The 115343-nt window shown below is 52.2% G+C and carries 103 protein-coding genes, 3 tRNA genes and 4 pseudogenes (1 of these 110 running past the window's edge); 40 read left to right on the top strand and 70 right to left on the bottom strand.

Features of this window, described 5'->3' with window-relative positions; genetic code table 11:
• The 3 genes and pseudogenes from VRZ32_RS07735 to VRZ32_RS07725 form a co-directional block, all read left to right on the top strand.
• A pseudogene (locus tag VRZ32_RS07735) lies at positions 1 to 154 on the top strand (IS5 family transposase) (its annotated part extends 574 nt beyond the left edge of the window); the annotation flags it as partial.
• Between the two features lie 733 nt (positions 155 to 887).
• Complete coding sequence (locus VRZ32_RS07730) at positions 888 to 1448, top strand: hypothetical protein (protein WP_414525173.1); 561 nt, start codon at positions 888 to 890, stop codon at positions 1446 to 1448.
• A gap of 471 nt (positions 1449 to 1919) precedes the next feature.
• A complete protein-coding gene (locus VRZ32_RS07725) occupies positions 1920 to 2168 on the top strand; it encodes a hypothetical protein (RefSeq protein ID WP_414525172.1) in 249 nt (82 codons plus the stop codon).
• Between the two features lie 1156 nt (positions 2169 to 3324).
• Here the strand turns inward: VRZ32_RS07725 and VRZ32_RS07720 are convergent.
• Positions 3325 to 3813, bottom strand: a complete 489-nt coding sequence (locus tag VRZ32_RS07720; RefSeq protein ID WP_414525171.1) for a helix-turn-helix domain-containing protein — start codon at positions 3811 to 3813, stop codon at positions 3325 to 3327.
• Positions 3814 to 4354: 541 nt separating this feature from the next.
• Here VRZ32_RS07720 and VRZ32_RS07715 point away from each other — a divergent pair.
• The 8 genes from VRZ32_RS07715 to VRZ32_RS07680 all read left to right on the top strand — a co-directional run bounded on the left by VRZ32_RS07715 (position 4355) and on the right by VRZ32_RS07680 (position 12987).
• Positions 4355 to 5497: a DegT/DnrJ/EryC1/StrS family aminotransferase gene (locus VRZ32_RS07715; protein WP_414525170.1), complete on the top strand. Its 1143-nt coding sequence runs from the start codon at positions 4355 to 4357 to the stop codon at positions 5495 to 5497.
• A 157-nt stretch (positions 5498 to 5654) separates the two neighbouring features.
• The gene (locus tag VRZ32_RS07710; RefSeq protein ID WP_414525169.1) at positions 5655 to 6335 is read left to right on the top strand and encodes an acetyltransferase; all 681 of its coding nucleotides are present in this window, start codon (positions 5655 to 5657) and stop codon (positions 6333 to 6335) included.
• Complete coding sequence (locus VRZ32_RS07705; protein ID WP_414525168.1) at positions 6332 to 7171, top strand: glycosyltransferase family 2 protein; 840 nt, start codon at positions 6332 to 6334, stop codon at positions 7169 to 7171. The genes VRZ32_RS07710 and VRZ32_RS07705 overlap by 4 nt, the downstream gene beginning before the upstream one ends.
• Positions 7171 to 8271, top strand: a complete 1101-nt coding sequence (locus VRZ32_RS07700) for a glycosyltransferase (RefSeq protein WP_414525167.1) — start codon at positions 7171 to 7173, stop codon at positions 8269 to 8271. Before VRZ32_RS07705 ends, VRZ32_RS07700 begins: the two co-directional genes overlap by 1 nt.
• A 123-nt stretch (positions 8272 to 8394) precedes the next feature.
• Positions 8395 to 9783, top strand: a complete 1389-nt coding sequence (locus tag VRZ32_RS07695; protein WP_414525166.1) for a hypothetical protein — start codon at positions 8395 to 8397, stop codon at positions 9781 to 9783.
• A 101-nt stretch (positions 9784 to 9884) separates the two neighbouring features.
• Positions 9885 to 10937 carry a glycosyltransferase gene (locus VRZ32_RS07690; RefSeq protein WP_414525165.1) on the top strand — a complete coding sequence of 351 codons (1053 nt, stop codon included), beginning with the start codon at positions 9885 to 9887 and terminating at the stop codon, positions 10935 to 10937.
• Between the two features lie 67 nt (positions 10938 to 11004).
• Positions 11005 to 11943 (top strand): FkbM family methyltransferase, encoded by a 939-nt coding sequence (locus VRZ32_RS07685; protein WP_414525164.1) that lies wholly within the window; start codon positions 11005 to 11007, stop codon positions 11941 to 11943.
• Positions 11944 to 12033: 90 nt separating this feature from the next.
• Complete coding sequence (locus VRZ32_RS07680) at positions 12034 to 12987, top strand: COG2958 family protein (RefSeq protein ID WP_414525163.1); 954 nt, start codon at positions 12034 to 12036, stop codon at positions 12985 to 12987.
• Here the strand turns inward: VRZ32_RS07680 and VRZ32_RS07675 are convergent.
• On the bottom strand, positions 12984 to 13280 hold the full coding sequence (locus VRZ32_RS07675) for a hypothetical protein (protein ID WP_414525162.1): 297 nt from the start codon (positions 13278 to 13280) through the stop codon (positions 12984 to 12986). The two genes, VRZ32_RS07680 and VRZ32_RS07675, sit on opposite strands and share 4 nt — an antisense overlap.
• 173 nt (positions 13281 to 13453) lie before the next feature.
• Between VRZ32_RS07675 and VRZ32_RS07670 the strand changes: the two genes are divergently transcribed.
• Complete coding sequence (locus tag VRZ32_RS07670; RefSeq protein WP_414525161.1) at positions 13454 to 15367, top strand: P-loop NTPase fold protein; 1914 nt, start codon at positions 13454 to 13456, stop codon at positions 15365 to 15367.
• 14 nt (positions 15368 to 15381) lie between these two features.
• Here VRZ32_RS07670 and VRZ32_RS07665 read toward each other — a convergent pair whose 3' ends face one another.
• The 6 genes and pseudogenes from VRZ32_RS07665 to VRZ32_RS07640 form a co-directional block, all read right to left on the bottom strand.
• Positions 15382 to 15720, bottom strand: coding sequence for a hypothetical protein (locus VRZ32_RS07665; protein WP_414525160.1), 339 nt, complete (start codon positions 15718 to 15720; stop codon positions 15382 to 15384).
• Positions 15721 to 15752: 32 nt separating this feature from the next.
• Positions 15753 to 16193 (bottom strand): annotated as a pseudogene (locus VRZ32_RS07660) (lysozyme); the annotation flags it as partial.
• A gap of 70 nt (positions 16194 to 16263) precedes the next feature.
• Complete coding sequence (locus VRZ32_RS07655; RefSeq protein WP_414525159.1) at positions 16264 to 17121, bottom strand: DNA adenine methylase; 858 nt, start codon at positions 17119 to 17121, stop codon at positions 16264 to 16266.
• Positions 17122 to 17185: 64 nt separating this feature from the next.
• Entirely contained in the window at positions 17186 to 18259 is a 1074-nt protein-coding gene (locus tag VRZ32_RS07650; RefSeq protein ID WP_414525158.1) for a phage late control D family protein, read from the bottom strand.
• A 4-nt stretch (positions 18260 to 18263) separates the two neighbouring features.
• A complete protein-coding gene (locus VRZ32_RS07645) occupies positions 18264 to 18476 on the bottom strand; it encodes a tail protein X (RefSeq protein WP_414525157.1) in 213 nt (70 codons plus the stop codon).
• Positions 18476 to 18913 carry a phage tail protein gene (locus VRZ32_RS07640; RefSeq protein WP_414525156.1) on the bottom strand — a complete coding sequence of 146 codons (438 nt, stop codon included), beginning with the start codon at positions 18911 to 18913 and terminating at the stop codon, positions 18476 to 18478. The genes VRZ32_RS07645 and VRZ32_RS07640 overlap by 1 nt, the downstream gene beginning before the upstream one ends.
• 54 nt (positions 18914 to 18967) lie before the next feature.
• Here VRZ32_RS07640 and VRZ32_RS07635 point away from each other — a divergent pair, with 54 nt between their 5' ends.
• Entirely contained in the window at positions 18968 to 19252 is a 285-nt protein-coding gene (locus VRZ32_RS07635) for a hypothetical protein (RefSeq protein WP_414525155.1), read from the top strand.
• Here the strand turns inward: VRZ32_RS07635 and VRZ32_RS07630 are convergent.
• The 26 genes from VRZ32_RS07630 to VRZ32_RS07505 all read right to left on the bottom strand — a co-directional run bounded on the left by VRZ32_RS07630 (position 19243) and on the right by VRZ32_RS07505 (position 44158).
• Positions 19243 to 21639, bottom strand: coding sequence for a phage tail tape measure protein (locus tag VRZ32_RS07630; RefSeq protein ID WP_414525154.1), 2397 nt, complete (start codon positions 21637 to 21639; stop codon positions 19243 to 19245). The two genes, VRZ32_RS07635 and VRZ32_RS07630, sit on opposite strands and share 10 nt — an antisense overlap.
• A gap of 132 nt (positions 21640 to 21771) precedes the next feature.
• Complete coding sequence (locus VRZ32_RS07625) at positions 21772 to 22083, bottom strand: phage tail assembly protein (RefSeq protein ID WP_414525153.1); 312 nt, start codon at positions 22081 to 22083, stop codon at positions 21772 to 21774.
• Between the two features lie 63 nt (positions 22084 to 22146).
• The gene (locus VRZ32_RS07620; protein WP_414525152.1) at positions 22147 to 22656 is read right to left on the bottom strand and encodes a phage major tail tube protein; all 510 of its coding nucleotides are present in this window, start codon (positions 22654 to 22656) and stop codon (positions 22147 to 22149) included.
• Positions 22657 to 22675: 19 nt separating this feature from the next.
• Positions 22676 to 24340 carry a phage tail sheath subtilisin-like domain-containing protein gene (locus VRZ32_RS07615; protein ID WP_414525151.1) on the bottom strand — a complete coding sequence of 555 codons (1665 nt, stop codon included), beginning with the start codon at positions 24338 to 24340 and terminating at the stop codon, positions 22676 to 22678.
• Positions 24341 to 24406: 66 nt separating this feature from the next.
• Positions 24407 to 24928 carry a hypothetical protein gene (locus tag VRZ32_RS07610; protein ID WP_414525150.1) on the bottom strand — a complete coding sequence of 174 codons (522 nt, stop codon included), beginning with the start codon at positions 24926 to 24928 and terminating at the stop codon, positions 24407 to 24409.
• A 9-nt stretch (positions 24929 to 24937) separates the two neighbouring features.
• A complete protein-coding gene (locus tag VRZ32_RS07605) occupies positions 24938 to 26293 on the bottom strand; it encodes a glycine-rich domain-containing protein (protein ID WP_414525149.1) in 1356 nt (451 codons plus the stop codon).
• 5 nt (positions 26294 to 26298) lie between these two features.
• On the bottom strand, positions 26299 to 27795 hold the full coding sequence (locus tag VRZ32_RS07600; RefSeq protein WP_414525148.1) for a phage tail protein: 1497 nt from the start codon (positions 27793 to 27795) through the stop codon (positions 26299 to 26301).
• A 17-nt stretch (positions 27796 to 27812) separates the two neighbouring features.
• A complete protein-coding gene (locus VRZ32_RS07595; RefSeq protein WP_414525147.1) occupies positions 27813 to 28556 on the bottom strand; it encodes a phage tail protein I in 744 nt (247 codons plus the stop codon).
• Positions 28540 to 29514 carry a baseplate J/gp47 family protein gene (locus VRZ32_RS07590; protein WP_414525146.1) on the bottom strand — a complete coding sequence of 325 codons (975 nt, stop codon included), beginning with the start codon at positions 29512 to 29514 and terminating at the stop codon, positions 28540 to 28542. Before VRZ32_RS07590 ends, VRZ32_RS07595 begins: the two co-directional genes overlap by 17 nt.
• The gene (locus VRZ32_RS07585) at positions 29511 to 29903 is read right to left on the bottom strand and encodes a GPW/gp25 family protein (RefSeq protein ID WP_414525145.1); all 393 of its coding nucleotides are present in this window, start codon (positions 29901 to 29903) and stop codon (positions 29511 to 29513) included. The genes VRZ32_RS07590 and VRZ32_RS07585 overlap by 4 nt, the downstream gene beginning before the upstream one ends.
• 2 nt (positions 29904 to 29905) lie before the next feature.
• Entirely contained in the window at positions 29906 to 30097 is a 192-nt protein-coding gene (locus VRZ32_RS07580) for a hypothetical protein (RefSeq protein ID WP_414525144.1), read from the bottom strand.
• A 22-nt stretch (positions 30098 to 30119) separates the two neighbouring features.
• Positions 30120 to 30698 (bottom strand): phage baseplate assembly protein V, encoded by a 579-nt coding sequence (locus VRZ32_RS07575; RefSeq protein WP_414525143.1) that lies wholly within the window; start codon positions 30696 to 30698, stop codon positions 30120 to 30122.
• The gene (locus VRZ32_RS07570) at positions 30695 to 31564 is read right to left on the bottom strand and encodes a hypothetical protein (protein ID WP_414525142.1); all 870 of its coding nucleotides are present in this window, start codon (positions 31562 to 31564) and stop codon (positions 30695 to 30697) included. Before VRZ32_RS07570 ends, VRZ32_RS07575 begins: the two co-directional genes overlap by 4 nt.
• Positions 31561 to 31941 carry a hypothetical protein gene (locus tag VRZ32_RS07565; RefSeq protein ID WP_414525141.1) on the bottom strand — a complete coding sequence of 127 codons (381 nt, stop codon included), beginning with the start codon at positions 31939 to 31941 and terminating at the stop codon, positions 31561 to 31563. The genes VRZ32_RS07570 and VRZ32_RS07565 overlap by 4 nt, the downstream gene beginning before the upstream one ends.
• An 11-nt stretch (positions 31942 to 31952) precedes the next feature.
• Positions 31953 to 32996, bottom strand: a complete 1044-nt coding sequence (locus tag VRZ32_RS07560; RefSeq protein WP_414525140.1) for a major capsid protein — start codon at positions 32994 to 32996, stop codon at positions 31953 to 31955.
• A 63-nt stretch (positions 32997 to 33059) separates the two neighbouring features.
• Positions 33060 to 33710: a head decoration protein gene (locus VRZ32_RS07555; protein ID WP_414525139.1), complete on the bottom strand. Its 651-nt coding sequence runs from the start codon at positions 33708 to 33710 to the stop codon at positions 33060 to 33062.
• 37 nt (positions 33711 to 33747) lie between these two features.
• On the bottom strand, positions 33748 to 34770 hold the full coding sequence (locus VRZ32_RS07550) for a head maturation protease, ClpP-related (RefSeq protein WP_414525138.1): 1023 nt from the start codon (positions 34768 to 34770) through the stop codon (positions 33748 to 33750).
• Positions 34771 to 34780: 10 nt separating this feature from the next.
• Positions 34781 to 35017 (bottom strand): hypothetical protein, encoded by a 237-nt coding sequence (locus VRZ32_RS07545; RefSeq protein ID WP_414525137.1) that lies wholly within the window; start codon positions 35015 to 35017, stop codon positions 34781 to 34783.
• The gene (locus VRZ32_RS07540; RefSeq protein ID WP_414525136.1) at positions 35014 to 36609 is read right to left on the bottom strand and encodes a phage portal protein; all 1596 of its coding nucleotides are present in this window, start codon (positions 36607 to 36609) and stop codon (positions 35014 to 35016) included. Before VRZ32_RS07540 ends, VRZ32_RS07545 begins: the two co-directional genes overlap by 4 nt.
• Positions 36606 to 38603: a phage terminase large subunit family protein gene (locus VRZ32_RS07535; protein ID WP_414525135.1), complete on the bottom strand. Its 1998-nt coding sequence runs from the start codon at positions 38601 to 38603 to the stop codon at positions 36606 to 36608. The genes VRZ32_RS07540 and VRZ32_RS07535 overlap by 4 nt, the downstream gene beginning before the upstream one ends.
• 5 nt (positions 38604 to 38608) lie before the next feature.
• Positions 38609 to 39211 carry a hypothetical protein gene (locus tag VRZ32_RS07530; protein ID WP_414525134.1) on the bottom strand — a complete coding sequence of 201 codons (603 nt, stop codon included), beginning with the start codon at positions 39209 to 39211 and terminating at the stop codon, positions 38609 to 38611.
• Positions 39212 to 39340: 129 nt separating this feature from the next.
• Positions 39341 to 39904, bottom strand: a complete 564-nt coding sequence (locus VRZ32_RS07525) for a hypothetical protein (protein WP_414525133.1) — start codon at positions 39902 to 39904, stop codon at positions 39341 to 39343.
• Positions 39905 to 40028: 124 nt separating this feature from the next.
• On the bottom strand, positions 40029 to 40862 hold the full coding sequence (locus VRZ32_RS07520; RefSeq protein WP_414525132.1) for a hypothetical protein: 834 nt from the start codon (positions 40860 to 40862) through the stop codon (positions 40029 to 40031).
• Between the two features lie 334 nt (positions 40863 to 41196).
• Positions 41197 to 42681, bottom strand: coding sequence for a primase-helicase family protein (locus tag VRZ32_RS07515; protein ID WP_414525131.1), 1485 nt, complete (start codon positions 42679 to 42681; stop codon positions 41197 to 41199).
• Positions 42678 to 43835: a CHC2 zinc finger domain-containing protein gene (locus VRZ32_RS07510; protein WP_414525130.1), complete on the bottom strand. Its 1158-nt coding sequence runs from the start codon at positions 43833 to 43835 to the stop codon at positions 42678 to 42680. The genes VRZ32_RS07515 and VRZ32_RS07510 overlap by 4 nt, the downstream gene beginning before the upstream one ends.
• Before the next feature lie 2 nt (positions 43836 to 43837).
• Complete coding sequence (locus tag VRZ32_RS07505) at positions 43838 to 44158, bottom strand: hypothetical protein (RefSeq protein WP_414525129.1); 321 nt, start codon at positions 44156 to 44158, stop codon at positions 43838 to 43840.
• Positions 44159 to 44422: 264 nt separating this feature from the next.
• On the opposite strand from VRZ32_RS07505, the gene VRZ32_RS07500 reads away from it, so the two are divergent.
• Positions 44423 to 45142, top strand: coding sequence for an XRE family transcriptional regulator (locus VRZ32_RS07500; protein WP_414525128.1), 720 nt, complete (start codon positions 44423 to 44425; stop codon positions 45140 to 45142).
• 84 nt (positions 45143 to 45226) lie between these two features.
• On the opposite strand, the gene VRZ32_RS07495 is transcribed toward VRZ32_RS07500, so the two are convergent.
• The 4 genes from VRZ32_RS07495 to dcm all read right to left on the bottom strand — a co-directional run bounded on the left by VRZ32_RS07495 (position 45227) and on the right by dcm (position 49606).
• On the bottom strand, positions 45227 to 46573 hold the full coding sequence (locus VRZ32_RS07495) for a DUF6602 domain-containing protein (protein ID WP_414525127.1): 1347 nt from the start codon (positions 46571 to 46573) through the stop codon (positions 45227 to 45229).
• 99 nt (positions 46574 to 46672) lie between these two features.
• Positions 46673 to 47914: a type II restriction endonuclease gene (locus tag VRZ32_RS07490; RefSeq protein WP_414525126.1), complete on the bottom strand. Its 1242-nt coding sequence runs from the start codon at positions 47912 to 47914 to the stop codon at positions 46673 to 46675.
• Positions 47901 to 48368 carry a very short patch repair endonuclease gene (locus VRZ32_RS07485; protein ID WP_414525125.1) on the bottom strand — a complete coding sequence of 156 codons (468 nt, stop codon included), beginning with the start codon at positions 48366 to 48368 and terminating at the stop codon, positions 47901 to 47903. Before VRZ32_RS07485 ends, VRZ32_RS07490 begins: the two co-directional genes overlap by 14 nt.
• Entirely contained in the window at positions 48365 to 49606 is a 1242-nt protein-coding gene (gene dcm, locus VRZ32_RS07480; protein WP_414525124.1) for a DNA (cytosine-5-)-methyltransferase, read from the bottom strand. Before dcm ends, VRZ32_RS07485 begins: the two co-directional genes overlap by 4 nt.
• 221 nt (positions 49607 to 49827) lie before the next feature.
• Between dcm and VRZ32_RS07475 the strand changes: the two genes are divergently transcribed.
• The 3 genes from VRZ32_RS07475 (at position 49828) to VRZ32_RS07465 (ending at position 52554) form a co-directional block, all read left to right on the top strand.
• Complete coding sequence (locus VRZ32_RS07475; RefSeq protein ID WP_414525123.1) at positions 49828 to 50067, top strand: hypothetical protein; 240 nt, start codon at positions 49828 to 49830, stop codon at positions 50065 to 50067.
• Positions 50068 to 50264: 197 nt separating this feature from the next.
• Positions 50265 to 50765, top strand: a complete 501-nt coding sequence (locus VRZ32_RS07470) for a hypothetical protein (RefSeq protein WP_414525122.1) — start codon at positions 50265 to 50267, stop codon at positions 50763 to 50765.
• 538 nt (positions 50766 to 51303) lie between these two features.
• Positions 51304 to 52554 carry a hypothetical protein gene (locus VRZ32_RS07465; RefSeq protein WP_414525121.1) on the top strand — a complete coding sequence of 417 codons (1251 nt, stop codon included), beginning with the start codon at positions 51304 to 51306 and terminating at the stop codon, positions 52552 to 52554.
• A gap of 80 nt (positions 52555 to 52634) precedes the next feature.
• Here the strand turns inward: VRZ32_RS07465 and VRZ32_RS07460 are convergent.
• The 11 genes from VRZ32_RS07460 to VRZ32_RS07410 all read right to left on the bottom strand — a co-directional run bounded on the left by VRZ32_RS07460 (position 52635) and on the right by VRZ32_RS07410 (position 63443).
• A tRNA-Lys gene (locus tag VRZ32_RS07460) sits at positions 52635 to 52710 on the bottom strand.
• 225 nt (positions 52711 to 52935) lie between these two features.
• Complete coding sequence (locus VRZ32_RS07455) at positions 52936 to 55059, bottom strand: sodium-translocating pyrophosphatase (protein ID WP_414525120.1); 2124 nt, start codon at positions 55057 to 55059, stop codon at positions 52936 to 52938.
• Positions 55060 to 55537: 478 nt separating this feature from the next.
• Positions 55538 to 56572 carry a thiamine-phosphate kinase gene (gene thiL, locus VRZ32_RS07450; protein ID WP_414525119.1) on the bottom strand — a complete coding sequence of 345 codons (1035 nt, stop codon included), beginning with the start codon at positions 56570 to 56572 and terminating at the stop codon, positions 55538 to 55540.
• Between the two features lie 9 nt (positions 56573 to 56581).
• The gene (nusB, locus tag VRZ32_RS07445; protein ID WP_414525118.1) at positions 56582 to 57046 is read right to left on the bottom strand and encodes a transcription antitermination factor NusB; all 465 of its coding nucleotides are present in this window, start codon (positions 57044 to 57046) and stop codon (positions 56582 to 56584) included.
• Complete coding sequence (gene ribH / locus VRZ32_RS07440; protein WP_414525117.1) at positions 57046 to 57534, bottom strand: 6,7-dimethyl-8-ribityllumazine synthase; 489 nt, start codon at positions 57532 to 57534, stop codon at positions 57046 to 57048. Before ribH ends, nusB begins: the two co-directional genes overlap by 1 nt.
• A 45-nt stretch (positions 57535 to 57579) precedes the next feature.
• The gene (locus VRZ32_RS07435) at positions 57580 to 58221 is read right to left on the bottom strand and encodes a riboflavin synthase (protein WP_414525116.1); all 642 of its coding nucleotides are present in this window, start codon (positions 58219 to 58221) and stop codon (positions 57580 to 57582) included.
• Entirely contained in the window at positions 58221 to 59375 is a 1155-nt protein-coding gene (gene ribD / locus VRZ32_RS07430; RefSeq protein WP_414525115.1) for a bifunctional diaminohydroxyphosphoribosylaminopyrimidine deaminase/5-amino-6-(5-phosphoribosylamino)uracil reductase RibD, read from the bottom strand. Before ribD ends, VRZ32_RS07435 begins: the two co-directional genes overlap by 1 nt.
• Entirely contained in the window at positions 59359 to 59898 is a 540-nt protein-coding gene (nrdR, locus tag VRZ32_RS07425; protein ID WP_414525114.1) for a transcriptional regulator NrdR, read from the bottom strand. The genes ribD and nrdR overlap by 17 nt, the downstream gene beginning before the upstream one ends.
• A gap of 12 nt (positions 59899 to 59910) precedes the next feature.
• Positions 59911 to 61218 carry a serine hydroxymethyltransferase gene (gene glyA, locus VRZ32_RS07420; protein WP_414525113.1) on the bottom strand — a complete coding sequence of 436 codons (1308 nt, stop codon included), beginning with the start codon at positions 61216 to 61218 and terminating at the stop codon, positions 59911 to 59913.
• Positions 61219 to 61507: 289 nt separating this feature from the next.
• Positions 61508 to 62776 carry a L,D-transpeptidase family protein gene (locus VRZ32_RS07415; protein ID WP_414525112.1) on the bottom strand — a complete coding sequence of 423 codons (1269 nt, stop codon included), beginning with the start codon at positions 62774 to 62776 and terminating at the stop codon, positions 61508 to 61510.
• A 184-nt stretch (positions 62777 to 62960) separates the two neighbouring features.
• The gene (locus VRZ32_RS07410; RefSeq protein WP_414525111.1) at positions 62961 to 63443 is read right to left on the bottom strand and encodes a DUF6163 family protein; all 483 of its coding nucleotides are present in this window, start codon (positions 63441 to 63443) and stop codon (positions 62961 to 62963) included.
• A gap of 238 nt (positions 63444 to 63681) precedes the next feature.
• On the opposite strand from VRZ32_RS07410, the gene hemB reads away from it, so the two are divergent.
• The 6 genes from hemB (at position 63682) to VRZ32_RS07380 (ending at position 69401) form a co-directional block, all read left to right on the top strand.
• The gene (gene hemB / locus VRZ32_RS07405; protein ID WP_414525110.1) at positions 63682 to 64740 is read left to right on the top strand and encodes a porphobilinogen synthase; all 1059 of its coding nucleotides are present in this window, start codon (positions 63682 to 63684) and stop codon (positions 64738 to 64740) included.
• Positions 64741 to 64948: 208 nt separating this feature from the next.
• Positions 64949 to 65608, top strand: coding sequence for a cell division ATP-binding protein FtsE (gene ftsE / locus VRZ32_RS07400; RefSeq protein ID WP_414525109.1), 660 nt, complete (start codon positions 64949 to 64951; stop codon positions 65606 to 65608).
• Positions 65609 to 65620: 12 nt separating this feature from the next.
• Positions 65621 to 66604, top strand: a complete 984-nt coding sequence (locus VRZ32_RS07395) for a cell division protein FtsX (RefSeq protein WP_414525108.1) — start codon at positions 65621 to 65623, stop codon at positions 66602 to 66604.
• 79 nt (positions 66605 to 66683) lie between these two features.
• The gene (locus VRZ32_RS07390; protein ID WP_414525107.1) at positions 66684 to 67289 is read left to right on the top strand and encodes a YdcF family protein; all 606 of its coding nucleotides are present in this window, start codon (positions 66684 to 66686) and stop codon (positions 67287 to 67289) included.
• Positions 67290 to 67436: 147 nt separating this feature from the next.
• Entirely contained in the window at positions 67437 to 68180 is a 744-nt protein-coding gene (locus VRZ32_RS07385; protein WP_414525106.1) for a lysophospholipid acyltransferase family protein, read from the top strand.
• A 123-nt stretch (positions 68181 to 68303) separates the two neighbouring features.
• Entirely contained in the window at positions 68304 to 69401 is a 1098-nt protein-coding gene (locus tag VRZ32_RS07380) for a DUF2125 domain-containing protein (RefSeq protein WP_414525105.1), read from the top strand.
• A gap of 403 nt (positions 69402 to 69804) precedes the next feature.
• Here VRZ32_RS07380 and VRZ32_RS07375 read toward each other — a convergent pair whose 3' ends face one another.
• The 3 genes from VRZ32_RS07375 to VRZ32_RS07365 form a co-directional block, all read right to left on the bottom strand.
• Positions 69805 to 70743, bottom strand: coding sequence for a prephenate/arogenate dehydrogenase family protein (locus VRZ32_RS07375; RefSeq protein WP_414525104.1), 939 nt, complete (start codon positions 70741 to 70743; stop codon positions 69805 to 69807).
• Positions 70736 to 71854 (bottom strand): histidinol-phosphate transaminase, encoded by a 1119-nt coding sequence (gene hisC / locus VRZ32_RS07370; protein WP_414525103.1) that lies wholly within the window; start codon positions 71852 to 71854, stop codon positions 70736 to 70738. The genes VRZ32_RS07375 and hisC overlap by 8 nt, the downstream gene beginning before the upstream one ends.
• A 115-nt stretch (positions 71855 to 71969) precedes the next feature.
• A complete protein-coding gene (locus tag VRZ32_RS07365) occupies positions 71970 to 72818 on the bottom strand; it encodes a chorismate mutase (protein ID WP_414525102.1) in 849 nt (282 codons plus the stop codon).
• Between the two features lie 280 nt (positions 72819 to 73098).
• On the opposite strand from VRZ32_RS07365, the gene metX reads away from it, so the two are divergent.
• From metX to VRZ32_RS07350, 3 genes are all read left to right on the top strand, one after another.
• Positions 73099 to 74277, top strand: a complete 1179-nt coding sequence (gene metX / locus VRZ32_RS07360) for a homoserine O-acetyltransferase MetX (protein WP_414525101.1) — start codon at positions 73099 to 73101, stop codon at positions 74275 to 74277.
• Positions 74278 to 74280: 3 nt separating this feature from the next.
• Positions 74281 to 74979 (top strand): methionine biosynthesis protein MetW, encoded by a 699-nt coding sequence (gene metW, locus VRZ32_RS07355; RefSeq protein WP_414525100.1) that lies wholly within the window; start codon positions 74281 to 74283, stop codon positions 74977 to 74979.
• Positions 74980 to 75107: 128 nt separating this feature from the next.
• Positions 75108 to 75184 (top strand) — tRNA-Arg (locus VRZ32_RS07350).
• A gap of 386 nt (positions 75185 to 75570) precedes the next feature.
• Here VRZ32_RS07350 and VRZ32_RS07345 read toward each other — a convergent pair.
• The gene (locus tag VRZ32_RS07345; RefSeq protein WP_414525099.1) at positions 75571 to 75951 is read right to left on the bottom strand and encodes a PLDc N-terminal domain-containing protein; all 381 of its coding nucleotides are present in this window, start codon (positions 75949 to 75951) and stop codon (positions 75571 to 75573) included.
• A gap of 207 nt (positions 75952 to 76158) precedes the next feature.
• Here VRZ32_RS07345 and VRZ32_RS07340 point away from each other — a divergent pair.
• Together VRZ32_RS07340 and VRZ32_RS07335 are read left to right on the top strand one after the other, a co-directional pair.
• Positions 76159 to 76886: pseudogene (locus VRZ32_RS07340) on the top strand (IS5 family transposase); the annotation flags it as partial.
• A gap of 784 nt (positions 76887 to 77670) precedes the next feature.
• Positions 77671 to 77889 (top strand): hypothetical protein, encoded by a 219-nt coding sequence (locus tag VRZ32_RS07335; protein ID WP_414525098.1) that lies wholly within the window; start codon positions 77671 to 77673, stop codon positions 77887 to 77889.
• A gap of 66 nt (positions 77890 to 77955) precedes the next feature.
• Here VRZ32_RS07335 and VRZ32_RS07330 read toward each other — a convergent pair whose 3' ends face one another.
• From VRZ32_RS07330 to VRZ32_RS07315, 4 genes are all read right to left on the bottom strand, one after another.
• Positions 77956 to 78480, bottom strand: coding sequence for a class I SAM-dependent methyltransferase (locus VRZ32_RS07330; RefSeq protein ID WP_414525097.1), 525 nt, complete (start codon positions 78478 to 78480; stop codon positions 77956 to 77958).
• A 279-nt stretch (positions 78481 to 78759) separates the two neighbouring features.
• Positions 78760 to 78836 (bottom strand) — tRNA-Arg (locus VRZ32_RS07325).
• A gap of 159 nt (positions 78837 to 78995) precedes the next feature.
• The gene (locus VRZ32_RS07320; RefSeq protein WP_414525096.1) at positions 78996 to 80417 is read right to left on the bottom strand and encodes an ATP-binding protein; all 1422 of its coding nucleotides are present in this window, start codon (positions 80415 to 80417) and stop codon (positions 78996 to 78998) included.
• Between the two features lie 271 nt (positions 80418 to 80688).
• The gene (locus VRZ32_RS07315; RefSeq protein WP_414525095.1) at positions 80689 to 82155 is read right to left on the bottom strand and encodes an FAD-dependent oxidoreductase; all 1467 of its coding nucleotides are present in this window, start codon (positions 82153 to 82155) and stop codon (positions 80689 to 80691) included.
• A 412-nt stretch (positions 82156 to 82567) separates the two neighbouring features.
• Here VRZ32_RS07315 and rpmH point away from each other — a divergent pair, with 412 nt between their 5' ends.
• From rpmH to yihA, 4 genes are all read left to right on the top strand, one after another.
• Positions 82568 to 82702: a 50S ribosomal protein L34 gene (rpmH, locus tag VRZ32_RS07310; RefSeq protein ID WP_166949980.1), complete on the top strand. Its 135-nt coding sequence runs from the start codon at positions 82568 to 82570 to the stop codon at positions 82700 to 82702.
• 160 nt (positions 82703 to 82862) lie between these two features.
• Positions 82863 to 83396 (top strand): ribonuclease P protein component, encoded by a 534-nt coding sequence (rnpA, locus tag VRZ32_RS07305; protein WP_414525094.1) that lies wholly within the window; start codon positions 82863 to 82865, stop codon positions 83394 to 83396.
• On the top strand, positions 83393 to 85219 hold the full coding sequence (gene yidC, locus VRZ32_RS07300; protein WP_414525093.1) for a membrane protein insertase YidC: 1827 nt from the start codon (positions 83393 to 83395) through the stop codon (positions 85217 to 85219). The genes rnpA and yidC overlap by 4 nt, the downstream gene beginning before the upstream one ends.
• Positions 85220 to 85256: 37 nt before the next feature.
• Complete coding sequence (yihA, locus tag VRZ32_RS07295) at positions 85257 to 85907, top strand: ribosome biogenesis GTP-binding protein YihA/YsxC (protein ID WP_414525092.1); 651 nt, start codon at positions 85257 to 85259, stop codon at positions 85905 to 85907.
• A gap of 19 nt (positions 85908 to 85926) precedes the next feature.
• Here yihA and VRZ32_RS07290 read toward each other — a convergent pair whose 3' ends face one another.
• Both VRZ32_RS07290 and ilvC read right to left on the bottom strand, forming a co-directional pair.
• Positions 85927 to 87498, bottom strand: a complete 1572-nt coding sequence (locus tag VRZ32_RS07290) for a hypothetical protein (RefSeq protein ID WP_414525091.1) — start codon at positions 87496 to 87498, stop codon at positions 85927 to 85929.
• Positions 87499 to 87901: 403 nt separating this feature from the next.
• Positions 87902 to 88921 carry a ketol-acid reductoisomerase gene (gene ilvC, locus VRZ32_RS07285; protein WP_414525090.1) on the bottom strand — a complete coding sequence of 340 codons (1020 nt, stop codon included), beginning with the start codon at positions 88919 to 88921 and terminating at the stop codon, positions 87902 to 87904.
• Positions 88922 to 89110: 189 nt separating this feature from the next.
• Between ilvC and VRZ32_RS07280 the strand changes: the two genes are divergently transcribed.
• Complete coding sequence (locus VRZ32_RS07280) at positions 89111 to 89668, top strand: DUF924 family protein (protein ID WP_414525089.1); 558 nt, start codon at positions 89111 to 89113, stop codon at positions 89666 to 89668.
• A gap of 66 nt (positions 89669 to 89734) precedes the next feature.
• On the opposite strand, the gene ilvN is transcribed toward VRZ32_RS07280, so the two are convergent.
• Complete coding sequence (gene ilvN, locus VRZ32_RS07275) at positions 89735 to 90268, bottom strand: acetolactate synthase small subunit (RefSeq protein ID WP_414526166.1); 534 nt, start codon at positions 90266 to 90268, stop codon at positions 89735 to 89737.
• A gap of 236 nt (positions 90269 to 90504) precedes the next feature.
• Entirely contained in the window at positions 90505 to 92265 is a 1761-nt protein-coding gene (locus tag VRZ32_RS07270) for an acetolactate synthase 3 large subunit (RefSeq protein ID WP_414525088.1), read from the bottom strand.
• A gap of 516 nt (positions 92266 to 92781) precedes the next feature.
• Here VRZ32_RS07270 and VRZ32_RS07265 point away from each other — a divergent pair.
• Positions 92782 to 93540, top strand: coding sequence for an FkbM family methyltransferase (locus VRZ32_RS07265; protein ID WP_414525087.1), 759 nt, complete (start codon positions 92782 to 92784; stop codon positions 93538 to 93540).
• 4 nt (positions 93541 to 93544) lie between these two features.
• Here the strand turns inward: VRZ32_RS07265 and VRZ32_RS07260 are convergent, their stop codons facing one another.
• Complete coding sequence (locus tag VRZ32_RS07260) at positions 93545 to 94318, bottom strand: RlmE family RNA methyltransferase (RefSeq protein WP_414525086.1); 774 nt, start codon at positions 94316 to 94318, stop codon at positions 93545 to 93547.
• Entirely contained in the window at positions 94315 to 95526 is a 1212-nt protein-coding gene (locus VRZ32_RS07255) for a Ppx/GppA phosphatase family protein (protein WP_414526165.1), read from the bottom strand. The genes VRZ32_RS07260 and VRZ32_RS07255 overlap by 4 nt, the downstream gene beginning before the upstream one ends.
• Before the next feature lie 452 nt (positions 95527 to 95978).
• Between VRZ32_RS07255 and VRZ32_RS07250 the strand changes: the two genes are divergently transcribed.
• The 3 genes from VRZ32_RS07250 to VRZ32_RS07240 are packed head-to-tail and all read left to right on the top strand — an operon-like array spanning position 95979 to position 103673.
• On the top strand, positions 95979 to 97325 hold the full coding sequence (locus tag VRZ32_RS07250) for an MdtA/MuxA family multidrug efflux RND transporter periplasmic adaptor subunit (protein ID WP_414525085.1): 1347 nt from the start codon (positions 95979 to 95981) through the stop codon (positions 97323 to 97325).
• 19 nt (positions 97326 to 97344) lie between these two features.
• Positions 97345 to 100434, top strand: coding sequence for an MdtB/MuxB family multidrug efflux RND transporter permease subunit (locus tag VRZ32_RS07245; RefSeq protein ID WP_414526164.1), 3090 nt, complete (start codon positions 97345 to 97347; stop codon positions 100432 to 100434).
• On the top strand, positions 100431 to 103673 hold the full coding sequence (locus VRZ32_RS07240; protein ID WP_414525084.1) for an efflux RND transporter permease subunit: 3243 nt from the start codon (positions 100431 to 100433) through the stop codon (positions 103671 to 103673). The genes VRZ32_RS07245 and VRZ32_RS07240 overlap by 4 nt, the downstream gene beginning before the upstream one ends.
• Here the strand turns inward: VRZ32_RS07240 and VRZ32_RS07235 are convergent.
• Positions 103655 to 104434, bottom strand: coding sequence for a gamma-glutamyl-gamma-aminobutyrate hydrolase family protein (locus tag VRZ32_RS07235; RefSeq protein ID WP_414525083.1), 780 nt, complete (start codon positions 104432 to 104434; stop codon positions 103655 to 103657). The genes VRZ32_RS07240 and VRZ32_RS07235 overlap by 19 nt on opposite strands.
• Before the next feature lie 9 nt (positions 104435 to 104443).
• Positions 104444 to 105124, bottom strand: a complete 681-nt coding sequence (locus VRZ32_RS07230) for an exopolysaccharide biosynthesis protein (RefSeq protein WP_414525082.1) — start codon at positions 105122 to 105124, stop codon at positions 104444 to 104446.
• Positions 105125 to 105251: 127 nt separating this feature from the next.
• Between VRZ32_RS07230 and VRZ32_RS07225 the strand changes: the two genes are divergently transcribed.
• A complete protein-coding gene (locus VRZ32_RS07225; protein WP_414525081.1) occupies positions 105252 to 106451 on the top strand; it encodes an O-antigen ligase family protein in 1200 nt (399 codons plus the stop codon).
• A 185-nt stretch (positions 106452 to 106636) separates the two neighbouring features.
• Here VRZ32_RS07225 and rpsD read toward each other — a convergent pair whose 3' ends face one another.
• The 5 genes from rpsD to glmU all read right to left on the bottom strand — a co-directional run bounded on the left by rpsD (position 106637) and on the right by glmU (position 112543).
• Entirely contained in the window at positions 106637 to 107254 is a 618-nt protein-coding gene (gene rpsD, locus VRZ32_RS07220) for a 30S ribosomal protein S4 (RefSeq protein WP_414525080.1), read from the bottom strand.
• A 206-nt stretch (positions 107255 to 107460) separates the two neighbouring features.
• Entirely contained in the window at positions 107461 to 108294 is an 834-nt protein-coding gene (gene murI, locus VRZ32_RS07215) for a glutamate racemase (protein ID WP_414525079.1), read from the bottom strand.
• 33 nt (positions 108295 to 108327) lie between these two features.
• Positions 108328 to 109128, bottom strand: coding sequence for an RNA methyltransferase (locus tag VRZ32_RS07210; RefSeq protein WP_414525078.1), 801 nt, complete (start codon positions 109126 to 109128; stop codon positions 108328 to 108330).
• Between the two features lie 86 nt (positions 109129 to 109214).
• Positions 109215 to 111041, bottom strand: coding sequence for a glutamine--fructose-6-phosphate transaminase (isomerizing) (glmS, locus tag VRZ32_RS07205; protein ID WP_414525077.1), 1827 nt, complete (start codon positions 111039 to 111041; stop codon positions 109215 to 109217).
• Between the two features lie 98 nt (positions 111042 to 111139).
• Positions 111140 to 112543, bottom strand: a complete 1404-nt coding sequence (glmU, locus tag VRZ32_RS07200) for a bifunctional UDP-N-acetylglucosamine diphosphorylase/glucosamine-1-phosphate N-acetyltransferase GlmU (protein WP_414525076.1) — start codon at positions 112541 to 112543, stop codon at positions 111140 to 111142.
• 546 nt (positions 112544 to 113089) lie between these two features.
• Between glmU and VRZ32_RS07195 the strand changes: the two genes are divergently transcribed.
• Entirely contained in the window at positions 113090 to 114892 is a 1803-nt protein-coding gene (locus VRZ32_RS07195; protein ID WP_414525075.1) for a glucan biosynthesis protein, read from the top strand.
• A gap of 6 nt (positions 114893 to 114898) precedes the next feature.
• Positions 114899 to 115343 (top strand): annotated as a pseudogene (locus tag VRZ32_RS07190) (glucan biosynthesis glucosyltransferase H); the annotation flags it as partial.

The raw sequence follows: 115343 nt of genomic DNA, 5'->3' as shown, positions 1-115343 counted from the left end.
TGATACAGAGCTTTATAAAAAAAGATGGAGGGTGGAGGCATGCTTTGCCAAACTCAAAAACTGGCGCCGCATCGCTACACGATATGACAAATCAGCTCAATCGTTCCTCAACGCCGTAACAATCGCTATCTTATTCTCGTATTACTTAATTTGAATCCTCAGCCTAATAAATTCTAGATGACGTTGGGTCGCTAAGAGGGCTTGTTGTTGGGTGCAAGGTCATAGCGCCATCGGTAGTGCCCTTATGATAGCTATCGTTTATAGCTTATCTGGTGATAAATCGCGGCGATTTTGATATCTTTCGGTGCTAGTGAAGAAAATGATACTGGTGGCGCGCCTCAGGTCTGAATTGTTCTTCATCTTATATAGTTGCGGTAGGATAACCGAGGTCAGTATTTCTGATTTAACTGGAGAGAAAACCGGGCGGTTGCGCGTTATAAGACATTTACTTTGCTGCCAGAATACTAGAAATGGGCCATGAAAAGGTTCTGGAGCAGGCTATTTCACGGCATCGGAATGAAGCGCTAATTTGCCTTCCTTCTGCGAGCTAACCATTTGGTTTCAAACGTTTTATCAATGGTTGGTACGCTCGGGCTCGACCTGGGGCCCACTAAGGCCGCTCACAGATAGATCGACAGTCGATTATTTGCTTGCCATATTTGTATTAATGTTTTAACAGAGGAAAAATTAATTTTCATATATGATTCATGGCGGTTAAATTATGAGTATTGGAACACAACCATCCTATTCTTCTAATACAACAAATACTATTCAGGTGCCTCCGGTAAGTTCAGTTTTTTTTTGATAATCGAGTGGTCCGCTGCCTGGAAAGGGCTGGAGAAGCATTCTGCAATCTTATTTCTTCCCTCTGGGACAAAATCACTTCGGTGATATCCTATTTTACCGGCATAAAAACACTTGAGGACCGTGAAATAGAACAGGCTGATAACCAGCTGAAGGAAAAATTTGCTGTTAGTTGTCTAGATTTTGTAACAAAGCTAAATGAGCTTAAGCTTAGTACTGAAACATTAAAGCAGATGCTGACGGCGGTTGGCGATTTCCGTGGCAACACGTTCATGCACCGTGTTGTATGTAATGCTGCGTCTCTGAAGCCTTTGAGGGACGCGCTGGGTGATGATGCCACGTTTATCGAGCTACTACAGGTTAAGAATGATGTTGGCAACACGCCTATGCACTATGCTGCATTGAATGCTGCGTCTCTGCAGGCTTTGAAGGGCATGCTGGATGAGAAACAGTTTATTGAGCTGTTACAGGTTGAAGGCCAGAATGGTCTCACGCCCCTGGGCTGTGCTGTAAGTGCCGCTGAACCTTTGAAGGCTTTGAAGGGCGTGTTGGGTAAGGAAGAGTTTATCAAGCAGCTACAGGTTAAGAACAACGATGGCATAATGCCCATGCGCTCTGCTATATCGAGTACTGCGCCTCTGTAGGCTTTGAAGGACGTTCTGGGTGATGACGCGCTTGTTGAGCTGCTACAGGCTCAGGACAGTCATGGCAACACGCTTATGCAATATATTGAGAAGGATGTGGTGGACGCCCTCGGTCTTTAGAGGCCATCGTAACAAACGGGACGCCGGTCATGAAGCGCTTGCTCCAAAGCATTGAGTAAGAACCCGGCCATGTCACGGAATGGTTTCAGAGTAGAAAGATTAATGCCTCCGAGCTGAAGGGTGAAGGCCGGAGTATCAGCATCCGGATGAATCCTGTAGCCACTGCATTAGACCGCATTGGCTGCGTAAATGGCATTTGAAAATGCGAGCTGAGCGCCCCTGCCCGTGATCCTGGGGAGCATGAGCAGGCCAAGTCAATTCGTTTACAACGGATCAAACCCTATGGCCCGCGGCTGATGTACTGCCTGGACAAGATAAAGGCAGAACGTCTTGCTGGTCTGACGATTGTTCGTGGCTAGCCAGGCCGAAACAAAAAACCAATTACCATGGATTGCAGTGCACGGCGGTTTTGATATCGTTCGGCATTTCAGATCTGAATTGCCCTTCACCTTATTCAGGCATGGCAGCATATCTGAGGTCAGTGCAGTCCTGCCAAGATACTCAAAAAGGACGATGAAAAAGATCGCAGCAGAAGCCATAAAACATCGTGCTGGAAAAAAGAAGCTTGTTGGAACAAGTTATTTTACAGTGTCGGAATGAAGTTCAAGCTTGCCTTCATTCATCAGTCTAACTGATTAATATTACACACGATATCGATGGTGGGCGCACTAGGGCTCGAACCTAGGACCCGCTGATTAAGAGTCCTGTGCACACTCAAAGACTTCAATGAACATTCCGACAAAACACCATGGATAGCATTATTGATTGATTTGAAGAATTTTTCGTAGTCGGAATGACTTTAACCGGGACACTGGCACTTCCTTGAACGCCTGCGCCATAGTCCTGATCATCTGGCTGGTGGCTACAAACGACTCAGATACGTATTTCCAGTTTCAGCACGTGATTGGATTGTGGCTTGACTTAATCGTATTTTGGGCTGCCACACCTGCATTCCACTGTTGTCGCGCTGTCCGCCATCTGATCTGGGGTGGCATGCGGGTCTTCGAGACTTAGGTATATATATGTTTCAGAATTGAGCATCGTTGTAGCCAGCATGGCGCTAACATTGGCCTCCTGGCTCGTCAGCCTCATAATCGTGATGCACGGTTAAAAAACAACATCGCACTCCGATACCACTTAGTCGCGCTGCTTGCCTCAGTCACGCATAATCTGGATTTCAAAACTGGCAGGAAAAGCGGGCAACAGCAGTCACACTATTCCAACTACCATATAGCCAGCAGTCACAATAAGCCTTTTAGACTGCCGGGCTATCATCTCTGTAGCTTTACAAACTATCTCATTGAATACAGCAGAAACATACCTTGGTAAGGGAGAGGTCGCGAGTTCAATCCTCGCCAGCAGCACCAGTTAAAGCAATAAAAACAATCACTTACAAATAAGCATTTCATTTTATAACCGGACCGAACCTGCATGAAAGAGCGGAACACTGCGCGAACATGCACGAGAATCCGTACAAAATCCGTGCAGTCATTTGCCATGCGATTCACAAATAAAGCTCTCAAGGCCATCTGTTCGCATACACAATCGCACCCACATCATATGGATTGATAAGCCATTCTATGAACGCCGGCCTGCATGACAATTACTGCAGTCTAATCAGGCCACGTCTTTACATGGGTCAGCGCTCGATGGCCTCTATCGACCATACAATAAATCATATCCCCCGCATCTTCTGCAGAACGCAGCATTACTAATGCATCACCACGAAAGAAGGATGGAACCGGAGCGCTCAAGCCTAAGCATCATTACCACTTACCTTGAAATCCTGTTTTAATTCTATTTCAAAAAGTTTTGCCATTATCAAACGCTCTGCAGGATCGCTTGAAGCCTGAAGAATGGAGGCATATTTACCAGCAGCAAGCCGCCCCATATCTTCGGGAGAAATATGCGCATCCATGCTTGTGTATACACGGCTTATTATACCGTTTATGCGGGACAAAAGCTCAGGATCGCATGCAATCGAGGAAGATTGAGTACTTTTATTCTCGACAAGTCGACCACTAACATCGGATAATGTCATCAAGCCATGGCCTGTCAGTATCCATGCTGGATTAAAACCATACTCCATTAGTTTCATTAGAGTTTGGCCACCCGGAATACTCAATCCACTCTCAATTTTCTGCCATCCTCTCGAGCTAAGGCCAGCGACAGTCGACATTTGTCGCTGTGAAAGACCAAGTGATTCTCTTAATTCCCGTAATCTTTCAGCAACATTTTTACTCATTTCGTGCTTTATAAGTACGAACCAAAGCACCAAATTGAAAGAAAGAATCAGTTGCCACTTAAAATAATATAACCATAACAATTAGATACAGCCATATCCACCTCCAAGAGAGACGGCAACTTTAAGTGTCATTTTTGTCTTGCAATTGGTATAATAGTTCGTATTATCCTCTCAAGGTCTTAGGGTTGAATCCACGAAGAACCGGCTTGGCGAAGCCGGGAGACAATCAGAAAGAAGCTGAGCCGTTGCCTTTGATGGCACATCGGCAACGGGGAAGTGTGAGCGATGCTATCACTAAATGAAAATCCAGCTAGGCATTCTTGCTATGCAATTCAGCACCTCATGGAGAAACTTGGGCTCACAGGTCGCGCTCATCATTGATGACGTAAGCCACAAACAGCCCATTTTGTTTCAGCAACAATGGCCTGCCTGCAACTATTGTTCTCATCAAAACCTAGTGCAAATCCTGTGAAAAGTCACTGCTAAAAAGACAGGGGGATGGGTATGTATGTCCGCATTATAGGTAGAATTGGCGTATAGAATGTCAATAAATATACTACAACGCACGCCTGTCTTTGTGACAAAGCCTTATCTGCCGCCATTAGATGAAGTTCTTCCTTATCTGGAAGATATCTGGTCTAGTAAAATCATAACAAATAATGGCCCTTTTGTTCTTGAGCTTGAGGCACAGCTAAAGCAGCTTTTCGAAGTTTCAGGCTGCTCGGTAATGAACAATGGTACATCCGCACTTGTGATTCCCCTTCTTACACTTCCAAGGGGTAGCGAAGTAATCACAACTCCGTTTACTTTTGCAGCAACGGTACATTCAATCTCCATGCTCGGACTGAAACCGGTATTTGCCGATATCGATCCGGACTATTTTGGTTTGAACGTGCAAAGCGTTGAGGATGCGATCACTCCTAACACTTCAGCTATTCTTGCGGTCCATACGTATGGCACCCCTTGCGATGTTGAGGGCCTGGCTGATGTCGCCAGACGTCATGGATTAAAATTAATCTATGATGCAGCACATGCATTCGGAGTTCAGTACAAGGGGCGCAGTCTGCTACGTTATGGCGATATCTGCACTCTCAGTTTCCATGCAACAAAATCTTTCAATACATTTGAAGGAGGAGCAGTCATTACGCCCTCCACCGAAGCCGAGAAGCATATCAATTTGCTACGCAATTTTGGCATTCAGGGAGAAAATGACATTCCTGAGGTGGGCTTCAACGGTAAAATGAGTGAATTTAATGCCGCCCTGGGTCTGGTGCAGCTGAAACACTTTGAAACTGCAAGAGCCATGCGCCGTAATGTGCATGACTGGTATGTTGATGCTCTATCTGACACTCCGGAAATAACTCTCATTTCACAGCGTCCGGATACGCAGCCCAATTACTCTTATTTCCCTATACTCATTAACAAGGATTGTCGCCAAAGCCGGGACGAGATTTTTGCTGCAATGGGAGAACAAGGAGTTGTCGCGCGTCGATATTTTGCACCATTGCTATCAGATGCCAAGCCATATCGTGACCTGAAATCTGCCATTAGAGAGCTTCTCCCGGTTGCCAATGATATCGGTGCCCGCGTGTTGTGCTTGCCAATTTATCCTGATCTGACCTGTGAGCTTAGGAAGCGCGTGGTCCACTCCCTCAAGGAAGCTCTGAGAGCTGCTCCTCAATAAACTCCGTATGTTCAGTGACAGGAGAGAAAATGAGATACCTGACCAGTATATTTATCGTGAGTATTGAGCACGCAAATCTTCGCGGGCCAGAGGTTGCGTTGGCATCAGCGGCATCTTTGTCTCTCTACAATCAATAAATCCTTGAAAAGCACCAACCATGGAACAGAGAGAAGAGTTGCGCACTGCGGGTAAATTGCCACCAGCTGAAGGGGCTATCATCTACGGTGCGGGTGGTCATGCACGTGAATTGCGCGATCAGATGCAGTCTGATGGCTGGATTGTTCACGCTTTCATCGACGATTTTGACCATAGCCGCAATATTGGTGATCAGCCTGTCCTGTCATTTGACGAAGCATACTCACGACATCCTGCAGCATTATGGTTCATCGCTATCGGCGACCACAAGGTGCGGCGCATCATGGCGGATCGACTGCTAAAGCAGGGATTGCAGCCAGGAATTTTTATCAGCCGTGATGCTATGGTATCGCCAAGCACTCAGATAGAGCCGGGAGTACAGATTTTCGCACGCACGGTCATCTCCTCGGGTACGCGGCTTGGCAGGTATGCGATCGCAAACTTTTCCTGCGTGTTATCTCACGATGTTGAGGTAGACAGCTTCACTACAATCTCCCCGGGAGTTCATGTGGCAGGCAATGTCCATGTGATGGAAGGAGCGTTTATTGGCGTTGGCGCCTGCATCAAAAATGGCAGCTCAAACAGAAAACTCATCATCGGTCCGGAAAGCGTAATAGGCGCCGGTGCATGTGTGGTAAATGACGTTCACAATGAAACTGTCGTAGTCGGCGTGCCTGCCCGGATAATGGGTAAGTATAGATGACTATAAAAGATAGAAGCATATCTCCCCCTACCCGCACGGGGATATGTATCACAGCGCTAATTGTTACTTATAATCAGGAAGAATTTCTGCGTGATGCTTTCAATTCTGTGCGTGAACAAACGATATTCGACCACATAAAAGTTATCATCTCGGATGATGCCTCAACAGACAGCACATTCCAACTAGCACAGTCCCTTGCGGAAGGGCTACCTAATGTAGCGGTGCGCCGTAATGCGTCGAACCTGGGGGTAATCCCTCACTACCGGCATATAATACCGCAGATAGATACGGAATTGGTGGCAATTCTGGAAGGAGATGACCTCTGGCATAATCCGGAAAAACTGGAAAAACAATCCGCGCTTTTCCACTTTTTGCCAGCATTGAACGGGTCATTTACGGGACATACCGTTATCACCGAGAGCAGCGGCCACCGCAGTCGCCACCCACTTCTACTGGGTGGGGAGCGCAGCGGATTCGCCTATTTCGAAGATATTCTGCAGGACAATCCAGGCGCTTCATTCAGCAACTGCATGTACCGCACCGCCATACTAGCCGAAGCGCTATCTAACGACATTACTCTCGTTGGCTATGACTGGCTGGTTAATCTGCTAATCGCCGACCATGGACCATTCGGCTATCTCGAAGGTGATTACGCCAGCTACAGGGTGCGCACCAAAGGCACCTGGTCACAGATGGAAGAATCGAAAAAGCTGGAGATGAAAATGGCAACAATATCAGCTGTTGCTGATTATGTCGGGCCTCGTCATCGCGCCATCATACAAAGCCTGATCAGTACAATTATGCTGACAGATACTAAAGGCATTCAGGAGTTATAATGGTCTGCGTATCTGTTGTTATGCCGTCCTACAATCACGCACGTTTTATCGCACAGGCAATTAAGTCTGTTCTGCATCAGTCTATGGGCGATATCGAGCTTATTGTCGTTGATGACCAGTCACAGGATAATTCCAACGCCATCATCGCAAGTATTGATGATCCGCGTTTGCGCCATATCCGCTTATCAAAAAATGTCGGCGCATGCGCAGCGATGAACATTGCCATCAGTCATTGCACGGGTGAGTACATAGCTATTTGCAATTCTGACGACATTTGGGAAAGACACAAACTGGAGCGCCAGCTGGCAGTTATTAAAACCATGCCAGAGGTTGGCGCAATATTCTCGGATGTCAGCTGGATAAACGACAACGGCAAAGAACTGAAAGGAGCCGCCCTGCCCCATTTCAGCACCGTTTTCGCGCAGCCGAACCGTTCCCGCTATGGCTGGATACGGCATCTGATTGAAACTGGTAACTGCCTTTGTCACCCGTCAGCCTTAATCCGTCGTACGGTATTTGAAACACTTGGTGCCTACAATAACATGCTGCGGCAACTCCCGGATCTGGATATGTGGCTGCGCGTGGTACAGGCCTATGAAATCCACGTCATGCGCGATCGGCTGGTCAGATTCCGGATACACGCCAACAACACCTCACAGCCAAACGACATCAATACGTTGCGAACCTGGCGGGAGCATACCTTAATTGCGAACAGCTTCTTCGATGAGGTCTCTCAGGACAATTTCTACCATGCGATGGGCATAGCGGATTTTGTTTCATTTCATGATGAACATCCGGCGACATTCACACGGGAAAAGGTCGCATATCTGACCAGATCCAGCTGCACCTTCCGCAAGCTGTTCCTGAAAATTGGCATCGATATGGCTTATCGCTGCTCATTAAAATACAAAGCCCCCATTCTGTCGGCGCTTGAATTTCATGCTCTAACGGCATCGCAGGCCCTGATTGAAGCGCAGCCCTTAATAACAACACGTCCTTTGGGAAGGCGCCTTTTGAGACACATTATTGGCCCCGTCATGTACGAACGGCTTCGCGCTCTCAGGCTTCACGCGAATAAAAATCTGCTTCCCTTGCTTTGACGCCGAATACCTGCGGATTGAAATGCTTTCTCTCTCCTGCTCAGGCAAACAAAGCCTTCCGCTGCATACATTCGACACAATAGTCCAGCGGGCCATTAATCAATCAATAACAAGGCTTCTTTCATGACGGATGATGCATTCTGCGATCTTCTTATTATTGACGACATCTATCCATCGTCATTCTCACCTTTCAGAACCATCGAGTATAACCATTACCTGTCATTTTTTAACAGCGCATTACTGTCTCTGGAAGGGTGGAATCTCTGGATCAACAACACCTCATTTGCCGAAAACAAGCACGAACAGGAAACTGCAGTCGGGACAGATCTGCGTATTTACGACTTCAAGACACAGTACAATATCGGAGCTCGCCTGGTGTATATCACCTTTCTTGGCAATGCCTCCCGATTACTGCCATATCTGGAAGAGCGCAAACTGCCATTTATCCTGCAGCTTTATCCAGGAGGCGGCTTTGCTGTAAATCAGGAAGATGTAGATGAAAAACTTCGCAAGGTGCTGACCAGCGACTTGTGCAGAAAGGTTATTGTTACGCAGACAGTAACGCGCAACTACATTCTTCAGGATAAAATCGGCTGCCCTGAGGACAAGATCGAATTTATTTTCGGCGGTGTCTTTAACAGCAATGTTGATTTTCAGTTCTCAAGAGACAAGAAGCTCTATAAACACGATAAGGATACTATTGATTTATGTTTCGTAGCTCACAAGTATGGCGATGATCTGGTCTCCAAGGGATACGATTATTTTATTGAGCTTGCCCATAAACTTGCCCCTCGAATTGAGAATCTCAGGTTTCATGTAGTAGGCGGCTATGAGCCCTCTGACATTGATGTTTCTGCACTGGGGAACCGCATTACGTTCTACGGTAGCCAACCAAACGGATTTTTTGCAGATTTTTACCCACGTATGGATGCAATTGTATCTGTCAATCGGCCCTTTGTGCTTGCCCCAGGTGCCTTTGACGGATTTCCAACCGGCGCATGTCTCGAGGCAGGTTTTAGAGGCGTTGCCAATCTCATTAATGATCCATTGGCCCTGAATAGCGCATTTGTTGATGGTCAGGATATTCTCATTCTTGACGATGATATCGAAAAAGACGTCGAGAAAATTATTCCTTTATTGATGGATCCAGCAAGACTTGCCGAATTGGGACAGGCAACATGTGAAAAATTTAAACAGGTGATGGATGTCGATCGTCAACTCTGGCAGCGCACCCGGTTGATAGCGGCCGAGATCAGTCGTCTTGAAAGTCTGGTAATCACCCGCACTATCCCCTCAGCAAGCATCGAAAAGGATGCTGAAATAAATAACCTCACTGCTGAAATAAATAGAATTGCCTGTATCGCGCATAATCATGAAGAGACAATCAGGGCAATGGAAACCCAACTGCTAAGCAGGAAATTTATCCTCAAAATTCTAGCCAGGAGAACTTTGGGACACCGCCTGTATAGCGCTGTAAGACATTGCGTTTTCTGGCTGAGGGCACGGAAATGATGTATGGTACAATATTGGTTCGTGGAGACATTGATCGGTTCTCACATAACGCTCTGTTCGCCAGGGAATTGACCGCAGCATTCCTGGAACGCGGATGGCAGATGCTGACTCTTGATTATATACAAGACAGCAAGAAGGTCTTCGATGCCCTGAAGGATCAGCAATGCAAGTTCTTCCTGACCTTCAATGGGTTCGGCGCAGAATTAAAATTTCCAACCATTCATCCCGGCCGACTTGAATCTGCCTTTCAGGTTTTTTCCAAGCCTGTCATTGATCTGATGCATGATTGTCCCGCACATGAATCATTGGCGCATCAGAAAGGTCTGAATTTCCCGCTTCGCCGCCTGTTCTCGACAGATTATCAATATGCCGGCATCGCTACAGATATGGGGATACAGAATGTTACCTTCTGTCCCTCCATCACCTTTCCTGCAGCGTTATCAGCAATAGAGCATCACAGAGAACGTGACATTGATGTATTGCTTGCGATTGGTACGTTATCTCCTGATCATACACGACAGCGAATTGATAGGGGTACGGTCAAAGGGCGTCTCTATGGTGCCGTATTCGATGAAGTGACTGCGTGCGCAGTTGCCGATTGGCAAATCGATCCAATCATTGAATTGAAACGGGTGCTCAGCAGTCTCGACATTACTCTGAATTATAATGTGCCGGACCATCGCTTCCTGCTGACGATAACGCTTGATTATATCAAATTCGCCCGCCGGCGAGATCTGTTGGCCGCATTGTCAGACTTACCCGTTACCCTTGTACCTGACCGGTCTGGCACCTATCCTAATTCATTCAGAATTATGGAGGCTCGCAGCGCTACGGAGCTTCTCGGTATGATGGCACGTAGCCGGATTGTTGTATGCCCGACAACCCACAATACAGGGCATCATGAACGTCCGCTATCAGCATTCACGGCATCAGCCGCTGTCGTATCAGCGCCAAACAGGCTGCTTTCAGCACATTTCTCCAATGGCCATAACATTGTATTTGGTAACAACCCGCAAGCTATGCGGGAGCATATCGAAAAGCTGATATCTGACACCAGTCGCGCAAGTGAAATTGCAGCAAGAGGGCATGACAGAGCTATGATGCTTTATCATCCCGCACACCTCGTCAGCGCTATTCTCAATCAGATTGGATGAACGAAACATATCTTGCGGTGTATGCCTGCTCAGAACCATTCCGCCGGACGTAGAAACTGGACATTCGATGCCAACTGAAGCCCGCATACTCTCTTACACCGATTGCGAAGCAGCTCTTGATGAAGTGCGCTCGCTATCACGTGATTATACGCATCTATGGCGAGAGTTTTCTGCAGGAGAATCCTTAATCGATGCAATGGCCGGGATCCGGCGTCAGGTTGATCCGGATAATCCGTATTTTTTCGGGGAAATGGCAAACGGCATCCGCTTCGCCGGTGACGCCAGAGATTTTCCCTCCGTTCTTCACGCACTATATCCAGAATGCAACGCACATCTTATAGGCGGCCTTATCCATGAACTGGGCGATAGAAAAGGCGATATCCTTGATATTGGAACGAACATTGGAGTGGTAGCAGCAAGTCTTGCACGCCATCTAGGAGAACGGGGGCAGGTCCATGCCTTCGAACCATCTCCCGATACGGCCAGAATGGCTGCAGCTACTATAGCGTTAAACGGGTTGCGTAACGTGACATTAACGGAGGCAGCAATCAGCGAGACCGATGGCGAGATTACTTTTCATGCCACGCCGGGAAACTCTGCCATTGCATCTGCAATACAGCATGATTTTTCACTTTTGAACGAGTGGCGCGAAATCAATGTCGCCTGCTTAAGCATTGATTCAATTATCAAATCCCGAAAAATAAATCACCTTCTATTGATTAAGGTTGACGTCGAAGGCCACGAGATAAGCGTTTTACGCGGCGGCTTAGGCACATTCAGACATCTGAAGCCATCGATTATTTTTGAATATTCGCCAGTTGCTGCTTGCCAACAGGGCCTGACATCACAAGAGCCGTTAAGGCTGATTAATTCAACAGGCCCATTCGCCTACAGAGCGCTGGTTGAGCCTCGAATTGATATCGACCATTTGCCAGGATTATGGCTGAGTTTCCCATTGGCTGAGCATGTGAGAGATCAGGTCAATGTATTCGCCACCCCCATATGAAGCGGCGTTGTAACGCTTCAAGCATACCATCTTGTTATTTCTAAATAATTTGCTAGGATTTTGACCATCGGGAGCAAAAAGAACGGTCATATGAAGCTGGATTTAAGCAAGAAGATCATTAACTTTCTTAGCCAGCACCAGGGGCAAAAATTCACTGCCCGTGAATTGGCCGAATGGATATTGCGCGCTTTTCCAGATGAATGCGAAGCCAAGCGTATACGTAGCAGAGCTACCATCACCACGCTTGATGATGACAATGCCCTCCTACAGCAAATCGTGGCAGAGATAGGATCCCAGCGTCAGCGCCTGCAAAGCCGCAGTCCTCATTTAAAAACAACAGAGGAGCGGCCCAGAAAATATTATTATACCACTCAAACGGATCAGGCTGAAATTGAGGAGGCAGAGTCCGATCGCCCTATTACAGCTTCCGATGAGCATGCTATAGTTCGACATTCTGAACATGACTTATACTCTATGCTCTCCGCCTTTCTCTGGGCAGAATATGGCATATATAGCAAGCGCATAGATGAAAAACGCTCTTCCAATAACCGCGGAACAAACGGCAATAAATGGCTTTATCCTGATGTGGTAGCCATGGAAGATTTAACTACTGACTGGGATCCAAAGATTAAGGCTTGCGTACAACAGCATGCAGACAGAAAGACCAGGCTCTGGTCATTTGAAGCAAAGCTGCTCATTAACCGCTCTAACGTACGCCAGACATTTTTTCAGGCAGTCTCAAATTCTTCTTGGGCGAACTTTGGCTATCTGGTTGCCGCCGAATTGGAGGGCTCTGATACCAAGCGCGAATTGCAGATTCTTTCAGCCTTACATGGCATTGGCTTTATTCTGCTTGATCCCAAGACCCCGGTTGAAAGCCAAGTGTTAATTCCGGCAAAAGAGCGGACTGAAATCGATTGGGATACGGCAAACCGCTTAGTTGAAGAAAATCGCGATTTCAGGGATTTTATTGAAGAGATAACTTGCTTCTATCAGACAGGGAGAACCAAGCCTTCTGATTGGGGGATTATCATCGAGGACTAATTTCGTTCCAGAGTTGCAATAACCTTCAATACCTTCTGATCGCATTCGAAGGAGCCCCACCATTGCTCTTGCTCCCCAATCTGACGGCGCTCCAGCATCAAGGTGAAGTGATTTACTCCCATCACTTTGGAGCAGGCAAAATCTCCCAGCTCGAACCATGCTTTCCGGGCGGATGTGGTGGCCGCGCGCTTTACCGTGCTGGCATAAATATCGAGCAGCGCATCAACTTCTGCATCGCTGCATTTGTCATTCTGGACATCCTCAATGATGGCTTTGTAAAATAATTTGCTCATGCCTATCACCTTGTTTTTGCAGTGTTTGTATAGACATGAACGCTCTCTTCCGAGAACATAGCAACTGAATAAAGAGGACAAGCTATTATATGGATAGATAATACATCAGCCTATTTCAGTTCTCATTAAAATCCCGCATTATATGTCAAATACCTCATAGATTGGATGGTAAGATGAGCACAGCAAGCAGATTACAAATTGAAAATTATTTAAAAAAATGGGTGAATTCGAGCGATAATCCTAAATTTGCTGTTCTTCTGGACGGACCATGGGGGAGCGGCAAAACATTTTTTATTGATAAGATTCTTAAAAAAAGCGACTTCACGGATAAAAAACGTATATATATTTCTCTATTTGGCATAGCTAATATTCAAGATTTTGAACGTCAGTTATTTTATGCGGGATTGTCACGAACTAAGAAGTTATTACATAAAGGAACAAACCTGTGCACGTCAGCAATATCAAGCACGCTTAATATAAGCAGTGGAAATATACTTCAAGGGTCAGTGAATATATCTAAAGCAGTAAATAAAATTATTGATCAAACAATCATATCCAATGATTCTATATCCAATTCTTTTATTGTTATAGATGACTTAGAACGATGTAACTTTAGCATTCCTCATTTGATGGGAGTTATTAATAATTACATTGAGCATGGGAATGCACGAGTTATTATAGTTGCAAACTCTCAGAAAATAAAAAGTAAAAAATTCCTGCAATTCCGCGAGAAGATTATAGGCCAATATTTTGAGCTCCCACCGGATCCGGAAGCTGCCATTGATGTTATTATTCAACAAAATGCAAATCATAAAGTAAGAAAAATAATTGAATTGCACTCCCCCCAAATAAAAGAACTATACAGCCTGTCAAAAATAAACAACTTAAGGGCGCTCTATCAATTCATAGCTCAACTTAATGAGATTCTTTTGTCAACGAATGAAAAATACATAAACAACAATAACTTAATTCGAAGTCTAATTGAGCAATTATTTATATTTTTTATGGAATACAAGTTAAACCTTGATGAATCTATAGAGAGATTGACACCTGATAACCTGCTTCCTGAGTTCGGTGCCGACGATCCAGAGAATAGGTTTTTTTATGTAACACAGACAGATACGAAAGAAACGCCGTCATCGAAAGCGCGGATAATACAAAAATACAAAGTTGGACCGTGGAATATTACAGTAATTACTATAAAGCAATGGATTTCAATTCTATCTACCGGTATCATCGATAAGGAATGGTTTAATAAGGAACTTTCCAGTGCCAGTGAGGTTTCAGGAATGGCAGACTGGCCTTCCTGGAAACGTTTGTGGCATCTATATCAACAGGACTTCTCTGTTGAATCACACAGCCAATTTGAAAATGACATAACTGAAATAATAGCAAATATTAATAATGGTAAATATATCGATCCACGGATATTCTTGCATGTTGCAGGTGTTTTACTAATGCTCTCCAAGGAGGAATTAATTACTGAAGATGCGGTCTATTGGCAGGATCACCTTATAAAATATATTGATGAAAAAATATATCCTAATTTAAGTTTAGAGTTCTACGATGCCATGCATAATCATATCGCTGGCTTTAGCGGATCCGGTTATGAAGAGCTCGGATATGCAGAAAAGAACAGCAAGGAATTTAGAGAAATAATTGATCATCTAAATCGTTGCATAGCTAAATGGTATGCTAATTGGCAAGAAAAAGATGTAGGAACATTTCTTTTAACAAAAATGAAGAATAATTATTATGATTTTCTAGGTGAGTTGATAGTAATTAATGGCTGCGGCACTCAACGTTTTTACAAGACGCCCATTCTAACCGCGATACCCCCCAAAGATTTTGTAGATGCATGGACTACACTACCAAGAATGCAAGAAAATATTTTAATTGAGAATCTTAAGAAACGGTATCAAAATCAACATAACCTTTTAGAGCAAGAGAGCTCCTGGTGGGAGAAAATTCAAGTGGAGCTTCACAATTATCAGAAAAAGATAATATTTCCCCCGCGCGCAGTGCAAATAAAATATCTTATTAATAACGTTGGAGATATTCTACAGATGCGCGATGAGTTGGGATAGCTCTGATGAAGACACTATTCCCCAGAAGACAGCCATTTCTTATACATTCGCATTCGAAGTATTGCGGCCTCAGCAAACGTCATCCCACAAAGCCCCAACATAAATCCAACTGCGCCCTCAAGCCCCGTAGCATGATACCCTATACTAGATAGCCACTTACACAGGATCGAGGTGACTGCAGGCGTGCCGTATCCAGCTGTCAGCCCGCCAACGATGACAGCGCTTGTCGCTGTGATGGCTCCATAACGGCCAACTACAAGCGAGCGGACAACACCTCCTGCAACACCGGCAATCAGATGCACCAGTTTCACGCCAAAGGCTGTAATCTCTTGGCTATTGTGAAATTCACTCATTCGCACTGCCCTTCTGCGTATTGGATGCTTGTTGCCCAAAGGCCCACCTCAGCTGCGCGACGGTTAACCAGTCCAGCTAGTACCTTGCTACCCACCTTGTTCCAGCGCGAAAGCTCGACTGGCACAGCGAGGTAATTGCCTTGGTTGAGCTTTTTCAGCAGTGTGGATTTATTAAATGCAGCCGCACCAACATTGAAAGCGAACGACACCAGCGCACCAAACTGGTTATCCGTGAGCGGCACCTTCACGGCCCGATCAACTGCGCGCTCAAATCGGGCGAGATCGCCCATCAGCAACTTGTCAGCCTGCGCCTGTGTGATTTGCATGCCGGGCTTTACATCTGGCCCTGTATGACCGTAACCGATGGTCAAGATGCCGGCTGGATCGCGATAAGCGATCAAGCGACATCCTTCCCATTGCTTCAGCTTTTCGATAACAAACGGCGTGACTTTACGGGCCATGATAGCCTCCATAGAAAAAGCCCACACAGGGTGGGCGATATGCATTGATCGGGGTTGGATGAGCCAGATAAGATCTGCGGCCTCATTGCACAGGCACATCTTTCACTGGCACATTCGAGATGATCACTTCTGACGCCTCAGTCGGCTGGCCGCTGGCGGTGTATTTCAGCTGCACCGGCTTTATCGCGGCCCAGGCGAACAGCTCCCGGATTTTCGGCACGTCATTCAATGTCAGGATAAAATTGCCCTTGAGGTTCTTCAGCACCGTCGACAACTCCTCAAACTCGGCACGTTCAAACATGTTCTTGCCGTAGTAATCCTCGACACCCCAGTATGGCGGATCGAGGAAAAACAGCGTGTGCGCACGATCCCAACGGTCTATGAATTTCTGCCATGGCAGGCATTCGATATAGACACCGGCCAACCGTTCATGCGTTGCCTCAAGCAGCGGCATGAGACGTGTGACATCAAATTTTGATGGATCGCCCGTGGATATTCCGAATGTCCGCCCTCCGACCTTGCCACCGAAGGACAGCTTTTGCAGGTAGAGGAACCGCGCTGCTCTTTCGAGATCGGTCAGTGTATCCGGATCAGTTCGCAGCAGACGCTCGAACTCTGACCGGCTTGTGAGTTGCCATTTCAGCACATCCAGAAACGCCTGATAGTGGCGCTGCAGCACACGGAAGAAAGTTGCGATGTCCTTTGACAGGTCATTGACAACCTCGACTCTTGGCCGCGCATCCCGACGGAAAAACACTCCGCCCATGCCCATGAACGGCTCGCAATAAAGTGTATGCGGAATGTCGTTGATCATTGGCACAAGCACTTTGGACAGCACTCTTTTGCCGCCGATATATCCTGCAAGCGTACTCATCGGACGCACCGGCTGCGGAGCCACTGGAGCATTGGTATGTAACGTAGCCATATCATTCAGAACCATTGTTGCCTCATAATAAAAATGCCGCCTCGAAGGGCGGCATGGATGGAATTGATAAAGGTTTGGATCAATCCGGAGAGAGGTCCGGATCGTAGGGAAACTGCACTTCAGCCTCACCAGACTTGGCCAACTTCTTCTTGCTCTGGCCGCTTTCAACACCGCGCTTCGCAGACACCCGCGTAGTGTAGCCAGACTTGCTGAATTCATGCGTGGCGGTATCAACCGTCCAGATCAGATCATCGATACCAGGTCGTACATCTGACAGGCGCAGGGGCTGGCCTGCTTTCAGATCCGGATTACCCAGCACCGAGAGTTCAAGCGTATCAGAATCCGCCTGCTGCTCGCGCGATTTGGCTTGTGCAGCTTTCAGCGCTTCATCCTCCGAGGCGTAGGTTTCCGGCAGGCTATAGGAGGCTGATGCTTCAGCATCGGATTCAATCTCGACTTCCTTGCGCTGTTGCTTGCCCTTGTCCTGCCATTTCGCTACGACCCGTTTATGCTTGCCGCGATCCGCAAACCGCACACGGCAGGTGCCGACGATGATATCGGAGCGATGCAGGACAAGCGTTGCCAGCGAACGACCAGAACCGGAAAGCCCGGCAGAGCGCTCTGCAAAGATCAGCTTGCCGTCCTTGAATGTCACCATCGCTCCGTGGCGCTCGGCCATGCGTGTCAGCAGGTGCATGTCGGATTCGTCAAGCTGGCCTAGCCAGTCGTACTTGAGCCCCGCCACCTTGTCCGACACGACAGGCTCAAGCCCATGATCGGCGGCAATTGTCTCGACCACCTCCTTGACGGTCTTGCCATCAAAGTGACGCGTCTTTTGCTCCTTGAGTGTCGCCCGCACATCGGCCGATTTGCCGCTGATGGTCATGCCAAAAGGTAGGCATGAAAGCTCAACTGAATCCACGACAAAGGTGCCCATGTAGCGGGTGCCGGTTTCCTGATATCCAAGCCATGCTCGTATCTTCGCGCCGGTTTTAGGGATCTCCAGAAAAGGGTTTCCGTCTAATAGCTCAATGCTCATTCCATCAGCCTCACTGCCAGCCTTATCCGTGATGGTCAGACGGATGAGTCTTGACCAGAATGCGCCAGCTACCTCGCGGCCATTGACCTCCACACTTGCAATCGGATGATGCATAGCACTATTCCCAAAGGGCGATTGTTTGCTGATTGCGATCTGTCACTGGCCTATCTGGCAAGATGATCTCGATGTCGGCAGCATATGGCTGCGGAATTGCTGCCAATCCTGGATTAGCGGCGAGCACGGCCTCAACAGTGCCTTTGTGCTGGCCGTAGTAGCGGTGGCAGATCAGATCGAGGATATCGCCATCGATGGTGGTGATTGTTGCAGCCATCAGAAGAACCCTATGGATTGAGAGGCCCCGCCAGATTGCCCGCTACCCGCTTGCTCAAAGCGTTTCAGCTCTATGCTCCAGGCGTTCTTGCATGGCGTGCCTCGCGGATCGATAAAGGCGCGCTCTTCGTTCACACTCTCGATCACGAATTCGCCAAATACCCCACCATTGAGTGAGACCAGCATCAACGGCTCGCCCTTTTGTGCAGCTGCGCGGATACCTTCGAGGTTATCCTCCCCGCCGAATTCTGCCGGAAACAGCACGCCCTTGATGGAGACAGTCTCGCTCTTGGGGCCAGTCCATTGCAGCACCTCCATCCGATCCACCACATCGACGGATGACCATGAGGTTGTAAGGCTGCGGGTTACATCGGTATAGCCAAAGCCGTGCGCTTCAAAAGCATATGGCCCAAGCGACATTGTGACAGGCCCGGACATGCGATATAATTCCTAGTTGAAGCTGCATCGTCTTTTTTAAAAAGAGAGGTGGAAATGAATAATATTGGCTCAGATCCTGAGAAGTTCATTGTTGAACACAATCACTCGGAAGTGTTTGTTGGATTCTTAAATGTTCCTATTGTTCCAGAGCCAGCTAAATGGCAGAGGCAAGAAACATACCAATTACTGACCGAAGCTCTTGAAGCAATTGCCAATACACGCGATCAATACAGTTCGTATATTGTAAATATACGATCGTCTAAAGCAGACATAACGCTTGATCGTGAGGATATTACCCGGCTTGTCGAATGGCATATCCTTCATCGACATCAATCATAATCAAACAACGCACCTTCCAGCCTGTGTGAGACCTTGCTGCTAATCTCGCGGGCGATGGCTTCTGGATCGATGCCGTTTGCACCTGAGATCGTGATCTGGATGTGGTTTGTCTGATTGACAGGTGGCCTTGTTGACTGGTGCGATACCGCCCCGGCAGCAGGCGCTTGATAACCTTGTTGCATAATCGCCTGAACGGTAGGTTCAGGCATCGTATAGGCACCAAGGTTGGGTGTTGCAGCAGCAGGCACTGCATAAGCTGCAGCCCCCAATGCTGCAGTGGTTTTGAGCAAGCGGGTGATGTTGGCCGGCAGGATGAACCCATCCCGCTTTGGTGCGAACAGTTCCGGCCCACGTTCACCGACAAGGTAAGTGCCGCCTGATGCAACAGGGCCACCACTTGCACGAGCGCCATTGATAGCCTGCTCGCCCTGTGGTGTGACACCAGGCACAGCAGCTGCCTGCCCAGATCCGCCAAACCATGAACCGACTGCGCTGCCAATACCCTTGGCACCTTCCCACGCCTTGCCGATCCAGCCAACAAGCGCCTGGAATTTCTCGATCACACTCATGATCGCAACACCAACAATGGTGCCAATGGTTTCACCCCAGCTGCGCCATTCATCGCCGTTGGACTGCACTTCACCGGTTAGCGCAGAGATCTTTTCCCATAGCCATGACACACCATCGAGAACCGGCTGGATCGCTGGCATGACGGAAGCAAGGGCTGCCTTCAGTCCAGAGCCAAAACCTTCAAAGAAGGCCACCAGTCCTGACCAGTTATTGTAAATCCATACACCTGCCATAGCGACAGCCACAGCAATTGCACCGATACCGGTTGAGATCAGCGCAACCCGCATTGCGATAAAGGCCCCACGCACCAATGCCATCGGATTCAACAGCGCCAGCAGGCTGCGGCCAAACATCGAAAGTGCCGTACCTGTACCAAGCCCTGATACAATCCAGCTAAATGAAGCGGCTGCCAGAGCAAGTCCCCGGAAACCGGCGATAAACGGGCCAAATGTTATAGCAAGCAGCATGCGTCCAAGTGAGGCAACAGCCCCACCAGCAGCCAGGATACCACGTGCTGACATGAGACCGATCGAAGCAATCTGCAGAAAACCACCCTTGAGGAACAACAACCCCCACTGCGCTGCTATCGCTGCCACACGGAAGGCGACTAGCCCACCAACGGCCAGAACCACATTGCGAACGAGCTTGCCATTGGCTTCTACAAACTCACGCACCTGATGAATGAGGGGCATCAGACCTGCTGCCGTATCATCGATAATCGGCAGCAGCGCATCGCCGATAGCTTTGCTTAAGTTGCCAAAGGTGTTGGTCAGAAGCTGCAGGCCGTTTTCTGTTGTTGCAGAACGCGCCTGATATTCTTTCTCGGCCGATCCCAGATAGTCTATTTCATTCTCAACAAGCCCAAGGTTCTTCTTGAGCAAATCGAGATTAGTGATGATTGGCCCAAGCGCACGCGCCTCATCACCGAAGAGCTGGGAAGTGACTGATGCACGCATATGCGCGGGCAGTTTATTGATGCGCTCAAGCACCGTTATTGTGGATTTGACAGCATCCTTTTGCATGGCCTTCGCCAGCTTGACGCTATCAATTCCCAAAGCACCTAATGCCTGTCGTTGAGCTTTGGTGGCGTTACCGCCTTTAACGAGCGCCCGACCCATGTTGTTGAACGAGGTGGCAGCAACATCCGACTGCGCACCTGCACCAACCATGGCCGCACCGAAGGCTGCAACCTGTGTGGCCGTAAACCCGAACTGCTTGCCCTGCGCACCTACGCGGCGAACAATATCGAGGACATCTTTCGCAGCTGCTGGCCCATTGTTCGACAGATGGTTCATGCTGTCTGAAAGCGCAGACACACCTGCGATCGACAGGTTGAGACCCGTCATCATTTTGGCAAGAGACTCGCCCGCCTCGCTTGCGCTGACATCAAAAGCCACACCAACCTTTGCCGCCATTTCCGTGAACTCGATCAACTGATCTTTCGGAATGCCCGATTGACCCGCAGCTGCAACGATCTGTGTCAGCTCTTTTGACGCCATCGGGATGCGCTCGGACATGTCCGTCACATCCTTGGAGAACTGCTTGAATTCGGCAGGCGTATCGAAGTCCACTACCTTCTTGACATCGGCCATGGCGGATTCAAATTCCATCGCCGCTTTGACCGGTGCCGAGATCGCGCGTGCCAGCGCATAGCCAACCGCAGCTGCTTCCACCATGCGCCCGCGCATGGCATCCATCTGGGCATTGTTCGCTTTGATGCGATCCTGAACACCTTTCAGCGCGGCATTCACGCCGCGCATGGGGCCGGTAACCTGATCAATCAGCGAGACGATCAGCTTGGAAGTAAGAACGGCCATGTTTGATCTCTTATGAAGCGCCGCTTTCGGCTTTCAGGATACGGCTGGCTGATGCGAGGTAGGCGTCAAATCGACCGATCTCCATATCCTCGATCTGATCGATTGAGGTGTGCAGATGGCGCGCCAGAGCGGCTACCGCATCGATGTGGGGATAGCCTCGTTTGCGTCTGCCGTCTGTCCAGCCAGACGGCTCCCCAACTTTCCCATGAGCGGACGGATTTCCTCGCCGATCTTTTCAAAGTCATCAAGATCCAGCTCTTCAATGACACCCATTGGCACACCCGCAACGGAGGCGAAGATGGTTATGCTCTTGCGCATCTCGCCATCCACCAGATCAGATGCAACGAGGTCTTTGGCCTTGAGTTTGCGGAATGTCAGGCTGGTATAGGTCTTGCCCTGATATTCGACAGGCAAACCAAGCTGCATCGTAATTGTATCGGACATCATAAGCTCCAAATGAAAAAGCCCGCACGAGGCGAGCACTGACAGCGGTTGCAGATTTAATGATTAGAGAAGAAGCGCGTTGCGAATGCTCTGATACTGGCTGACGCCATTCACCTTGATATCGAAGTCATCCATCTCGATGATAGAGCGCCCGCCGATCTCCAGCTTGAACTCATGCACCGACAGATTGAACGTGGTTTCAGCCTTTGAGCCTGCTTCCCATGCACCAGGATCAAACTGGCGCAGGAACCCGCGCAGATAAGAGATAGCGCTTGTCGTGGTGCCATCCTCATCAACGAGCGCACCCGTAACGAGAAAGTCCTTCACTACACCTGGTGCCAAGCCAAACAGGCCGATTACAGCCGGATCAAAGGCGGTTTCAACGAATGAGGCTTCAAGCTTGGAATAGCCGAGGTTTACGTCACGAGCCTTGATCATACCCGCGTTGCGGAATTCCTCGACTGTGACCTCGGGTGTCGGCAAGGTCACTTCCCGCGCCTGACCGACACGGGAGATGCGATCCACGAAGATCGTGGCGTTGCGTAGAATAAGGCGTGGCTGTTCAGATGCCATGTTACTTTCTCCTGATCTATCAAGCTGCGCTCAGAACGCCGTCACTGGTTTCAGCCAGCACCCGGTCGCGCAGAACGGCGTAGTAGGTGATGTCGCGATGCGCGATAATGCGGATGTCTTCCATGGGTGCGGGAGGCTCAAAAGCCACGCCCAGCGTTATGCGTCCCTGCGCCATGGTCTCATTGGTGTTACGCTCTGGATCAAGCCAGACACGACCGCCGAGGATCGCGCCTTCAGCCTGAAGCATCTTGAGGAAGGCATTGCCGCTCTCGATCAGGAGCTTGAGGTTTGCCATCGAGAATGGCCGATCCACGAAGTCGAGATAAGCACGCTCAATCGCTTCATTGATGAAGTCCGCTGTGCGGCGCACCGACAGGAACTGCCACAGATCATCGCCCGTTGCGACGCGGTTGCCCCAGGTGCGATAGCCCTCGCCGTTCAGGTTGATGATGGTGGCAACAGCCCTCTCGTTGAGGTAGTTCGCCTGCTCGCCATAGGTGACGGGACGGGTGATGCCAGTGATGCCGTTGATTGGCTTATTGGACAACGACCACCAGAACCCGAATTGCCGATCCACTCGGCACTGCACTCCAGCAAAGCGTGCTGATGCAGGACGCGGCACATTGGCATTGGCGACCGTATCCCAGACCTGCACTTTTGGATCGACGATATAGATGCGCTGGCTGTTGATCAGACTGCGATAGGCCACTGCGGCTTCATCCATTGTATCCGGCCCATCGACAAAGGCAACAGCGCGCAGCTTTTCCGTCACGCCCATCAACTCGGCCACTACCGGATTGATGGTTGTGCCTGCATTCGCTGTTGCAGTAGCACCGCTACCTGCACCGCCTGAAATGGCGACAGTTGGATTGACGTAGCCAAAGCCGGGCTTGCGGATGATGAAGCCGGTGATCTTGCCATCTGCGACAAGAGCCTCGGCAACAGCACCCGTTCCGCCTCCGCCGCTAAAGACAATGGTAGGTGCAGATGTGTAGCCCGACCCACCTTCAGTGATGGTCACGGCCGTGACGACACCGCCGACAACCGTTGCCACAGCCTGCGCGCCTGCGCCATCACCAGTGAACGTCACTGTTGGCGCAGTCTTGTAGCCGGAACCACCTACCGAGACAGCCACAGTTGCCACTGTATCAGAGGCCAATGTCGCGGTAGCGGTTGCACCCGTTCCACCTTGACCCGTGATCGTCACTGTGGGTGCTGAGGTATAACCCACGCCCTGGCTGGTAACATTGATGCTGGCAATGCCATCAACTGGCGTGGAAGCTGTAAAGCCTGGCGCGATCAGAATGCGAGGCTTCAGCCCGAACCTGCTTTCGCAGGCAAGCGCCGCATGAACGCCAGTCATGGCAGTGCTATCACCGACAATACGCGACAGCGTATCAGCCGCATCGACACCTTCGCCAACACGGTGCATAAACACCAATGGCCCATGCTGATCGAAGATGTCATCGACAGCGGCTTTCAGGGTGCCGGTATTGCCAAGCGTGCGGGCTTTCGCCGGACTCCCCTTGAGCAGGACAGTCTCACCTTCCGGCCATTGTGCGGGATCAGCATCGGGTGCAGTGCCGATAAGAAAGATAACCGCTGATTGGTCAGTTCTGATCAGAACCGGGTTTTCTCCGCTCTCGGATACGCGCGTGCCATGGTGAAAGGATATATCTGCCATTGATGGCCTCCAGACATAAAAATACCCGCCGAGGCGGGTGCAAATTGGAACCTGTGATTTTGTTGATCAGGATGGCCAAACGGGCACTACCGCCCGTGCCGTTGCTTCATCTGAGGCCGCATCGATCTGCGCCTTGGCAAACAGGCGCGCCTGTTCGACTTGGCCTCCAATGGCCTGCCATTGGTTATGCATAATCAGGACAACCGCTGCGACATCAGCAAGCGTGGCTCCTGTAATCCCGACTTCCATGGATAGGAATGGATATTCACCTGCACCATCAGTTTCGGCATAGCGCTGCGCTTCCGCAGCTTTGGCCTGATAGGTCATGGCCTGTCCGCTGCCGGAGGTAATGTATCTGTGCCGCTCAACCTCTGCTGCTGCATCAACGGCAGCCTTCAGCGCGACCTTCAGAGCATCAAGATCCACCGGCGGCAATGCCGGAGGTGTGAAAACACCCTCGCTGTAACTCCAGCCAATGGAGACACCTTCATCGCATGGGATTGCGTTAAACAGCGCGGCATCCTCAATGCTCTCAAGCAGGATGATATTGGTTACTTTTCTATGTTCAACAATTGCTGCAATTGACATCGCCTGTCCTCAATAACGAATGATAATCATGCCCTGGGCACCGCTTCCTCCGGCGTTGGTGTTGCCACCTCCTCCGCCTGATCCGCCGCCACCCGGAGACTGGCCGGGGCCGCCCGTGTAAGTGGTGACAGCCGCGCCAGCACCTCCGAATGCAGCGCTTCCACCATTGCCGCCATGGGCACCGCCTGAGATGTTTCCTGATCCCGACCCGCCATAACCGCCACTTATGTTGATACTGCCGCCTGTCGCGGATCCGCCAGCTCCACCGCTGCCGACCGGATTGGATCCGCCTCCACCACCACCGTTGGCAACCAGAGCGCCGAATGTCGTGTTGCCGCCATTTGCCCCTCCGCCACCTGGGTTGCTGTAGCCTCCTGCGCCCACCGTGGCCGCTATTACCTGTCCCGGTGTGACCGCGAGTCTGGCACGACAGTAACCTCCTCCTCCGCCGCCACCCGCAGATTGGCCAACGGTACCAACACCGCCTCCCCCACCTCCAGCGCCCCACAATTGAACATCGATGTAACTGACACCGGATGGCACCGTGAAGTTTCCAGATGCGGTCACGATGTGCAATCCGGCTTGAGGCCGCGCTGCTATCGCTGCATTGGTGAAAGCCGTGGTCGCAATCTGCGTCGTGTTCGTGCCAGTGCTTGCAGTGGGCGCTGTTGGCGAGCCGGTAAAAGCAGGGGATGCGAGCGGTGCCTTGTCATCGATTGCCAGCTCCAGCGATGCAAGATCAACGGCTAAGGCCTTGTCGCCTAATGCAGCGATGAGACCCGCCACATCTTCAAGAGCATGTGTATGCTCGGCAGGCGGAAAGTCTGCTGGCTTATCGGTGATATCAGGCCATGCAATATCATCGGAGGGTATTGCGGCAATTGTGGTTGCAACGAATGCCGTTGTTGCAATTTGCTCTGTGCTGGTTCCTGCTTCAGCGGTGGGCGCTTCCGGAATGCCTGTCAGTACAGGAGATGCAAGCGGTGCCTTATCCGCCACCGCCAGTTCAAGATCTGATACATCTTCGGCCAGCCCAATGACACTCCCCGCCAGATCAGACAGATCCTCGGCGATGGCTGCAACAGTCGATGCAGCAGCCTTCGCATCCAGAGCATCATCCAGTCCGACAACATCCGCAATTGCATGCTGATGCTCAATTGGCAGAAATGCGTCCGGCTTGTCTGCCATATCCTCCCACGTGGGAGGCGGCAATGGTTTTGGCGTAGCGGCTGCGACAAGAGCCGACAGCGGGACAGCAATAAGCTCTGCTCCATCAATCGCGGGCAACAGCTCATCGCCATGCAAACCTTCCCGCAAGGGCACATCACTCCGGGAAGCCAGATCAAGTGCATTATTATTTGTCATCACGCTCACCATCTGATGATGATCAACCCGGAAGCGCCTGCGCCGCCGGATGAGCTGTAGGAACTACCACCACCTGCACCGCCACCGCCGGGTATTGCGCCTCCGGCAGATATGCCATGCCCAGCTCCGCCGCCGGGACCTCCGAAGGGTGAACCGCCTCCGGCACCGCCCGTCACATCAGAACCGGCTGCTCCAGATGAACCATCACCGCCACGGGCATTGATATCGCCACCTGCCGCGCTGCCACCTTGTCCACCATCGCCGGAAGGATTTGGCCTACCACCACTGCCGCCGTAAGCGGTCATGGAACCGAAGGATGTATTTCCGCCGGTTCCGCCGCCACCGCCGAGTGCGCCAGCTGCACCACCTGCTCCGACAACGCCCGTAAACTGCTGGCCCGGCGTAACAGCAATCAGCTTGCGAGCATAGCCACCACCTCCAGCGCCGCCAGACGAACCACCCATGCCGGTGCTACCACCGCCACCACCGCCGCCCCAGATCGCAACATCAATTTTTGTCACGCCTGCGGGCACGGTGAAGACACCATATGATGTCATCACATGGAGGCCTTCGGGAATGGCGAGAAGGGCTGCGGCAAGGCCGGATGGTGTCACGGCGCGTGTTGTATCGCTTCCAGCTATAGCTTCGGATGTGGTTGCAAGCTCAACAAGACCTGTCCGGTCAATGGTTGCTGTTCGGGCGGATAGACTGGCTGGTGTTACAGCCCGTATTGCATCGGTGCCTGCCTGCACCTCGGCATTGGTGGCAAGTTCAACCAGTCCCCTGTCATCTGTTGTGGCATGCCATTCTGCCCAGCCGGATGTGGTCTTGCGCCAGTAGATTCCTGTATCAGAGGCGCAGACAACTGAACCAGTGGACGCAGTTGCCATGCGCCATACGATGCCGTTCCACATCATCAATTTACCGACCGAACCAGACCATGCCCCGGTTGGCGCAGCAGGCACCAGATAAAGATCACCCTGTACCGGTATTGCTGGTGGCGTCCTCACTGTCGCGCTGTTGACCGCTATAAATGGTGGGCGCATGAGGCGGGCAATATCCACGCCAGAATCTGGCAAGAAGTTCACTGTGATCTGCGCCGTGGATGAGACCGGAAACACGATATCCGTGGTCAGCTCCACAGCCGCACCTTGCCCCGGTGCGCGCTTCTCCACCAGCGGATGACGAGCGATGGCAATCAGATCACCATCCGCATCAAACACACCGATCTCACGGATGTTGAACGGCCCCTCTGTCTCAGGAATGACAGCAGTTACCCGCCACATCTGCAGATTGACCGGATCGCGCCCGCTTGACACTACCCCGTAGGTATTGCCGACACGATGCACCAGATCAAGCATAGTCTCATTAGGCGTGATCTCGGCCCCGTTGCCATCGCCCACCCGGATCGTTTGCAAAACCAGCGGCGTTCCGCCAATCGCAGCGGCGAGTTTCTGCTGCCCGGCAAGCGTCAACACGCCCAGGTAATCATTAGCAGCCATGGTTAGTCCTGTGATTTTTATTGAACAGTAATTACAACGCGCATGCGGCTACGAACTGCAACGCCTGCAAAGAGCGAAGCACGCGCACCAAGTTGGGTAACGGGATCGGTGACGGGCGATACGCGGATATGCGAGCGCACAACAGCGCCACAATTGACGGGAACGTTAGCCCCGGAAACATGCATCTCAACCGCCTCAAGCCATGAACGCACGTTCTTGGCCCGAAGCGAGATCCGCTCAATGCTTTTGACTTCGCTGTCCGTCCATGGGCGACCAAATGGCGAGGTCAGTTTGTAACGATAAGTATAGGGCTCACGGGGCGGAACAGTCTGCCACCATTCCGTGACCTCTATTCCATAGCCAAGCGCACCTATGGCGATCTGCATGGCGCCTGCACTGCCCTTGACGGCATGGAAGCCCCACGATGCAGCAATCACCGCACGCTGTGTCTCTTCAGGCCAATCACGCTGCCATTCATCAACTGACCACTCCCAGGCGAGCCATGGAAGCAATACAGCCGGGCAACGCTCCCAACTCAGAACATCAGGAATGCTCCATGCATCAGGTAGCTTTGCAAAGGCTGCAGCAAATGCTTCTGAAAGTGCATGCTCATATTCACTTGGATCAGGCAATAATGAGCGCTGCCGACGACCATCCCATGGCCTGCGACCAAACCCGATTGCGCGACCACCAACCGTGACCGGAATTCCGCCAATGACAAGCTGAACGACCGTGCTACCGTCATCATAGGACAAGGTCATTGAGCACATCCGTGGTGACGGTGATCGATTGCGCGAAGGCAGCCTCCTTGGGGCCGGGCACGATATTGGCAGCAGGTAACAGCACCTCGACCATTTCAATCAGCGCTTTTCCCCGTTCATCGACAATGCTGGCTGCAGCCGCAATGCCCGATACGGTCACAGTTGCACCAGCCTTATGCCGATCCGTGACATGGGCCGTCACCCGTGCCAAAGCCCGTTGACGGACAAGTTCATTATCCGGCCCCGGCAGCACTGTCAGTTTGACCGAGACATCATAAGCGATGACTTCTGCCGCCTCGACATATACGGGCCGATCCGTCAATGGCCGTACGGTCGCAGCGGATAGCTTGCTGCTCACCGCGTCCAGAACCGCTTGTGGCGCAGTCCCATCGCCGCGCTTATCAAGCACGATAACAAGCACCTCGCCCGGATCAACCAGACCGCTCTCAGGCCCATAAACGGCAACTGACTTGATCTGCGGATGCGCCTCAAGTGCCCACCAGATATAGGCTCCATAAGGACCAGCCGTGCTAACCGCCTCAACGGCCATCTGACGACGGCGGCGCAGTTCCTCATCGCTTTCCAGAATAGCCGGAACAGGCGGTATCGCCTGCGGATTACCCGGATCAATTACTCGCCGTGTCAGGCCAAACTCTGATGCACGTTGCTCAAGATAAATGCCCCAGGTGGAGGCAAGCATCACCGCACGCACAGCATCATTGTACTGCTGTTTGGCAAGCGTTACCCGCCATGCGCATTCCTCGATCAATGTGAGCGTAGAGTTGTTTTCGAGGAATAGCGTATCAGCCGCAGGAAGCGCCGAATTGATCGCACGCTTGGCATTCCAGCGGGCAACAAAGCTTGCGCGGATAGCATCCACCTCAGCTTCATAATTTGCCGGAAACAGATCAGGCAAACCGCCAAGGCGAGCCAGATCAATATCCTCAAAACGGCTCATAACCTGACCTCTGCCCCTCGGACACCTGCTGGTGTCGTATCACCCAAATGTCCACGCGGCAGATACTGCCCGCGAACCGTGATCGTCAACCGCGCGGAAGCCTCAGCCGTATTAACCTGCACCTTCTCCAGCCTGAACCGTGGCTCACCATACTGACGCCCCTCGATCAGGCGCGGCTGGAGTGCCTCGGCAACGGCACGGATGACGAGCAGCATATTCTGGCTGTTCATGGGAGCATCGATCATGCCCATTAGATCAGAACCAAACAGGCGGCGCATTACCCGTGTGAACCGAGGCGTAGTCAGGCTCAGACCGATTGACTGACTGACATGATCCCAATCGGTAATGATTGCACCTGTCTCACGGTCAAAGCCGACAGAATTCGGCACGATTAATCTTTCTTGGATATGGGCTTTGAAACGCTTTTAGGCGTTAGCAACACCTCTGGCAGCACGGGTGCGAGGCGATCATCATGAGGCGGCAGAAAGTACCTCGCCTTATCCTCGGTGAGCTCAACCTTGCCACCGGCATAACGATACGTTCCGGCCAGCCAGCCGGTTTTCCTGACTTCGTAAAGCGGCATAATGCCCTCCATATTCAAGGAATTAGTTTGCCGGAACGTCTGTTGTTGCAGGCCCGGACATGACACCGCCGTGGATATGCGTGTCACCAATGTTTGCGTTATTATGCGTGACGGATGCGCCCTCGAGCTTGACTATGCCTTTAAGCGTGATCTCGGCAGCTTCAAGCGTCATGGTGCCGTCTGTTATTGTAAGTTTGCTGTCACCAGCCGTGATGGAAACGGTTGCACCTCCGTCGCTGACAACAATACGGGTATCACCCACATCAATAAGCACATACTCATCGCCCTTCTGTGAAGGACGTGTGATGGTATCTGATGGCAGGGATGCCTCGATCTCTGCATCAGTCAGATCGCCGTTCTGCGAGCGGACACGCACCTGCTGACCCGTTGAAAGCGGAAAGTGCGTCCTGGCAGATCCTGCGGCTTGTTCCTGCCAGGGTATCCAATCAGACACAAAGCCGTTTGCCAGCTCAACACGAGCTTTCCCTTTGACTGCATCAACCTCTTTCACAGTGCCTATGCGCGAACGGTTGCGGTCGCGGCGCTCAAGCTCGGCTATGCGATAATTGAGCCTCGCAAAATGCGCCGCCAGATCGCTCATATCTGAGATCCTTTATCAGAATACGCATCTGGTGCTGTAATATCAGTGATCCTTGCATCACCTGGCACGCCCGTTGGAGAAGTAAGCAGAAGCGCATCTGCTTCCGGGCGCGTGAAACCAAACCGACATTGAGCTGTCTGCCAGTCATAAGGCGTGGCATCAGTTTCGATCTGGACACGCATCAACGCCAAGGTCGAGGCGATAACAGGATCAACAGTGGTTGGCTCATTACTCTCATCTGGATAAGCGGGATTTGGCACCCGCAGATCAGCTTCGCATTTATCGAAAAACGCCTTCATGGGCGATCCGTCTTTTAGCGGCTCGCCCCGCAGCGGATCGACCACCAGATCGGCCGTGATCCTGATTTGCTGCGCAGCCAGTCTTGTGCCGTTCTGATCACCACTGGTGCGCAGGCGCTCTACTGAACGAAACGTCAGGATGAACCTGCGAACGATTTCTGCCCAGCCATTATCCGGATCGGTCAGAACATCCGCAATCTGGCGGGCAACGATATCGGCATGCAGCTCGAAGGCATCGTCCGTATCAGGGATGCCCGTATAGACAGTGCTTTCTTCTGTCTCCGGATCAACCACCACATGAGCAGCAGTCAGTCCTGTTTCAATGAGGATCTGTGTAGCACCATTTGGTGCAAGCGCCCGCAACGTAACATCCGTCAAGCTGTCTTTCGTGCTTGATGCGTCTGTGTAGACCGCAATCCATGGCTTTTTCTGATCGGTACTCAGCGAACCATCAGCTGCCATATCAAGCGCACCAATCTGGCTATCGAGCACGTTATCGCCAACGAGTGTTCGCCCCCGCAGCGCCTGCACGGCAGCGATGCGAAGCGCTATGCGGACAAGGCTCATGCTTCCCCCAATTCGATTACAAGCCGTGAATGGCCGCGATCATCAACGTGCAGAACTTCAAAGCGCGGTTCGCCCGGTCGTGAAAGCGCTCGCACGATATCGCCCTGCTGGATAGCCGGCCCGGTGTAGGTGGCGCGATTGATGTGCAGCTCAGCCTTCTGGGCCGTGATGCGTGTGCGCCAGCTTTGCGATTGTCCGCCTGAGACATTTGAAACCGTTCCGCCACCTGTGCGCAGAACGGCCTCTATCTCGATCTGCAGCCGGGATGGATCGGGCTTCTTGCCTTCAAAAAAGGTGAGCCGAACCGGCTCGGCAAAGACATGGTTGACACCCACGAGCACTTTGTCGCGGATGTCGTGGAAGCGCGCGGGCTTCATGGTTCATACCATCAGGTGCGCCTGGCGCGCAGCAATGCGCCAGGACGGGTTGCTATATGCAGAGCGTTTGTCTGCACCTCGCCATGAATGCCCTTGCCATTCTGCATCGGCCACTGCTTGGCATAAAGACGCTGGCCGAGCGTGTTGACGGTCTCGATGTAATCAGCTGGCGCGTAGTAGGTACGGAACAGGCCTGGCACGCCGACCGGCACGAACTTCGCGCTGTTGGTCTGGATGCCGAGCAAGGCCCCGTCGTCTCCGCTGTCTTCGTTGGTGATCGCACCGTAGTTTTCCCAGACGATGCCACCGAACTCAAACATCGGATTGTCAGCACGGTTCTTGCCGATGTAGCTATCGCGCAGGATCTGTGCCTCGGACCAGCCCTTGTATGTCTCACGTACTTCAGGGTGAGACAGCAGATCGTCAAAGAAATTATCGCCAACAAACGCATGCAGGTAGGAGAATGGCACACCACCCAGCGCTGCCCGCGTTCTGCGGATGACACCAACACACTTCTTGCGCAGAACGCCCTCTGCCGGATTAGCATTATCCAGATCGAAGTCTTCTTCAGCAGGCTGGGCGACACCGAACTTGGTGAAGAGGTTCAGCGTCTCACCGCCCTTGTAGGTGACGATGCCCTGAATAGCGCCGATGCGGGAATATTCATCGGTGAGATCGAGATCGGCCACGTTCATGGCGATCTTCTGCCCGACGATCCCTTGCACGGTCTGAAGGGCTGTCTCACTGCCATAGGCGCGAATGCCCTGTACTTCGTCAGCAACTACGCTCCAATCGCGCTGGAAGTGAGGGATAGACAAGCTCTCGATTGAGCGCTTAGGCATATCACGCACTTCACCCGGTGCACCACGGGGTGAAGGTGCAACAAGCTGGATGGTGTCGCCGATGCGCTCCAGGGAGATCGTCAGCGTGGTAACAGAAGTCGCACTGAATAAGCCCAGCTGCCCGAGGCGGCCGGGACGGACGGCGATTTCATTGACGGCATCTGTCAGCGACGTGACGCTGAAGGCCGGATTGGTTGCGAAAATATCGAGCATGGCTCGCTCCATAAAAATACCCGCCGGAGCGGGTGGAAGATAGTCGGAATGATTGGAGTTGTGTTAGCGAACGATGATGCCGGACGCTCTTAATGAAGCGTTTGCCTCGGCCCGCTGATCTGCAGTGACGGCTGGCAGAAACTCTAGGCAAACACCAGCCACTTCAGCATCGCGGGTGATGGCTGTGATTGAGGCCGTCTCACCGACGCCCGTCTCTGCACCATAAAAGGCAACCGCACGAACGGCATCAACACCGTCAACGGCTGGATCGTAGGCAGCATATTCAAGGTCACCCGCGCCAATGCTCACTGCTACTTCAAAGACATCACCCACAACTGTTGCCGTGCCGCCTGCGGTGATGGTGAACTTCACGGCTTTGTTGAAAGCGGTGCCGTGGGTAGAGTTTCCGATCGCGACACCGTCGGGATCTTCCCACTTCACGGTGGTCGCGGCTGTCGCGATGCCACGGTAAATGCCAGGCTTGACGGCAGCTGATACGGCAGGGCTTGCAAGCGCAATAGTCGCATTGCCTGTGTTGCCCGCAACGACGGATGTCACTGCAGTGACATTGGCTGGAATGGCTCGCCCTGCCAGCATTTGTCCGGGCTGGATCGACTGTTCTGCAGCAATCACAATGGCATCACGCGAGCGGTTGCCGCTTGCTTCCGAAATCAGGAACTCGCCTGGATGGCGCGCTTCAGTAAACCTTGTCATGGCAAATCCTCTTGGTCAGAATGGGGTGTTGGCTGGCTTAGCGAGCCGTACCGTTGATGCGAGAGATGACCTTGCCCCAGCCATGATCGCCACGCGCAACGGGCGGCTGCGATGAAAGCCCCGCTCCAACTGCGCGTGCGGCCTCATAGGCATTGGCGTCTGGAGCGCTTGCATCAGATGCAACGGGAGCAGCACCAAGAGCTGCCTTGATCTGCTCGACAGGCAATTCCGTATCCAGCAACGCCTCGGCCAGCTTTTCGCGGCCCTTGGCTTCATCAAGCGCCAGCACAGCCGTGCGGCGTTCGCGATAGGCGCGAACAGCATCGCTGGCGGCCTGCATGCGGATGGTATCGATATCAACGGTCTCTGATGCCGCTGGCGTTGTGCCTGACATGGTTTTCTCCTGCTGTCTGATTGCGGCTTTGGCCGCAGGTGGCGTGTTGTTTTTGGGAAGCGTCCAGCGCCGTGATTTGGCTAGCGCTGTCAGCGGTTCCGGTGCCTGCGCATAGATGCGATAATCAAATGCCGCCCATGCTAGAGCCCGTTCTTCCTCGGACTCAGTCGCATAGCCCAGCTCAACGGCTTCAGAGGGCGTGAGCCACAGCTCCTGCTTCATAGCGGCGCGAACGTCACTGGCCTGCTGGCCACTTCGATCCGCGTAAATTGCTGCCATCTGAGTGCCGATCTTGTCGAGCAGATCGCGTTGCTTTTCGTGATCATCGGCAGTGCCAGCGCTAAAGCTTGCTGGATCATGGATCATCATCAGCGCACCAGCACGCATCACGATGTCATCACCAGCCATGGCAATGATGGAAGCAGCAGACGCGGCAATCGCATCAACCTCAACTCGCACCCGGCCTTTATGCACGGTGAGCGCGTTGAAGATCGCAACGCCTTCAGAGGCTATGCCACCGCCAGAGTTGATGTGAACGGTAATATCATTGTCGCGACCATGATCGGCCAACGCCTCGATTACCTGAAGCGCGGTAAAGCCCTCACCCCAATAGTTCTCACCCACCACACCATAGAGGTGCAGTGCGCCGTCCTGATAAATCGGCATTGTTTTATCCTTAGTATGGCCGCATTCGGCCAGTCGCGGCAAAGCGCCTGCGGCGTAGCCTCACGCCTTGTTGTTCAGCGCAAAGGCGTTCGGCCTCGCGCAGATCGGCGAGCAGCAATCCCATATCGGCTTTGGTGTATTTGACGGTATCTTCACCGAAGCGCGCTTCTGATAGCCCTTCGCCGTCACGTAAAGCCTCGTACCGCTCTCGCAGCTTGTTGGCCTTCTCGCACCAGTCGATCATCATTCCACCTTCGCTGGTTCACGTTGGCCCTCAGCTGCCATGCCATTCGGGCCAGCCCCGCCGGTCATGCGTTCAAACGGAACGGGAAGGCCCTGTTGCAGCAACAATGCCTTTTCAGTGGCACGCTGCTGCGAGACATCTTCCCAGTTTCGGCCCTGCAATGCGCATTCATCCGCCAGCGATGACAGACCTGACTCCAATCTCACCTTTGCAGCCATAGCCGAACGATAATCGTCGGCAGTTGGCTGGCTTGGTCCCTGCCATTCCGTCCACGTCACTGCAGAACGATTGGCAGCAAATGCCGTGTAGCCCCCCTTGAACGGGATCTGGCCGGTGAAAATCATTTCATCCAGCCAGTTCTCGTAGATTGCCTGGCAGAAAGGTGCGGCAATCCGCTCGCGGCGGCGCACCACAATCGGCCAGACCGACGAAATTCCCATGCGCACTGATGAATAGGTTGCATTGGAATGATCCATCGACAGGCTTTCAAAGGTCACGCCAAGAGCGCGCGCCATTTCCCGCTGAAGGTTCTGCGAGAATGGTAAGTACTGGCTACCCGGCGTTTGAGCCGTATGCATCTGGAAGTCTTCGCCTGGCCCCAGATGATTGATCCGGGCAGGATCATTCATCGAGATGCCACCACCATCCTTCAGCTTGGCGATGCGCTGGCTCCAGACCGAATGGAGATCCTCTTTCAGCTCTTCATCTTCAAGTGCGCTGATCGCTTCAAAGGCCTCAACCGATGGCTCCGGGCTTTTGATGGTTGCGGCAAACACCGTCTGCATGAGAGCAGTTGCAAGTGTCGCATCAGCCAACTGATCAAATTGCGCTGCAACCTTCATAATTGGCGCCAATGGCGAGATGCCCCGCACACTGTCAGGGTTTTCGCCCCGGTCCATGACATGGATCACACGGCGCAAACCGTTGCCATCCCATGCGGGAATATCAACCTCGGTCTCAATCCCAGCCTCCCGGCGCAGGAACCGGTAATGCGTGGCGCGGCCATTGCTATCGTGAAATATCCCCTGATCGAGACCGGCAAACTCCTGTGTCTCGCGCTTGAGCCTGTGCGGCGCAACCAGCGAGATCTTGGTCCCGACCCTGATCCCATAAAGTGCACGCTGACGAACAGGGAGATAATCCAGCACGCCAATCGCTTCACCCCCTGCCAGGTAGTAGCGAATAACCCCGTCGAGAATTTCCGGAATCGTCGCCTTTCCGGCAAGATCACATTCCTCCGGCGACCATGCGAACTGCCGCCAGCGTGCTTCAACCAGTTTGCAGAATGCAGACTTTTCCGCATCCGAATAGCCAAGCCGGGTGAGATCCGGACGGCAGCTTAACTGCAGCTCATTACCGATGGTGTCGGTGATGATCTGTTGTGCAGCACCCGCAAGCCAGCCTGAATTCTGCATAAAGTCCCATGCGAGGGCAGAGGCACGCTCTGCCGCTTCGCGAACATTCACGCCACCATCGCGCGTGACCGCGCGGCGCATGTGCAGAATGCCCGAGCGATCTCCGCGCAGATATTGCGCACGCACCGGTGCCGTCTTCGCACCCGGCTTGTTCGTGCGTGAAGACCGGCGACGTGTCATCGATACGCGCTCCATCGTTGCCGCTGCCTGGCAAGCGGTTTTGGTTGAGGTGTTGCAACTTCGGATTCTGGTTGTTCTTGATGCATGCCGATATCTGGCTCAGTCTCGCTTGCCTTTGGCTGCGGTCGCGTGCTGGCAAGGCCAGCCATATGATCTTCAAGATCAAGCTGTGCTTCCGGCAATGGCATTTCCCGCTCAGCCTCAAGCCTGTCCCAGCGGGTTTCCAGAAAGTCACGCACCCCGAAATGCGTGGCCGCTGCTTCCGCCTGCACCATCGTGTCGAGCATCTCGTTCTTCTGATGCACCTTCACCCAGCGGTACTTGATGAAGCCATCGCGCTGGCGTTCGGGCTTGCGACGCTCTGCCGTCAGCTCCAGAAAGTACTCATCCGCCAGACCACTCGGAATGCCGACGTAGCCACGAGCTAACGGATCATCGCGCATGAGATTGCGATAAAGCCCCATCTTGAACACTGACTGGTTGATGTTGAAAAACCGACGCGAATAGCGCAACAGCTTGCCCGTCTTGCGGTCCCGTTCTTTCTTCACCAGAGCAATCAGCGGCACGGCCTCGCTATAGACGCCGCGCACCATGATCACTTTTGATACCGGATGTCGACGCGCCCAGCCGAACACATCTTCCGTCGAGTCATTGCCGTCGATAGCCAGCCGATCAATGCCGATGGCGCGACCGGCAGCATTGCGCCAGGTTGATTTGAGCAGATCATCAAGCCCATCGCGGCATTCCTGCTCGCTGATATGGCCGTTGATCACGCCGTGATCGATGACAAACCGCCGCCCATCCCGTGTCCACGCGACAGCCTGCCACGCCACAAAATCCTTCTGGCAGTCGACACCAACCGTGACTACGAGACCACCCACCGGGATGGTGCCGCGCTTATGCCCGGTATCATCTGCACGTTGGCGCAACATCTCCCATGGCGGCGCTTCACCTTGCGCCTGATATGCCTTGCCAACCGTATCATTCAGAAATACCTGCTCGGCGGCAGGATCGCCCTGCGCTTTCAGATATTCCCGTGCGATGCGCTCAAAGCTCTGCAGGGGCGAGTATGCTGACCACAGATAGAACGAACGATGCTCGCGGGCAGCCTGCGAATTGCGCGCCACCCATCTGCCATGGCGCAGCATACCTGGACGGTGATGCTCCATGATCAGCGCGCCACATGCCTTGCAGGTGAAGCACGCTTTCTCAGGATGTTTGTCGTCAATCGTCTCCTGGAAATTCTCCCAGTCAAGCGTCTGATATTCACCGCAATGCGGGCACGGAACCTCAAAGTGCTCCTGCGACCCCGCCAGAAAATTCCGCGTGATCCGACAGCCCGGTGCGACCATCGGCGTCGAGATCTTGAAGACCTTGGCAAACTCTTCCGCACGCGAGCGGCTATCTGCCTGTTGCTCAGGATCACCGGCCGCGTTGATATCCCACTTCGACAGGTCATCCTGCACCTGCCTGCGGATCGAGATCATTGACAACGAGGCTGGCGAGTTCGCACCCGAAATCAGGATAGCACCACGACCGTCGATCCGCTCCTTGTAGAAAACGCTATCCGCACCATCGCGTGATTTCGACGAGAAGATGCTCCGCATTACCCGCGTGTTCATCAGCATCGGAGCGAGCTTCATCCGGCTCCAGCGACGCGCGTTATCCTCAGTCGGGTGGACGTAAAGGATATTGCTCGGGGCTATATGGCTTGCGCCCAGCACAAAGATATTCGCCAGCACCGTACCGCCCAGCTGCGCTGACTTCGCAAACGTCACAAAGCGGCATGGATCATCAGGCCCCAGTGCGCGCAGGATCTCCGAAAAATACGGGAACGCATTCGGATTGTAAGGCCCAGCCAGAGGAGACTCGCGTTCATCAAACACGATGTTGCTGGAGGCCCATGCTTCAAAATCAACAGGCGGCGGAGGCTGCAATATCTGCACCATCGCAAGGCGAACAAGACGCGCCGCATTCGCAAGAACAACCGGCATGATTGTTACTCTGCCTCATCTGCGGCTTCGATAAATTCCGGCATGTCTTGCGCCTCATTCTTGCAGCTTGATGCCGCCCGTTCGCGCACGTCCCGAAACTGCTGACGCAGCAGATGCAGCACATCACGTGATGGCAGCTCAAACTGGCCTGCAATGGCAGATGCAAAATCCGGCAATGCTCCTTCAAAGATTGTCAGCATCGATCCGGCCAGTCGCGTCATCTCGATCTGTGCATCCTTCGATAAGGTATAAATCCCGCGTGCAGCCATTTCCTCGCGCTGCATACGCGCGGTCGTCATCTCGGCTTGCGCCAGTTTCTCGGCGGCAATCCTTGCCTCAACGGATAGGGGCTGGTGTATCGGCGCCTCGATGCCCTCATCAGGCAGTCGCGTGCCAAGACCATTGAGGCCATAACGCTGACTGGTGCCGAGCCTCAAACGCAATTGTTCCGAAGCAGGCTTCACCCGGATTCTGGCACTTCGGCCTTCACCCTCCAGCCCGGAGGCATCGATCTTGCCCTCGGATATCCATTGCGTAACGCGGCCGGGCGACACGCCGCACAGCATCGCAAACCGGGATTTGCTGACGACATCAGATTGTTCTGTCATCGCTAAAATCCTGATTTTAATTTTAGCCCCGACTTTAGGCTTCGATTTGAGGTATATCTGGCGGAACCTCGGGCGCTTTCCTGCCCGCAGGTGGCCGGGGGTGACAAAAGGGACCCGAACCGGGGGGCGTCAACCGCGAAGCAGTCGCCCGATCTCATGGCGCAGTCGCTGCTCAAGATTGCGCTCCACCGCAGCATGCCATGCCTGCACGGTCTCACCCTTGACCATCTCGGCCGGAATGATGACGCCGGAGCGCACAACCTCAAACTGCCCCTCGCCAGTTCTGCGAAAGACCTGCCCGTTCCAGTTTGACTTGACGATGCGCTTCTTCCAGACCCAACCGGCACGCGTGAACGTACCTGCAAACACCTTGCGCTCTCCCCATGGAGAAGCGGCCACGCCCTTGCGGGTTTCCCGCGCCCTGAAATATTTGAGCCGGATGTCACCGCCACGGGTGGTCATCGTGTAGGACAGATCACCAAAGTGCGGACGCTTAACCCGGACAGCCCGATGGATCACCCGCTTTTGCGGTAACCCTGTTTGCTGCGCGAGCGCACGAACGACTTGCTTGCGAGCACCATCGCCCGTTCTTGCCAACGCACGCTGCATGGCAAGAGGAGCTTTCTTCCCCAGCGCACCCAGCTGGTTGCTGAAGTGCGCCAGCACGCCATCAGCTGTAATGATCAAGCGCATGGCAGGCTCCGGACAACAAAAAACCTCGCGCCGGTTAGCTGCGAGGTCATCTATTCTTTGTGGCTTCTCACCATGGATGAAGCTATGTCAAGCTCACGTCGCATGTCAAATTTTTGCGGGGTTTTTAAAATTCGGCCTCGCACAGATCATGTGCATGAATCATTTCCCATGGTCTTTGCAGGCGGCTTGTTGGCGTAACGAGGATTGTTTCCAGCTTGCCCGCAAGCACCTCCGTCAGACGCTCCAGCGACTGGTGCCAGATTTCGTATTCGGCACGGTGCATGATCAAGTGCACTGGATCCGGATAAAGCTCCTCTTTCCGGTAGGCATCCCTGTACGGACGACGCGCTGAACGATTGAAGCCATCCACCTCAACCGTGATATATTCAGCTGCAATACCGAGCTTGTCATCAGCTGATGAGACCTCGACCTCTTCAAGCCGGAACCAGAGCGGCTCACCATTAAGCGACGTAACAATCCGCCGCCTGATCGGATAGCCTTCCCAGTCCGGTGTCCCCCCCAGAATGGCATGACGCTGAACGAGCGCAGCAGGTCTTGCCTTCATCCAGCGCTCGGCATTGGTTTCAACAGGCGCAATCCGTTCAAGCGCACGCTCAACAGCCTCGCGCCCCAGCGTACCAAGGTCGCGCATATCCGATAGCGGATCCCAGCCATCAGGCACCGCCACGGGACAGTTGTTGAGCTCAGTCACCGCCTCATGGATACGCACTGCATCCTCATGAGGCACATCAGCGCCTGAGAAGTCCGGTGCAAGTCCGAAGGCGTTTTCGGGGCGTGGCGATATATCGACCAAGGCAAGATAATCACCAAAGTGCTCAACGCTCTCCCAACCGCGCGGCCATTTGGCTGGTGTCAGCCGCTCGCTTAGTGATGGCGCTTTCGGCAGCTCATCCACGTACGCCCAACGCAACGCCTGTTCGATGCCCATAACCCGCATGGCTTTCCCCCTGATTGATATCCAACCTATCCAACCTCTGAAATCAAAAAGAAGAAGGTTGGATAGCTTGTAATGCATTGTTTCGATTGCTGTTATCCAACCTTGCCAACCTATCCGACCTCATTTGCCAATTTTGGCGTGTGAGAGCGGGACCTGTAGGCGTTACCAGACCAGTACGCGCACGCACGCGTACGCGAGAAAAGGTTGGATAGGTTGGATAGGTTGGATTTCGTATTGATAATAAATACGAATTTCTATCCAACCTCATTGCAGATATCCAACCTCAGGTTGGATAATGGGCCTTCTACCCCTCCATGACCGGTCTCTCCCACGGTCAGGTTTGCGGCCATGCCACAGGCTGTTGCAGCGCTTCTGAATATGCCGCGCGACAGTCCTCGAGCGAGGGCAGAATGAAGCAGTTGCGCTGCCGCGAAACGCCCGTCTCATCGACAATGCTGATCTTGCGACTTTGCAGTCCCGGCACGAGTTTCAAGAGCTTCATGCCGAGTTCCGTTTCTGCAGCCTTTCGACGAATGCCGATGCGCTCGGCTGCAGCGATGTAATCATCCACCAGCACGGATTTCTGCACACTGGTCGGCCACGTCTCACCATCGCGGGTGACGGCCCCACGCATCAGCGCCTCATACCACCACATCTCAACGCTATCGAACGAACGCACCTTTTGCTCAAGCAACGCTTCCGTGCGCGGGATCTGGCGAAGGTTCACGCTTTCAAGATCAAACGCCATCAGGTCTGCGAGTAGAGCCTCACGCCCGCCGTTGTTCAGCTCCTCGTCCATCTCGCGAAAATAGTCGTGGTTTTGTGCACAGCGCGGATCGACATCCAGCACACAGAAACGACGCTCATCCATGCCCGCCGGTATCACCCAACCCTCATTCGAGGTCATGATCAGCCGCAGGTAGTTGGTGAGCCTGATCGGATCAACGCCCTTAGCCTCAATCTGCTGAAACGGCGATGTCACGAGCCCCTTCAAGCGCCCTTCGGCTGCCTTATCACCCGCCCAGACAGCTTCATCAGCCTGCAGCAAAAGACACGACGCCATATGCGCATTGAACTGCCCCACGACATAGCGCGGATCATCAACAAGGAAGTAGTGTCGCGGACAAAGCGAGCCGAAAACCTCCCCCACTTTGGTCTTGCCGGACCCCATACGGCCGCGCATCACCAGTGCCACGCCAAGGCGTTCTCGCGGGCATTGCACCATATGTGCGAAGAAGCCGAATACCCATCGGAAGGTCGCTTCATCGCTCTGGCAAACGTTGTTCAGCAGATGATCTCGAAACACCGCATAGCCGTTATCTCTCAGTACCGGCTTCACCGACCACCCAGACCACAGGTTGAGATAATCCGCCCGACCTTTGGCGTTATCGGTATCGGGATAAAACTCGATACCGCGATAGCTGCGCCGTCCCTTATCGCCTAGCCATGCATTGGCCCAGGTCATGGGTTTGATCTTGCCATCACCGCCACGGATTTCTGTCCAGCGGTTGGAAAACCACGCGCGAAAAGCCTCGAGCATCAGCACCCGCTGCTGATCCTCGACAGGCGCATCAGGTTGCTCCAGATACACAACCGCCTTCGATCCCATCAGCACAAGCGCATGCTCGCGGTTGATATCATCAACGCTGTAGCCGAAAGTTCGCGGCTTGGCAGGGCGCGTTTTGGTAGATGCTGGTGTCTTGCGCGAAAGGCTCTCCACCCCTGTCTGGCCGGTCTCTTTCAGGGTGAGGTTCCCGTCATAGATTATTTCGGCATGTTCGATGGCGGCTGCTATTGCGTGGATGGCGTCATTGCTCATTCTCTGCCTCCATCGCGTCTCAGCATGTCATTGAAGTCATACCCGTCACGTGCCCATGCCAGACGAATGGTTCGCCCAGGAGCGGCAAATCTTTGTGCTGCGCGACGCAGGGTTGTGCCTGTCAGGAAACGATCACTGTCGCCATCGCCGAGCAACACGATATCGGTCACGCTGTCAGGTATGGCTATTCCGGCAACCGACATATCTGGCACCGGTCCGGGCATGCGACGTGACACGCCATTACGGCTAGTTTCGACCGGATGTGGCACCGTCTCCAATGCTCGCCCGCCAAGGTTGCCCAAATCAACCGATGACCAGAATGCTGTACGTGAAAGGTCGCACCCTGCACGATGCATAACCGTCCATGCTGAGAGCACCGTCTCGATGCCCTCTCCCAGCACCAGCCGGGAAGGATTTTCGCAACCAGATACCAACCTGATTGCATTGCCCTGTTTGACGCCGCGCACTTTCTTCGCGGGCAGTTGCTCGCCGGTTTCAGGATCAACGATCAATGCCTTGCCATTTATCTGATTGAGGTCAATCCAGGTGATGTGTAGTCCACGGAATGCACCTGCAGCATCCTGAATAGCTGCTATCATGGCATGGCCTTGATATATCAGCCGCGCCCTACCATCAGCGCCTGGATGAAAATATTGTGCTTCAAGCGATGATCGCAGCACGCGTGTGTCCGGCACATCGAGACCGCGCAATTGCAGGTAATCTGCGACCACCGAACCCGATATATGCGGCAAAGCCTTGCTCCATATATCCCAGCATCGCGCACGTTCATGATTGCGGCGCTCCAAATTCTTGCGCTCTTCTTGCTCAGCACGTTGTACAGCCCTTGAGATAACTTCAGGATCCGGCTCACTGGCTCCTCCAAGCGTATCAACTGCTTCACGGAAGCTCTTGCCCTCAACGCGTTCAATCAAGCGTATGACGTCGCCACCATCGCAGCAGACGGCGCATACCCACTTGTCAGCTGCTGCCTCAAAACGGCCGGCCGTGCGTGACGCGGTATTGCCCGAGCAAATCGGGCAAGGGCCAACCCAACGGTTGCCTTTGTTACGCAAGGCTACATAGCGGCCTGAAACCTCATGCACCGGATTGCGCGCGCGCAGATCATCGAGCACGGCATCGGGAATGCGAGCCATGTTCAACTCTCCACGCACAGTTCAGCGGGCGAAGAAAACGGGCCATCTGAAACTCGTAGCGGCGGACGCCACTTGAAGGTATCCTGCCAGCTTTCCTCGACATCCTGATACGGATGCTCCGCCCGTCGGTAAAGATCGGCCAGCGCTGCGCAATCACGACTGGCAGCGTCATGATACGCGCGCGCTTCATCTGAAAGCGCAGAGTCCTGCGCACGAGAACGATGGGTGTGCTTCAGCAGCTTCAGGCGCGCAATAACGCGCTGACTGTATTCGCGGCGAGCTAGCGCCCTTGTTATGAACGCAAGCGAGGTCATTCCTGCCATGGGACTACCTCGTGCCATGTAATTCAGATGCTTCACGCATCATGGGATTACTCCGATATCAGGATGGAACACATATCGTTTCCTGGTTTTCAGAACAGTGGTACGTGTATGGCTGAATGGTTGCGGCTGACTGGATCATTCCTCGCCAGCTACTGAACAATGCATATGCCGCCAAGGGAGCAGGCGATTGCTGAATTGAGCAACGGGAATCACACAATCCTGTTTGGCCAGGCCATCACGCCTTATGTGAACGAATGAGTGGACATGACAGTATGTATCGGTATTATTACCTTCATTGTCAACGGTAAAATTGCCGCTATAAACAATCCACAACATCGGTTAAATTACCGCATCATGGAACTTCAGGGAATCCTTGCCCGGATAAACTACCGGCTCGAAAAACTGGGACTGAACAAAACCGCAGCCTCAAGACTTGCGGAACGTCCCGACGCGATACGCAACATTGAGCGAGCCATTAAAAACGGCGGTCGCCGTGGCGTCAGCACTGATACGATCGCTGAACTGGCACGAGTGCTGGATGTATCCGTTGAATGGCTGATGACAGGCGTCGGTCCGGAAACGGCAACGCCCATGACTTCCATGACGCTCGTACCTCTCATATCATGGGTTAGCGCAGGAAAGTTTGAGTCTATCTGTGACGTTGAGCATCCCGGCGAAGCCTTACGGATTCCGGTAGCCGGGCTCCCCAAAGGAGACTGGATTGCACTGGAAGTAACCGGCGACTCAATGGATCGCCTGTCCCCTTCCGGATCACGCATCCTGATTAATCGCAGGGAAACGGATCTATGCTCTGGTGGATGCTATGTTGTCATCACAGAGCAAGGTGAGGCAACCTATAAACGCTACCGCAGCAATCCGGACAGATTCGAGCCAGTCTCCACAAATCCTGCCCACGAACCGATTTTTCCCAATAGCCCCGTCACAGTGGTGGGGCGCGTACGCAGGACCCTGCTTGAGCTTTAATTAAAGAGCCGCCTTGGGTAATTAGCCTCACAGACAGTTGAGGGGTAGAACAAGCACCAGTGTGGCTTAAAGCAAGAGGCCAGATTATCCTTTATTTTTACATTTGGGACAGCCAGTAAGTAGCTCTTCGAGTACCTGATAATAATAGGGTATGAAAATTCGCATTCCTGAGCTAGATATATCATCATAAGCTAGAGTCTTACTTTTTATTTTTTCGTCACCTAGCGTTATCTCATTATCCGCAACCAAGATCTTACTAAGCGGCAATGCATGCGGATTATAAATCCTTACATTGCCCGGTTGCTTCTCATATGCTTCAAAATTATCCCCGCTCTCCCCATAAGCTAGGTCAATTGCCTTGATCCAATTAATTGGCTCTGCTTTTTTGCACCAATCTATGACTTTCTCTAACTTTTCTGAAGAAAATTTTCTGGCAAAGTCCCCATGCTCCTTACAATGAATAAATTCAGCAAAACTTCCCAACAAATATTCATAAGAATGCTCTCCCGCCGTTAAAGGCAATCTGAAATAATTTGATGGTAACACCTCCGACACCTGTGTAACTGCTAAGAGATTGAAAATCATGTCATATAAAGCATACAAGCACAGGCCTTGCCGATCGGGAAAACCAAATATTTTTATTTCCTTATGCTTCTCGAGATGAGAATTAAATATGCCAGCTTGATTTTCTCCACCAAACATGAAATAGCCTTTTGATAAAATGAATACGGCATTGCATAGATTGGTTCTGAGACAATTTTTAGCATAAACCTCAAGTTCAAAAACTATTTCCGACCAATCAAGATCCGTGTCATAAGCAAAAAGAATTCCAAATCCTTTCTTCTGCACTTCTATGTCACCACGTTCGATGATCCCGTGTGAGTTGTTGTTTCTTCTTAATCTCTTGAATGAGGCAATATTGTCTAATCCATTAATTAGTTCTTTTTTCGTTAGCTTGGATTTAACCTGAATTACTCCATAGCAACTTTCAACAGGAAGCACTTCGTATCCTCCCTGTCGCTGCATCAGGGTTATTGAATTTAAAAAATCATAGAACAAAATATCCAATTCATTACTTAAGTGCCCACTACTGGATGCAACACGCACGCTTGCATTCGAAATCTCATATCGACGAGGAAATAATTTATTACTAATGAATAAATCTCTAAGTATTACCTCCCGCGCAGTCCCAACGTCGCGAGGATGCTTGATATCTTTGGATGCTTCGTAATCACGCCACATCTTCTCTTGGTATATAATAAACTCGCGCTCCAATCCGTGGAATTCTTTATCTTTTGATCGTAATTTGATTGCTCGCTTTGTGTGATCTGCAAAAAATCTGCGCGTGCTTTCTTCGCGAGCTGCGAAATCTGCCCTAGCCTGTTTTTCTTGTGCAGTTAGCCTGCGCTTTTTAGTCTGATTTGTTGCCATCGAGTTTCCTTTTAACAAAGTTGCGATTAAGCATAAAATCATCAAGGAAGAGCGCAAAGATAATTATATGATGCATATAGTTTTCGGAACGCTCTTCAATTAACTAGAACAGTTCCAAATATTCTGCACATCTCCAATAAACTGCCCTAATGTCATCAGGTGAGGCTGTACCGTTTCCGGGTAGGAACCATGCAATCCTGCAGGAACAACAAGGCGAATACCTGCGTCTGTCATTTCGTTAAACTGCCCTTGTGATACCCCTTCCTGAAGCGTCAGAAGATGCTTGACAGGAATGCGGTCCGCTTCATTCAGTATTTGCCGCCAGCGATCCTTGCATGTTGTCTTGGCTGCAAGCATCCGCAGCTTTTCCGAAGGAAAACCGGAATCGTTGTATTTCTGTACCGAAGGAAAAAGGAAGTCGGGACGTTTGGTCATCTCTATTACGGGGTTATGCGAGAAATGCTCATCAGCAATAAATCCCTCCTCTCCAAGTATGGCACTGACATGATACTCGAGAGACTTTCCTGCCCTTGATTTCCTGCTCTGCAGAATCGTATTTGCCAACCCCAGAAAGCCGTCGATATTACGGAAACCATCCGTAATTTTTGGCATCCATACAGCCTGCTCGATGCTCCTGAATATCTCGAATTCACATTTCCTGCGGCGCACCAGACGATCATCGACGTTAATCCCTCTGGACGGGCTTAACAGGATGGTCTTCTCGATAATCTGCATGCCAGTCGGGAAACTTGTCAGCCACGCAGGAGGTATCTCATCCTCATCAAGCCAGCAGGATGAGCGGGAAACAGGCTGCTCAAATATCTCTGCCTGAGGAGCCGTAATACCCGGCCTCCAGATAACGGGTGTTTTCGGCTCAACCGGACCAAGGCGCTCCTCCATCAGGTCCGCTTCAGTACCATCGCCTCCACAGATCCAGACACGGCAGAAAGCAGGATCGCCTCCAGCTTCCGGACGAAATGCAAAAACGGCAAGAGCACCGGTACTGTCAGGCGCCAGAAGTGCGGACTGACCTCCACCAAAATTAGTCAGACGCGCCTCATTCCGCGTGCCACCCCTGAATTTGTTATTGTACCAGACCGCACGAACCATCCGGACATCCGGATGCGAATCCACCCGAAGCTCAAACCGGACATCCGGGTTCTCGAGATCAGATCTGTTGAGGCTGGGAAGCACTTCAAACAAAAGCTCTTTCGGTATGTAGGGGCCAGCCTGATGAGATCCGTTGGCAAGGGTATCATTACCGGAAAGCCTCTTGGCGTACCAGATGAGCCCTGGGCGGGCAAACTCATCAATCCAGTCATTTACGTCAGCCAGTGCCACTGTTCATACCCTCGATTTCTGCCGACCCCACTCCCTGCAGGAGCCATTCTGATGTCCTGTCCGCAATCTCCTCAATCGGAAGACGCATCTTTCCCTTGAGCGCGCATTCCCATATTGTCAGATGACGCCAGCCCAGCTCCGCAAGCATATCCCTTACCTCAGCATCCCGTAACCTGTTCCTCTCCAGTTTCCCGGACCAGAACTCGACTCTTGAGGATGGCATCCTGAAAAGATGACAATGATGCACGTGCCAGAAGCAGCCGTTGATAAAAACAGCAGCTTTCAGCCTCGGAAAAACAAGATCCGGCTTTCCCGGAAGTCCCTTGTAATGCAGCCTGTATCGCCAGCCACGACTGAACAGGAGCTTTCGTATCAGCACTTCAGGCCGGGTATTCTTGCCCTTGATACCGGACATCATCCTGCTTCGGACTTCAGGGCTGACGACATCAATCATCCAGCCTGCTTTCTTGCTTCTTCTTCCGCAGCTGCGAGAATGTATGGCCTCATCAGTCTGGCAATTGCCTCAACAGCAGGTACCGCAACCGCATTCCCGAACTGTCGATAGGCCTGCGTATCCGAAACCGGAATAACGAACTCACTCTTCCCCGGCCCATCAAAGCCCATCAGCCGTGCACACTCGCGAGGAGTAAGCCGGCGTGGAGGCTTGCCTTCCTGACGGATCAGTATTTCAGACCCATCCTTGTAGTAACGGGCAGAGAGGGTTCTCGCGACTCCCTCAGGGCCGAACAGCCCAAAACCGAAACCATTGCCTTTTGCGCGATGCTTCTCGGCATATCCCTGAAGATAATTCCATAACTTGTCCGACAAGGTATACTTGTCTGAAACGCGGCCGATATTGCCATCAGTGTATGGTTTTTCAGGAATCTCATCGCCGTTTTCCGGATGCAGTATCGTTTTCAGGGCGGGCCCCTTCAATGGTTCCGGGACCTCAAGATCAGCAAACCTGAAACCACAATCATCGCGAAAACCAACAATGAATATACGCTCACGATGCTGGGGCAGCCAGGAGCGTGCATCAAGCACCCTGAACTGGACGTGATAGCCCAGCTGATTCTCCAGCACGTCCCGTATGACCTGGAAGGTCCTTCCCTTGTCGTGGCTGACAAGGTTCTTCACATTCTCCAGAAGAAAGGCCTTTGGACGATGGTATGCAAGGATACGCTTTATATCAAAAAATAATGTTCCCTGTGTCTCACATGAAAAGCCATGCGGACGGTTAAGCGCATTCTTCTTGGAGACTCCTGCAATGGAAAATGGCTGACAGGGAAACCCGGCAAGCAATACATCATGCGCCGGAACATCCTCTTCCTTTAGCTGCCTGATGTCTGCAAAAATCTCATGGTCATCATGCGGATAGTTTGCCCTGTATGTTGCCTGGCTGTACTTGTCCCATTCGCAGGTAAAAACGCATTTGCCTCCGATCGAGTCAAAGCCTCGCCTAAGACCGCCTATACCGGCAAAAAGATCAATAAAGGTAAAGCCATACTCTCCTGTGCGGGTCTTGCTGCCGCGTGTTTCCATAGCTGCCCTGAGAGCGTTGAGAACAACCTTGCGTGGCATATTCTCCCCTGACTCCCATCTGTAGACCTGACGATCAGTATACCCCAGAACCTTTGCAATCTCCGGAATCGTCAATCCGGTCTTTTGCCTGAGATGAGAAAAATCGGTCATGAATCACCTCACGATACAGGGGAATATTTCTGACATTTTGACATTAGCGCATCCATAGAACGCAATGCGAACAAAAACAACCGATGGAAAGACATTACCCAAAGAAAAATGACGCATCAATTTATATAGGTAAAATTACCGTTTTTAATTGACGGGGTAATTTTACCGCGGTAACCTGCTTACATCAACGTGCATCAAGACAACAACAGGGGATGGAAAGCATGCACCAACCTGAATCGTGCGACCCGTCAGCAGAAAACTGCATCGAATTTGTTATGGCAACTATCACCAGGATGGGCGACACACTGCGGGAGACGGCAGCCTGCAATGGTTCCTGCACCGCTGAAGACCTCATCAATGCCGGATTTACCAGCGCTGAAATCATTGAGCATATCGAGGATGCACGCGAATACGCGATGCTGCGCGCCAGTCAGGAGGAATTGATAAATGCCCTCTGCTGAAACGCCTTCAAATTATCAATGGCCAGAAGGCTCTACACACCCCGCGAGTCTATCGCGTGAAATCGCAACAGCATTTATCGAGATGCACCTATGAGTGGCTGCGTACGGGATCTGATTGATCTTGCTGCCGTCACCATCGTCATAACGGCTGTCGGCGTCTTCTCGCTCATTTGCACGTAAATATCACGGAGGGTGGCATGAGCTGCCGGCATAAAGCCCATAACGATGCAATATCCTATGATAGCGCCTGTATACAGACAGCCTCAGGCAGGATGTTTTCCCTTTTATCCCCCATAGCTGAACAGATTGACTTCGTTTATGACATAGCGCCCCAGCTGGCCCGTCAGGCGCGTTTCAATGGCGCAACTGAAAGTTTCTACTCCATTGCCCAGCATTGTGCGCTTGGAGCCGACGCCATCTATCAGGAAACCAGGCGGTCGGATCTGGCTGCATACTTTTTGCTGCATGATGCACATGAAGCCTATATTGGCGACATCCCCACACCTGTAGTCACCGCATTAGCCCGCCTTGGTTGCATGAATGGTATTGGCAATGAAAATCACAACATCCGTCATGTCATAAGCACCCTCCGGGACATGATTGATCTTGCCATATGGCAAGCTGCTAACCTGCCGCCTCCCCTCAGCAGCAATTCGCATGAAGATCATGACTATGGATCTTCGAATGCTGGCGACTGAAAAACGCGACCTGATGCGCCCCTGCTCGCGATCATGGGGGGATCACATCGAGCAGGCTGAACCAATTCGCGGACCACGTATCAAACCCCTTCCATGGCCCCAGGCTGCCGATCTATGGCTGAACCGTCTCAAGCAATACTGCCCAAGCGCATATAACGGTGCGCCCTGGATAGAGAAATCAAAATAGAAATAACATTCACGCCTACGACAACAATCAAAAAACTTGCCTCGCAATAATAGCCACGGAAACAACAATGACCTGTATCTCGGCAAAGCCGGCCAGATTCCCTCCCAACGGCTCATGGCCCCTGATACTGCCTGCCGATATGGCTGCTGCTGCAATGGGTTATGAAAACACCAGACAACTTGCCAAAGGCGTCACTTCAGGCGATGTACCACCACCCACAGGATTACGTCTCATCGGAAAAAAGAGAGAACCTGTATGGGCTTATGAAATATGCCGGAGGTATATCTCCAGAAGGCATGAGGTCATTAATGACAATGAATTACATCATCTTGATGTGAAAGCGCTAATATAATGCCACCTAAAACGGTTTTACCCCTACCCAGCTATACACGCAGACGATGGAACCGGAAATCCAATGCATGGGGTTACTACTTTGAACCTCCAACACGGGCCCGCATAAACGGCTGTCCTGTTCATGCAGAGGCGTTAGGAACGGATTACAGGGCTGCCGTAGAACGCGTTGAAACAATTCTGCTTAAGGCTTTCGACAGCTGGCGAACTGCAGGCGCCTCAGATCTTGTCCCAAGCGCCATTCCACCAAAGGGCACCTTTGATTGGCTGGTAACTGAATTCAAGTCCAGCAGACAATACCGCGATATTGATCCCGCTACACAAAGGACTTACGATCAGGGCCTTGCCCTTGTCAGCAAATATATCCTGAAAAACGGCACGACCTTCGGTCGTCTGCCAGTCACCTCTATTGATCCGGGTGTCGCTGACAGAATGTACGAGGCTCTCAAAACCGTTCAGCTGGATGATGGGACAATCCGGGAGAGACCCGCATATGCAGCTGCAGCCATGAGATCATGCAGAAGGGCATGGAAGGTGGCCCATCGATTGCATTCCACAATTGTTCCTGATGCCAACCCGTTCACAAAGATGGGAATCAAATCAACAGCAAGGAAAGAAACACCAACTGCTACTTACGAAGAGCTGATGAAGTTTGTCTCTCAGGCTGACAAGGATGGTTTTCCTTCCCTGGGCACTGCCGCTTTGATCACATGGGAATGGGCTCAACGTGGCGAGCATATTTTTGGCTCGTTTGAGGCAGCACATTACCGTCCAAAGGAAAGACCGAATACAGTTCGTGTTGTTCATCCCAAAACCGGTGAAGAGGCATGGATCCCCCTCTATGACGAAACAGGCGCGGCATTATTTCCGGAGCTGATGCACCGCCTGGACAGGATAAAGGCAGAGCGTGTCAGCGGTCTGATGATTGTGCGTGACTGGCCAGACCGAAACAGGAAAATCCGGTTACCGTGGATTACAGAGCGTGGAGGTCTCGATTTTGTTCGGCATTCAGTGAAGAAGATAATCCTTGCCGCACAACTTCGGTCTGAATTGTCCTTCACCTCATTCAGGCATGGCGGCATAACCGAGGCCAGCGATTCTGATTTAACTGAAGAAGAAATCCGGGCTGTTACGCGTCACAAGACGCTTGCAGTCCTGCCAAGATACTCGAAAAGGACGATGAAAAAGGTAGCAGCGGGAGCCATAAAACGTCGCGCAGGAAGAGCAAAAAATGGAAGTTTGTCGGAATAAACCATTTTACGGTGTCGGAATGAAGATCAAACTCGCCTTCACTTACCGGCCTAACCGGTTGATATTACACAAGATATCGATGGTGGGCGCACTAGGGCTCGAACCTAGGACCCGCTGATTAAGAGTCAGCTGCTCTACCAACTGAGCTATGCGCCCATCGACATCAAAACGGAAAACCGTTTCTTCGTGCTAGCCCAACCGGGCCGCGTCTTGTGTGAGTGCTGATTAGCAAACCCATATTGGCCTGTCTAGCTCCATGCTTGCATTTTTTTTATTTTCTGGGGTTTTGAGGGTAAATCAGCATTATTCGCTCCCTGCCCCTGTGGATATTGTGCGCAGCCTGTGTGTAACTCTGCGCACAATACCATATTTGGTTTGCGTTTACCCGTGGGCCAGAATCGCCAGCAAGAGCAATGCGACGATATTGGTGATCTTTATCATAGGGTTGATAGCTGGGCCGGCTGTGTCTTTGTAGGGGTCGCCTACTGTATCGCCTGTCACAGCGGCTTTATGCGCTTCAGAGCCCTTGCCACCGTAGTGGCCCTCCTCAATAAATTTCTTCGCATTATCCCATGCCCCGCCACCAGAGGTCATTGAGATTGCAACGAACAGGCCCGTGACAATCACACCAAGCAGCATGGCGCCTACTGCAGCAAAGGCATCGCTACGGTTCGCGACCAACAGCACGACACCGAAGCACACGATTGGTGATAGTACTGGCAATAAAGATGGCACTACCATTTCCCGGATTGCCGCTTTTGTGAGTAGATCGACTGCACGTCCATAATCCGGGCGGGTTTCGCCTGTCATGATGCCGGGGGTCTCCCGGAATTGTCGACGCACCTCCTCAACAACTGATCCGGCAGCGCGGCCTACGGCTGTCATGCCCAATCCACCAAACACAAACGGGAGCAAGCCACCGAATAGCAGGCCAACTACAACGTATGGATTCGATAATGAGAAATCGACTCTAAGGCCCGCAAAATATGGGTATTGCTCTGGATGCGCCGTAAAGTAAGCCAAGTCAGAGGTATATGCGGCGAAAAGCACCAATGCCCCAAGTCCGGCTGAGCCGATGGCATAGCCCTTGGTTACTGCTTTCGTTGTATTGCCAACTGCATCGAGGGCATCGGTCGCTACGCGTACGCGCGGAGGAAGGCCGGCCATTTCTGCAATACCACCTGCATTGTCTGTAACCGGGCCGAAAGCATCGAGCGCTACCACGAAGCCACATAGCGCCAGCATAGCAGTGACGGCAATCGCAATGCCAAACAAGCCTGCCAATGCATTTGCTGTTATAATAGCAGCAATGATTGCAAGTGCAGGTAAGGCCGTCGATTCCAGCGATACCGCAAGTCCCTGGATGACGTTGGTGCCGTGTCCGGTTTGTGAGGCGGTGGCTATCGAGTGCACCGGGCGATATTGCGTGCCGGTGTAGTACTCGGTAATCACCACAATCAGTGCGGTAACTGCTAGGCCCACTACTCCACAGCCTAACAATGCAAGTGCCGAAAAGCTTTCGCCGCTAGCGGTTGTGAGTCTGGTGCCAAAGCTTCCAAAAACCAGCCATGTCACAAGAGCAATTGCTATGAGCGATAGCAGACCCGTGGCAATGAACCCGCGATAAAGCGCGCCCATAATTGATTCCGTTGGTCCGAGCTTGACGAAATACGTTCCCGCAATCGAGGTTACGATGCAGGCAGCGCCAATGGCCAATGGATAAAGCAGCACGTTTTCGAGAATTGGTTGGCCACCAAAGGCCACGATAGCAAGCACCATGGTTGCCACAATTGAAACTACATATGTCTCAAAGAGATCAGCGGCCATACCGGCGCAATCGCCGACATTATCGCCCACGTTGTCAGCAATGGTGGCTGGATTGCGTGGGTCGTCTTCCGGAATTCCCGCTTCTACCTTGCCCACCAGATCGCCGCCGACATCCGCGCCCTTCGTAAATATACCACCGCCAAGACGGGCAAAAATTGATATCAGTGAGGCACCGAAACCCAGCGCAACCAATGTATCAACGACAATCCGGCTATCAGGCGCATATCCTTTACCATGCACAAGCACCGCAAACATGACTGAAACGCCAAGCAGTGCCAGCCCCGCGACCAGAAGACCGGTAACTGCACCAGAGCGGAAAGCGATGTTCAGCCCCTCCCCCAAGGAGCTGGTTGCAGCATGCGCGGTACGGACATTCGCACGCACTGATACGTTCATGCCAATAAAACCAGCTGCACCTGATAGCACTGCACCCACAAGAAAGCCGCTGGCCACTGTCCATCCAAGCCCCCAGGCAAGCAGTGCAAACAGCACAACGCCAACCACTGCAATGGTCAAATACTGGCGGCGCAAATACGCCTGCGCCCCTTCCCTTATTGCCTCCGCAATGTCACGCATGCGCTGGGTGCCGGTATCGGCCTCCATAACATCGCGCACGGTGATAAAACCGTAGATAATGGAAAGCGCACCAGCTGCAATCACAATGGAAAGCGCGAGCATTATTCTTCCTCCCTCTGCCATTTTAAGAGCTCAGCCCGCTTGAAAGTGATGGATTGAACCTTTGGCATTGTTATTTGACGTATTTCTGAAGAACGCTAGAACTGCTGTAGATGAAGAAAAGAGCGAACTCTACCTATGATGAGATATATTGAGAGCGGCAACAGAAGTGTAAGGTATTTCGACCGTTAAGACTTAATCAGCGCATAACACTGATACTTGGTACCTGTTTGGAAGCTTTTTGATTGCAGAATTGTTCCATTTTAAAGAAATGACGATTCAAGAATCTATGTAATTTTACCCGCATTAGTTGCTCTGGCAACCAATTTATACGATGAACGACTTGCAAATTAATGGCATTATCAGCAGCGATGTTATCGCTGTCGTTTGGGGCTGGCTGTGCAAATTGGACAACTTCTTCACGCGCTTCAAGAACCTTCAGCCACAGCTGAATGCATAGAGCGTGGAGTCAAAATGCGTTCTAGAAATGTGAGAATGATCCATGCCCTATGGGAAAATCTGCACCGTTCAAGCGGGTTATCAAGGGGGCGTCGCCGGTATCAATTGTGCCAATAGCAGTTAGCGGCACGCTGACGCTTTCACATTGACGTTGAAAGGCCGCAAATCTCTCAGCTGGTACGGTACAGAGAATTTCATAATCATCGCCGCCTGTAACGGCAGCTGTCATCAGCTCCGGCGCGAGATCAATTGCAGCTTTGACGGCGCTTGAAAGGGGGACCTTTTCAAGATCAATGCTGCCGCTGACACCGGAAGCCTTTAAAAATTTCCGTGCATCACCAATGAGGCCATCTGATACATCCATCGCGCCATTAGCATGCTCGCGCAGTGCATGGGCCACTGCATTGCGGGGTTCAGGTAAAAGATAGCGTTGCGCGAGGAAAGCTTGCTCGCCTGGGGTCAGCTCATCCCGTAACAGAAGCGGTTTTGCGCCGTTAATTGACGAGGCTCCATTGGATGCTTGTTGCTCTTCAAGTCGCAGTTGCAGGCCAAGCGTTGAATCGCCAATAGTGCCTGTTACGGCAAGAATATCGCCTGGTTTTGCGCCGGTGCGACGCACCAAATAACCTGCTGGCACCCGACCTACGGCTGTAATGGAAATTGTGAGAGGCCCCTGCGTGCGCACTGTATCGCCGCCAAGCAAAGGGCAGGAAAAAGCACGTGAATCCGCCCCAAGACCTTCAGAAAACGCTGTTATCCAGGAAAGAGACGTCTCGACCGGAAGTGATAATGAGAGCAAAAATCCAAGCGGTTCTGCGCCCTTTGCTGCCAGATCAGATAAATTGACCCGCAAAGCTTTGCGGGCCACGGTGCCAGGTGGATCTGTGCGAAAGAAATGAACGTCAGCAACTATTGTATCAACGGTCAGCACCATTTCAGACCCTGGTGGGGATGAAAGCAGTGCCACGTCATCACGCAATGCCAGTGCCCCCTCACCTGCGATGGGGGCGAATAGCTGGCTGATTAGCGCGTCTTCGCTTAGCAAGGCTACGGTCATCGCACTTTCTCAGTTGCGGGCTGCTAATTCCTCTGCACGATCACTGCGCGCCAACGTATCTAGAACAGCATTGACAAGACCCGGTTCGTCCTCGTCGTAGAATGCCCGCGTCACATCTACATATTCTGTGATCGTTACACGTGGCGGCACGTCTTTACGAAACAATAACTCAAACGCTGCTGCGCGCAAGATGGCACGCAATACCGTTTCGATTCGCTTTAGCGGCCACCCCTTTGCCAGCGCTTCATCTATGCGCCGGTCAACGGTTTTCTGCTCACGAACCACGCCTTCAATAATCGAGCGGAAGAACGTCTCTTCCACGGGTTTGAAGCTAAGCCCCTCGATTTCCTTACCGTTCCAGAAGCGCTCAAATTCGATCGTTGCGTCAACAACACCAGAGCCGCTAAGCTCCATCTGATAGAGAGCCTGCACAGCAGCCAGACGCGCTGAACTGCGCTTTTCCGCTTTAGACATTAATCTTCGATCCCATTTGCGATCTGGCGTCTTACGCCGACCAAACTAAGCGCCGCGCGTGCTGCGAAGCCGCCTTTATCTTCTTCTGAAACACGTGCGCGCACCCACGCCTGTTCAGCATTCTCAACAGTCAGAATGCCGTTGCCGATTGGCAACAGGTATTCAAGCGACAAATCAGTTAGCGCGCGTGAGCTTTCTCCTGCAACAATATCATAATGGCTCGTTTCGCCACGAATGACCGTGCCAAGCGCCACGACGGCATCAACTTCCAGCCCTTCTGCAATTGCAATTGCGATTGCTGGGGCAATTTCGAGTGCGCCCGGAACGGTGATCACGTCGTATTCTGCGCCGGCTGCTTCCAGCACCGCTTTGGTGCCCTTGAGCAATTCGTCAGCAATTTCGGCGTAATACCGTGCTTCTACGATGAGGACCCGCGCGCCTGACACGCCCGAAAAGTCGTCATCGGTAAGTCGGATTGACTGTGCCATTTCAACGGTTCCTTAAAAACACGCACGCTTTATGATTCAACCTTGTCAGTAACCTGCTGCACGCGCCTGCGCAAGCCGTGCGGCGTAGCGAGCCATCAAATCAACTTCGATATTTATTCGATCACCCGCTCGCCTATCGCCCCATGTTGTAATCTGCAGCGTATGTGGAATGAGCAGCACGGAAAAGATATCGCCCTCTACGTGATTGACCGTTAATGAAGTGCCATCGAGCGTTACAGATCCCTTTGTTGCAATGAAAGCCGCGATTTCGCGTGGCGCACGCAGGGTGAAGCGCGCGGTTTCGCCCCATGACGCGCCTTCGCGATCAGTAATTTCATCACGGGCAATCAATTCCGCAATGCCATCTACATGGCCCGTAACAATATGTCCGCCGAGCTCATCACCGATTTTCATTGCCCGTTCCAGGTTCACAGGTGTGCCGACTTTCCAGTCTCCCAGCGTGGTGAGCGCAAGGGTTTCCGCTGCGGCATCCACTTCAAACCAGGCGCCACCTTCAAGCGCACCAAAGTTTACCACTGTCAGACATGGGCCACCGCATGCAATGGATGCGCCGAGCTGTATAGTAGCCGGATCGAAGTGCGAATGAATCCGCAAGCGTCGTAACGTTCCCTGAAATGCCGCGATCGAGACAATTTCACCAATGTCTGAAATAATGCCGGTAAACATCAGAAAACCCTCTCAAATATCTCAAATTTATCGGCCGACCAGTGCCCGCTCTCAACTGTGCGGAACATCTCTGGATTGGCAAGGGCATTATTCAGCACTGGTCCGACAGCTCGTATTCCAATAGCATTGGCGTTATCGCCCGTATGGAGAGATGTAGCACCTGTCAGTATCACAAGGTCGTCAATGAGATCTGTCGCAGCAAGTGCTTCTGCAAGCTTTGGTCCGCCTTCTGCAAATACGCGTGCTATGCCCCGCTGGGCAAGTGCTTGTAGGGCTTCATGCAGTGAAACCCGTCCATCTTCACATGCAGCCACACGGATTATCTCAACACCAGCACGCATAAGCGTTGTCTCGCGATCCGCAGGGGCCGCATGCGTTGTGATGATCCATGTTGGAATCTCGGTTGCAGTTGCAATCAGGTTTGCGGTCAGAGGGAGGCGTAGCTGGCTGTCAAAAACAACACGGATGGGAGAGCGTGTTGATAGGCCTGGTAACCGCACTGTCAGTAGTGGATCATCAGCCAGCACTGTGCCAAGCCCCACGGCTATCGCATCGGCATGCATACGCATCAGGTGAACCTGATTATTGGCGGCCTCCCCTGTAATGAGCAAGCGTTCTCCAGCGACGCCAGAGACGAAGCCATCCTGAGTGCGGGCGAGCTTGAGGGTCAATGCCGGCCTGTTTTTCGTTACACGCAAGATGTGTCCACGATGTGCGCGAAGAGCCTCGGTCGATAATGTGCCCACATCTACGGTGATACCGGCGGCGCGCAGTCGTGCATGGCCCTGCCCGGCAACGCGCGGATCGGGATCTTCGATGCTTGAAACCACCCGTCCGATACCAGCAGCAATGATAGCATCCGCGCAAGGACCGGCCCTACCATGATGGGAGCATGGTTCTAGAGTGACATAAAGTGTTGCGCCGCGTGCGGCCTCGCCTGCCATGGTAATCGCAATTGGTTCGCCATGCGGGCGTCCTCCTGCTTGCGTTGCGCCGCGCCCTACAATCATATGCCCGGCAACTGTATGGCGCACAATCATTGCTCCAACGGCAGGATTGGGGGATGTCAGCCCTTGCTGGCGCCAGCCCAGCGCCAATGCATGGCGCATGAAGCGTCGATCCTGCGTTGATTGCTGGTCATTGTCGTCCCGCATCGTCGGGGTCTACCTGTGTTACGTCAGTTGAACCAGTGTCTGCATCTTCAATGGTTCCAGCAAGCTCTGGTTTATAACTGGCTAGCTCGCCGACGAAATTCTCGAAGTCGCGAGCCTCACGGAAGTCGCGATAAACAGACGCAAAGCGCACGAATGCTACGCTGTCGAGCAACCGCAGTCCCTCCATCACCAGTTCGCCGATCTGCTCACTGGTTACATCAGATTCACCCGCTTGCTCCAGCTGGCGCACGATACCATTGATCATGCGATCAATCCGCTCGCTGTCGACCGCTCTCTTGCGCAGCGCGATCATCACAGAGCGTGCCAGTTTATCCCGCTCAAATGGCATGCGTTTGCCCGAGCGCTTGACCACGGTCAACTCACGCAACTGCACTCGCTCGAATGTTGTGAACCGACCGCCGCAATCGGGACAGACACGCCGCCGGCGTATAGCGGCGTGGTCTTCAGCGGGGCGGGAATCCTTGACTTGAGTTTCAAGGCTTCCGCAATAAGGACAACGCATAAACCGAACCGATCACGGATAAATGGGGAAACGCGCGGTTAGCGCCTGCACCTGATCACGCACCTTGGCTTCGACAGCACTGTTGCCTTCTTCGCCATTCGCAGCCAGACCATCGAGAACCGTAACGATAAGACGACCGATCTCACCGAACTCTGCCACACCAAAGCCTCGTGTGGTGCCTGCAGGTGTACCCAGGCGTATGCCAGAGGTGATCGTGGGCTTTTCGGTATCAAATGGCACGCCATTCTTGTTGCAGGTGATGTGCGCCCGCCCCAAAGCTGCTTCTGCTGCCTTGCCGTTCAAGCTTTTTGCGCGCAGGTCCACGAGGAAGAGGTGGTTATCCGTGCCACCTGATACGATGGAGTAGCCGCCATCTTTGATGGTCTGTGCCAGCACCTGGGCGTTTTCTACGACAGCGCGCGCGTAAACCTTGAACTCTGGCTGCAATGCTTCGCCGAATGCCACTGCCTTGGCGGCAATCACGTGCATCAGTGGGCCGCCTTGTAGACCGGGGAAGATTGCAGAATTGATCTTCTTCGCCAACGCTTCATCGTTGGTGAGGATCAGGCCGCCACGGGGACCGCGAAGCGTTTTATGCGTTGTGGTGGTGGCGACATGGGCGTGCGGGAATGGCGAAGGATGCGCGCCGCCCGCCACAAGACCTGCAAAATGCGCCATATCGACAAAGAAATATGCCCCGACAGAATCCGCGATTTCCCGGAAGCGGGCGAAATCCCAATGACGTGAATAAGCCGAGCCACCTGCAATAATAACCTTGGGCTTATGCTCTTCCGCAAGGCGCGCAACGGCATCATAATCGATGCGATGGTCATCTTCCTTCACTGTGTATGATACCGGCTTGAACCACTTGCCCGACATATTGGGCGGTGCACCGTGCGTCAAATGGCCGCCTGCAGCGAGGTCAAGGCCAAGGAAAGTATCGCCCGGCTGCATCAGTGCAAAAAACACTGCCTGATTGGCTTGCGATCCAGAATTAGGCTGCACATTGGCGAAGTTGACATTGAACAGCTTTTTGGCACGTTCAATCGCCAGATTTTCCGCGATATCGACGAACTGGCAGCCGCCATAGTAGCGGCGCCCCGGATATCCTTCAGCGTATTTATTGGTGAGTACAGAGCCTTGCGCTTCAATCACTGCGCGCGAAACAATGTTTTCCGAGGCGATCAGCTCGATCTCATCACGCTGGCGACCGAGCTCCAGGTCAATGGCGCGCGCTATTTCCGGGTCTGCTTCTGCAAGCGGGGCGGAAAAGAAGCTATTGGAAAGGCTGTATTGGATAGTGTTTTGGTTCGCGCTCATGGACATGCTCCGCATCGGGGAGAGATGTTCCCCATTTCATCGGTAGACGGGATAACACGGTCGAAGCAAGAGTGCATCAGTCACTTCCGCGCCTGTGATGGACGCTGCATGCATAGACTCCTGTTTCGAATCGAAGCGAACCTAACACGTGCCCATCATACCGCCAACCATTGCCAAATGATTGTGACATTTAGTCCATCAGCGTATGCGAAGAATAAAAGCCATGGCGCAATCAAGCACCATGGCTTTTATGTCGAACTGCCCGCGGCGTTGGGGAGAGATAAGGTTACTAGTACTCAGAAGCCTCGGAATCGCTCGCTTCCAGTGCTGCAATCTGCCCACCAAGGCCAAGACCATCGCGGTTATAGATATCGGAGCGGAACTGCACCTGACCGTCAGGTGTGGCCCATGCGGTAATATAGGTCCAGTAAACTGGCACCGGATTGCTGATGGGCGCATCTATGCGATCGCCGGAGTCAATGGCTGCCTGAATCTGGTTTCTATCCCAGCCCGGCGTGTCTTCCAGCAGGAAGGTGATGTAATCGCGCACATTCTGCAATCGCACGCATCCCGATGAAACGAAGCGGAAATCATCACCGAAGATACCCTTGGCAGGCGTGTCATGCATATAAACGCCGTACTGATTGGGAATATTGATCCGCACAAATCCCATCGAGTTCAGATCAGCACCTGGATCCTGCCGGAAGCGGTAGCGCGTGGCTTCATAGGTGTTCCAGTCCACCTGGCTTGGCTGCAGCTCTTCGCCTTGCTGGTTGAATATCCGAATTTTGTTATCCGTGAGGTAGGTCGGATCCTTGCGCATCTTGGGGATCAGGTCCTTGCGGATGATGGAGGCCGGCACTGTCCAGAATGGATTGAAGTTGATCTCTGTGACTTTGGAATTGAAAATCGGTGATTGGCGATCAACCTTGCCGACACCTGCTGCATGGCGTGTGACAACGCGGTTATTCGATACCGTCTCCACCACTGCGGCAGGTATATTCACGATTACGTATTTATTGCCGATGTTGCCAGAATAGGAGCGCAGCCTGACGAGGTTAACCTCAAGCTGGCGCAAGCGTATATCGGCTGGAACATTAAGGGCAGCTACTGTGCCTGCATTCAGCACTCCGGTTGTGCTGAGGCCGTATCGGCTTTGAGCGCGGCGCAGGCCTGCTTCAACGTAGGAATCAAAAATATCGCCATGGACTGCTGATGCATCAAGATCGCCTGATGCCACAAGGCGCTGACGCAGTGCTTCAACGGCCGGCCCACGTGAGCCAAGCCGAAGGCGTTCTTTGCTCACCTGCCCCCAGCCGCCTTGATTGACGATTGTACTATACTGGATAATTGCCTGCTCTGTCGCGGTAACTGCATCCGGTGATAGCGTGGGTGTATTGGCGCGTGTTGTTTGGTTGCGCTGGGCTGAATCATAATTCTGTTGCCACTCTGCTTGCCCCAACAATTGCTGGCTGAGAGCGGGAGCAGAAAAAACAGAAGCGGCCAGCACAATGCCGCCTGTGATGGCTGCAGGTAGAGTAACGATACGAAATCTCACGGACAGAACCCCGTCGTCTGGCGGTTTGGCATAAATAACAGCGGGTTATTCCTCTACGAGGAGCCCCTGCTGCTGCTCATGCTGTATGGTAGCATGGACTTGGGCACTATAGCTCAATGAAGTTAAGCAACCATGAGTGCCGATAATTCTTTATCATGCGGTCAGAATCTTCCATGAGGGCGCATCAAGCTTCAATTCGTGAGGCGCGCCAAGAGAGTACGAAGTAAGTGATGACCAAAATCGCGAGTGCAGTGAGCACCAGAAAGCCGCTCACAACTGCGTGAGGTACCATAAGCGCTATGAGAAAGTAGCTCATGGCAGCCAAAACCCATATCACCCCGCCCCAGGTGCTGGTGAGCCAGAGACCGATTGCTGCCACGAGATCAATGACCGAAAAAAATACAATCGCCGATTGCCATTGAAGTGTTTGCGTTTCAAAAAGCGCTGTTTGGGGCATGAAACCAAGCATTACCGCCCAATAAGCAAGCCCCTTGGCCATCCAGGCTATAGCTAGAAGGCGCATAAACCATACCAGTGCCACATCCCATCTGAATGGACCGGGTGCAATATCTTCCATGGAGTGCCCATGCTGTGCGCGATCGCGATGCTGTTGCTCGCCAATACCATCGCGGGTTGAGACAGGTCGTGTAATCGGTTCAATAGCCAATGTCTTCCCCGGTTTTCTTTAGCGCTTGATGATCCATCGCCGCGCACCATGAATGGTGGCTGACGGGGTCGTCAATCTTTGTTCACCTTACATGATAGGGTTTTAAAGACTGTCGGCCCGTTTTTATGCTCCTGCGACGACTTATCCATCTTTTTTTGAACCATTCCTATGTGCTATGGAATTCGCTAATGCACCGCATGAATGAAATGGACGGTGCCACCGACAGGATTCAAGAGCAATGGTCAGTCGCGTCATCACTCCATTTGAGCGCCGCAAGGATGTTCATACAGACAGTGCATCTTTTTCTGGTCTGAATTTGACCAAGCGTCCGCGCCGAAACCGTCGGGCTGACTGGTCGCGCCGCCTCGTACGTGAGGTCGAGCTCACGGCGAATGATCTCATCTGGCCGCTATTTGTTGTCGATGGTGTTCATGATGTTGAAGTTAATGCAATGCCTGGCGTTATTCGCCGCACCGTTGAAAATGCCGTACGCGAAGCCGAAAAGGCTGCTGCGCTCGATATTCCGGCAATCGCATTGTTTCCTAATACTGATCCTGCATTGCGTGATGAGACGGGCAGTGAAGCGCACAACAGCCGCAATTTGATTTGCCGCGCGACACGGGCGATCAAGGCAGCCGTGCCGGAGATTGGCATCATTACGGATGTCGCGCTCGATCCCTACACCAGTCACGGCCATGATGGATTGGTACGAGATGGCGTCGTGTTGAACGACGAATCAGTCGCTGCTCTTGTTGAGCAAGCTATCAATCAGGCAGCTGCGGGCGCTGATGTCATTGCTCCCTCAGACATGATGGATGGTCGCGTAGCTGCAATTCGCGCGGCGCTTGATCGTGAAGGTTTTCACGATGTGCAGATCATGGCCTATGCGGCGAAATATGCATCGGCTTTTTATGGTCCGTTCCGTGACGCTGTTGGTTCCAACACGACTCTTAAAGGCGATAAGCGTACCTACCAGATGGATCCTGCCAATGGTGATGAGGCCTTGCGGGAGGTGGCGCTTGATCTGGAAGAAGGCGCTGACATGGTCATGGTCAAGCCGGGCATGCCTTATCTTGATGTTGTTTACCGCGTGAAGGAAAATTTCCGCGTGCCCACGTTCGCATATCAGGTGTCGGGTGAATACGCCATGATCGAAGGAGCAGCACGTCAGGGCTGGATTGATGGCGATAAAGCAATGATGGAAAGCCTGATTGCATTCAAACGTGCGGGCGCCGATGGCGTTCTGAGCTATTTTGCGCCGCGTGTGGCGGAGCGGCTGCGTCAGGCGCGAGCATAAAAAACAGGTGCAGTCGAAGCCTCTTTTTTATGCAATTGAGCCTAAAAACATGCGATTGGCAGCTGTAAGGCCGATCGCATGTGGATTACCCGCTTCAAACTGATGACAACATTTGATCTTGCTTTACCGAAGCGTGCTAAGGCTGGCTTCTGTACATTCGTGCGTTTGCGTGAAGCGCGTATAACGCCAGTATCGGGAGAAGGGGCTTTTGGTCCGTTTTGAGAATGTCGGCCTGCGTTATGGCATGGGACCGGAGATCCTAAGGGATCTGACGTTTTCCATCGAGCCGCGATCCTTTCAGTTTCTTACCGGTCCCTCGGGCGCGGGCAAGACAACGCTTCTGCGGATGATCCTGCTATCGCTCAAGCCTACCCGTGGGCTTGTATCATTGTTCGGGCAGGATGTATCGACCATCACCGGTGAGGATCTCACTGCGATGCGTCGGCGCATGGGCATTGTATTTCAGGATTTCCGCCTGCTCGATCATCTCACAACTTTTGAGAATGTGGCCCTTCCTCTGCGTGTGCAAGGAAAGGAAGAGTCGCAATACCGATCTGAAGTGGTTGAGTTGCTGCGTTGGGTTGGACTGGGCGAGCGGATGCATGTGCTCCCTCCTGTCCTTTCGGGCGGTGAGAAGCAGCGTGCTGCCATTGCCCGTGCATTGATTTCACGTCCTGAATTGCTGCTGGCGGATGAGCCAACGGGTAACGTTGATCCCGCTTTGGCGCGGCGTTTGCTGCGTCTGTTCGTGGAGCTTAACCGGCTTGGCACGTCGGTCGTGATTGCAACCCATGATCTGACATTGATGGACCTCGTCGACGCTCGCCGCTTCGTGCTGGGCGACGGTCGGTTGCATGTTTTTGACTGAACGGAGTTGGAAGTGAGCGACATCGCCGATAACCACGCCAATCCCACTTCGGAACACGCGCATGCGGATGACGGCTTGCCAGAAAACCTGATGCGCAACCAGCCTCTGGTGCCGCCCGATTCCACGTCTGGGCGGGCATTGGTAACTGTTGTAGCTATCTTGACATTTCTGGCAGCGCTTGCTGCAGGTACTGCCCAGCTCGTGGCCACAGCGTCGCAAAACTGGACTGATACAATTGCACGCGAGGCCACCATCCAGATCAAGCCCGATCCACGCCGCGACATGGCGAAGGATCTGGCGCAGGCGGCTGAGATTGCGCAGGTATACCCCTCGATTGCGGGCGTCGATATCCTGTCACGCGCTGATGCCGAACGTTTGCTAGAGCCATGGCTTGGTCAGGGCGTTGATTTTGCTGAACTGCCTGTGCCTCGCATTATCGTGCTTGCACTGCGCGAGGGTAGCGAAACGATGACAGTTGATCTGGGTGAGTTGCGTCAGCAACTGGCAGACAGTGTGCCCGGCGCAACACTTGATGATCATCGCAACTGGATTGAGCGCTTATCTGCGATGGCGGGCACTGTGGTGCTGGTTGCTATCATTATTGTGGGGCTTGTGCTGACGGCAGCCGCACTTGCCATTGCCACGACTACGCGCGGTGCTGTTGCGGGTGATCGTGAGATTCTGGACGTCTTGCATTTTGTGGGTGCGGACGACAAATTTATCGCACGTGAGTACCAGATGCGATTTTTCCGTATGGGCTTGCGGGGTGGGTTGATTGGTAGTGTGGCAGCAGTGCTGTTTATTGCAGGGGCTGGCTTGTTATCGTCCTGGTGGCGCGCAAGTCCTGGAGGTGAGCAGCTGCAAGCGCTTTTCGGTGCATTTGTTATGGGCTGGGAAGGTTATGCATCAATGTTTGGCGTTGCGGCAATTGTTGCATTAGTGACGGCGGTTGTGTCAGGGGTTACGGTACGCCGTCATCTGATACGTCTGCAGTAATTGGCATGTATTTAATAATGCAAAGAGACAGCATGAGAGCAGAGGGTCAAGGTTGATGCGCGTTATGTTGCGCGGCTTGATGATGACTATCATCTTCCTCGGAGTCCTGTTAGGAGTGGGATTCTTCGTGTTTGTGCGCACGCTTGAATCTTATGTCGTTGATAATCAAGCAAAAGCTGATGGCATTGTGGTGCTTACTGGTGGTGCGCAACGTATCGCTGATGCTGCAGTTTTGTTGGCTGAAGGGCGTGCGAAACGCATGCTTATAACGGGTGTGAACGAGGCAACCACACGGCAGGAAATTGCTGTTACGCATCCGGTTATAGCGGGTTGCTGTGTTGATCTGGATTACCGCGCACTTAATACGGTTGGGAACGCGATTGAAACGCGACGTTGGGTTGAAAGCAATAATTTTCGTTCGTTGCTTGTTGTAACTTCAACTTATCATTTGCCGAGAACGCTGCTTGAGCTTCAGCATGCCTTGCCGGAAGTAACGCTTATGCCCTACCCAGTGATTGCAGGACAACCTGATGGCACACGTTGGTTGAATGATGGTGAGGCGATGCGCTTTCTGGTATGGGAGTACATCAAGTATGTTGCAGCACTGACCCGCACATCGATTGAGGCCGACCCTGAGCATTCGCCTTTTGCTGTACTTTTTGGTGGCCGAAAACCTCTATCATAGCAATGCACTGATTTTCATGTCTCGCTTAACGTGAATCTCAGTATATCCTGGAGCCTCAAAATAAAAAGTGAGTGCTGCTTTTTATTTAGCTTTCCAAATCCGATCAACGTCCTCGGTATCCTCTGAACTGCGGTGAGCTTCTTTGTGATGTTATTTTTTCGCTCTCTTGTGTTTGCCGTCCTGTTTTATGGCAACCTTGCAGCATGGCTGATTATCTGCTTGCCTTTGCTTGCTGGCCCCCCGCGGTTTCTGTTTCCCATGGCAAAGTCTTGGGCGCGCACGAGCCTGTGGCTGCTTAGAGTTGTGGTTGGCCTGAAAGTTGAATGGCGGGGGCTTGAGAACATTCCGCAGGGTGGTTTACTTGTTGCTGCCAAGCATCAATCGTCACTGGAAACCTTCGCTTTGCTGACCTTGTTTGAACGCCCTGTGTTCGTTCTAAAACAGGAGCTTACAAAACTACCGTTGTTTGGCTGGTTCTTGCGACGGATTGGGATGATCCCGGTTGATAGATCAGCGGGTAAGGCTGCCCTTGCAGGTATGGCGCGTATGGCGCGACAGAAGGTGCAGGAAGGCTATCAGGTCATCATTTTTCCGGAAGGCACGCGCCGTGCTCCGGGCGCCCCTCCTGAATACAAGACCGGGGTTTCCTTCCTTTATGACAGCATGAATGTGCCCTGCTTGCCAGTGGCCGTGAATTCGGGACTTTTCTGGGCACGGCAGAGTTTCTTAAGGCGCCCGGGCACTGTTGTCATCAGCGTCCTGCCTCCTTTGCCTGTAGGTTTGCCACGTAAGCAGGTGCTTCTGGAACTTCAACGTCGTATTGAGACCGAATCCAATCGGCTGCTGGAAAATGCTGATCCGACTTATGCTAACGTCCGCAATGAGGCTTAACGCACCAAACTGCATAGTACCCCTTTGGGGGGCGATCTTGTAAGACCTACCCTTAAATAGTCGAATTTTGCGCCGATGGTTTTGCGAAGCTTAAAGGTGCAGCGTATTTCTGGAGATTAAACAGTGAGCGAAAACAACACTACCAACCCGCCCCCTGCGCCCGAGGTGTTGCCATCGGATGCAGTGCAGCGGGTAAGCCGACTTGGCCTCTTCCTTCCGGTCGCGTTTCTGGTGGTATTGTTGGTGGGATGGTCTGCATTCTGGTTTGTTGCGCGTGCGCGCGTGCACGATGCCATTACCATCTGGTTGGCACAGGAAGCCGAGCAGCAGCGTCAATGGTCATGCCCTGACCGCACCGTCGCAGGTTTTCCGTTTCGCTTTGAGGTGCGTTGCACTGACTTGCGCTTCTCAGGCACAACGCCTGCTGGAACCGTGACGGGAACACTGGCGCATTTTCTCGCTGTTGCCCAAGTCTACAAGCCAAACCATGTTGTGGTCGAAGCACAAGGCCCGCTCGTTGCCGATCAGGAAGGTGGTGAGCGTATTACTATGGATTGGCAGTCGTTTGATGCCAGCGCTATATTTTCAGGCAATCGGCTGGATCGTTTTGCTATTGTGGTCACTCAACCGTCGATTGTTGCTGGCTTGAATGGTGATCGCACACCCGTCATGCAAGCCAAGGCGTGGGAATGGCATCTGCGCATTGATCCTGAGCGCCCTTCTGATGATCACGTCTATGATGTTGCCTTTACGTTGAGCGATGCGCAATTGCCAGCTCTGGATGTTGCGCTCGGTACGCAGGATGCGGCGACTATTGCCTTTAAGGGAGCAATCACGGAAGCGGCGCCCTTTACTGCCAAAGCGCCTTCTGTGGAGTTTGAACGGTGGCGTTTGGCAGGCGGTGTTTTTGAAATTGATGAGTTGAGCCTTACTAAAGGCCCTCAAAGGTTGCAGGCGCGCGGACAACTTTCCATTGATGATTTCCGCCGTCCGCAAGGCCGTATCGAGGCATCTGTGACCGGTTTGGAAGATTTGTTGACGCGCTTTGGTCTAGGCGGCAGAAGCAATGCAATCGCGAACGGTCTTGCCATTCTAGGTGGCCGTAATGCGCAGGCAGAAAACGCCATTCCTGGTCTCACCCCCCTTCCCCCCATTACGATCCGCGATGGCCAAGTGTTTGTAGGACCATTTGGAGTAAGCCGGGTAGCGCCCCTCTACTAAAGCCGGGATGAGATGTAGAGCGGAAGAAAGAGCAGTGTCGCGCAAGCCGCCTCAATGGGTTTGCGCGCCAATGCCGCTTGTGGCTCGACTATGGTCATGACCTCGTCGGCCGGAGCGCGGATATAAGTGCCTGCATTGATGAGGCTTGAAACTAATGCAGGCTATCCAGCATTACCGGTTAGCGAGCGCTCATCTTGGCGCGGTGGCCATGACCGGGCGTCATGTTGGTGGCTGTCCATACCTCTTCCATGAATACGAGGCGTTTTGTTTCCAGTTCATGTAGGTCATCGAGCCTTCTTCGGCACGACATTCGATACATGACGGTGGCTTGTGTATTGTTCGGATCGTAATGTTCAATGCATATCGTTTAAGTATCTGAACGCTCCACAAACCAACCACCGTCTCAGCCCTTTTTGCGACCAAAGTCGGGCTCAGCTGTTTCCTGGCCTAATTCAATGATATTACGGCGAATGGCGCGGGTGCGAGTGAAGAGCTCGAATAGCGCATCGCCGTCGCTCCACCGGATAGCGCGCGCCAGGGCGGCGATATCTTCATTGAAGCGCCCCAGCATTTCAAGCACTGCATCCTTATTGTTGAGAAACACATCGCGCCACATCGTGGGATCTGATGAGGCGATGCGTGTAAAGTCGCGAAAACCACCAGCGGAAAACTTGATCACTTCCGATTGCGTTATTTCCTCAAGGTCCGCAGCCGTACCTACGATGTTATAGGCGATGAGATGCGGCACGTGACTGGTGATAGCAAGCACGCGGTCATGATGATGCGCACTCATGAATTCGACGTTTGCGCCAATCGTTTCCCATAGCGCGGCAATTTTTGCGATGGCTTCTGCATCAGCTCCTTCAGGAGGTGTGATGATAGACCAGCGGTTGACGAAGAGAGTTGCGAATCCGGAATCCGGACCTGAATATTCCGTGCCAGCAACTGGATGGGCGGGGACAAGATGCACACTCTTGGGAAGTAATGGACCGGCTTTCTCGACGACACAGCCTTTGACAGAGCCAACATCCGAAACAATCGCACCGGGTTTTAAATGATCCGCAATCTCTGCAACAACAGATGCGATTGCCCCCACGGGCACACAGAGGATCACTATATCGGCGCCAGCCACTGCCTCTGCCGATGTGTCAGGTACTTCATCCGCTAGGGAAAGTTCTCGCGCGCGTTCGCGAACGCCTGAGTGGGCATCTGTGGTGACAAGCGTGTGCGCCAATCCGGTTGCGCGCGCTGCGCGCAAAATGGATGAGCCGATAAGCCCCGGTCCGATGACCACCAAACGATCAACCAGCGGTGTTTCGCGCCGCTTCAAGCCTTCAGCCATTGCTCTTCTGTCCCTGAAATTCGCTCAATGCTGCAAGCAGCAATCGGTTCGCTTCTTCCGAGCCTACGGTGATACGCAGGGCGTTCGGAAAGCCATATGCACTAACCGCGCGTACAATGATCCCGCGTGCTGCGAGAAAGGCATCAGCCGCGCGTGCATCCCGCCCCTCACCTTGCGGAAAGTGCACCAGCAGAAAATTCGCCGCGCTTGGTGTGACTTCAAGACCCAATCCGCGCAAGCCTTCAGTCAACCAAGTCAACCACTGGTTATTATGGGCGATGGCAGCAGCCAAGTGTGCTTCATCTGCCAACGATGCGATACCCGCAGCGCTCGCCGGTCCGTTTACGTTGAATGGCCCGCGAATGCGATTAAGCGCATCGGCAACCCCTTCAGGCGCGTAGCACCATCCAAGCCGTAAGGCTGCAAGGCCGTAGATCTTGGAGAATGTGCGTGTCATCACAACGTTTTCGTTTTCCGATACAAGTTCAATGCCGGCCGAAAAATCGTTGGCACGTGCATATTCAGCATAAGCGCCATCGAGCACGAGCAGCACATTTGAAGCTAGACCGGCATGCAGCCGTTTCACTTCATTAAATGGTAGATAAGTACCTGTAGGGTTATTCGGGTTGGCGATATACACAATCTTTGTGCGCGGAGTAACGCTTGCGAGGATGGCATCAACGTCAGTGGTATAGTTTTTCTCTGGCACGATGACGGGCGTGGCACCAGCCGCCAGAATGGCGATTTTGTAAACGAGAAAGCCGTGTTCCGTCAGAATGCCCTCATCGCCCGGTCCAAGATAAGCCTGTGCCAACAGGTGCAGTATGTCATCGGAGCCCGCACCACAAACAATGCGTGCGGGGTCAAGGCCAAAACGATGCCCGATGGCATTGCGTAAACGGGTCGCGCTACCATCCGGATAAGCTTCAACATGTCCCGTAAGAACTTCCTGCGCCGCGCGGATAGCTGTTGGGCTGGGGCCAAGCGGTGTTTCGTTTGAGGATAGTTTATGAACCTTCGCCACGCCGGTTACGGAGCTGCGACCGGGTACATAAGGATCAATCGCTAGAACGCCGGCTTTGGGCACAGGGCGGGCTGGCAAACCACTCATGACAGCAAAACTCCAACAGATAGACACGACGGCAATCATTGCCGCATGTTTAGCAGAAAACAGTTTTTTGCAAGCTAAGCTTCAGGGCAAGCGAGCTCTCAGAGCAAGAAAATCTTTAGGGAATGACAAAACGTCGTGCATGGCTACCCACTTCCGCAGCCTCGATGCGCCCCACACGCGCTTGCGCCAGTACCGTGGTGATGGCATCGAGCCCCGCTTCTCCTTCGATTGCCACAAGCAGCGACAATCCGCCTTCAACTCCGGCAGATCCTGTAATTTCCGCACCAATAGCCGTAAGTGTCTTTTCAGTATCCTCACGCCATCGTTCAACTTTTACAGCAATGAGCACAATCTCGCGCACGGCTGCATCTTCAAGCGGTTTGGATACGACAAATAGGGGTGTTCCGGCTGGATGCCCAGGGCGTTCGATGAACGGCAATCGCGCAATGATCTTGGGAGCATTCCGATCGCGCAGAGCCTCCCACCACGGGTTAACAGCTGTATTCTGGTCGGGTCGGAAAATGCCCAGATCGCCCTTTGACTTTGCTACTGCCGCAATCACCGCCGCTGCCCCGGTATGAGGAGCATAGGGAACGGTGAAACCAAAATGGAACCGTGCTGAATCGCGCATTGGCCCATCTCCCGCGGATATATCCGCGTGCACACTAAAGGGCGCCTGCACATAGGTGAAGGTTGAGATGATAATACGCCAGATGTTTTCAGCTGTATCGAGCGGTAAAATGCCGTGATGTCTGCCTGCAAGGCGACGCATCATGTCGGCCTCACGGCCTGGGCGAAATGCTTGCCCTGACGATTGTGTGCCCTTCACGGATATAAGTGCGTTGACGATCTCGCTACGCTCAATGAGCAGACGATGCATTTCAGCATCGATCCGATCGATTTCCTCGCGCAGTTGCGCCAACTGAGTGGCATTATTCTTCTCAATCGTCGCTGGAGCGCTCATTACCGAATCCATATCCCAGAGATCCGCGACACCGGCGGAAGCTTGATGTTGTAAGCGCCCTTTGCCGATATGCAAAGACAGATGTTATCGTTTTTCTCCAGATCTGGCCATGCCTCGCCCCTTGACAGCGGTGTCAATCTGTCGAACATGTTCTGAATAACGAACAGAAGCCGCTTAATTGTAATCGGTTGCGGACGGTGTGATGATCCTTCAAAAGCGGCATCAAACTTGCTGTTGTCACTACATTACCTCCCTCTTTGGTTTGGACATTGAAGCATAGATGACGGGTGCCCCCTTTTCCTCAGCCTCGCCTCTCGCCTCGGTTTCACAGGTTGAATCGCCTGATAGTCTCGTGGCAAATTTCGGACCTGAGCAGCCGCTTGTTCTTGATAGCGGTATAGCGCTTTCACCTTTGCAGATTGCATATCAGACATACGGCACACTCAACGAGCAGCGTTCTAATGCGGTGCTGATATGTCATGCATTAACGGGTGATCAGCATGCGGCCAATGTGCATCCGGTAACAGGCAAGCCGGGCTGGTGGAGTACGATGATAGGGCCAGGCAGGCCCATAGACACGGATCGTTATTTTGTCATCTGCTCAAACGTTGTCGGTGGCTGTCTAGGCAGTACCGGGCCGGCATCTATCAATCCGGAAACCGGACAACCGTGGAGCCTCAGCTTTCCGCTGGTAACCATCCGCGACATGGTGCGCGCGCAGGCCATGCTGGTTGATTATCTTGGTATTGATACGCTGTTTTGCGTCGCAGGTGGTTCCATGGGGGGGATGCAGGTGCTTGAATGGGCTGCAAGCTTCCCCGAGCGCGTTTATGCTGCAATGCCGATTGCGACCGCGCCAATCCACTCGGCCCAGAACATCGCTTTCAGCGAAGTTGGACGGCAAGCTATTATGGCGGATCCTGAGTGGCGTGCCGGGCGTTATCTGGAAGCTGGAACGCGTCCCGCGCAAGGTCTCGCGGTTGCCCGAATGGGTGCCCACATAACGTATCTGTCTGAATCTGCATTGCATCGAAAATTTGGTCGACGATTGCAGGACCGTGCTGCACCAACTTTCACCTTTGATGCTGATTTTCAGGTTGAGAGCTACCTGCGCCATCAGGGCGAAGCGTTTGTCGAACGCTTTGATGCTAATAGTTATCTTTATGTAACGCGCGCGATGGATTATTTTGACCTTGCGGGCAGTCATGGTGGCATTCTAGCCAATGCATTCCGCGGTTCGAAAACGCGTTTTTGCATTATCTCATTTTCGTCAGATTGGCTTTTTCCGACCAGTAATTCGCGTGCCATTGTGCATGCGCTTAATGCGTCAGGCGCATCAGTAAGTTTTGTGGAAATCCAGAGTGACAAAGGGCATGACGCTTTTCTACTCGACGAACCTGAGCTGATTGCAACAACAGGTGGTTTCCTGCGTGCAGCGGCACGGACGCGAGGTATTTAAGTGATGCGCAGCCACTCCCCGCATTTTGAGCTAAATGGCGCCCGTCAGGATCATCTCCTTGTGGCCCGTATGGTGTCACCTGGATCAAGGGTGCTCGATGTGGGTTGTGCGGATGGGGCGCTGCTTGAACTGCTTGTACATGAACGTAATGTTGACGGGCGTGGGATTGAGCTTTCGCATGATGGCGTCAGCCGCTGTGTTGCGCGAGGGTTATCGGTCATTCAAGGAGATGCCGATACCGATCTTGCAGACTATCCGGATGATTGTTTCGATTACGTGATCCTGTCGCAGACAATACAGGCAACGCGTCAACCACGTGTGGTGCTTGAGCATATGCTCAGAATTGGACGAAGAGCGATTGTATCATTGCCCAACTTCGGCTACTGGCGCGTGCGCGCTCATTTAGCATTGCAGGGAACCATGCCGGTAACAAAAAACCTGCCGGATACATGGTACGATACGCCCAATATCCATTTTTGTACGATCAGGGATTTTGTCGAATTATGTCAATCTCTTGGTGCAGGGATTGAGCGTGCGACAGCCTTAAGTGCTGGCGGCCGGCCTGTGGGTGTTAAGGCACCGTGGTGGTTCTGGAACCTGTTTGGCTCTCAAGCTGTATTCCTGCTTCATCGCAAACAGCTTACGGACTTCGATGGAGCAGCAGTTGCCATAAGCGTTGGTGGGGAGATAGAGCGCTCATGAGCAGGTTGGCAAACAAAAACCCCTCATTAGCAGCTTCAAGGTGTGGACAGGGACAGAAAAGGATAGCGTGCGAGGCTGAAATAAGGTAATCGCATCATCTATGTTGCTCTGGCATGCGCCGGAGCAAGGCACCCGTAGCTCAGCTGGATAGAGCGCTGCCCTCCGAAGGCAGAGGTCACACGTTCGAATCGTGTCGGGTGCGCCAATCATTTCAATGAGTTGGCCGTTTTTCCCTCAATCCCAATCTCTCTTCTGTCCGCATAATTATGTTGCTCGGCTTTGGACGTGCGCCTTTGCGCTATCTCAGGGGCATGAAGAAAATGGCCAGGGTGACCTTTAGCTATCCAGTTTTGAGCGGAACATAAGGTGAGCTATAGCCGCGCAGATATGCCGATGAAGGTATGCTTTTACCGGGCCGATAAGGGTGAAACGGAGAATTCGGAAGAAGAACGATACCAGTTTTTCGCAAACAGCTATTCAATGCCCTGCAGGTGCTTCAGTAAAGCACCATAAAGTATTGCCTCCATTGCAGTGACGAATAAAAAGCGTCCCGAGCTGGTCGGGACGCTTTCATTTACCTCTATAGTCGCCTTATTGAACTACGCGTGCGCGAAGCTTGCTGTACTCTTCCGCGGTAATGGAGCCAGCTGCCTTTAGGCGATCAAGCTTCTCAAGTTCGTCGGCCACGCTGAAGCCAATTGTGTGACGTAATTCTTCGCGCATATGCTTGGCGCGAGCTTCTGCACGTTCGGCCATGCCATTGCCCTGTGTGAGGAGGTAAATAAAAATGCCAAGATATGGAAAAATGATCAGACCGATCACCCAAAACACTTTCCCCCATCCCGAGATATCTTGTCGACGGAACAGATCGCCGAATACTGTGATGAGCAACCAGAACCAAAGGATGAAGACAAAAATCGCCATAATCTGGACGATGAAATTGGAAAAGTTAAAGCCACCCTCGAAAAGCATTACACACTCCCAAATGTTTGAAGTTGGCATAGTTAATCCAGCTGGATTAACCGCCTGCCTTTAAATAGGTAGCTTGAGCATGAATATCTTATTAGGTTAAGCCTTCAAATTAACGAATATTTATAAGTGTTTTGATTCACTCCCATCATCGCTTTAATTTTGAGGTTTCTGATGGGTGGATATCCTTTTTATATCAATGACATTGCCTGGTCCAAATTGCAGGATTTGTTGCCGAAGGTGAAGCGGGGACGGCGGCGTGTAAATGATCGGCGGGTCGTATCGGGGATTGTTTATGTTCTTCAGTCGGGTGTGATGTGGCGGCAGGCTCCGGCGATTTACGGACCACACAAAACACTTTACACGCGCTATCAACGCTGGAACGCTCAGGGCGTCTGGACGCGTATTTTTCAGGCTTTATCCGAAAAAGACGCGCAAGATGAGACACTTATGATAGATTCGACCACGATACGGGTACAGCGTTCGGCTCTTGGCGCCCAAAAAAAGGATGTCCTGCCACAGGTCGATCTTGCGGCGGTTGGACGAGTAAAATCCACCTGGCCTGTAACGGGCGCGGCAAACCCGTCGCATGGTTGATCACGGGTGGCAACATTCACGATGTTTGCCTCGCCCCGCTGCTGATCAACGCCTGCAATCATCCAAATTTACGCCAGATACTGGCGGATACAGGCTATGTTTCCAAAGACATCCGCGCCTGCGTTGAAGCCGCAAACATCACATATTGTGTGCCAGACCGAAAAAATGCAAAAGTCAAAAATACAATTGATACAGAGCTTTATAAAAAAAGATGGAGGGTGGAGGCATGCTTTGCCAAACTCAAAAACTGGCGCCGCATCGCTACACGATATGACAAATCAGCTCAATCGTTCCTCAACGCCGTAACAATCGCTATCTTATTCTCGTATTACTTAATTTGAATCCTCAGCCTAAATTTCAGAGTGATGCGTGATTTTTATATAATTGCCCCCATATTCTTGCGTTCAGAAAGAGCTTGATTTTTTATGATTTAATGTTGCCACTTCACGTGTGTTATTTGTCTGCGGATTTTATTAATTTAAATAAAATACATGTAATAATAAGATGCGATTTAATGTTATTTCTGCTGATTTAATTGGATGTTGAAGTAAAATAATAATATAAGATTGAAAAATGTTTATGGTGTGTGATGTATTTGTTTTTTGAAAGAATTGCAATTTGTGTATTAATGGGAGGGTGATTTTTGAAAAGCATTGCTTGCGGTTAGAAGGGATGCTTGTTCGCTTGGCGATTTGGCATTTGTCCGGGTTTTTATGGTGCCATGAAGTCCAAGCAAAGCGTGGATGCCAATCCGGGTGCTTGCAGGCGTATTTTTTATCCATCTGAGCGCTTTGGCTCTTAAGTGGATGGGTGCCTAACAGAGCGTGATCCTATGTCACTCAACTTTCCAAATCCAATTCGAACCTATGAATCTGGCAGATCGCGTGTGAGTTTCTGGGGCTTGGATTCCTCTTTAGAAATAGCATTCCAAGCTGAGATCGACGCCTTGCTTAAGCTTGGATAATGCTCTCAGGCTGCTAAGTAGCAGCTTTTACGAATATTCGATTAAAACCGTATGTCGATACTGAAAGTTTCTCAAGCAGCATATAATCGACATAGATTAAGTTACTATCGCTTTATTGTGGTAGGCCTTCCACAATGAACTCAATTCATAGGGAAAAAATCATGACAACAATATCCTACATAGTAGGTGATCAAGTGAATCTTCGCCCAGGAATATATGGTCAGCCGCGCAGTGGCTCATTCGAGATTACTCGGCTGATGCCTGCGCGTGATGACAATGGAGAGCAGCAATTTCGTGTTCGTGGCCCTGATGGGATTGAACGAGCCGTTAATCGACATGAGATTACTGGCATGAAAAATAGAAAAGACCAATCAATCTAATTGGTTATTCGATATTGATATTATTTAAGGCATATTGATAAATGAGATAACGTGGCAGAGTTCTGTTTATACGCTTTTACGTGACCAGTGATAAGCACCAAGGGATTTTCCCTTGATGGCATCGACAACGCCGTCGCCAAGCGCTTGCACCATCTCATCATGCTCCCATGTTGCGAGGTGACGCTCGTACCAATTCCCACCAACGCTATCTTGGGGCATTTCACCAAGCGGAATAGAAATCAGTAGATCGTCGACCCAATTTTTGATCCTGGCAATCTGCTGTTTTGCCGTGTCTTTGGGTATATGCTCCAGCACATCACCGGCAATTGCTAGCGTCGGGCGTGGGGAGATTGTACTGAAATCAAGGTGAAGGATATCGGCAACAATAAGCTGGTCGTATTTGGTTTTGAGGTCAAACTGCTCGATATACGGAGCCCATACCTCAATTCCGGTCCAGAATGCACGGAAGTGAGGGCGCATTAGCTTTGCGTACGTCCCTGCCCCCACGCCTATATCAATCACGCAATCAGGCTTGAGTGCCAGATACTTTTCAAGCATCCAGTCTTTATGCTCGGAATAGGAATGTGGCATACGACATACTCCGGCTTATATCATTATAGGGCAAGCTAAGCGCCTCTCTTACTTGCGTTTTTATGATATCAAGTATTATATGTTTTGCAAAATGCTTGAAAACTCAACCGGGAAGAGCTGAGCTAGTACCATCAGATATGCTGACGCAGAGCGCGACCATAGAGAGTTTGAGAAAAATATATTTGATGTTTGAAATTTTAACACCAGAAATCCAAATTAGGTAAGGTGCGAAAAATCCGCTTCCTAATCTATTGATTTCATTTGGCATGAAACAGAGAATGGCGCGCCCGAAAGGATTCGAACCTCTGACCCCCAGATTCGTAGTCTGGTGCTCTATCCAGCTGAGCTACGGGCGCTTTCTCTTCAGGGGCAGTGTTTCCGTGCCCCGCTGATGAAGTGTGGTGTATATGTGAGCTTTAGCATTGGCAAGCCAAATTTGAGAAATCAGTATGAAATGTCGATTGTTTCCATGCCAAAATTGCTTTTAACCTATTAATTTATAATGATAAAAAAACTTATCCACTGATCTGCGGAAGACGGATGATAAAGCAGGTGCCGCTTGGTTGAGGTTCCAATGTGATACTTCCACCATGAAGCCGGATCAGTTCAGCTGATATCGCCAGTCCAAGACCTGATCCACCGGGGCGTGTCGTGCCATGGAACGCTTCAAAAAGCCGCTCTCGCGCCTTTAAAGCAAGGCCGGGGCCATCATCTGCCACGCGGATAACTGCTTCCCCTGTGCCTTCATATTGGGGAGAGGGTGTCAATAATTGTGCCGATATCATGATGGTGCGCATTGATTCCCGCTCCTCCCCAGATTCTGCGGGAATGAGTCGTTGATTCTCGATCAGATCCTGCTCCAAGGCCTGGACCGCATTACGCCCCAAATTCAGTAATACCCGTGATAACTGCTCAGAATCTGCGATCAGCGTCAGATTGTCAGGAATGTCTATTTCGAATCTGATGTTCGCATGGGACTCTAGGCCCAAATTATCGCGTAATTCTTCTACTAATGGTCGAAGCCGGAATTGCCGCCGCTGAGGCAGCGCCTCTGCTACGCGACCGTAAGCAAGCGCCGATTCGCAATAAGCAATAGCCCTATCAAGCGTTGCAATAAGCCGGGGAGCAAAACGATCCACCACCGGATCGGCTACTTGCGCCAATCGATCCGAGATCAATTGAGCGGTTGTAAGCATATTGCGAAGTTCATGGCTGATTTTCGCTACGGCCAGTCCCAGTGCTGCTAATCGCTGCTGCTGGCGCAATTCTGCAGCAAGTGTGTGTTGCATGCGTTCTAGCGCTCTTTCGGCCTGCCCGATTTCATCGTTGCTACCTGAAGGTATGATAATACGGCCTGGATTATCCGGTTCCCGTTCAAAGGCGGTGATGTGCTCTGCAAGTCGCCGCACAGGGCGTACAATCATTCGCATAAGGGCTAGATAAAGAGATGCCGCTGCTACGCCCCAAACCACCAGCGATACCAATGCAACACGGATCGAAAACGCCATCATGGCAGATCGGAGAGGTTGAGGGTCCATAATCAGTTCAACAAATTCAATGTCGCCTTTGCCTTCACCGATAACACGCACGGGCTTGTCATTGCGCAAAAATAGAGCGTCCAAAGTATCCCGCATCTGCGCAATCCAGCCCACTTCACGCAGATCGATTGTTTGCAGCATATCTGTCGGAATCGCATCGTTTGATAGAAGATGGCGGGCGCCACCGCTGCTGAGTGCCATTCCCATGACGCCGACTCCATCGAGCAGCTTTTCTTCAATAGCCGGTGAAACGGAAGCGTCTGGGGTTGCTTCGAGCACGAGAGCTGCAATTTGTGCGGCAGCCAAACGATCATTCAGCCAGCTACGCCTGTATGCGGTCACTGAAGGTACGAAAACAAGCACCTGAGCGCACATAGCAAAAACAAGCGTGAGGATCATCAATCGCGCCGAAAGACCCAAGCCATTTCGTCTCGGCTTGCTATCGGGTGCCCTCTCGAATTCGGCGTCATGAAATGAGAGAAGCTGCTCATAGCCTGACCTCTGAGGCGTCTCCCTAACAAGGAGCTCCCTCACCTCTTGGCCTCGATTGGGTGCGGAATCATTACGATTCATCATTTTTCCCTACAGCACCAACTCCCAGAGTGAATAACGAATTTTGGATACCTTTAGTGCATAAATTAAAAGACAAATTATCGCACCAGTCTGGTTTTTAGTTCCATATCCTACGCCACCATCGCGAAAGGCGTAGTAATGTTCCTCGCAATTTTGGCCAGCCAAAGACCGTAACGCGCACGGCTTCTCGCGTGATGCTGTGATGGCTGAGGTCCGGAAACCCCAGATTTGCAAGGTCAGCAACTTTTAATCTGCGCGCGATTGCTAATGTCCAAAGGCCTGCAATATCTGCGGCCCCATCTCCAATGATTGTGCAACCAACAATAGTATTCCTACGTGTGACAATAACCTTTATTTCACCCACAATCGGCCCTGTCTTAAAGCGGCTAGCCAGATGCAGTGGGGTCATTGCGAAGGAGCGCCGTACGATATTGATTTTGCCGTATAATTGGCGTGCCCTCTCTTCATCCAGTCCGACTGTTGCGATCTCAGGTGTGGTAGGGACAATATGGATGATAGGCGATTTGGCGGGTCTTTTGCGCAATACCGCATGATTGATAATCTGATTTGCCTCATCCTCCAGCGCTGTAGAGAAGATGTTGTCAGTTATGGCGCCACCAATAACGTGAATACGATGATTGGATGTGCGTAAACGATCATCGAGCGCTGGCAGCTGCCCTTCCATAACGATCTTGGCCTGTTCCCATCCGAGATGCGGAAATATGGGGTGTAAGGCGGGGGCTATAAGCACATGAGATGCTGCTAGCGCTTCACCTGTTGTAGTGTACACGATGGCTTCATTACCACGTGCCTCTATTTGGGTGATCGCAGTATCAAGCCGCAGCGATACTCCATCATATTCCAGCGCCATCAGGATTTGGCGTGTGATTTCATCCTCTACAGAAGCGGCATTGAAATCAGGTGTAGGGATAAGAGCCACCCAAGCACCAAGGCGCCGATGAGCCTGAGCCAGGGCAAAAGCAGCCGCAGACGTACCGATTACGATTAGGCGTTCAATTGGATATGATGCAACGAGAAGCTTATCTGGTGTAAGATAACTAATATCTTCAAGTCCTGGAATTGCAGGAGGAATCCAATTGTTTTCAGGTGCCAGCACAAAGCGGCGGGCAACAATATGCTTATCGCGCACCCGCAGTGTTTTGGCGTTCTCAAAGTGTGCCTCTCCCGTTACAATTGAGACCTGAAGAGCCCGCAGACGCTCATCTGATAAAGATAAAGGCGATGCTGTACTGGCTTTGTGAACGTGGCGCAAAAGGGCACGAATGTTCAGGGCATACGAGGAGCTTGCTTCTGTTGGTGTTCTACCAGACCCAATTGTGGATATGCGCGTTGCAGTATGGAACTGATTGGCGGCCTCGATGAAGGCGCGCGTGCTTATTGCCGGAGCTGATAGATTTAAATGGTCACCAGGAGGCGATACATGCACTACAGATGCGCTGGATTCTGCAGCTTTTATGGCAATAAGTCGCCCACCATATCCCGACCCCACTACGCACAGATCAGCTCTATGAATAGTAGATATTGCAGCATACGACGGCTTCATGCGGCTCTCTCCGATTGCTGATACCCTCCCGCACAATATACGTGCATACTTATAGGAATGGCGCTCTAGAAGCTTAATTGCATGGTGCGCATATGGTTACATGTTGCCACTTTATGATAAGATACAACCTATGGCCGTATTAAAAGCGCTTATGAGCAACAGGCGCATAAAATAATATAGCTGAATTGACAGCCGTTTTGCCTGAATGTGCAAAGTTGACGTTGACTTTTGTAATGAATCCCCTCATAAGCCGCATTCGGTATGGCGGTGCCTGTCGTGGGCGCCGCTTGTCGTTTTACGACAGCCACCTCACCATATTTTCTGATCGCTTTCTTGTTTGGAGGCGTTTCAGAGCGCGCGCGGTCAGTTCGCACGCGTTTTAACTCACTACGTGCGACCGGAGTTCAGGGCCGTGAAAAGGACTTATCAACCGAGCAAGATCGTTCGCAAGCGCCGCCACGGTTTCCGTGCGCGCCTGGCGACTAAGGGCGGCCGCGCCGTTCTCGCAGCCCGCCGTGCGCGTGGCCGCAAGCGTTTGAGCGCCTAAGACGGGTTTAGGACTCTGACAGTATAAGGTTGCGTTGCGGCAACATTCTTTGTTTGTTGCGCGCTACCTGCTGTTGGGTTCTGGGCTTGCCTTTCGTGTTATTACTTCAATAGGCTGCATGCTCGGCAACGTTTGATCGCTGCAGGCGGGGATCATTGTCATGAACAACGTTCACGGCTCCTTGGCTGATGTGGCTTCATCTTCCGAGCTTGGCTTGACATGCGGGGGCACTTCAGTGCGATTGCCGCGCTTGTTAAAGCGAGCAGAGTTTTTGGCGGTAGCCTCAGGCCGCCGTGTGCATTCCAGTCGCATGACAGTGCAGATTCGTGAGCGCAATTCTGATTCAAAAACAGATCAGCGTTCCATCTCGGGGCCTCGATTTGGGCTTACAGTGACAAAAAAGACTGCAAATGCTGTCGGCCGTAATCGAATCAGGCGTCGATTGCGTGCTTTGTTATATAATTTGCGGCCCTTTTGGCCGGATGCAGATATCGATTTTGTTATCGTTGGCCGGGCCGAGATGCTAACAGCTGGCGTTGATGTTATCACATCTGACCTCAAACGGGCCTTTTCCTCGCCTCCACGACAGGGTAATCCTCGGGATCGGCGTAACCAGCAGTCGCATCGCGGTCGCGGCAAGGGCGGTGCCCGTTCACACGATGCCAAACAGCGAAACCCGACGGATCAATCATGAGCGGCGATATTAAGAACCTGATTCTGGCCATCTCTCTGTCGTTCGTGATTCTGTTCGGCTGGCAGCACTTCTTTGCTGAGAAGGCTCTGCCTCCTGCGCAGCAAACAACGCAATCCACCATTCCTGGCCAGTCTCCGGCTATCCCTGCTGTCCAACCCCAGGCTGGTGGTGCCGTTCCTGATGGTGCTGTGCCTGCAGTGACGGTTCCTCGTGAGCAGGCGCTTATGAGCAGCAGCCGGGTGGCAATCGATACGCCTAATATATTGGGTTCAATTGCCCTAACTGGTGGGCGGATTGATGACATTTCGCTTCGCGCTTATCATGAGACGGTAAATCCGCAGAGTCCCAACATCGTTTTGCTGTCGTCAGCAGGCAGCCCTCATCCCTATTACGCTGACTTTGGTTGGGTAACCGTTGACGGTAAGGCTGTTCCAGTCCCCTCACCTGCAACGATCTGGAGCGCGGATTCTGATAAGCTAACGGCTACGTCGCCTGTAACGCTGACCTGGAACAATGGCGAAGGCCTCACCTTCCGTCGCATGATTGCTGTTGACGACGATGCCATGTTCACAATCACCGATAGCGTTGAGAACGCTGGTGGTGAACCTGTGACGTTACATCCATGGTCGCTGGTGTCACGCCGTGGTACGCCGAAGACAGAAAATTTCTATCTGCTGCATGAAGGTCTGATTGGCGTTCTTGGTAACGATGGTTTGCAAGAGATCAAATATGTTGATCTCGGTAAGAAGGATGCTCTGCCGACAGGTGGAGTGGGCGTTATCTTTAAGGACGAAACCGGCGGATTTCTCGGCATCACAGATAAGTATTGGGCAACAGCGCTAATTCCTCCTCAGACGCAGCCATTTACGGGCCGTTTCTCTTTGCGCAATGGCGCTGATAACCAGCCAATTTATCAGGCGGATTTGCTGGGTGCGGGGCAGATCGTCCCTCCTGGCGGGCGCATCGAGTCGCAGGTGCATCTTTTTGCGGGTGCTAAAGAGGTCAATACGATCTCAAAGTATGAAAAACAGCTTGATATCAAGAATTTTGATCTGCTGATCGATTGGGGATGGTTCTACTTTATCACCAAGCCGATGTTCTATATGCTTGATTTCTTCTACAAGCTGATTGGTAACTTTGGTGTAGCTATCCTGATTGTTACGGTTCTGGTAAAGCTGGCGTTCCTGCCCCTGGCCAATCGTTCTTATGCTTCCATGGCGAAGATGAAGGCTGTGCAACCAGAGATGGTTGCTATCCGTGAGCGCTACAAGGATGATCGCACCAAGCAGCAACAGGCGTTGATGGAGCTCTACAAGAAAGAGAAGATCAATCCGATTGCTGGCTGTTGGCCGATGTTGGTGCAGATCCCTGTTTTCTTCGCGCTGTATAAGGTGTTGTTCATCACCATCGAAATGCGTCATGCGCCTTTCTTTGGCTGGATACATGATTTGTCTGCGCCCGATCCATTGCCGATCTTAACGCTGTTTGGGCTTATTCCTTGGGATCCTTCGGCGGTGCCGGTACTTGGACCATTCCTGATGATTGGTCTTTGGCCTGTGATCATGGGTATCACCATGTTTGTGCAGATGAAGATGAATCCGACACCGGCTGATCCTATTCAGCAGACAATGTTTACATGGATGCCTATCCTGTTCACTTTCATGTTGGCGTCGTTCCCTGCAGGGCTTGTGATCTACTGGTCATGGAATAACCTCCTGTCCGTTATCCAGCAGGGCTTCATCATGCGCAAAAACGGCGTGAGGATTGAGCTATGGGACAATATCCGCAATATGTTCCGTAAGAAGCAGCCAACGCATAGCTAATCTATGCGTTGAGTCCCCTTCATTTGAAAAAGCCGAAATGACCGATAACATCATTAATGACGATACCGTCCGTAAGCTGTTTGCTGGCACCGCGGAGTTTTTCTGGGGCACGGGTTCGCTTGGCGGCTTGCCGCCGATGCATGGTGTCGAGATTGCTTTTGCGGGGCGATCGAATGTCGGTAAGTCGAGTCTCGTGAATGCGCTGACGCGCAGAAAAGCTCTTGCACGCACTTCCAGCACGCCGGGTCGGACACAGGAACTGAATTTTTTCCGGATTGGCGAAGGACAAGCAAATGCTTTCACTCTCGTCGATATGCCTGGCTATGGCTATGCAGCCGTAGGTAAGGAAAAGGTCGCAGCGTGGACGGATCTGATATACGCCTATCTACGCGGGCGTGCTAATCTCGCACGTGTCTATGTCTTGGTCGATGCTCGGCACGGCCTTAAAGATAATGATCTAAAGGTTTTTGACCTGCTGGATAAATCAGCCGTTTCCTATCAAATTGTGCTCACAAAAGCAGACGCTGTGACAGCTGAAGTGCTGACTGAGCGCATCCAAGCCACAGAATCCGCCATTGTTCGCCGCCCAGCTGCTTATCCGAAAGTGATCGCAACTTCCAGCCGTACTGGAGATGGGATGACCTCACTGCAAGCTGCTATCGTGCAGTTATTAAATGAGCGTGGATAAGCTAGATACATCAATATATTTACTTTTCTAGAGAGTTAGCGATTTCCCTCGTGCTCTGTTCTTTAATGAATAGATTTAATAAATATTGTATTCCATTTACATAGTTTTTCTTGATTTTTAGATATTTTTCTTTTGATATCTCTCCTTGCTTCGCGCCGAATTTCGTATTTGTAGCTTCTTCTGTTATGTCAGATTCATAAACAGGATGAGCATAATCAATAGGCATTACCTGAGGGGTGCCATTTTGATCTTCGGGAAAGCCTATAACAATGCTGGAACCCACAAAGGCAACTGGCATGATCTTGGCTTCTTGAACTGTGTGGGCAAGCTGATCAATGATTGACTTTAGTTGATCGTCAGATAGTGACTTTACCCTTTGAGAGGTAATCTTTTCTGTGTTCTTGGCAGAGGTTGCGCCATTAGTTGAAAGTTTTTTACCATCAACTGAGATACCATCCTTTCCCACAAGTGCTGCGCCTTGGCTAGGATTAGTTACATGGTTCCAAAGAACTCTTAGTTTCTTTAAAAAGAGCCCAACTCTATCATCTTCCGTGCGAGCTCCTGCATATATTTGCTCTGCATTAAAAGCAGCTTTATTCCCTATCTTGAAATCAAATAAATTATTGGTGTGTCCCTCTCCTATTTGTGTTTTTCCTTTAGCTATTGGTTGATTGTCTGCGTTATACAAAGCATTCTGAATAACAATAAAACCCTTACCGTTACTGCCCTGTCCAATCTCAATAGGAGGGCGGAAGGCTGATGTTCCACTTTTCCGTAACTCAGCAAGTTTTGCGAGCCTGGCTTGCGAAAGAACAGTGGATGTATTTGTGGATTTTATAGAAGATGCTACCGTACGTTTACGGTGTCTCGTAGGTGTGTTTGTGCTTTGCTCTTCCGATGAAGGCTTTTCAGATTGTTGAATTTTATTATCTATTGTATGTAAAAATTTATAATGTGAGTATTCTTGATCAATGAGGTTTTGTTTCAAAACATATTTAGTTCCAGCAATGAAAAAGACGTCTCCATGCCCTCCGCCGCTAGGAACAGAAATATTCTTTCCGCATATGCTTTTTATCTCATCCCATGAGTAATCTTTTCCAAATTTGCCTTCCTTTCCTTTTAGCAGATTCACAACAAAATCAAGTTTCTCTTCAGGGGAAGCACTAACAGGAAACTTTTGATCATCGCTTACGCGGTTTGAGGTCTGCATAGAGACTGTTTTTTTCGTTGAATGCGTAGAAGATGATGAAAATGTGTTACCTATTTCTAATTTTTGGGCTAAACTAGCTTTTTCTTCTCGCAATGATTGAATTTCAGATTTCTGAATTGTGACTGTTCTTTGAAGATCTTGAATTTCCGCTCGTTGAGATTCTACAGTACTTGTTAATTGATCTATTTTCTTATTCAAAGAACTTATTTGCTTCGAAAGTTTCGCTATGTTGCTTGTCTGCATTTTAAGATGTGCAACGGATCTACTTATATTTTCGTTAGAAAAACGAAAAAATCTTTGTTCTTTCGCTGCGTTGTTGGAAGACAGCGAATCCATTTCTCTATGTGTAGATACTGGCTTATGTACAGAGATATCACTCATATCTAATGCCCCTACTGATATATTCTTTAAGTATCTTTCTAATTAAGAATTTTTACTTCATAACTTGACGGTAATAGCATTATTTTCTCCTGCATCTTTAAACTTGGCAGTAATGAAAAAAAGCTCAGTACAGTAACTATCCTCATACGTCACCCTTGCGCCGTAAAAATGACGCTTTATGCCACAATATAGACATATATGGATTAATTCAAGTTAATTTTGAGAGCGCTGAATAAATGGCTTAGTGGGCCCAGGTTAAAGCATGATGGCTGGGGGATTTGATAAGCACTTGATTGTTTAGGCCATAAAAAACGAGGGATACGTCGCGTAGACGTCCCTCGCCTTTAAACTTGAAACAATTATCCAGCATACCTATTGTCAGGCATGCAAGAGTCTATGAGCTTTAGTTGCGGCTCTTGTCTACCAGGGCTTTTTCCTGGATCCATGGCATCATGGCGCGTAGCTTTGCGCCTACTTCTTCAATCTGGTGCGCATTGTTGCGGGCGCGAGTTGCCTTGAATGAGGTCTGGTTGACCTTGTTCTCCAGCATCCAATCACGCGTGAACTTGCCGGATTGGATATCCGTCAATACACGTTTCATCTCAGCTTTGGTTTCAGCTGTGATAATGCGCGGGCCGGTAACATATTCGCCATATTCCGCCGTGTTTGAGATTGAGTAATTCATGTTGGCAATGCCGCCTTCATAAATCAGGTCAACAATCAGCTTGGTTTCATGCAGGCATTCGAAATATGCCATTTCTGGTGCATAGCCCGCTTCCACGAGGGTCTCGAAGCCAGCGCGAATTAGTTCTACGATACCGCCGCACAACACAACCTGTTCGCCGAAGAGGTCGGTCTCGCACTCTTCCTTGAATGTCGTTTCGATGATGCCTGCACGGCCGCCGCCATTAGCTGAAGCATAGGAGAGCGCGATGTCGTGGGCGTTGCCGGTTGCGTCCTGCGCAATAGCGATCAATGTCGGCACGCCGCCGCCGCGCTGGTATTCCGAGCGTACCGTGTGGCCAGGCCCCTTGGGCGCGACCATGAGCACGTCAAGATCCTTGCGGGGCTCGATCAGGTTAAAGTGAACATTGAGCCCATGTGCGAACAGCAGGGCTGCGCCCGGCTTCATGTTGGCATGCAGACTTTCATTATAGATATCGGCTTGCAGTTCATCTGGCGTTAGCATCATCACGACATCGGCCCACTTTGCAGCCTCTGCCGGAGTCAGTACCTTGAGGCCCGCGGATTCTGCCTTCTTCACGCTAGAGGAATCAGCACGCAGACCAACTGCAAGCTCCTTAACGCCGGAATCACGCAAGTTTAGCGCATGGGCGTGACCTTGGCTGCCATAGCCGATGATCGCGACCTTCTTACCCTTGATGAGATTGATGTCGGCGTCACGATCGTAATAAACACGCATAAGATGCCCTTTCTCTGGCAACATCGTTATGGCTATAGGCCATTCACGGTTAGTTTATTGTTCCACCTTGCTGATAATAAGTGAAAGGTGGAACGGTCAAGAGTGTTTTATGCATGGCGCCATGAAAGCGCTACGCGTATGAAGATGCGATACAGAAGATATCCAACCATCTGTGAGGAAGGAAACAGCATGACGGACGCCATTCGCGAAGTACTTGATTTCTGGCGCAATGCTGGCCCTGCAATGTGGTTTGCGCAGAATGATGCTTTTGATGAGGCGGTGCGTGAGCGCTTTTTCACGCTTTATGAATTCATTGCTGAAAACGAGCACATTCTCAATCATCGTCACCCATGGGAGGCGACTGCCGATGGTGCTTTGGCGCTGACCATTGTGCTTGATCAGTTTCCACGGCAGATGTTCCGCGGAAAAGCACGTGCCTTCGCAGCTGATCCTCTGGCGCTCGCAGTTGCGCGCCGCTCGCTTGCAGCCAAGCATGATCAGCATGTCTCGACCGACCTGCGCGGTTTTTTCTATCTGCCTTTCATGCATTCCGAAAACCTTGCCGATCAGGACCATTGTGTCGCGCTCTACCAAACGTTGGGCAATGATGAAGGGCTTAAATTCGCACATATCCATCGCGATATCATTGCCCGTTTTGGTCGTTTTCCGCATCGTAATCCTGCCTTGGGAAGAGATACGACAGATGAAGAGCAGCAGTATCTAGATGCTGGTGGATTCAAGGGATAAGCGGTTTGCATTGTGATTGCAGCACATTCCGCTCTCATTTTTGTCCGTCGTGCAGCGCATATTGTTTTATAATGCCTCAGCGCCTCGGCTCAGAGCAGCAATGCCTGTCCGCGATACTTCAACGAGGCCGCAGTCTGTCATCAGGTTGATGAAACGCTCGGTCTCATCCGAGGTGCCTGTTAGCTCAAAGATGAATGATTTAAGCGTGGCATCTATCGTGCGTGCACCAAAAGCTTGTGCAAGTCGCAAAGCCTCAAGGCGTTGTTCGCCCTGCCCCACGACTTTCAGCAACACAAGTTCACGCTCTACCGCTTCGCTTTCAACGGTGAGATCTGTCACGCGGTGTACTGGTATAAGCCGTGAAAGTTGTGCCTTGATCTGCACGATGACTGCCGCCGTCCCCGCAGTTACGATAGTAATGCGTGACAAATGAGCTTCATGCTGGGTTTCCGATACCGTCAAGCTCTCGATATTATATCCGCGGCCTGAAAACAGGCCGGCAATGCGGGCGAGCACACCCGGCTCGTTATCGACAATCACCGCGAGTGTATGGCGAAACACCGGAGTTGGTGGAGGTGCATCGGAATAAATTGAGGTCATGGACAGGGTTCCGGGCGATTGGTTCCCGGTCGCGTCGACGCCGGGTGAGGATGGTGGCAGCAGTGAAGGTGAAACATGTTTCATGACAGTTACCAACTTTCGGTCATACAGGCAGAAACGATGATTAGACAACCCACAAGGCAGATTGAATGATTTACTCAAGGCTATATAACGCATTAATATGACGCAACATCAATGGATTATGCTGATCTTCTGATGTTGCGCCTTATCTCGTTTTAAACAAGCGCTTTGCCTTTATCGTCGATGATGGAGCCAATATTGGTGGCTGCATCCCCCAGTAGGATTTCATTGTGGGCCTTGCCTGATGGGATCATCGGGAAGCAGTTTTCGGCCGGATCGACCAGACAATCGAAGATCACAGGGCCAGGTGTTTCAATCATCTGGATGATTGCAGCATCAAGGTCTTCCGCCTTATCGCAGCGGATGCCGGTGCCTCCATAAGCTTCAGCAAGCTTTACGAAATCCGGCAATGCATCAGAGTAACTCTCTGAATAACGCCCGCCATGCAGCAACTCCTGCCATTGGCGCACCATACCCATGTATTGGTTATTCAGAATGAAAATCTTGACCGGCAAACGGTATTGCAGAGCCGTCGACATTTCTTGCATATTCATCTGGATAGAGGCTTCGCCGGCTACATCGATAACGAGTGCATCGGGGTGAGCGACCTGTGCTCCAATCGCAGCTGGGAGGCCATAGCCCATTGTGCCGAGGCCGCCCGATGTCAGCCATCGGTTTGGCTCTTCAAAATGCAGGAACTGGGCCGCCCACATCTGGTGCTGGCCAACTTCCGTGCTGATGTAACGGTCATAGCTTTTGGTCAATGCTTCTAGCCGTTCCAGTGCGTATTGCGGCTTGATGTAGCTGCCCTCGTTGCGATAAGCGAGACAATTGCGCGAGCGCCAGCTTGCAATGTCTGCCCACCATGGGGCATAGCGCTGTTTGTCAATCGTGGGGCCAATATCTTTCCAGAGCTGAACCATTTCGTGCAGCACATGGGCGCAATCACCAACAATGCCGATATCGACCTTCACAGTCTTATTAATTGAAGAAGGATCAATATCGATATGGATCTTGCGCGCATTGGGGGCGAAGGCATCAAGCCGACCCGTGATCCGGTCGTCAAATCTTGAGCCGACAGCAATGATCAAATCTGCGCCATGCATGGCGAGGTTGGCTTCATATGTTCCATGCATGCCCAGCATGCCAAGGAACTGCGGATGCGAAGCCGGGAATGCCCCAAGCCCCATCAGGGTGGATGTTACGGGAAAGCCTGTCATCCGGGCAAATTCACGTAAAAGCGCTGTCGCCTCCGGACCTGAATTGATGACGCCGCCTCCCGTATAAAGAATTGGGCGTTGAGCGCGTGTCATTAACTCCACGGCGGCGTTGATGCGTGCTGGATCACCCTGCAATTTAGGCCGGTAGGTCTTGTGCTGATTGTCAGCCAAACGCTCATAGGGAGCGCTGCTGAACTGCACATTTTTCGGGATATCAACCACAACAGGGCCAGGGCGGCCATGGGTTGCCACATAAAAAGCTTCGTGGAGGATGCGCGGCAGGTCTGCCGTGTCCTTCACTAGGTAGTTGTGCTTGGTGCAGTGGCGCGTAATGCCGACCGTGTCAGCTTCCTGAAACGCATCCGAGCCGATGACGTATGTTGGCACCTGTCCAGTAATAACGACCAGCGGGATTGAGTCCATCATGGCATCGGTCAGGCCGGTAACAGCATTTGTAGCGCCGGGGCCGGAAGTGACGAGCACGCATCCCACTTTGCCCGTAGAGCGGGCATAGCCTTCTGCAGCATGCACGGCAGCCTGTTCATGCCGCACGAGAATGTGGCGAACCTTATTCTGATGAAATAGCGCATCATAAATGGGAAGTACGGCGCCGCCCGGATAACCAAATATATGCTCAACACCTTGATCTTGCAGCGCCCGGATTACCATTTCAGCGCCGGTTATCGTCTCACTCATCGCCCTGCTCCGTCTATTTCATCCGCTAATGCGGTTTATTACCCTTGAGATGCGGTGACGAATTCCAGTTCAGGCAACAAAAAAGGGCCCCGAAGGACCCCTGTGCGCCATCTGCCGGATTAGCGGGCTATTCCCGCTCCGTCGATGGCGCCCCCGATACGATAAGGTTCATGTGCATTACACGCGTGCCTTCCTGAATGTTGCTAAAAAGCTAGTCCACACGAAACGATCGGTCAAGCGTCAAGCGCACATTTTTTGACCTAAGACGTGTTTTTGTTGATTATCGAGGCTTCTTTAGCTGATTTAATGAATCATTTTCTGCAAGAGGGCAACATTCAACAGAGTGAAATATAGAATGTCATTGACACCATTATGGGCAATGATATTTTCAATCGAAAGTTGAAAAAGTAGCAAAAATTGTCTGGAGATATCGTTTTGTCTATAAAAGAACAGATCAAATCACTCTCAAGACAGAACTTGCTTGTTCAATATGTTTATCGACGCTGGGGATCTGCTTTGACAGGTCGATGTGCGGATACTGATGAGCTGATTATTCCTTCTTTACGCATGCGCACAAGTATCGATGTGGGTGCAAATGCCGGAGCCTATGCGCAGCTTCTTGCACGCACCAGTGATCTGCTTGTTTGTTTTGAACCGGTTCCCTTTATGATTCGATTGCTGAACATGCTGTTCCGGGGGCAATCGCATGTACACATCCAGGCTGTGGCCCTTTCAGATACATCAGGTACTGCTCGTCTTTCCATTCCGCTGCGAAAGAGCGAGGCTGTTTCTGCGCTTGCGTCACTCAAGCAGACTTTTGAGGATGCCGAGATCATCGAAGTTGAAACTCTTCGGTTCGATGATTTTCGCACGCGTAACCCATGGGCGGATGCCGCACCTATCGATTTTATCAAGATTGATGTGGAAGGCTTTGAGGTTCAGGTGCTCGAAGGGATGCAGGAAACCATTGCGTCGATGCATCCGGTGTTTCTGATCGAGACCGAAGTGCGGCATAATGGCGAGAGTTTGCAAGTATTTCAGCGCTTGGCCGAGCAAGGTTATTCAACTTATATATCGCGTATCGGAGGTTCGCTGGAGGCGGTTTCCATCACAAGAACAGAAGACATTCTTGCGATGCAAAGCCTGGATGATCTAGCGCAGGAGAGTTTCAACTATCGTATTGGCAGTGAAAGGCGCTACCTGAACAATTTCTGGTTCATTCACGCCGATAGTCACCTGTCCGAGCAGCTAAAGCCCTTTATCCGCAATGCGTAGTGCATCAGGCGCCGTCATCGGGCGTAATCAATGCGCTTCTTTTGCCTCTGTAGCCTGTCGCAAGAACATATAATTCCGCTGAATCCGCGCGGCTGGCTGCAGGCTTGACGTGTCGCACTGCCGCAAAGTCGCGTTTCAGATCATTCAAAAGCGCATTTTCTGTGCCGCCTTGTAGCACTTTAGCGAGAAATACACCGCCCGGGGCAAGCACCTGTCTCGCAAATTCAAGAGCGGTTTCGGCCAGCCCCATGATCCTGAGATGATCTGTCTTTTTATGTCCCGTAGCGTTTGCCGCCATATCCGACAGCACCAAATCAGCGGGGCCGCCCAGCATCTCAATCAACAGGCCTGGTGCTTCGGGGGCGAGAAAGTCTAGCTGGATAAAATCTACGCCAGTCAATGGCTCGATTTCCAGCAGATCAAGACCAACCACGCGGCCTTTGCCAGCTTTAATTCCCACCTTTTGTGCCGCAACTTGCGACCAGCCACCAGGTGCTGCACCTAGATCGATAACGCGCTGATTGGTTTTTAGCAGCTTGTACTTTTCATCCATCTCAAGCAGCTTGAATGCTGCACGCGAGCGATATCCCTCACGTTTGGCGCGGGCCACGTAAGGATCATTCAACTGTCGCGATAACCAACGCGCCGATGCGACAGAGCGCTTGGCAGCCGTCTTCACACGCACTTTGAGCGAACGCGCGCCCTCACCGGCTTTGCCGGATCCGCTTTTGGCCCCGCCGCTTTTACCTTTTCCGCCGCCTGCGGTCCCCGAGCTCACGCTTTTGGTCTCCTATTCCAAACGTTATCTTCCTGCATCATATTGAGCAGGATACCTTCACGCAGCCCTCTATCAGCCACACGAAGGCGTGGGCTGGGAAAGGCGCGGCGAATAGCTTCAAGAATAGCGCAGCCTGCCAGTACAAGGTCTGCCCTATCAGTGCCAATGCAAGGATTGGCGACACGTTCCGCGTATGAACAATCGGCAAGGAACGCAATTACCTTGGCTACGTCGCGATCATCCATCCACAGCCCGTCAACCTGTCGCCGATCATAGCGTGGAAGATTGAGATGAACGCCTGCAACCGTTGTTACCGTGCCTGAAGTGCCAAGAAGATGAAAGCCATGCATGCGAGAGGCATTACGAGCGCGCCAGGCAAATGGAGCGAGTTGGCGCTCCACTTCCTGCACCATGGCAGTAAAGACATCCCGGGTGACTTCAACACCACCGAAGCGCTCTGCCAAGGTGACAACACCAAGTGGCAATGATGCCCATGCGCGCACACAATGGCCGTTATCACGTCGGTTGGATGTTGAAGGTGAAATGCCGTTTACAGCAGGCGCTCTAAAGCGTTCCGTGCCGTATGTAATTTGTGCATCAGAAGGGCCATTGCTTTCGTGTTCGAAGTGCTTGCGGGTGCTGGTCCAGACTATTTCGGTTGAGCCGCCGCCGATATCAAATACGACAACGCTTGTGGCCGCTGGATCAGCTAGCCCCGTGCATCCGCTGACAGCCAGAAGCGCTTCTGTCTCACGATCCACAACCTCCAGCAACAGGCCGGTTTCCGTTTCCACACGGTCGATGAAGTCTTGCCCATTAATTGCAGCACGGCAGGCTTCTGTTGCGATGAGCCGGGCGCGTCCAACCCGTCGCGCGTCCATTTTGGCGCGGCATATCTTCAGCGCATCAATGGCGCGTGCAATGGCCTCGTCGCCAAGACGGTTGACACTTGCCAACCCCTCACCCAGCCGCACAGTACGGGAGAAGGCATCGACAACGCGAAAATTGTCAAAGGTTGGCTCTGCCACAAGCAGACGGCAATTGTTGGTGCCCAGATCGAGCGCTGCATAAGTGCATGCGCCGCGAAAATGATTGCGATCGAGATATCGCGAGTCAAAAAAATGCTGTGACCCGCGTGATCCTCTCACGCTGGTTCTGGGTGGCTCTGCCACCCTGGCCACGCTTCGCCGCTGATACGCATCAGTCAGCTCGGCCGTGGTCCCGCTACAGCTGACCCCAGCTTCATCGTTGACCGTCACGGCCTAAAATCCTGTTAGAACTGTCGTGCTTAGGATCATTCGATATCCCGGCAACACGCCCCATTCTATGTTTACATGTTGCCTATAGGGTAACAGCTTATGGGCAACAATGCCAAGCGCCATATTTGCCATGATTGAAATTTAGAGATTTTATTGTCAAACCAGCATGGCAATTAAGCGTTTAAGGCTTCGAAAGGCGAATATTCTGGCTGCTCCATGTCAACATGAGCAATTGTTAATTCGCTATTCTCTCAAAAAGCCTTGCTTGCAGTGCATCCAACAGGGCATAGCTTTCTTATGGCGCTTCAATGGGCGGGTGTTGATTAAGGCTGCATTGATGGTTGCTTAACTGGTTGATTGTCGTCACCTTTTATAGAAGGGACGCACTAAAGGAGCGGCAGATGCTGTCACCCACCGGGCCACAGCAACATGATGCCTTTGGACAAAAGGTCGACAATGTTGATGCATTGTCACGAAGGCGACCATGGATGGTGCGCCTTATCTGGTTGTTGGCACTGGTCATTGCAACTGGTGCGGTCGTGTTATTGCTCAAGCCTGATACATCGACACAAGCAGTAGCCCAGCGATTCGGTAAGCGTTCAGGACTACCCACTGCCATGCCTGTAAGTGTGGCTGCGGTGACAACTGGTGATATTCCGATAAGCCTGCAAGCTCTCGGCACGGTTACGCCGCTTGCAACCGTCACCGCCCGCACACGTGTTGCTGGCCAGTTGACGCATGTGGCGTTTTCAGAGGGCCAGCAGGTCAACAAGGGCGATCTTCTGGTGCAGGTGGATCCCCGCCCCTATGAGCTCGCTCTTGATCAGGCAAAAAGTCAGCTGATGCGGGATCAGGCAGAACTGGCCAATGCCGAGATGGACCTTTCCCGCTACCAGTCGCTGGTCAAACAGAACGCTATTCCACGTCAGCAGCTTGATACACAAAATGCGACGGTTCGCCAGCTACAGGCAACGGCACGTGCCAGTGAAACCGCTGTGCGGACGGCAGAGCTTAACCTGGAATATACCAGCACAGTTGCACCCATCTCAGGCCGCGCCGGTTTAAGACAGATTGATGAGGGCAATTACGTCCAGACGGGGGATGCCAACGGGCTTGTTACCATCACCCAGATGAAGCCGATTTCGGTGCTGTTCAGCGTGCCAGAAGATCAGTTACCTGTGATCAACCAGCGTCTGTCAGCGGGCGAAATGTTGCCTGTTGCGCTTTATGATCGCAACCGCGTCCATAAACTGGCCGAGGGGCGTCTGGCTACGCTCGATAATCAGATAGACGTTAACACTGGCACCATCCGGCTGCGTGCGGTTTTCGATAATGCTGATGAGACGTTGTTCCCCAATCAGTTTGTGAATGTGGAGCTGCTGGTTGATACCATGCGGGATGCGGTTGTTATACCTGTCTCAGCCCGCCTCACCGGCGCACCCGGTACATTCGCCTGGTTGATTGATAAGGATGCCAAAACGGTCAGCATCCGCCCAATCAAGACAGGGGTATCTTCAGCGGATACAGTGGCTGTTGTCGGTGGATTAAAGCCGGGGGATCTTGTGGTTACTGATGGCTCGGATCGTCTGCGCGAGGGTATGCAGGTGGTCTTGCCAGCTGAATATTCCGCCGATTCTTCTGCCACCGCTCGTGCCCCCGGAGAGCAAACCAGCGAGCAGCGCCCGCGTAGAAGAGGTGCGGATGGCGCGGGCAATCGCCCCTCGCCACCATCTCGTGGTTCGTTGTGATCGTTTTGGTGATGATCTAATGAACATCTCCCGCCCCTTCATTCAGCGGCCGGTCGCGACCATCTTGATGATGATCGCGCTTATGATTGTGGGCGTTATCGCCTTTCGTAATCTGCCGATTGCTGCTTTGCCAGAGGTGGATTATCCAACCATTCAGGTGCAGACGTTTTATCCCGGCGCTTCGCCAGAGGTGATGGTTTCGTCGGTTACAGCGCCGTTGGAACGCCAGTTGGGGCAGATGCCGGGGCTGCGGCAGATGTCTTCGACCAGCGCGGCTGGGGCATCAGTCATTACGCTGCAGTTCAATCTCGAGCTTGGGATTGATATCGCTGGCCAGCAGGTGCAGGCGGCGATTAATGCGGCTGGCAATCTTTTGCCTTCAGATCTTCCCGCGCCGCCCATCTATGCCAAGGTAAACCCCGCCGACGCGCCTGTGATGACGCTTGCCATTACCTCCGCCACCATGCCGCTGACGCAGGTGCAGGATATGGTGGATACACGACTTGCCCAGAAAATTTCACAGGTGGCTGGTGTTGGTCTCGTGACCCTTGCCGGCGGGCAAAGGCCGGCTGTTCGGGTGCGCGCTAATACGCTGGCGCTTGCTGCTTACGGCCTTAACATCGACGATCTTCGCTCAACTATTGGCAATGCAAACGTCAATACGCCAAAGGGAACTTTTGATGGTCCACAAAGGGCTTACGCCATTCAGTCAAACGATCAGTTGAAGGGCGTAGAAGAGTTTCGCAACCTTATTATCGCTTATAAGAACGGCGCACCAGTTCGCCTTTCGGATGTTGCAGAAATTGTAGAGGGGGCGGAAAATGATCGCCTCGGCGCCTGGGCCAATGGTTCTCCCGCTATTCTGGTGAATATCCGCCGCCAACCAGGTGCGAATGTTATTGAGGTGGTTGATAGCATTCAGGCTTTGCTGCCCTCTCTCACTGAAACGCTTCCTGCATCGGTTGAAGTTGCTGTCATGTCTGATCGTACGGAGACAATCCGCGCATCAGTTCATGATGTGCAGGTCGAGCTGATGATGGCCATCAGCCTTGTGGTGCTGGTGATCTTCCTGTTTTTGCGCAATATTCCAGCCACTATCATCCCAAGCTTGTCAGTGCCCTTGTCGTTGGTTGGCACTTTTGCGGTAATGTATCTGTGTGGCTTTAGTCTCAATAACCTGTCGTTGATGGCGCTGACCATTGCCACTGGCTTCGTGGTTGATGATGCCATTGTCATGATCGAAAACATCGCCCGTTATATCGAACAAGGCGATACACCGCTGAATGCAGCCCTGAAGGGCGCCAAGCAAATTGGCTTCACCATTATTTCGTTGACGTTATCTTTGATTGCAGTGCTCATCCCACTGTTGTTCATGGGGGATGTTGTAGGGCGGCTGTTTCGTGAGTTCGCAATTACGCTTGCGGTAACAATCCTGATTTCAGCAGCCGTCTCGCTCACCCTTGTGCCTATGCTTTGCGCCAAGATGCTACGCCGCGAAAATCACGTGAAGGGCGAGCGTAAACGGACCTGGTTTGATGGTGTTATCGCTGGATATGGGCGCATGCTGACTGTTGTGCTCAATTATGGCTGGGTAACGCTGCTGATTGCAGTGGGCACTTTGGTGCTGACAATCTGGCTGTATGTGCTCGTGCCTAAAGGCTTTTTCCCAGTGCAGGATACGGGCCTCATTCAAGGTGTTTCGGAAGCTGATCAGTCTCTGTCATTCGCCGGAATGGCCCAGAGGCAGCAGGGTATTGCGGAAATTATATTGAAAGATAAGGATGTTGCGTCTGTTACCTCATATATCGGTGTAGATGGCTCTAACCTTACTCTTAACACTGGCCGCTTTCAGATTGCACTAAAGCCACGCTCTGAGCGCACACGTTCAGCGAGCGACATCGTGCGTCGCATTAACGCGGAAGCTGCGCAAGTGCCGGGTATCAGCCTTTATATGCAGCCCGTGCAGGATTTAACGATCGATTCCGTTGTCAGCCGCACTCAATATCAGTTTGTGCTTGATGACGCAGATCCGGCAGTGCTCTCTGAATGGGTGCCGCGGATGGTAGAGGCTCTATCAGACCTTCCGCAGATTGAAGATGTAACGAGCAATTTGCTCGAACGTGGCCTTGCAGCACAAGTTACGGTGGATCGTGACACTGCTGCCCGCTACGGCATCACCTCAGCAACTGTCGATAATGCGCTCTATAGCGCCTTTGGGCAGCGGATTGTTTCGACGATCTTTACGCAGGCCAACCAGTATCGCGTCATTCTGGAGGCTGATCCTGCCATGCAGTTCACGCCTGCATCGTTGCGCGATATCTATCTGCCCTCGGCTGGAGGGGGGCAGGTTCCTCTCTCCGCTATTGCAACTGTGACAGAGCGGTTAGCCCCTTTGCAGATCAATCATCGCAGCCAGTTTCCCACGGCAACGATCTCGTTCAACCTTGCACCGGGTGTGGCCCTTGGCCAGGCAGTGGATGCGATTAATGCAACAGCTGCAAACCTCGGAATGCCGGCAAGCGTAACGACCTCGTTTCAGGGGGCTGCATTAGCCTTTGAGACAGCGTTGACCAATCAGGTCCTGCTGCTGATTGCCGCTGTTGCTGCGATGTATATCGTGCTGGGTGTTCTATATGAAAGCTATGTCCATCCGATCACTATTCTGTCCACTCTTCCATCTGCCGGACTTGGGGCATTGCTGGCACTGATCTGGCTTGGGCGCGAGCTGGATATTATTGGCATCATTGGTATCGTTTTGTTGATCGGCATCGTGAAGAAAAACGCCATCATGATGATCGATTTCGCGCTGGATGCCGAACGCACGCGCGGCTTATCCCCGCGTGAGGCTATTTATGAAGCATGTCTCTTGCGTTTTCGCCCCATCTTGATGACGACTTTTGCCGCCCTTTTCAGCGGACTTCCTTTGATGTTGGGTGATGGTGCGGGTTCGGAGCTGCGCCAGCCGCTTGGTATTACCATTGTTGGGGGGCTAATCGTCAGCCAGGTGCTCACGCTATTTACAACACCCGTGATCTATCTCGCTTTCGATCGGCTGGCGCATATATTTAGCACCAATAATGAGGATGATCCCGAACAGGTGGTATCGTGAATATTTCTGCCCCCTTCATCCGCCGCCCAGTCGCAACCACGCTGTTGACGATTGGCTTGGCACTGGTGGGGATGTTGGCCTATTTTCGCCTGCCCGTTGCGCCATTGCCGCAGGTGGATTTTCCGACAATTCAGGTCACCGCTTCCATGGCCGGTGCCAGCCCTGAAATCATGGCAACAAGCGTCGCCACGCCTCTGGAGCGGCATCTTGGGCAGATTGCAGACGTAACCGAGATCACTTCGCAAAGCAGTCAGGGTTCCACGCGGATCGTGATGCAGTTTGGCCTGAACCGCGACATAGACGGTGCTGCGCGTGATGTGCAGGCTGCCTTATCTGCGGCGCGCGCCGATCTACCAACCGCGATGCGGTCCAACCCGACATATCGCAAGGCCAATCCTGCTGATGCGCCGGTGATGCTGATTGCCCTCACCTCGAAAACACTGAGCCTTGGCGCGCTTTATGATGCGGCTTCCACGGTTCTGTCGCAAAAACTATCGCAGGTGAAGGGCATTGGTCAGGTTGGCGTCAGTGGCAGCTCGTTGCCAGCGGTGCGGGTGGAGATTAACCCCACGTCGTTATTTCATTATGGAATCGGTCTTGAAGATGTTCGCGCCGCGCTTTCCGCCGCCAATGCCAATAGCCCCAAGGGTGTAATCGAATATGGTGATCAACGCTGGCAAATTTATACCAATGATCCTTACCGCCTTGCTGAACATTACCGCCCACTGATCATTGCCTGGCGAAACAATGCGGCAGTGCGTCTCAGCGATGTCGCGACCATCACGGATTCCGTGGAGGATATTCGGAACCGTGGGTTATTTAATGGCCAGCCGGCTGTTTTGCTGACGCTCTCGCGCATGCCGGGTGCCAACATTATCGAAACGGTCGATGCAGTCAAAGCGCTGCTGCCGCAGTTACAGGCGGCGGTTCCGGCAGATATCGATCTGGCGGTTGCGCTTGATCGCACAACGACAATCCGCGCATCAATGGTCGATGTCCAGTTTACGCTGGTTGCTTCAATTGCGTTGGTAATCCTTGTTGTTTATCTCTTTTTGCGAGATTGGCGCGCGACATTAATCCCGGCTGTTGCGGTGCCGGTATCGTTGATCGTCAGCTTCGGCGCGATGCATCTACTCGGTTATAGTCTGAACAATTTCTCGCTCATGGCCCTCATTATTGCCACGGGTTTTGTGGTGGATGATGCCATCGTGGTGCTGGAAAATACCATGCGCCACATTGAGGCTGGCATGTCGCGCACAAAAGCGGCACTGCTTGGCGCGCAGGAGGTGGGCTTTACCGTTGTATCCATGAGTATTTCGCTTGTTGCCGTATTTATCCCGCTGTTACTGATGGGGGGATTGCCGGGGCGAATGTTTCGTGAGTTTGCGGTGGTGCTATCGGTTACCATCCTTGTTTCGCTCGTTATCTCGCTCACCACCACGCCAATGATGTGCGCGCGCTTGCTTGGTAGAAATCGCAAGCCACTTCGGCAGTCGCGCTTGATGGCAGCGATACTGTGGTTTTATGAACGCACGCTGCGCATAAGCCTCAATCATCCCTGGTTGGTTGTGCTGACATTGGCTGTGACGATTGCCCTCAACATCCACCTTTTCATGATAGTGCCCAAAGGCCTTCTCCCTCAACAAGACACCGGTGCATTGATTGGTGGTGTGCGGGCGGATCAGAGCACCTCATTCCTCAACTTGCGTGACAAGATCGCTGATTTCGAGAAAATCATCCGTTCCGATCCTGCAGTTGAGAATGTCGTCGTATTCACGGGTGGGCGTTCCAATTCTGCCTTCATGAATGTCACTCTGAAGCCGTTGAACGAACGCGGCGTATCAGCCATGCAGGTTATGAACCGCCTCCGGCCGCAGTTCTCCAGCGTTGAAGGGGCATCGACATTTCTATTTCCGGTGCAAGATCTGCGCGTGGGGGGACGTGAAAGTAGTTCACAATATCAGTTCACACTGCGCAGCGATGATCTTGGTGGATTGCGCGAATGGGTGCCTAAGATCGCTGAAGCGTTGAAGGCTGAGCCTATTCTGACGGATATCAATTCGGACCGCGAAGAAGCAGGATTGCAGGTGTATCTCAACGTTGATCGGGATGCCATTGCCCGTTTCGGCCTGAGTATGAACCAGGTCAATGGCGTGCTCTATGATGCCTTCGGGCAGCGCGCGGTCTCCACTATCTATGACCGGCTGAACCAATACAGCATCATCATGGGTCTTGCGCCTCGTTATCTTGAGGACCCCTCATCGCTCGATTCCATCTATATACCGGCCAAGGGCGGCACTATCAGCGCAACCCAACAGAGCGGCGCACTCGCAGGCACGGTTTCAACTGGCGGCGAGGCGACAAGCGCGCAATCCATTGCTGATGATCCCGTCCGCAATCAGCGGCTCAATCAGATCGCAGTCACCGGCCGCACACAGGCATCTACCGGGGCAGCTGTCAGCACGACTGCGCGTGACATGATTCCGCTTTCGGCTGTAGCGAGCCATAAGTTCGGCACGACGCCGCTCTCAGTCCATCATCAGGGGCTTTTTGCGGCATCTACGATATCGTTCAATTTGGCCGAAGGAGTTGCGTTGAGTGATGCCGTTATCGCCATCAATCGTGTCATGGCAGAGCTTAACGTGCCGCGCTCGCTCCATGGCAGTTTTGAAGGCACTGCCCGCACCTTTCAGCAGGTCAACTCATCCATGGCATGGCTGATATTGGCAGCACTGGTGACAATCTACATCGTGCTGGGCATGCTCTATGAAAGCTACATCCACCCGCTGACAATTCTCTCTACCCTTCCCTCAGCCGGAATTGGTGCGGTAATGGCACTGATACTGGTTGGTATGGAGTTCAGTCTGATTGCGTTGATTGGTGTGTTTCTATTGATAGGTATCGTCAAGAAAAACGCCATCATGATGATAGATTTCGCCATCGAGGCTGAGCGCACTCAAGGCCTGTCCTCAGAAGAGGCGATTGTGAAGGCCTGCCTGCTGCGCTTCAGGCCGATCATGATGACTACGTTTGCCGCTATTCTTGGGGCCGTGCCGCTCGCTATCGGATTTGGTGAGGGTGCAGAAATGCGCCAGCCGTTGGGGGTTGCTATCGTTGGCGGGCTGGTGTTGAGCCAGTTGCTGACACTCTACACCACGCCCGTGATTTATCTTTTGCTGGATCGGCTGCAATTACATCTGCGCCGCCGCAATATTAAAGCTCAGCGTGTGCCAGCATAGATGCGGGCGGCATCGCCAAATGCTTTAAACAGTGCGGTTGAAAGCGGATCCGCCCACGCGCGCCATTCCGGATGCCACTGGACGGCGACCGCAAAGCCACCACGCGCATGTGCGGCTTCAACATGAAAAGCCTCAACCAGACCATCAAGCGCGCGCGCCTCCACCACGAGGCCCGGTGCAAGCCGGTCCACTCCCTGATGGTGCAGCGAGTTGACGTGTACCCTGCTCGCCCCCGCTAACCCGTGCAGTAGGCCACCTTGCGTCAGCTCCACCTCATGTGCCGGGCCGTATTCGGTCTCCAGATCGCCCTGCGGTTCACGATGATCATTGAAGCCTGATATTTCATGCACGTGCTGATGCAATGTGCCCCCGAGTGCAGCATTGATTTCCTGAAACCCGCGGCACACACCCAGCAGTGGCAGGCCATGTTCAATCGCAGCGCGCACCAGCGGTAACGATAGGTCATCCCGGTTGGTATCGAGCATGGTGTCGGGTTTATCGAGACCTCTCCCATAGGCTGTCGGATCGACATTTGAGGGGCTGCCCGGGAGAAAGACCCCATCGAGAATACCAAGCAGACGCGTTAGATCAGCGCTGATTGTTGGCTCTCCAACATTGGTAGCAGAAAGACGCCCCGGCAATATGACAACCTCTGCCTCTGCCCCGCGGGCTACAGCATAAAGGTATTTCTCCTGCACTTGATGCCAGACATGCTTATGGGTTGGCTTGACATCTGCCACGACACCTATCACCGGACGCATCGAAACCTCCTAAAAAAATGCGGTCAGTCCTGATACAAGCGCCAAGACAAAACTTGCGCTAAGGCTCACGCCGACTGCTCCAATTACCATACCGCAAATCACAACAAGCCCATCTCGCTCCACAAGGCCAAGGCCTACAAGGCAGGTCGCAATGCCGGGTGGGATCTGGCCAATGATTGGGGCAGCAGTAACAAGACTGGTTGCGATGAGCACCAGCGCCAGGCCAGTCAACCGCATGCGGAAGGGGGTATCAAAGAATGCGAGGCGTGGCCGTGACCATTGCTCAAGCCGGCGGACATAAGGCAAAGCCTGATCTACCGCCCGTGCTACATCAACACGCGCTACCGATTTATTGAGAAGCCGTTTCGGAATCCAGGGCGAGGTGCGGCCAAAGACGATCTGCAATGCCACACCAAACAGCAGAAATCCGCAAATTAAGGGAATAGGTGGCGGCATGGGCAGACAATTTGGCAATCCCAGCACCACAATAAGCACTGCAAACGCTTGTGGCCCTAATGCTTGCACGATTTCGGTCACAGCCAGGCGTTCGCCCTCGGCCTGCCCAAGCGCAATCAGAACCGATGATGTGCGGGGAAAGGGCGACGACAGGACATTCACCTCAGTGACAACCGCCCGATGCGGACAGATAAAAGGATGGCATGCGCGAAACATACGCAGAATAAAGTGCATAGACTATGCTGACCATCACGCCAAGCGCTATCAGCACTATCGTATGCAGACAGTGCTATGGGGGTATTTGCCGCTGAATGTGCTATTGAGCGAGTGATCCGATTCCATAGAAAAGATCAGAGAAAGCATGAGCCCACGCAGCATCCACGCCATTCGCCTTGAGTACGCCGCCCTTATTCTGCTGGCGCTTTTGCCTTTTGCTATGGCTGTCGCTAACCGTTCAGCTGCTGCTGTCATCACTCTGGCTGGCATATTCGCCTTATTGGCCCGAATCGTTGATGGCGTGCACATGCGCAATCTTTTCACCATTTCTCCTGCGACCTTGGCCGCATTGGCATTTATAGCTTGGGCTGTCCTGTCACTTGGCTGGAGCCATGTTCCTGCGACGTCATTGTTTGTGATGTCGGAGGCGGGCTTGCCGTTTATCGGCGGCGTGCTGTTGCTCGCATGCCTGCCGCGTACAATCCCAAAAGGCATTGTTCTAACGGCCGCCATTGCCTTCGCCATTTCATGCATCATGATCATTGTTGAACTGCAAACCGGCATGGAAACGCGCAGGATGGTTGGCGCGCGGGATGAGACCCTGATTTTTAATCGTTCTGTGATGACGCTGCTGCTGATCTTTTGGCCGCTAGCCATCCATATGGACCGTTTAGGCTGGCGGCGCTGGGCCTTTGTGTTTGCAGTGCTGTTGATCGTAACAGTCATAACAGCGACTTCTGGCGCATCCATGTTGGGATTGATGTTGTCCCTGCCTGCATTTCTTATCGCGCTTAAATACCAACGTGCGGGCTTTGTGCTTGCATCTGCGATGTTGGCGGGCTGCCTGCTTCTGGCACCATTCAAGGGGGCTCTTCTGGAGCGGATACTGCCGCAATCAATCGTCATGCGGCTTGAATCTGTACATGCTGCGGATCGAATTGAAATCTGGCAGGACTTTGCTGCAGTGGTTCGCGAGCGTCCACTCAGAGGGGCCGGTTTTGGCGTTAGTGCGAAGATGGCTGATGCGCCTTTCGTTTCTGATCTTCCGTCAGATCGCAGGCAGCTTCTCGCTGTGGGCCATCCTCATGATGGTTTCTTGCAGATCTGGGCGGAGCTGGGCCTTATTGGTGCAGTACTTGCAGGGATCAATGGTATTTTTCTGTTACGTGCCATTGCTCATCTTCCGAAGGTGATGGCAGCGGCTGCTGTCGCAAGCACGATTGCAGCTGCGGCTGTTGTATGCGTGTTTCACGGTGCATGGCAGGGGTGGTGGATCGGCCTTTTGATGGCGACGGGTGTCTGGTGCAGCCGTGATGTGAAAAGGCCTTTGCCTCAGCACGACTGAAGATGCCGAGATTAATTTGGTAGTGTGGGCCGCATTATTGTGCCCTTGCATATGTCAGGTTGCTGTTTGCCCGAGGACAAATATTCTCACGTTTCCATAACGAAAAAGGCCACCTTTGCAGGCGGCCTTTTCCAAATTTTCAACCTTGGAGCCTGCCCGATTATCGTGCAGGCTCTTAAAATCGATCAGCGTGAGTAGAACTCGACGACGAGATGCGGTTCCATGTGCACTGGGTAAGGCACATCGCTCAAGGAGGGCACGCGCACGAAGCGGGCTGAAACCTTGTTGTGATCTGCTTCGACGTAGTCAGGAACATCACGCTCTGCAAGCGCCATGGCTTCGAGCACAACAACCAGCTGACGGGAAGCTTCCTTCACCTCGATGACATCGCCAGGACGTACCAGGTAGCTCGCGATGTTAACGCGGCGACCGTTGACCTTGACGTGACCATGGTTCACGAACTGACGTGCAGCAAACACGGTTGGAACGAACTTGGCGCGGTACACAACCGCATCCAGACGACGCTCCAGCAGACCGACAAGGTTCTCACCGGTGTCACCTTTAAGGCGCGAAGCCTCAACGTAGTAACGGTGGAACTGCTTTTCGGAGATGTTGCCGTAGTAACCCTTCAGCTTCTGCTTAGCGCGCAGCTGGGTACCGAAGTCCGACATCTTGCCCTTACGGCGCTGGCCATGCTGGCCTGGGCCGTAATCGCGGCGGTTTACTGGGCTCTTAGGACGACCCCAGATGTTCTCACCAAGACGGCGATCGATTTTGTACTTGGCCGAAATTCTCTTCGACATTCGCGTGTCCTCTCAAAAAGACTAACAATGAGGAACGCGCCCTCCTCTTCTCCCGGGTGGGAGACGACAGATCCGTTGCAACTTTTCCGAAAAATCAGTCAAATCGCAGGGGCCACGGGAGCGTAAAATGCCAGCGCGAGCCATAAGGCCCGCGCAGGTTGCCGTTTCCTATCGGCATTCACGGCCGATGTCAAACACTTGCTTTATCAGCAGGCACATTTTTCGTGCACATCGACCTCAAGGCCGCGCTGTTTGAGCGCCAGCAACAGCGCTTCATGTGGTTGCTGGCCTGAGGTGAAGGTGGCATGCGCGGTTTGTAGAGGTACGCCATTCGTAGCCTCACCAAGCAACTGCACCATACGCCGTGCAATTGCAGGGGCTGGATCGATCCATGTTACAGGCCATGGCGCGAGGTGTTCAAGGCGTTTCGTGAGCAGCGGATAATGCGTGCATGCCAGCACGACCATATCGGTGCGCGCACCATCGCGGTCAACGAACACAGGTGCCACCTCATCACGCAGAACATCATCTCTGACAGGATTGCCAGAAAGCTCCCGTTCGGCAAAGCTGGCCAATTGAGTAGAGCCTACAAGGTGAACTCTGCTGGAATCCGCAAATTTACGGATCAGATCATGTGTATAGTCCCGCGCAACCGTACCAGGTGTGGCGAGAATGGTAATCTCTCCAGAAATTGTTTGCTCGGCTGCTGGTTTAATTGCTGGCACCGTGCCGATGAATGGAATGTCAAACCGGGCACGCAGAGCGGGTAAAACCAGGGTTGATGCCGTATTGCAAGCAACCACGACGATGTCGGGTGATAGCTGAGCAATTAGCCCATCCATCAGATGTACAACGCGTGCGAGCAGCGCTTCTGCATCCATGTTGCCATATGGAAAGCCAGCATCATCCGCAACATATGTAAATTGTGCATCTGGCCGCGCTTCCCGCAGTCGCGAAAACACCGTCAGTCCACCGACGCCGGAGTCAAAGACAAGCACGCGGGGAGGCTTGATGTTGTCTGCTATGTGCTCAGCCGCCATGGCTTTTTCCTAAACGGATTAATCCCGATAACCCTAGTTGTTATCGGTTAATATTTCGCTCTTGTTTGTGGTACTTGTCGGCCCACGTCGCAAGATGGAGGTCGCGCCGCGCAGGGTTTTAACGTCCTGCTCTGTCATCGAAAGCCGCAAAAGAATATCACGCAGATTGCGGATCATTGCTGGCTTTTTCTCAGGGGCCGGGAAGAAACCGCAGGTATCAAGTTCCTGTTCCAACCAAGTAAAGAACGACACAACTGCTTCGCGCTTGGCGGGGGGGGAGCGTTCTTCCACTGTAAATGGCAATGTGCCATGCGCCTGCTTGAACCACTCGTAGCCTACAAGCAATACGGCCTGTGCCAAATTGAGTGACGCATTCGATGGATCAACCGGGAAGGTAATGATAGCATCAGCCATCGCGACCTCATCGTTATTCAGGCCCGTGCGCTCGCGCCCAAACAGGATACCGACATTTTCACCCCCATGAATCCGGCTGTGAACCTGTTGTACAGCGGCATCGGCATCGAAGACTTGCTTCATTTGCCCGCGTTCACGCGCTGTTGTCGCATACACAGCGTTCAGATCGGCCACTGCAGATAGCAGATCCGGATAAATTTTCGCGCGTTCCAGCACGTGGGCGGCATTGGCGGCTGTCACGATTGCGCGTTCGTTTGGCCAACCGTCACGTGGATTAACGATGCGCATATCGGACAGACCAAAATTCGCCATGGCTCGCGCAGCCATGCCGATGTTTTCACCCATCTGCGGTTCGACAAGAATAATCTGCGGGCCGCCTGTCAGCGGGGCAAGGCTATGGTTGGTACCGGCACCGGTCATCAATCTACTTTCGGCAACAATCTTCTTCGGGAGAAGCCTTGTAACCCTTTATCAAAAAGCTGCAAGTGCCATGCATTCAAGTGTTCTCACTCAACCGTCACAGACTTAGCCAGATTGCGAGGCTGATCCACGTCTTTACCCATCACGCGCGCCGTGTGGTAGGAGAGAAGCTGCACTGGCAGTGCATATAGTAGCGGCGAAACAATGTGATGCACATCTGGCATCACAATCGCCGTCTCTCTCTCTAGCCCTGCTTCAGTGGCAGCTGTTGCGCTACCAATCAGAATAATATTGCCACCGCGGGCGGCGACCTCTTGCAAGTTGGAAACGGTTTTTTCAAACACCCCGTCCTTGGGAGCCAGCACAATGACGGGCATTGTTTCGTCAATCAAGGCAATGGGGCCGTGCTTCAATTCACCGGCAGCGTAGCCTTCAGCATGAATGTAGGAAAGCTCTTTCAGCTTCAATGCGCCTTCAAGTGCTAATGGGAAGGAAAGCCCACGCCCGAGATACAGTACATCCTTGGCCTTGGCGAGATCACGTGCGAGCTGTTCAATCTCTACATCATGCGCCAGCACTTTGCTCATCAAAGCCGGGATGCTTAGCAGGGCGGTGACCAGTTCCTGTTCAGCAAATGCCGAAAGCATACCGCGTGCACGCCCCGCATGAATAGCGAGCGCCAATAGTACAGCAAGCTGACATGTAAAGGCTTTGGTCGATGCAACACCAATTTCTGGCCCGGCCAGCGTTGGCGCAACCATCGTGCTTTCACGAGCGATTGTCGATGTCGGCACGTTGACGACTGCAAGTGATGGCCAGCCTCCTGCATTGGTGTAACGCAGTGAAGCGAGCGTGTCAGCAGTTTCGCCGGATTGCGAGATAAATAGTGCAAGCCCCCTGCCCGTCAGCGGTGGCTCGCGGTAACGAAACTCTGATGCAACATCAATCTCGACCGGAAGTCCCGCCAGCTGCTCAAACCAATACTTGGCGATCGTGCCTGCATAAAAAGCAGTTCCGCAGGCGCTGATTACCAGGCGGTCGATCGATGAAAAATCGATCTGAATATCCTCAGGCAAACTCACGGTGCCGTTGGCCATATTCACATAATGAGCAATTGTACGGCCAACGACTTCCGGCTGTTCGTGAATTTCCTTGGCCATGAAGTGGCTGAAATTACCTTTATCGGCGACCAATGTCCCTTGTGCTACAATATTGATAGGCCGCACTACAGTATGGTTTTCGATGTTGTAAACGGTGACACTTTCGCGTGTGATGACAACCCAGTCCCCATCTTCCAGATAACTGATACGGTTAGTGAAAGGGGCAAGCGCAAGAGCATCCGATCCCAGATAATTTTCGCCATTGCCATGTCCAACAGCAAGAGGCGCACCGGCACGCGCGCCAATCAGAAGGTTCTCTTCATCCGCAAATATAAATGCAAGTGCAAACGCCCCTTTCAGGAGCGGCAGCGTTTCACGCACGGCCTCGATCGGCGATAGCCCGCGAGACAGGGCAAGATCAATCAGCAACGCGACAACTTCAGTATCAGTTTGGGTTGAGAATTTTATATTCTCTGCCGCAAGCGCCTCACGCAGCTCACGAAAGTTCTCGATGATCCCATTGTGTACAACAGCCACGCGGCTTGTTGCATGCGGATGGGCATTGGCTTCTGTAGGACGTCCATGTGTGGCCCACCGGGTATGGCCGATGCCGATTTTGCCAAGTAATGGATGGTCTGCAAGGCGCAGCTCCAGATTGCGTAATTTGCCCTCTGCGCGCACACGGGTAAGCACACCGTTTTCTAATGTCGCAATGCCGGCTGAATCATAGCCTCTGTATTCCAGTCGCTTGAGAGAATCCAACAGATTTCCCGCCACAGCTGAATTGCCGAGAATGCCTATGATGCCACACATACTTGATTCCGTTCGCGTAAAAATAAGCCGTTAGCTTGATCTAGCCGAAAAAAGGCCTTTGGCCCAAATCACGATAGATGTCAGTTTATATCTTGCCTTTAATCTTGGCTATTATCTTCGCGCCCGGTATGGAACAAGCGCATTTTTTGCGCCCAGCCATCCTTTACTACCTGCTGTGCCCGAGAGATTGCCAGTGAATCAACCGGAACATTTCCCGTTATGATTGAGCCTGACCCGACATAGGCACCCTCGCCCACGCTAACGGGTGCGATAAGAGAAGTGTTTGAGCCGATAAAGGCCTTCTCACCAATTATTGTGCGGTGCTTTTTGAAGCCATCATAATTGCAGGTGATCGTGCCTGCTCCGATATTGCTGCCTGCTCCGATAGTTGCATCGCCCAAATAGCTGAGATGCCCCGCCTTAACGCCTTCTCCAAGCGTGGCATTCTTGATCTCAACGAAATTGCCGACGTGTGCCTTAACGCCAATATCAGCACCGGGCCTTAGCCGTACAAACGGTCCAACATCCGCACCATTACGCACAATAGCCCCTGTGAGATGCGAGAAGGCATGCACGACTGCTCCCTCCTCAATTACAACGCCAGGACCAAAAACCACATTTGGTTCAACAATGACATCAGAGCCCAGCCTGGTATCGTAGGAAAAAAATACAGTTTCCGGCGCTATCAGCGTTACACCTGCCTGCATGGCCGCGAGACGAAGGCGCGCCTGTATTGCCGCCTCTGCTTGCGCAAGCTGAAAGCGATCATTAATGCCCCGCAGCTCGGCCTCATCTGCAATTAGTGCTGCGGTGCGCAGGCCGGCGGCGCGAGCATGCGCAACAATATCCGTTAAATAGTACTCATTCTTGACATTGCGATTGTCGACCTTCTCCAGAAGCGCCAATGCATGTGCACCAGCAATCGCCATAATACCGCCATTGCATAGATTGATAGCGAGCTCTGTTTCGCTTGCATCTTTATGCTCTCTAATGGCGACGAGATTATCCCCTTCAAGCAACAGGCGACCATAACCTGTCGGATCGTCTGCCTCAAAGCCAAGCACAACGACTGCGACGCCTGATGCCAATGATTCGCGTAGACGATGAATGGTCTGTGGCTGCACCAGAGGTGTATCACCGAAGATAATGATGATGTCATCCGCCCCGCTTGCCAGTGCGCTGCGCGCGGCCAAGGCTGCATGGGCAGTGCCGAGGCGCTCTTGCTGGGTATGAATAGTTGCCTGCGGTGTCGTTTTTAATGCTTCGCTCGCGACGTCCTCTCGGCCGGGGCCCACAACCACTGCAACCGACTCCACATGGGCGCCCCTAATCGCATCCAGAACGTGTGATACGATTGCCCGATTAGCTATCTCATGCAGGATCTTGGGCCGTTTAGACAGCATGCGTGTGCCTTCACCGGCAGCCAACACCACAGCCAGGGCACTACGGGTTGTTGTGTTGTCGGAGGAGACAGCTGAAGAGGGCAAATGATCCGAAGGCATAGACCGATCCGTTGATTAAATAGCCAGTGGCCTCGTTACAGCCACAAAGATGCTCTGAATGGGCAATGATAGTGCGTCTAGGTTAATGAGCATAGGAGCGCAAGATGGCAAGTTCACGTCCCGATGCATTGATTGCTATAAACAAGGCCACATCAACCAGAAGGTTAGCCCAATGCGCCAATCATCAGGCTCTCCTTTTGTTTAAGAATCCCATCCCACTATGCTGTAACGCCTGAGGATAATCGAGGATACATTGTCTTTTAACGAATTTAAAAATAAAGATGATTGATCCTCTTAAGGAGTCAACCATAAGTGTTACAAGACGACACAAGGTGCGTTACGATTTTATGGAATCGGCAGCTCTGTTATCTCGCTGGTTTAATGTAATGACGAATAAAACGGTTGTTCCGCTCGTTGTTATGTGGATCTGCAACCTTATGGAAACTTCCTCTATGGCTTCGGTACAGGCAGGTTCATTCTATGCCGTTTCCGATGTCAATCGCCTCGCCTTATCCCGCAATATCTTGCTGCGAAACCTCATTGCCGATGTCTGAAAACACCATGATGACCACGCTGTTGACACCCTCTTCTGTTGCCGGTGGCATCAGGCCAGATGATGATCTTCGTCATGAATCCGTGCAGGTTCCCGTGATGAAATCGCGTGAACAAACCGGATTGCCTCTCGACAGACGCGCAACGCTTGCTCTCGGCCTTGCGGCTGCAAGCGCGACGGTGATGTCCGGTACTTCGTCCGCCCATGCGCAGACCCCCAATTTTCTGGAGACGGCTCTGTTGACGGTAGGCGATGGGGAAACGTTTGATCCTGCAAAGCTGTTAGCTGTTGCCAGGCAGCTGGCGATGCGCCCTTATGTTGCCCCTTCAAGCGAGTTGCCCGAAGGCTTTGATAATCTGACGTATGATCAATATGTTGGAATCCGTGCCAAGCCGGGGGCTTATCTCTGGAGCGGCGAAGGGCTTGGTTTTTCAATCGAGCCATTACACCGCGGCTTCGTTTTTTCTAATCCTGTCAGTCTCTATGCGGTTAATGATGGTGCGATCAGTCGCGTTCGCTATGCCCGTGATATGTTTGACTTTGGTACAGTTACGCCACCAGGTGTGCCGGCGGAACCGAATAAGGACGATGCACAGCCAACAGTGCCAAACAATGATGCTCAGAATGGCAATACCGTTGAAGGCCAGAATAACGCAGCCCGTGCCAAAACCGAACAGGCTGAAATACCAATCGATTTCTCTGGTTTTCGTATCTATTCGGATGCGCCGGGTGAGCCTGCATCGGAGCTTGCGATCTTTCAAGGGGCGACATTCTTTCGCGCCAAGGCTCGCGGGCAGAATTATGGTGTGCATGCACACACACTGATGTTGCGTCCAGCTGATGCGAAAGGCGAAGAGCTGCCTCTATTCCGTGCCTTCTGGATTGAACGGCCACAGGCTGGTTCGGGTGCGCTGGTGATCCATGCGTTGCTCGATTCCGAGAGCGTCGCGGGTGTGGTGCGCTTTACGCTGCGTCCCGGCGATACCGCCATTACCGATGTTGAAATGACGCTTATTCCGCGCACGCGTCTTGATCACATTGGCATTGGCGGTGCAACGGCTAACTTCCTGTTTGGCCCCATCCGTCCCAGCGCTGCACCCGATACACGTGTGGCGGTGCATGATGTTGGTGGCCTGCAAATCCATAATGGACAATCTGAATGGCTTTGGCGGCCATTTGATAATCCGCAGACATTACAGATATCCGCTTTCCTTGACAAAAACCCCAAAGGCTTTGGCCTTATTCAACGCGGGCGTGATTTTGCAGCATATGAGGATGATGTGCAGCGGTTTGAGCTTCGCCCCAGCTTGTGGGTGGAGCCATTAGAGGAATGGGGCGAAGGTGCCGTTCAGCTGATTGAGGTACCGACGCCAACGGAAGGCACGCCGAACATCATTTGTTACTGGCGGCCTGCTCAACCAATCACAGTTGGGACAGAGACGCGATATGCCATGCGTCTATACTGGTGCTGGTCAGTCCCCGAACGCCCCAATCTTGCGCTCGTGCGTAGCACTCGAATTGGTGTGTTGCCTAATAGCCGGATGCGCCGTTTCGCTATTGCATTCACTGGCGATGATCTTGGGCGCGCGAACATCGCTGATACTTTACGTGTGGGCCTGACGGCTTCGCGTGGGACCATCAGCAATGCGCGTCTATGGCCGTATCCCGATCGCAAAATGGTACGGGTTGTATTTGATTTTGACCCCGGCAACGATACAAGCAGTGAATTGCGTCTCGCTCTGATTGAAGCGGGCAAACCGATCAGCGAAAGCTGGCTTTTCCGCTGGACACCTTGAGCAGCAATGATGACGTCCGAACAACTTGCTTCTACCACTCATATCGACATGGCCCCTGCGACTCCGCCGGAGCGTCATCTCGACATGCCAACGCAATCCTTGCGCAAGTGGCGTAAAACACAAGAACGCAAGCCCATCATTGCGCGTAACCAGATTGGCGTTTGGCTGGCGCGTATTGTGATTTTTGGCGGTGCGTTCATGCTAACCGCCTATGGCGCCTGGCAAATGTATGAAGTTGTGTCAGTTAGCCGTACAACTATTCTGCAGTGGTTGCTGCTGGGGCTATTCACGCTGAATTTCTCCTGGATTGCGCTGGCCTTTACCAGTGCAATTGTCGGCTTTCTCATGCTTTTGCGCCGTCCAAAGGAAGCAGAACTGCCCACAGTTTTGCGCGAGCGTACAGCGATTGTGATGCCAATCTATAACGAAACGCCCTCAAGTGTATTTGCCG

Origin of the sequence: Pseudochelatococcus sp. G4_1912 (assembly GCF_047501465.1) — a bacterium.
Lineage (GTDB): Bacteria > Pseudomonadota > Alphaproteobacteria > Rhizobiales > Beijerinckiaceae > Pseudochelatococcus.
Note: the sequence above shows the minus strand (reverse complement) of the source record. Positions and strands in the feature narration are given on the sequence as shown.

What these genes read in the sequence shown, in the direction of transcription:
- VRZ32_RS07720 (WP_414525171.1), bottom strand. Translation starts at nt 3,813, where the DNA reads ATGAGTAAAAATGTTGCTGAAAGATTACGGGAATTAAGAGAATCACTT.
- VRZ32_RS07715 (WP_414525170.1), top strand. Translation starts at nt 4,355, where the DNA reads ATGTCAATAAATATACTACAACGCACGCCTGTCTTTGTGACAAAGCCT.
- VRZ32_RS07710 (WP_414525169.1), top strand. Translation starts at nt 5,655, where the DNA reads ATGGAACAGAGAGAAGAGTTGCGCACTGCGGGTAAATTGCCACCAGCT.
- VRZ32_RS07705 (WP_414525168.1), top strand. Translation starts at nt 6,332, where the DNA reads ATGACTATAAAAGATAGAAGCATATCTCCCCCTACCCGCACGGGGATA.
- VRZ32_RS07700 (WP_414525167.1), top strand. Translation starts at nt 7,171, where the DNA reads ATGGTCTGCGTATCTGTTGTTATGCCGTCCTACAATCACGCACGTTTT.
- VRZ32_RS07695 (WP_414525166.1), top strand. Translation starts at nt 8,395, where the DNA reads ATGACGGATGATGCATTCTGCGATCTTCTTATTATTGACGACATCTAT.
- VRZ32_RS07690 (WP_414525165.1), top strand. Translation starts at nt 9,885, where the DNA reads ATGCTGACTCTTGATTATATACAAGACAGCAAGAAGGTCTTCGATGCC.
- VRZ32_RS07685 (WP_414525164.1), top strand. Translation starts at nt 11,005, where the DNA reads ATGCCAACTGAAGCCCGCATACTCTCTTACACCGATTGCGAAGCAGCT.
- VRZ32_RS07680 (WP_414525163.1), top strand. Translation starts at nt 12,034, where the DNA reads ATGAAGCTGGATTTAAGCAAGAAGATCATTAACTTTCTTAGCCAGCAC.
- VRZ32_RS07675 (WP_414525162.1), bottom strand. Translation starts at nt 13,280, where the DNA reads ATGAGCAAATTATTTTACAAAGCCATCATTGAGGATGTCCAGAATGAC.
- VRZ32_RS07670 (WP_414525161.1), top strand. Translation starts at nt 13,454, where the DNA reads ATGAGCACAGCAAGCAGATTACAAATTGAAAATTATTTAAAAAAATGG.
- VRZ32_RS07665 (WP_414525160.1), bottom strand. Translation starts at nt 15,720, where the DNA reads ATGAGTGAATTTCACAATAGCCAAGAGATTACAGCCTTTGGCGTGAAA.
- VRZ32_RS07655 (WP_414525159.1), bottom strand. Translation starts at nt 17,121, where the DNA reads ATGGTTCTGAATGATATGGCTACGTTACATACCAATGCTCCAGTGGCT.
- VRZ32_RS07650 (WP_414525158.1), bottom strand. Translation starts at nt 18,259, where the DNA reads ATGCATCATCCGATTGCAAGTGTGGAGGTCAATGGCCGCGAGGTAGCT.
- VRZ32_RS07645 (WP_414525157.1), bottom strand. Translation starts at nt 18,476, where the DNA reads ATGGCTGCAACAATCACCACCATCGATGGCGATATCCTCGATCTGATC.
- VRZ32_RS07640 (WP_414525156.1), bottom strand. Translation starts at nt 18,913, where the DNA reads ATGTCCGGGCCTGTCACAATGTCGCTTGGGCCATATGCTTTTGAAGCG.
- VRZ32_RS07635 (WP_414525155.1), top strand. Translation starts at nt 18,968, where the DNA reads ATGAATAATATTGGCTCAGATCCTGAGAAGTTCATTGTTGAACACAAT.
- VRZ32_RS07630 (WP_414525154.1), bottom strand. Translation starts at nt 21,639, where the DNA reads ATGGCCGTTCTTACTTCCAAGCTGATCGTCTCGCTGATTGATCAGGTT.
- VRZ32_RS07625 (WP_414525153.1), bottom strand. Translation starts at nt 22,083, where the DNA reads ATGTCCGATACAATTACGATGCAGCTTGGTTTGCCTGTCGAATATCAG.
- VRZ32_RS07620 (WP_414525152.1), bottom strand. Translation starts at nt 22,656, where the DNA reads ATGGCATCTGAACAGCCACGCCTTATTCTACGCAACGCCACGATCTTC.
- VRZ32_RS07615 (WP_414525151.1), bottom strand. Translation starts at nt 24,340, where the DNA reads ATGGCAGATATATCCTTTCACCATGGCACGCGCGTATCCGAGAGCGGA.
- VRZ32_RS07610 (WP_414525150.1), bottom strand. Translation starts at nt 24,928, where the DNA reads ATGTCAATTGCAGCAATTGTTGAACATAGAAAAGTAACCAATATCATC.
- VRZ32_RS07605 (WP_414525149.1), bottom strand. Translation starts at nt 26,293, where the DNA reads ATGACAAATAATAATGCACTTGATCTGGCTTCCCGGAGTGATGTGCCC.
- VRZ32_RS07600 (WP_414525148.1), bottom strand. Translation starts at nt 27,795, where the DNA reads ATGGCTGCTAATGATTACCTGGGCGTGTTGACGCTTGCCGGGCAGCAG.
- VRZ32_RS07595 (WP_414525147.1), bottom strand. Translation starts at nt 28,556, where the DNA reads ATGACCTTGTCCTATGATGACGGTAGCACGGTCGTTCAGCTTGTCATT.
- VRZ32_RS07590 (WP_414525146.1), bottom strand. Translation starts at nt 29,514, where the DNA reads ATGAGCCGTTTTGAGGATATTGATCTGGCTCGCCTTGGCGGTTTGCCT.
- VRZ32_RS07580 (WP_414525144.1), bottom strand. Translation starts at nt 30,097, where the DNA reads ATGCCGCTTTACGAAGTCAGGAAAACCGGCTGGCTGGCCGGAACGTAT.
- VRZ32_RS07575 (WP_414525143.1), bottom strand. Translation starts at nt 30,698, where the DNA reads ATGAGCGATCTGGCGGCGCATTTTGCGAGGCTCAATTATCGCATAGCC.
- VRZ32_RS07570 (WP_414525142.1), bottom strand. Translation starts at nt 31,564, where the DNA reads ATGAGCCTTGTCCGCATAGCGCTTCGCATCGCTGCCGTGCAGGCGCTG.
- VRZ32_RS07565 (WP_414525141.1), bottom strand. Translation starts at nt 31,941, where the DNA reads ATGAAGCCCGCGCGCTTCCACGACATCCGCGACAAAGTGCTCGTGGGT.
- VRZ32_RS07560 (WP_414525140.1), bottom strand. Translation starts at nt 32,996, where the DNA reads ATGCTCGATATTTTCGCAACCAATCCGGCCTTCAGCGTCACGTCGCTG.
- VRZ32_RS07555 (WP_414525139.1), bottom strand. Translation starts at nt 33,710, where the DNA reads ATGACAAGGTTTACTGAAGCGCGCCATCCAGGCGAGTTCCTGATTTCG.
- VRZ32_RS07550 (WP_414525138.1), bottom strand. Translation starts at nt 34,770, where the DNA reads ATGCCGATTTATCAGGACGGCGCACTGCACCTCTATGGTGTGGTGGGT.
- VRZ32_RS07545 (WP_414525137.1), bottom strand. Translation starts at nt 35,017, where the DNA reads ATGATGATCGACTGGTGCGAGAAGGCCAACAAGCTGCGAGAGCGGTAC.
- VRZ32_RS07540 (WP_414525136.1), bottom strand. Translation starts at nt 36,609, where the DNA reads ATGACACGTCGCCGGTCTTCACGCACGAACAAGCCGGGTGCGAAGACG.
- VRZ32_RS07535 (WP_414525135.1), bottom strand. Translation starts at nt 38,603, where the DNA reads ATGCCGGTTGTTCTTGCGAATGCGGCGCGTCTTGTTCGCCTTGCGATG.
- VRZ32_RS07530 (WP_414525134.1), bottom strand. Translation starts at nt 39,211, where the DNA reads ATGACAGAACAATCTGATGTCGTCAGCAAATCCCGGTTTGCGATGCTG.
- VRZ32_RS07525 (WP_414525133.1), bottom strand. Translation starts at nt 39,904, where the DNA reads ATGCGCTTGATCATTACAGCTGATGGCGTGCTGGCGCACTTCAGCAAC.
- VRZ32_RS07520 (WP_414525132.1), bottom strand. Translation starts at nt 40,862, where the DNA reads ATGCGGGTTATGGGCATCGAACAGGCGTTGCGTTGGGCGTACGTGGAT.
- VRZ32_RS07515 (WP_414525131.1), bottom strand. Translation starts at nt 42,681, where the DNA reads ATGAGCAATGACGCCATCCACGCAATAGCAGCCGCCATCGAACATGCC.
- VRZ32_RS07510 (WP_414525130.1), bottom strand. Translation starts at nt 43,835, where the DNA reads ATGGCTCGCATTCCCGATGCCGTGCTCGATGATCTGCGCGCGCGCAAT.
- VRZ32_RS07505 (WP_414525129.1), bottom strand. Translation starts at nt 44,158, where the DNA reads ATGGCAGGAATGACCTCGCTTGCGTTCATAACAAGGGCGCTAGCTCGC.
- VRZ32_RS07500 (WP_414525128.1), top strand. Translation starts at nt 44,423, where the DNA reads ATGACAGTATGTATCGGTATTATTACCTTCATTGTCAACGGTAAAATT.
- VRZ32_RS07495 (WP_414525127.1), bottom strand. Translation starts at nt 46,573, where the DNA reads ATGGCAACAAATCAGACTAAAAAGCGCAGGCTAACTGCACAAGAAAAA.
- VRZ32_RS07485 (WP_414525125.1), bottom strand. Translation starts at nt 48,368, where the DNA reads ATGATTGATGTCGTCAGCCCTGAAGTCCGAAGCAGGATGATGTCCGGT.
- dcm (WP_414525124.1), bottom strand. Translation starts at nt 49,606, where the DNA reads ATGACCGATTTTTCTCATCTCAGGCAAAAGACCGGATTGACGATTCCG.
- VRZ32_RS07475 (WP_414525123.1), top strand. Translation starts at nt 49,828, where the DNA reads ATGCACCAACCTGAATCGTGCGACCCGTCAGCAGAAAACTGCATCGAA.
- VRZ32_RS07470 (WP_414525122.1), top strand. Translation starts at nt 50,265, where the DNA reads ATGAGCTGCCGGCATAAAGCCCATAACGATGCAATATCCTATGATAGC.
- VRZ32_RS07465 (WP_414525121.1), top strand. Translation starts at nt 51,304, where the DNA reads ATGCCACCTAAAACGGTTTTACCCCTACCCAGCTATACACGCAGACGA.
- VRZ32_RS07455 (WP_414525120.1), bottom strand. Translation starts at nt 55,059, where the DNA reads ATGCTCGCGCTTTCCATTGTGATTGCAGCTGGTGCGCTTTCCATTATC.
- thiL (WP_414525119.1), bottom strand. Translation starts at nt 56,572, where the DNA reads ATGACCGTAGCCTTGCTAAGCGAAGACGCGCTAATCAGCCAGCTATTC.
- nusB (WP_414525118.1), bottom strand. Translation starts at nt 57,046, where the DNA reads ATGTCTAAAGCGGAAAAGCGCAGTTCAGCGCGTCTGGCTGCTGTGCAG.
- ribH (WP_414525117.1), bottom strand. Translation starts at nt 57,534, where the DNA reads ATGGCACAGTCAATCCGACTTACCGATGACGACTTTTCGGGCGTGTCA.
- VRZ32_RS07435 (WP_414525116.1), bottom strand. Translation starts at nt 58,221, where the DNA reads ATGTTTACCGGCATTATTTCAGACATTGGTGAAATTGTCTCGATCGCG.
- ribD (WP_414525115.1), bottom strand. Translation starts at nt 59,375, where the DNA reads ATGCGGGACGACAATGACCAGCAATCAACGCAGGATCGACGCTTCATG.
- nrdR (WP_414525114.1), bottom strand. Translation starts at nt 59,898, where the DNA reads ATGCGTTGTCCTTATTGCGGAAGCCTTGAAACTCAAGTCAAGGATTCC.
- glyA (WP_414525113.1), bottom strand. Translation starts at nt 61,218, where the DNA reads ATGAGCGCGAACCAAAACACTATCCAATACAGCCTTTCCAATAGCTTC.
- hemB (WP_414525110.1), top strand. Translation starts at nt 63,682, where the DNA reads ATGGTCAGTCGCGTCATCACTCCATTTGAGCGCCGCAAGGATGTTCAT.
- VRZ32_RS07390 (WP_414525107.1), top strand. Translation starts at nt 66,684, where the DNA reads ATGATGACTATCATCTTCCTCGGAGTCCTGTTAGGAGTGGGATTCTTC.
- VRZ32_RS07385 (WP_414525106.1), top strand. Translation starts at nt 67,437, where the DNA reads ATGTTATTTTTTCGCTCTCTTGTGTTTGCCGTCCTGTTTTATGGCAAC.
- VRZ32_RS07375 (WP_414525104.1), bottom strand. Translation starts at nt 70,743, where the DNA reads ATGGCTGAAGGCTTGAAGCGGCGCGAAACACCGCTGGTTGATCGTTTG.
- hisC (WP_414525103.1), bottom strand. Translation starts at nt 71,854, where the DNA reads ATGAGTGGTTTGCCAGCCCGCCCTGTGCCCAAAGCCGGCGTTCTAGCG.
- VRZ32_RS07365 (WP_414525102.1), bottom strand. Translation starts at nt 72,818, where the DNA reads ATGAGCGCTCCAGCGACGATTGAGAAGAATAATGCCACTCAGTTGGCG.
- metX (WP_414525101.1), top strand. Translation starts at nt 73,099, where the DNA reads ATGACGGGTGCCCCCTTTTCCTCAGCCTCGCCTCTCGCCTCGGTTTCA.
- metW (WP_414525100.1), top strand. Translation starts at nt 74,281, where the DNA reads ATGCGCAGCCACTCCCCGCATTTTGAGCTAAATGGCGCCCGTCAGGAT.
- VRZ32_RS07345 (WP_414525099.1), bottom strand. Translation starts at nt 75,951, where the DNA reads ATGCTTTTCGAGGGTGGCTTTAACTTTTCCAATTTCATCGTCCAGATT.
- VRZ32_RS07335 (WP_414525098.1), top strand. Translation starts at nt 77,671, where the DNA reads ATGACAACAATATCCTACATAGTAGGTGATCAAGTGAATCTTCGCCCA.
- VRZ32_RS07330 (WP_414525097.1), bottom strand. Translation starts at nt 78,480, where the DNA reads ATGCCACATTCCTATTCCGAGCATAAAGACTGGATGCTTGAAAAGTAT.
- VRZ32_RS07320 (WP_414525096.1), bottom strand. Translation starts at nt 80,417, where the DNA reads ATGATCCTCACGCTTGTTTTTGCTATGTGCGCTCAGGTGCTTGTTTTC.
- VRZ32_RS07315 (WP_414525095.1), bottom strand. Translation starts at nt 82,155, where the DNA reads ATGAAGCCGTCGTATGCTGCAATATCTACTATTCATAGAGCTGATCTG.
- rnpA (WP_414525094.1), top strand. Translation starts at nt 82,863, where the DNA reads ATGAACAACGTTCACGGCTCCTTGGCTGATGTGGCTTCATCTTCCGAG.
- yidC (WP_414525093.1), top strand. Translation starts at nt 83,393, where the DNA reads ATGAGCGGCGATATTAAGAACCTGATTCTGGCCATCTCTCTGTCGTTC.
- yihA (WP_414525092.1), top strand. Translation starts at nt 85,257, where the DNA reads ATGACCGATAACATCATTAATGACGATACCGTCCGTAAGCTGTTTGCT.
- VRZ32_RS07290 (WP_414525091.1), bottom strand. Translation starts at nt 87,498, where the DNA reads ATGAGTGATATCTCTGTACATAAGCCAGTATCTACACATAGAGAAATG.
- ilvC (WP_414525090.1), bottom strand. Translation starts at nt 88,921, where the DNA reads ATGCGTGTTTATTACGATCGTGACGCCGACATCAATCTCATCAAGGGT.
- VRZ32_RS07280 (WP_414525089.1), top strand. Translation starts at nt 89,111, where the DNA reads ATGACGGACGCCATTCGCGAAGTACTTGATTTCTGGCGCAATGCTGGC.
- ilvN (WP_414526166.1), bottom strand. Translation starts at nt 90,268, where the DNA reads ATGACCTCAATTTATTCCGATGCACCTCCACCAACTCCGGTGTTTCGC.
- VRZ32_RS07270 (WP_414525088.1), bottom strand. Translation starts at nt 92,265, where the DNA reads ATGAGTGAGACGATAACCGGCGCTGAAATGGTAATCCGGGCGCTGCAA.
- VRZ32_RS07250 (WP_414525085.1), top strand. Translation starts at nt 95,979, where the DNA reads ATGCTGTCACCCACCGGGCCACAGCAACATGATGCCTTTGGACAAAAG.
- VRZ32_RS07245 (WP_414526164.1), top strand. Translation starts at nt 97,345, where the DNA reads ATGAACATCTCCCGCCCCTTCATTCAGCGGCCGGTCGCGACCATCTTG.
- VRZ32_RS07235 (WP_414525083.1), bottom strand. Translation starts at nt 104,434, where the DNA reads ATGCGTCCGGTGATAGGTGTCGTGGCAGATGTCAAGCCAACCCATAAG.
- VRZ32_RS07230 (WP_414525082.1), bottom strand. Translation starts at nt 105,124, where the DNA reads ATGCACTTTATTCTGCGTATGTTTCGCGCATGCCATCCTTTTATCTGT.
- VRZ32_RS07225 (WP_414525081.1), top strand. Translation starts at nt 105,252, where the DNA reads ATGAGCCCACGCAGCATCCACGCCATTCGCCTTGAGTACGCCGCCCTT.
- rpsD (WP_414525080.1), bottom strand. Translation starts at nt 107,254, where the DNA reads ATGTCGAAGAGAATTTCGGCCAAGTACAAAATCGATCGCCGTCTTGGT.
- murI (WP_414525079.1), bottom strand. Translation starts at nt 108,294, where the DNA reads ATGGCGGCTGAGCACATAGCAGACAACATCAAGCCTCCCCGCGTGCTT.
- VRZ32_RS07210 (WP_414525078.1), bottom strand. Translation starts at nt 109,128, where the DNA reads ATGACCGGTGCCGGTACCAACCATAGCCTTGCCCCGCTGACAGGCGGC.
- glmS (WP_414525077.1), bottom strand. Translation starts at nt 111,041, where the DNA reads ATGTGTGGCATCATAGGCATTCTCGGCAATTCAGCTGTGGCGGGAAAT.
- glmU (WP_414525076.1), bottom strand. Translation starts at nt 112,543, where the DNA reads ATGCCTTCGGATCATTTGCCCTCTTCAGCTGTCTCCTCCGACAACACA.
- VRZ32_RS07195 (WP_414525075.1), top strand. Translation starts at nt 113,090, where the DNA reads ATGTCTGAAAACACCATGATGACCACGCTGTTGACACCCTCTTCTGTT.